This window comes from Marinifilum flexuosum (assembly GCF_003610555.1).
GTDB lineage: Bacteria > Bacteroidota > Bacteroidia > Bacteroidales > Marinifilaceae > Marinifilum > Marinifilum flexuosum.
In genome coordinates, this window is record NZ_RAPQ01000008.1 from 541,832 (window position 1) to 657,174 (window position 115,343).

General features: G+C 36.5%; 94 protein-coding genes and 1 tRNA gene (1 of these 95 cut by a window edge). 52 read left to right on the forward strand and 43 right to left on the reverse strand.

The genetic code is table 11. The features are described from left to right. The 5 genes in view from BXY64_RS02295 to BXY64_RS02320 are tightly spaced (at most 49 nt apart) and all read right to left on the reverse strand, a layout consistent with a single transcriptional unit that may run on beyond the window. Positions 1 to 686, reverse strand: the start of a protein-coding gene (locus BXY64_RS02295) for an ABC transporter permease (RefSeq protein ID WP_120238358.1). It extends 1,699 nt beyond the left edge of the window; 686 of the gene's 2,385 nt are visible here — the first part of the coding sequence; the start codon lies at positions 684 to 686; its stop codon lies beyond the left edge, outside the window. 17 nt (positions 687 to 703) lie between these two features. Continuing rightward, positions 704 to 3,070 (reverse strand): ABC transporter permease, encoded by a 2,367-nt coding sequence (locus BXY64_RS02300; protein ID WP_120238359.1) that lies wholly within the window; start codon positions 3,068 to 3,070, stop codon positions 704 to 706. 47 nt (positions 3,071 to 3,117) lie between these two features. Continuing rightward, the gene (locus tag BXY64_RS02310; protein WP_120238360.1) at positions 3,118 to 5,481 is read right to left on the reverse strand and encodes an ABC transporter permease; all 2,364 of its coding nucleotides are present in this window, start codon (positions 5,479 to 5,481) and stop codon (positions 3,118 to 3,120) included. 46 nt (positions 5,482 to 5,527) lie between these two features. Further along, positions 5,528 to 7,843 carry an ABC transporter permease gene (locus tag BXY64_RS02315; RefSeq protein WP_120238361.1) on the reverse strand — a complete coding sequence of 772 codons (2,316 nt, stop codon included), beginning with the start codon at positions 7,841 to 7,843 and terminating at the stop codon, positions 5,528 to 5,530. Between the two features lie 49 nt (positions 7,844 to 7,892). Further along, positions 7,893 to 8,585: an ABC transporter ATP-binding protein gene (locus tag BXY64_RS02320; RefSeq protein ID WP_120238362.1), complete on the reverse strand. Its 693-nt coding sequence runs from the start codon at positions 8,583 to 8,585 to the stop codon at positions 7,893 to 7,895. Positions 8,586 to 8,880: 295 nt separating this feature from the next. Here BXY64_RS02320 and BXY64_RS02325 point away from each other — a divergent pair, with 295 nt between their 5' ends. The 5 genes from BXY64_RS02325 to BXY64_RS02345 all read left to right on the forward strand — a co-directional run bounded on the left by BXY64_RS02325 (position 8,881) and on the right by BXY64_RS02345 (position 13,770). Beyond that, the gene (locus BXY64_RS02325) at positions 8,881 to 10,242 is read left to right on the forward strand and encodes a sigma-54-dependent transcriptional regulator (RefSeq protein ID WP_120238363.1); all 1,362 of its coding nucleotides are present in this window, start codon (positions 8,881 to 8,883) and stop codon (positions 10,240 to 10,242) included. Continuing rightward, positions 10,232 to 11,575, forward strand: a complete 1,344-nt coding sequence (locus tag BXY64_RS02330; RefSeq protein WP_170150557.1) for a sensor histidine kinase — start codon at positions 10,232 to 10,234, stop codon at positions 11,573 to 11,575. The genes BXY64_RS02325 and BXY64_RS02330 overlap by 11 nt, the downstream gene beginning before the upstream one ends. Positions 11,576 to 11,830: 255 nt before the next feature. Further along, on the forward strand, positions 11,831 to 12,103 hold the full coding sequence (locus BXY64_RS02335) for a hypothetical protein (RefSeq protein WP_120238365.1): 273 nt from the start codon (positions 11,831 to 11,833) through the stop codon (positions 12,101 to 12,103). 94 nt (positions 12,104 to 12,197) lie between these two features. After that, entirely contained in the window at positions 12,198 to 12,638 is a 441-nt protein-coding gene (gene tnpA / locus BXY64_RS02340; RefSeq protein WP_120238366.1) for an IS200/IS605 family transposase, read from the forward strand. Positions 12,639 to 12,855: 217 nt separating this feature from the next. After that, a complete protein-coding gene (locus BXY64_RS02345) occupies positions 12,856 to 13,770 on the forward strand; it encodes a DUF6263 family protein (RefSeq protein WP_120238367.1) in 915 nt (304 codons plus the stop codon). A 574-nt stretch (positions 13,771 to 14,344) separates the two neighbouring features. Here the strand turns inward: BXY64_RS02345 and BXY64_RS02350 are convergent. After that, positions 14,345 to 15,055: a hypothetical protein gene (locus tag BXY64_RS02350; protein WP_147375864.1), complete on the reverse strand. Its 711-nt coding sequence runs from the start codon at positions 15,053 to 15,055 to the stop codon at positions 14,345 to 14,347. Positions 15,056 to 15,918: 863 nt separating this feature from the next. Between BXY64_RS02350 and BXY64_RS02355 the strand changes: the two genes are divergently transcribed. From BXY64_RS02355 to BXY64_RS02365, 3 genes are all read left to right on the forward strand, one after another. After that, on the forward strand, positions 15,919 to 16,344 hold the full coding sequence (locus tag BXY64_RS02355) for a very short patch repair endonuclease (RefSeq protein ID WP_120238369.1): 426 nt from the start codon (positions 15,919 to 15,921) through the stop codon (positions 16,342 to 16,344). A 99-nt stretch (positions 16,345 to 16,443) separates the two neighbouring features. Beyond that, entirely contained in the window at positions 16,444 to 17,622 is a 1,179-nt protein-coding gene (locus BXY64_RS02360; RefSeq protein WP_211334390.1) for a DUF262 domain-containing protein, read from the forward strand. Beyond that, the gene (locus tag BXY64_RS02365) at positions 17,612 to 18,106 is read left to right on the forward strand and encodes a HEPN domain-containing protein (RefSeq protein WP_120238370.1); all 495 of its coding nucleotides are present in this window, start codon (positions 17,612 to 17,614) and stop codon (positions 18,104 to 18,106) included. Before BXY64_RS02360 ends, BXY64_RS02365 begins: the two co-directional genes overlap by 11 nt. Positions 18,107 to 18,160: 54 nt before the next feature. Here the strand turns inward: BXY64_RS02365 and BXY64_RS02370 are convergent, their stop codons facing one another. Continuing rightward, positions 18,161 to 18,886, reverse strand: coding sequence for a PmeII family type II restriction endonuclease (locus BXY64_RS02370; protein WP_120238371.1), 726 nt, complete (start codon positions 18,884 to 18,886; stop codon positions 18,161 to 18,163). Positions 18,887 to 18,978: 92 nt separating this feature from the next. Here BXY64_RS02370 and dcm point away from each other — a divergent pair, with 92 nt between their 5' ends. After that, positions 18,979 to 20,460 carry a DNA (cytosine-5-)-methyltransferase gene (dcm, locus tag BXY64_RS02375; RefSeq protein ID WP_120238372.1) on the forward strand — a complete coding sequence of 494 codons (1,482 nt, stop codon included), beginning with the start codon at positions 18,979 to 18,981 and terminating at the stop codon, positions 20,458 to 20,460. 77 nt (positions 20,461 to 20,537) lie between these two features. Here dcm and BXY64_RS02380 read toward each other — a convergent pair whose 3' ends face one another. Next, positions 20,538 to 22,553 (reverse strand): hypothetical protein, encoded by a 2,016-nt coding sequence (locus BXY64_RS02380; RefSeq protein WP_120238373.1) that lies wholly within the window; start codon positions 22,551 to 22,553, stop codon positions 20,538 to 20,540. 115 nt (positions 22,554 to 22,668) lie between these two features. Next, positions 22,669 to 24,060, reverse strand: a complete 1,392-nt coding sequence (locus BXY64_RS02385; RefSeq protein ID WP_120238374.1) for an OmpA family protein — start codon at positions 24,058 to 24,060, stop codon at positions 22,669 to 22,671. Between the two features lie 1,100 nt (positions 24,061 to 25,160). Between BXY64_RS02385 and BXY64_RS02395 the strand changes: the two genes are divergently transcribed. From BXY64_RS02395 to BXY64_RS02435, 9 genes are all read left to right on the forward strand, one after another. Continuing rightward, positions 25,161 to 26,060: a 4Fe-4S dicluster domain-containing protein gene (locus BXY64_RS02395; RefSeq protein ID WP_120238376.1), complete on the forward strand. Its 900-nt coding sequence runs from the start codon at positions 25,161 to 25,163 to the stop codon at positions 26,058 to 26,060. A 238-nt stretch (positions 26,061 to 26,298) separates the two neighbouring features. Next, positions 26,299 to 27,624 carry an NrfD/PsrC family molybdoenzyme membrane anchor subunit gene (gene nrfD, locus BXY64_RS02400; RefSeq protein ID WP_120238377.1) on the forward strand — a complete coding sequence of 442 codons (1,326 nt, stop codon included), beginning with the start codon at positions 26,299 to 26,301 and terminating at the stop codon, positions 27,622 to 27,624. Positions 27,625 to 27,628: 4 nt separating this feature from the next. Continuing rightward, complete coding sequence (locus BXY64_RS02405) at positions 27,629 to 28,516, forward strand: c-type cytochrome (RefSeq protein ID WP_120238378.1); 888 nt, start codon at positions 27,629 to 27,631, stop codon at positions 28,514 to 28,516. Positions 28,517 to 28,710: 194 nt separating this feature from the next. Beyond that, positions 28,711 to 31,500, forward strand: coding sequence for a nitrate reductase catalytic subunit NapA (gene napA, locus BXY64_RS02410; RefSeq protein WP_120238379.1), 2,790 nt, complete (start codon positions 28,711 to 28,713; stop codon positions 31,498 to 31,500). 99 nt (positions 31,501 to 31,599) lie between these two features. Then, positions 31,600 to 32,376, forward strand: coding sequence for a ferredoxin-type protein NapG (gene napG, locus BXY64_RS02415; protein WP_120238380.1), 777 nt, complete (start codon positions 31,600 to 31,602; stop codon positions 32,374 to 32,376). A 201-nt stretch (positions 32,377 to 32,577) separates the two neighbouring features. Further along, positions 32,578 to 33,375: a quinol dehydrogenase ferredoxin subunit NapH gene (gene napH, locus BXY64_RS02420; RefSeq protein WP_120238381.1), complete on the forward strand. Its 798-nt coding sequence runs from the start codon at positions 32,578 to 32,580 to the stop codon at positions 33,373 to 33,375. 27 nt (positions 33,376 to 33,402) lie between these two features. Then, a complete protein-coding gene (locus BXY64_RS02425; protein ID WP_120238382.1) occupies positions 33,403 to 33,975 on the forward strand; it encodes a nitrate reductase cytochrome c-type subunit in 573 nt (190 codons plus the stop codon). Between the two features lie 53 nt (positions 33,976 to 34,028). Then, a complete protein-coding gene (locus tag BXY64_RS02430; RefSeq protein ID WP_120238383.1) occupies positions 34,029 to 34,376 on the forward strand; it encodes a chaperone NapD in 348 nt (115 codons plus the stop codon). 104 nt (positions 34,377 to 34,480) lie between these two features. Further along, positions 34,481 to 35,386 carry an AraC family transcriptional regulator gene (locus BXY64_RS02435; protein WP_120238384.1) on the forward strand — a complete coding sequence of 302 codons (906 nt, stop codon included), beginning with the start codon at positions 34,481 to 34,483 and terminating at the stop codon, positions 35,384 to 35,386. A gap of 98 nt (positions 35,387 to 35,484) precedes the next feature. Here the strand turns inward: BXY64_RS02435 and BXY64_RS02440 are convergent, their stop codons facing one another. Next, complete coding sequence (locus BXY64_RS02440; protein WP_170150558.1) at positions 35,485 to 35,943, reverse strand: Lrp/AsnC family transcriptional regulator; 459 nt, start codon at positions 35,941 to 35,943, stop codon at positions 35,485 to 35,487. Positions 35,944 to 36,238: 295 nt separating this feature from the next. Here BXY64_RS02440 and BXY64_RS02445 point away from each other — a divergent pair, with 295 nt between their 5' ends. From BXY64_RS02445 to BXY64_RS02485, 9 genes are all read left to right on the forward strand, one after another. Beyond that, entirely contained in the window at positions 36,239 to 36,778 is a 540-nt protein-coding gene (locus BXY64_RS02445; protein WP_120238386.1) for a 2-oxoacid:acceptor oxidoreductase family protein, read from the forward strand. 84 nt (positions 36,779 to 36,862) lie between these two features. Continuing rightward, entirely contained in the window at positions 36,863 to 37,156 is a 294-nt protein-coding gene (locus tag BXY64_RS02450; protein ID WP_120238387.1) for a 4Fe-4S binding protein, read from the forward strand. A gap of 17 nt (positions 37,157 to 37,173) precedes the next feature. After that, positions 37,174 to 38,364, forward strand: a complete 1,191-nt coding sequence (locus BXY64_RS02455) for a transketolase C-terminal domain-containing protein (protein ID WP_120238388.1) — start codon at positions 37,174 to 37,176, stop codon at positions 38,362 to 38,364. Beyond that, the gene (locus BXY64_RS02460) at positions 38,357 to 39,265 is read left to right on the forward strand and encodes a thiamine pyrophosphate-dependent enzyme (RefSeq protein WP_120238389.1); all 909 of its coding nucleotides are present in this window, start codon (positions 38,357 to 38,359) and stop codon (positions 39,263 to 39,265) included. Before BXY64_RS02455 ends, BXY64_RS02460 begins: the two co-directional genes overlap by 8 nt. 224 nt (positions 39,266 to 39,489) lie before the next feature. Then, entirely contained in the window at positions 39,490 to 40,710 is a 1,221-nt protein-coding gene (locus BXY64_RS02465; protein ID WP_120238390.1) for an aminotransferase-like domain-containing protein, read from the forward strand. Between the two features lie 218 nt (positions 40,711 to 40,928). Continuing rightward, entirely contained in the window at positions 40,929 to 42,110 is a 1,182-nt protein-coding gene (locus BXY64_RS02470) for a porin family protein (protein WP_120238391.1), read from the forward strand. Positions 42,111 to 42,508: 398 nt separating this feature from the next. Further along, positions 42,509 to 44,542, forward strand: a complete 2,034-nt coding sequence (locus BXY64_RS02475) for a molybdopterin-containing oxidoreductase family protein (RefSeq protein ID WP_120238392.1) — start codon at positions 42,509 to 42,511, stop codon at positions 44,540 to 44,542. 113 nt (positions 44,543 to 44,655) lie between these two features. Continuing rightward, positions 44,656 to 45,978: a 4Fe-4S dicluster domain-containing protein gene (locus BXY64_RS02480; RefSeq protein ID WP_120238393.1), complete on the forward strand. Its 1,323-nt coding sequence runs from the start codon at positions 44,656 to 44,658 to the stop codon at positions 45,976 to 45,978. 60 nt (positions 45,979 to 46,038) lie between these two features. After that, on the forward strand, positions 46,039 to 47,208 hold the full coding sequence (locus BXY64_RS02485) for an aminotransferase class I/II-fold pyridoxal phosphate-dependent enzyme (protein ID WP_120238394.1): 1,170 nt from the start codon (positions 46,039 to 46,041) through the stop codon (positions 47,206 to 47,208). Between the two features lie 46 nt (positions 47,209 to 47,254). On the opposite strand, the gene BXY64_RS02490 is transcribed toward BXY64_RS02485, so the two are convergent. The 4 genes from BXY64_RS02490 to BXY64_RS02505 form a co-directional block, all read right to left on the reverse strand. Then, the gene (locus BXY64_RS02490) at positions 47,255 to 48,820 is read right to left on the reverse strand and encodes a GmrSD restriction endonuclease domain-containing protein (RefSeq protein WP_120238395.1); all 1,566 of its coding nucleotides are present in this window, start codon (positions 48,818 to 48,820) and stop codon (positions 47,255 to 47,257) included. Positions 48,821 to 49,946: 1,126 nt separating this feature from the next. After that, positions 49,947 to 51,320 carry a DNA recombination protein RmuC gene (gene rmuC, locus BXY64_RS02495; RefSeq protein WP_120238396.1) on the reverse strand — a complete coding sequence of 458 codons (1,374 nt, stop codon included), beginning with the start codon at positions 51,318 to 51,320 and terminating at the stop codon, positions 49,947 to 49,949. A gap of 277 nt (positions 51,321 to 51,597) precedes the next feature. Next, positions 51,598 to 52,368, reverse strand: coding sequence for a UDP-2,3-diacylglucosamine diphosphatase (locus BXY64_RS02500; protein WP_120238397.1), 771 nt, complete (start codon positions 52,366 to 52,368; stop codon positions 51,598 to 51,600). A 97-nt stretch (positions 52,369 to 52,465) separates the two neighbouring features. After that, positions 52,466 to 53,620, reverse strand: a complete 1,155-nt coding sequence (locus BXY64_RS02505) for a TlpA disulfide reductase family protein (protein ID WP_120238398.1) — start codon at positions 53,618 to 53,620, stop codon at positions 52,466 to 52,468. A 321-nt stretch (positions 53,621 to 53,941) separates the two neighbouring features. Here BXY64_RS02505 and BXY64_RS02510 point away from each other — a divergent pair, with 321 nt between their 5' ends. Then, positions 53,942 to 54,874: a bifunctional riboflavin kinase/FAD synthetase gene (locus BXY64_RS02510; protein WP_120238399.1), complete on the forward strand. Its 933-nt coding sequence runs from the start codon at positions 53,942 to 53,944 to the stop codon at positions 54,872 to 54,874. A gap of 108 nt (positions 54,875 to 54,982) precedes the next feature. Here the strand turns inward: BXY64_RS02510 and BXY64_RS02515 are convergent, their stop codons facing one another. Both BXY64_RS02515 and BXY64_RS02520 read right to left on the reverse strand, forming a co-directional pair. Next, the gene (locus BXY64_RS02515) at positions 54,983 to 57,502 is read right to left on the reverse strand and encodes a sodium-translocating pyrophosphatase (RefSeq protein WP_120238400.1); all 2,520 of its coding nucleotides are present in this window, start codon (positions 57,500 to 57,502) and stop codon (positions 54,983 to 54,985) included. Between the two features lie 202 nt (positions 57,503 to 57,704). Next, positions 57,705 to 58,184, reverse strand: a complete 480-nt coding sequence (locus BXY64_RS02520) for a Rieske (2Fe-2S) protein (RefSeq protein WP_147375866.1) — start codon at positions 58,182 to 58,184, stop codon at positions 57,705 to 57,707. Positions 58,185 to 58,271: 87 nt separating this feature from the next. On the opposite strand from BXY64_RS02520, the gene BXY64_RS02525 reads away from it, so the two are divergent. The 3 genes from BXY64_RS02525 (at position 58,272) to BXY64_RS02535 (ending at position 59,818) form a co-directional block, all read left to right on the forward strand. Continuing rightward, a complete protein-coding gene (locus BXY64_RS02525) occupies positions 58,272 to 58,736 on the forward strand; it encodes a hypothetical protein (protein ID WP_120238402.1) in 465 nt (154 codons plus the stop codon). A 177-nt stretch (positions 58,737 to 58,913) separates the two neighbouring features. Next, positions 58,914 to 59,387: a transcription elongation factor GreA gene (gene greA / locus BXY64_RS02530; protein WP_110361193.1), complete on the forward strand. Its 474-nt coding sequence runs from the start codon at positions 58,914 to 58,916 to the stop codon at positions 59,385 to 59,387. 35 nt (positions 59,388 to 59,422) lie between these two features. Next, the gene (locus BXY64_RS02535; protein ID WP_120238403.1) at positions 59,423 to 59,818 is read left to right on the forward strand and encodes an HIT family protein; all 396 of its coding nucleotides are present in this window, start codon (positions 59,423 to 59,425) and stop codon (positions 59,816 to 59,818) included. Between the two features lie 59 nt (positions 59,819 to 59,877). Here the strand turns inward: BXY64_RS02535 and ruvC are convergent, their stop codons facing one another. From ruvC to rplU, 7 genes are all read right to left on the reverse strand, one after another. Beyond that, positions 59,878 to 60,432 (reverse strand): crossover junction endodeoxyribonuclease RuvC, encoded by a 555-nt coding sequence (ruvC, locus tag BXY64_RS02540; protein WP_120239732.1) that lies wholly within the window; start codon positions 60,430 to 60,432, stop codon positions 59,878 to 59,880. Next, positions 60,425 to 61,318 carry a DMT family transporter gene (locus BXY64_RS02545; protein WP_120238404.1) on the reverse strand — a complete coding sequence of 298 codons (894 nt, stop codon included), beginning with the start codon at positions 61,316 to 61,318 and terminating at the stop codon, positions 60,425 to 60,427. Before BXY64_RS02545 ends, ruvC begins: the two co-directional genes overlap by 8 nt. 10 nt (positions 61,319 to 61,328) lie before the next feature. Beyond that, positions 61,329 to 61,631, reverse strand: coding sequence for a DUF4286 family protein (locus BXY64_RS02550; protein WP_120238405.1), 303 nt, complete (start codon positions 61,629 to 61,631; stop codon positions 61,329 to 61,331). 184 nt (positions 61,632 to 61,815) lie between these two features. Further along, a complete protein-coding gene (locus tag BXY64_RS02555; protein WP_147375868.1) occupies positions 61,816 to 63,633 on the reverse strand; it encodes a tetratricopeptide repeat protein in 1,818 nt (605 codons plus the stop codon). An 87-nt stretch (positions 63,634 to 63,720) separates the two neighbouring features. Further along, the gene (gene serS, locus BXY64_RS02560; protein ID WP_120238407.1) at positions 63,721 to 64,995 is read right to left on the reverse strand and encodes a serine--tRNA ligase; all 1,275 of its coding nucleotides are present in this window, start codon (positions 64,993 to 64,995) and stop codon (positions 63,721 to 63,723) included. Between the two features lie 116 nt (positions 64,996 to 65,111). Further along, positions 65,112 to 65,372, reverse strand: a complete 261-nt coding sequence (gene rpmA / locus BXY64_RS02565; protein ID WP_054716802.1) for a 50S ribosomal protein L27 — start codon at positions 65,370 to 65,372, stop codon at positions 65,112 to 65,114. Between the two features lie 19 nt (positions 65,373 to 65,391). Then, entirely contained in the window at positions 65,392 to 65,703 is a 312-nt protein-coding gene (gene rplU / locus BXY64_RS02570) for a 50S ribosomal protein L21 (RefSeq protein WP_120238408.1), read from the reverse strand. A 479-nt stretch (positions 65,704 to 66,182) separates the two neighbouring features. On the opposite strand from rplU, the gene BXY64_RS02575 reads away from it, so the two are divergent. After that, entirely contained in the window at positions 66,183 to 66,785 is a 603-nt protein-coding gene (locus BXY64_RS02575) for a bifunctional nuclease family protein (protein ID WP_120238409.1), read from the forward strand. Between the two features lie 53 nt (positions 66,786 to 66,838). Here BXY64_RS02575 and BXY64_RS02580 read toward each other — a convergent pair whose 3' ends face one another. Beyond that, entirely contained in the window at positions 66,839 to 67,174 is a 336-nt protein-coding gene (locus tag BXY64_RS02580; RefSeq protein ID WP_120238410.1) for a helix-turn-helix domain-containing protein, read from the reverse strand. 412 nt (positions 67,175 to 67,586) lie between these two features. After that, on the reverse strand, positions 67,587 to 68,843 hold the full coding sequence (locus tag BXY64_RS02585; protein WP_120238411.1) for a nucleoside permease: 1,257 nt from the start codon (positions 68,841 to 68,843) through the stop codon (positions 67,587 to 67,589). 252 nt (positions 68,844 to 69,095) lie between these two features. Between BXY64_RS02585 and BXY64_RS02590 the strand changes: the two genes are divergently transcribed. The 4 genes from BXY64_RS02590 to BXY64_RS02605 all read left to right on the forward strand — a co-directional run bounded on the left by BXY64_RS02590 (position 69,096) and on the right by BXY64_RS02605 (position 72,374). Continuing rightward, a complete protein-coding gene (locus tag BXY64_RS02590) occupies positions 69,096 to 70,061 on the forward strand; it encodes a nucleoside recognition domain-containing protein (RefSeq protein WP_120238412.1) in 966 nt (321 codons plus the stop codon). A 73-nt stretch (positions 70,062 to 70,134) separates the two neighbouring features. Then, positions 70,135 to 70,929, forward strand: a complete 795-nt coding sequence (locus BXY64_RS02595) for a thymidylate synthase (protein WP_120238413.1) — start codon at positions 70,135 to 70,137, stop codon at positions 70,927 to 70,929. Positions 70,930 to 71,035: 106 nt separating this feature from the next. After that, positions 71,036 to 71,521 (forward strand): dihydrofolate reductase, encoded by a 486-nt coding sequence (locus BXY64_RS02600; protein WP_120238414.1) that lies wholly within the window; start codon positions 71,036 to 71,038, stop codon positions 71,519 to 71,521. Position 71,522: 1 nt separating this feature from the next. Continuing rightward, on the forward strand, positions 71,523 to 72,374 hold the full coding sequence (locus BXY64_RS02605) for a hypothetical protein (RefSeq protein ID WP_147375870.1): 852 nt from the start codon (positions 71,523 to 71,525) through the stop codon (positions 72,372 to 72,374). Between the two features lie 103 nt (positions 72,375 to 72,477). Here the strand turns inward: BXY64_RS02605 and clpX are convergent, their stop codons facing one another. The 8 genes from clpX to BXY64_RS02645 all read right to left on the reverse strand — a co-directional run bounded on the left by clpX (position 72,478) and on the right by BXY64_RS02645 (position 81,500). Next, positions 72,478 to 73,692, reverse strand: coding sequence for an ATP-dependent Clp protease ATP-binding subunit ClpX (gene clpX, locus BXY64_RS02610; protein ID WP_120238416.1), 1,215 nt, complete (start codon positions 73,690 to 73,692; stop codon positions 72,478 to 72,480). Between the two features lie 87 nt (positions 73,693 to 73,779). Beyond that, positions 73,780 to 74,454, reverse strand: coding sequence for an ATP-dependent Clp endopeptidase proteolytic subunit ClpP (gene clpP / locus BXY64_RS02615; RefSeq protein ID WP_110361176.1), 675 nt, complete (start codon positions 74,452 to 74,454; stop codon positions 73,780 to 73,782). 147 nt (positions 74,455 to 74,601) lie between these two features. Further along, entirely contained in the window at positions 74,602 to 75,951 is a 1,350-nt protein-coding gene (gene tig / locus BXY64_RS02620; RefSeq protein WP_120238417.1) for a trigger factor, read from the reverse strand. 104 nt (positions 75,952 to 76,055) lie between these two features. Further along, a tRNA-Leu gene (locus BXY64_RS02625) sits at positions 76,056 to 76,137 on the reverse strand. Positions 76,138 to 76,277: 140 nt separating this feature from the next. Next, positions 76,278 to 77,012 carry an LPS export ABC transporter ATP-binding protein gene (lptB, locus tag BXY64_RS02630; RefSeq protein WP_054716838.1) on the reverse strand — a complete coding sequence of 245 codons (735 nt, stop codon included), beginning with the start codon at positions 77,010 to 77,012 and terminating at the stop codon, positions 76,278 to 76,280. A 54-nt stretch (positions 77,013 to 77,066) separates the two neighbouring features. Continuing rightward, positions 77,067 to 79,571 (reverse strand): DUF5686 and carboxypeptidase-like regulatory domain-containing protein, encoded by a 2,505-nt coding sequence (locus BXY64_RS02635; protein WP_120238418.1) that lies wholly within the window; start codon positions 79,569 to 79,571, stop codon positions 77,067 to 77,069. A 75-nt stretch (positions 79,572 to 79,646) separates the two neighbouring features. Next, entirely contained in the window at positions 79,647 to 80,477 is an 831-nt protein-coding gene (tatC, locus tag BXY64_RS02640) for a twin-arginine translocase subunit TatC (RefSeq protein ID WP_211334392.1), read from the reverse strand. A gap of 27 nt (positions 80,478 to 80,504) precedes the next feature. Continuing rightward, positions 80,505 to 81,500 carry a KpsF/GutQ family sugar-phosphate isomerase gene (locus tag BXY64_RS02645; RefSeq protein WP_211334393.1) on the reverse strand — a complete coding sequence of 332 codons (996 nt, stop codon included), beginning with the start codon at positions 81,498 to 81,500 and terminating at the stop codon, positions 80,505 to 80,507. A gap of 235 nt (positions 81,501 to 81,735) precedes the next feature. On the opposite strand from BXY64_RS02645, the gene recQ reads away from it, so the two are divergent. Further along, positions 81,736 to 83,913: a DNA helicase RecQ gene (recQ, locus tag BXY64_RS02650; protein WP_120238419.1), complete on the forward strand. Its 2,178-nt coding sequence runs from the start codon at positions 81,736 to 81,738 to the stop codon at positions 83,911 to 83,913. A 49-nt stretch (positions 83,914 to 83,962) separates the two neighbouring features. Here the strand turns inward: recQ and BXY64_RS02655 are convergent, their stop codons facing one another. Both BXY64_RS02655 and BXY64_RS02660 read right to left on the reverse strand, forming a co-directional pair. Continuing rightward, a complete protein-coding gene (locus BXY64_RS02655; protein ID WP_120238420.1) occupies positions 83,963 to 85,141 on the reverse strand; it encodes a hypothetical protein in 1,179 nt (392 codons plus the stop codon). A gap of 1 nt (position 85,142) precedes the next feature. Further along, positions 85,143 to 86,162, reverse strand: coding sequence for a lysylphosphatidylglycerol synthase transmembrane domain-containing protein (locus tag BXY64_RS02660; RefSeq protein WP_120239735.1), 1,020 nt, complete (start codon positions 86,160 to 86,162; stop codon positions 85,143 to 85,145). Positions 86,163 to 86,382: 220 nt separating this feature from the next. Here BXY64_RS02660 and rsmA point away from each other — a divergent pair, with 220 nt between their 5' ends. The 8 genes from rsmA (at position 86,383) to rodA (ending at position 96,146) form a co-directional block, all read left to right on the forward strand. After that, on the forward strand, positions 86,383 to 87,174 hold the full coding sequence (gene rsmA / locus BXY64_RS02665) for a 16S rRNA (adenine(1518)-N(6)/adenine(1519)-N(6))-dimethyltransferase RsmA (RefSeq protein WP_120238421.1): 792 nt from the start codon (positions 86,383 to 86,385) through the stop codon (positions 87,172 to 87,174). Positions 87,175 to 87,198: 24 nt separating this feature from the next. Then, a complete protein-coding gene (gene mgtE / locus BXY64_RS02670; protein ID WP_211334394.1) occupies positions 87,199 to 88,557 on the forward strand; it encodes a magnesium transporter in 1,359 nt (452 codons plus the stop codon). Between the two features lie 267 nt (positions 88,558 to 88,824). Continuing rightward, entirely contained in the window at positions 88,825 to 90,357 is a 1,533-nt protein-coding gene (gene purH, locus BXY64_RS02675; protein ID WP_120238422.1) for a bifunctional phosphoribosylaminoimidazolecarboxamide formyltransferase/IMP cyclohydrolase, read from the forward strand. An 80-nt stretch (positions 90,358 to 90,437) separates the two neighbouring features. Continuing rightward, positions 90,438 to 91,460 (forward strand): rod shape-determining protein, encoded by a 1,023-nt coding sequence (locus BXY64_RS02680; RefSeq protein ID WP_110361167.1) that lies wholly within the window; start codon positions 90,438 to 90,440, stop codon positions 91,458 to 91,460. 43 nt (positions 91,461 to 91,503) lie between these two features. After that, positions 91,504 to 92,331, forward strand: coding sequence for a rod shape-determining protein MreC (gene mreC / locus BXY64_RS02685; RefSeq protein ID WP_120238423.1), 828 nt, complete (start codon positions 91,504 to 91,506; stop codon positions 92,329 to 92,331). Next, a complete protein-coding gene (locus BXY64_RS02690) occupies positions 92,328 to 92,831 on the forward strand; it encodes a rod shape-determining protein MreD (RefSeq protein WP_120238424.1) in 504 nt (167 codons plus the stop codon). The genes mreC and BXY64_RS02690 overlap by 4 nt, the downstream gene beginning before the upstream one ends. Before the next feature lie 16 nt (positions 92,832 to 92,847). Next, positions 92,848 to 94,689 carry a penicillin-binding protein 2 gene (gene mrdA / locus BXY64_RS02695; RefSeq protein WP_120238425.1) on the forward strand — a complete coding sequence of 614 codons (1,842 nt, stop codon included), beginning with the start codon at positions 92,848 to 92,850 and terminating at the stop codon, positions 94,687 to 94,689. 32 nt (positions 94,690 to 94,721) lie between these two features. Further along, the gene (gene rodA, locus BXY64_RS02700) at positions 94,722 to 96,146 is read left to right on the forward strand and encodes a rod shape-determining protein RodA (RefSeq protein ID WP_120238426.1); all 1,425 of its coding nucleotides are present in this window, start codon (positions 94,722 to 94,724) and stop codon (positions 96,144 to 96,146) included. On the opposite strand, the gene BXY64_RS02705 is transcribed toward rodA, so the two are convergent. After that, entirely contained in the window at positions 96,100 to 96,723 is a 624-nt protein-coding gene (locus BXY64_RS02705; RefSeq protein WP_120238427.1) for an acyl carrier protein phosphodiesterase, read from the reverse strand. The two genes, rodA and BXY64_RS02705, sit on opposite strands and share 47 nt — an antisense overlap. Before the next feature lie 239 nt (positions 96,724 to 96,962). Between BXY64_RS02705 and BXY64_RS02710 the strand changes: the two genes are divergently transcribed. Together BXY64_RS02710 and BXY64_RS02715 are read left to right on the forward strand one after the other, a co-directional pair. Then, positions 96,963 to 98,318: a cyclic 2,3-diphosphoglycerate synthase gene (locus tag BXY64_RS02710; RefSeq protein ID WP_120238428.1), complete on the forward strand. Its 1,356-nt coding sequence runs from the start codon at positions 96,963 to 96,965 to the stop codon at positions 98,316 to 98,318. A gap of 215 nt (positions 98,319 to 98,533) precedes the next feature. Next, positions 98,534 to 101,035: a PAS domain S-box protein gene (locus BXY64_RS02715; protein ID WP_120238429.1), complete on the forward strand. Its 2,502-nt coding sequence runs from the start codon at positions 98,534 to 98,536 to the stop codon at positions 101,033 to 101,035. On the opposite strand, the gene BXY64_RS02720 is transcribed toward BXY64_RS02715, so the two are convergent. Beyond that, positions 101,036 to 101,938 carry a DMT family transporter gene (locus BXY64_RS02720; protein ID WP_120238430.1) on the reverse strand — a complete coding sequence of 301 codons (903 nt, stop codon included), beginning with the start codon at positions 101,936 to 101,938 and terminating at the stop codon, positions 101,036 to 101,038. Positions 101,939 to 102,032: 94 nt separating this feature from the next. On the opposite strand from BXY64_RS02720, the gene BXY64_RS02725 reads away from it, so the two are divergent. After that, the gene (locus BXY64_RS02725; RefSeq protein WP_211334395.1) at positions 102,033 to 102,335 is read left to right on the forward strand and encodes a hypothetical protein; all 303 of its coding nucleotides are present in this window, start codon (positions 102,033 to 102,035) and stop codon (positions 102,333 to 102,335) included. A 31-nt stretch (positions 102,336 to 102,366) separates the two neighbouring features. On the opposite strand, the gene BXY64_RS02730 is transcribed toward BXY64_RS02725, so the two are convergent. The 3 genes from BXY64_RS02730 to lysS all read right to left on the reverse strand — a co-directional run bounded on the left by BXY64_RS02730 (position 102,367) and on the right by lysS (position 106,696). After that, positions 102,367 to 103,707: a glucose-6-phosphate isomerase gene (locus BXY64_RS02730; protein WP_120238431.1), complete on the reverse strand. Its 1,341-nt coding sequence runs from the start codon at positions 103,705 to 103,707 to the stop codon at positions 102,367 to 102,369. A 143-nt stretch (positions 103,708 to 103,850) separates the two neighbouring features. Further along, positions 103,851 to 104,846 (reverse strand): NAD(P)H-dependent glycerol-3-phosphate dehydrogenase, encoded by a 996-nt coding sequence (locus tag BXY64_RS02735; RefSeq protein WP_120238432.1) that lies wholly within the window; start codon positions 104,844 to 104,846, stop codon positions 103,851 to 103,853. A gap of 128 nt (positions 104,847 to 104,974) precedes the next feature. Beyond that, entirely contained in the window at positions 104,975 to 106,696 is a 1,722-nt protein-coding gene (gene lysS / locus BXY64_RS02740; protein ID WP_120238433.1) for a lysine--tRNA ligase, read from the reverse strand. Positions 106,697 to 107,120: 424 nt separating this feature from the next. Here lysS and lipA point away from each other — a divergent pair, with 424 nt between their 5' ends. From lipA to BXY64_RS02760, 4 genes are all read left to right on the forward strand, one after another. Further along, on the forward strand, positions 107,121 to 107,999 hold the full coding sequence (gene lipA, locus BXY64_RS02745; RefSeq protein WP_120238434.1) for a lipoyl synthase: 879 nt from the start codon (positions 107,121 to 107,123) through the stop codon (positions 107,997 to 107,999). Then, positions 107,992 to 108,696 (forward strand): lipoyl(octanoyl) transferase LipB, encoded by a 705-nt coding sequence (gene lipB, locus BXY64_RS02750; RefSeq protein WP_120238435.1) that lies wholly within the window; start codon positions 107,992 to 107,994, stop codon positions 108,694 to 108,696. Before lipA ends, lipB begins: the two co-directional genes overlap by 8 nt. 23 nt (positions 108,697 to 108,719) lie before the next feature. Further along, positions 108,720 to 110,429, forward strand: coding sequence for a single-stranded-DNA-specific exonuclease RecJ (gene recJ / locus BXY64_RS02755; protein WP_120238436.1), 1,710 nt, complete (start codon positions 108,720 to 108,722; stop codon positions 110,427 to 110,429). A gap of 215 nt (positions 110,430 to 110,644) precedes the next feature. Then, complete coding sequence (locus BXY64_RS02760) at positions 110,645 to 111,883, forward strand: uracil-xanthine permease family protein (RefSeq protein ID WP_120238437.1); 1,239 nt, start codon at positions 110,645 to 110,647, stop codon at positions 111,881 to 111,883. 203 nt (positions 111,884 to 112,086) lie between these two features. Here the strand turns inward: BXY64_RS02760 and BXY64_RS02765 are convergent, their stop codons facing one another. The 3 genes from BXY64_RS02765 to BXY64_RS02775 form a co-directional block, all read right to left on the reverse strand. Next, entirely contained in the window at positions 112,087 to 112,857 is a 771-nt protein-coding gene (locus tag BXY64_RS02765; protein ID WP_120238438.1) for an energy transducer TonB, read from the reverse strand. A 265-nt stretch (positions 112,858 to 113,122) separates the two neighbouring features. Next, positions 113,123 to 113,860, reverse strand: coding sequence for a hypothetical protein (locus tag BXY64_RS02770; protein WP_147375872.1), 738 nt, complete (start codon positions 113,858 to 113,860; stop codon positions 113,123 to 113,125). A gap of 12 nt (positions 113,861 to 113,872) precedes the next feature. Further along, complete coding sequence (locus BXY64_RS02775; RefSeq protein ID WP_147375874.1) at positions 113,873 to 115,249, reverse strand: hypothetical protein; 1,377 nt, start codon at positions 115,247 to 115,249, stop codon at positions 113,873 to 113,875. Positions 115,250 to 115,343 lie beyond the last annotated feature (94 nt).

Consider the following 115,343-nt stretch of genomic DNA (forward strand, 5'->3'; position numbering starts at 1 on the left):
CCTTCTTTCAATTTTATATAGTTGTAGACCCATTGTATTTTTCTTGTTGCTAAGGAGGCATAACGTTGTTCAAGTACTCCTTTTTGCGAAAGAAGTATTTCACAGTTGAAATGAGTTTTTATAGGCGTATTTTTTATAATCCCAACGATTTCAAATTTTCCGGGTGCTTCTCTTGATCGTAATGTTTCAGTCTCTATGTATTGACCGATTGGATTTTCATTCTTAAAATATTTTTTTGCAAACCGCTCAGAGATAAAAGCTACATTAGGCTTCGAAATATCCTTTAAATTTCCAATCAGGCTTTCAATTCCAAACATGCTCATAAAGTTTGTGTCAACCGACAAAACATCTTTTTGAGCAACCGATTCCTCGTGTATTTTGATATTTTCCAGCTTCGCATGCGAAAACCGTGTTGCATTTTCAACTTCAGGGAATTGACTTGCAGCTTCTTGAATAAAACCTAAACTTCTGGCCCAGGAGCTGTTAATGTGTGATGGTGTAGAAATTACCCTGTAGATATTCTGATAATCTTTAATGTGTTTGTCGTAGCTTTTTTCATTTTGCACATGAATAAACAGTACAAAAAATGAGGCGATCCCAAAGCTGAGGCCAAATATATTGGTCAATGAAAAAGCTTTGTTTTTAAGCAAGCGTAAAACGGATAATTTCAAATGATACCAAAGCATAATTTTAGTTTTTAGGATTATTCATATCTTAAACTTTCCACAGGATTAATTTTAGCAGCCCTCCACGATTGCCACGAAACGGTTATTAAGGAGATACCTAAGGCTATGATTCCAGCTAATGCGAATATCCACCAACTGAGTTCAGTTTTATAGGCAAAACGACTAAGCCATGTGTGCAAAGCATACCAGGCAATAGGGCAGGCAATGATGCATGCAATAAACACCCACTTTACCAAATCAGTATTTAGCATTTTTACAATCTCGAAAGTTTTAGCCCCATTGGTTTTTCTTATTCCAATCTCTTTGGTGTGCGTTTCAACAATAAAATAGGTTAAGCTGATTAATCCCAGGCAGGATAGAAGTATAGAAATTATGGTGGCATAATTCAGAATGCGCTGAAATTGTTTTTCCTTCTTGTACAAGGCTTCCCAGCTTGCATCAAGGTATTTGATCTCCAAAGTGAAATTAGGAGATATATTTTCCCAAACCTTGTTGATGGAACGAATACACCTTTGAGTACTGGCAACACTGTTGGTGTTGATTTTAAAATAAATATACTCATCGGTTTCGCCACAACTTCTAAAGCCTATTGGTCTGATAGTTGAATGCATGGATTCATGGTTGAAGTCTTCTACTTCGGCAATTACTTTACCTACCTTTCCATTGCGCGGAATGCTTGCATCTTCCGGCTTTCCAATATTGAATTGTTTAAAAGCTGTGGCATTAAAGATCCAGTCTGAATTTTCCTCTGAATAAAGATTGAATTGTTTACCCTGCACCAATTTAATTCCAAAAAAATCGAAGAAATTTGGGCTAACGAAAAGATTGGCAAAGCCAATTTCTTGTTCTTCCCCCTTATTAATCATTGGTAGCCCCCAATTGGATTGATTATAACCTAATGGAGCAGATGTGTATGTATAATCGGAAATTTCAGGTATTCTTTTAATTTCAGAATTGAAAGCGCTACTGCTTTTCTCGATTTGCGGATTGGTGGCAGCATAAAGAATTTGCTCTCGATTAAAACCTGGATCTAATTCTGTTAGGAATTGATTTTGTTTGTTAATTAGTAAGATTCCACAAAGCAAAATGATTGTGATGGTAAATTGGAAAATCAATAAAGCATTTCTCATGTGGTTTTTAGAACGGGTATTTACCGTGTTTTTTAATAATGCTGTAGTTTTTGTTTTACTAAATCTTATTCCGGGAATAATTCCGGTTAGTACAAAAGTAAAGGCAAGCAGAGAAATAAAGATTATCAGGTTTGAACCTGAAAAAATCTCTATTAATGTGAATTCTGAATTGGTAATCTGATTTAATCCAATCAATAAGAAATTGCTTAACACAATTACCAATATGCTAGTAAGGAAAAGCACTAAAGCGGACTCAACGGCAATTAACTCAACTACTTTGGTCTTTTTACTTCCCATTACCTTAAGAATACCAATGTTTTTAAGGCGCTTAATTTTTTGTGCAGTTACTAGGTTTATGTAATTGATACATGCAAGCAATAGAATTAAAAAACCTATGATTTGTATAACGTTTAAGGTAAGTTGATTTCCATGTTTTAAAATTTCAATTCCTGGCAATTCATTGTAAGCTTCGGAAAATGGCTGGATTTCAAAATTTGTATGATCCTTATATCTTTCAGGAATGTGATCAACGGAAATTTTGGCGAGTTTCTGATTGATTACACTGGCATCAATATTAGATGGTATTTTTGCAAATGCACTGTAGTTTTGAGTGCCCCAATATTCTTGGTTGTTTTTAAACCAAGGAATTTTATAATTGGTTTCAAGCGATAGTACCGCATCAAATTCCCAAGAGCAATGATGAGAAAGATCTTGAATAACAGCTCCTACCTCAACAATTACATTTTGCAAGCTTGTGGCATTGTATACCAATTCTTTCCCGATAGGATTGTCATCACCAAATATCTTTCTAGCCACCGATTGAGTCAATACAATTTTATCAGCTGTATTTAATGCTTTTTTAGGATCACCACAAATCGTTTCAAACTGAAAAACCTTGAAAAAGCATGAATCAGCAAGTAATAGATTATTCAACTTGTAAGCAGTGTTCTCTTTTTTTAGAAAATCCTGTGGCGACCAAGTATATCTTACCAATGTGATTGCCTCTATTTCCGGAATTTCAGACCTAATATGTCTAACCATACAGTTAGAAATATCAGGATATTTGTTATTTAAAAGTGTATAGGTTTGTTCAATTTCAGGAATTTCCTGATCCATATTTTTCTCCTTATTTACATAGGCGAAAACAAGTAGACTAACTGTAATTCCTATAACTAAGCCACTAATATTTATTGATGATACCAACTTATTCTTCAATAAGTTTTTGAATGATATTTTAATGTTGTAGAAATTCATTATTTGTTTAAAAAATTAAATAATTAGAGATTAGTTGGTGATCAATACTACTCGTATCTTAAACTTTCCACAGGATTAATTTTAGCTGCCCTCCACGATTGCCACGAAACGGTTAGCAAGGCAATTCCCATAGCGATGATTCCAGCTAATGCAAATATCCACCAGCTGAGTTCAGTTTTGTAGGCAAAACTACTAAGCCATGTGTGCAAGGAATACCAAGCAATAGGGCAGGCAATGATACAGGCAATAAACACCCACTTTACCAAATCAGTATTTAGCATTTTAACAATCTCGAAAGTTTTAGCCCCATTGGTTTTTCGTATTCCAATCTCCTTGGTGTGCGTTTCAACAATAAAATAGGTTAAGCTGATTAAGCCCAGGCAGGATATGAGAATCGAGATTATGGTAGCGTAATTTAGAATTCGCTGAAATTGTTTTTCCTTCTTGTACAAGGCTTCCCAGCTTGCATCAAGGTATTTGATTTCCAGAGGGAAATTTGGTGAGATATTTTCCCAAATCTTGCTGATGGAATGAATACATCTTTGAGTACTGGCAACACTAGATTGATTAGTCTTAAAATAAATGAAGTTAGAAGTTTCACAACTTCTAAAGGCAATTGGTCTAATGGCCGAATGTAAGGACTCATGATTGAAATCCTCAACTTCAGCAATTATTTTGGTTGTTTTTCCATTTCGTCGAATTGTTGCATCTTCAAGTTTATCGATATTGAATTGTTTAAAAGCTGTCGAGTTAAAAATCCAGTCAGAATTTGCTTCAGAGAATTGATCAAACTGTTCTCCACGCACCATATCGATTCCAAAAAAATCGAAAAAATTAGGGCTTACATATAAATTGGCAAAACCAATTTCCTGTTCTTCTCCTTTGTTAATCATTGTCAATCCCCAATTAGATCCATTTTCTCCCAATTGTGATGAGGCATATACAATGTCGTTTATTTCTGGTATTCTTTTGATTTCTGCATTGAAAGCTTTGCAACTTTTTTGTATCTGAGGATTCGTTGTAGCATAAAGTATTTGTTCTTTTTCAAAACCGGGATCCAATTCACTCATATAATCAATTTGTTTGTTGATCAACAGGATTCCGCACAGCAAAACGATTGTAATACTAAACTGAAAAATGAGTAAAGCATTTCTCAAATGATTTTTCGAACGATTATTGGTTGTATTTTTTAGTAAAGAAGTGGTTTTCTTCCTTCCTAAAGTGAGCCCAGGAATAATACCTGTTAGTAAAAAAGTGAAAGCAATTAAGGAAGCAAATATGATTAAGTTTGAACCTGAAAAAATCTCAAGTAAGGTAAATTCAGAATTGGTAATTTGATTTAAGCCAACCAATAAAAAGTTACTTAATACGATTACCAATATGCTGGTAATAAAGAGAATTAAGGCTGATTCTGTCGCAAGTAATTCAATTACTTTTCCTTTCTTTCCACCCACAACTTTTAAAATGCCAATATTTTTAAGGCGTTTAATTTTTTGAGCAACTACCAGGTTAATGTAATTGATACATGCCAATAGCAATATGAATAAACCAATAATTTGGATGACTCTAAGAGTACGTGGATTACCATGCTTTAAGATTGAGATTCCTGTTAACTCATTATATGCTCTTGTGAACTTCTGAATTTCATAATGGGTTTCTTCTTTGTAATCTTCGGGAACATTTTGGGTAGATATGTTACTAAGTTTTTCGTTTAGCGCATCAACATTAACATTGGATGGAATTTTTACAAAAGCCCCATAATTTTGCGCTCCCCACAAGGATTCTAACTCTTCGAACCATGAAATTCTCTTGTTTGTTTCAAGTGATATAATGGCATCGAACTCCCATGAACAATAATGAGAAAGATCTTTAATTACTGCACCAACTTCTACAATGACATTTTGTAATTGTGTAGAATTATATAGTAATTCTTCCCCAATAGGATTTTTGTTTCCGAATATTTTCTTTGCAACGGAATGAGTTAGAACAATTTTATCTGCTGAATTTAATGCCGCCTCAGGATTACCGTAAACTGCTTCAAATTTAAATACCCTAAAAAAGCTGGAGTCAGAAATTAAAAGGTTGTCCAATGTAAAGTTGTCATTATTCCGCTTTAGCATATTTTGAGTTGACCAAACATGCCTTACATAGGTAATGGCTTCTATTTCGGGAATTTCTTTTATAACATGTCTAACCATCTCACTTGAGATATCTGGATCCTGATTGTTTATAAGAGTATATGTATTTTCAATTTCAGGAATTTCCTGATCCATATTTTTCTCTTTGTTCACATAGGCAAATACGAGCAAGCTGATGGTAATACCTATTACCAAACCACTAATATTAATCGATGATACCAACTTATTCTTCAATAAGTTTTTGTATGATATTTTGATGTTATAAAAGTTCATATTTTGTTGAATAAATTAATTATTAGAGATTAGTTGGTGATCAATACTACTCATATCTTAAGCTTTCCACCGGATTCCTTTTTGCTGCTCTCCATGATTGCCACGAAACAGTAAGAAAAGCAATTCCGAAGGCTAGTATTCCAGCCAAGGCAAAAACCCACCAGCTTAATTCAGTTTTGTAGGCAAAGTTTTCTAACCATTTGTGCATGCAGTAATATGAAATCGGACAGGCAATTGCAAAAGCAATCAAAACCCAAATCGAGAAATCATGGTTTAGCATTTGCATGATTTCATGTGTTTTGGCACCATTTACCTTTCTAACACCAATTTCTTTCTGCTTTTGCTGCACATAGTAAAGCGACATGGCAAACAATCCCATCACAGAAATGATTACAGTGAGAATGGCAAAGTACTTTACAATTTTTCCTGTTCTCTCTTCCTTTTCGTACCAGCTTTGCACAGCTTGATTAAAGAAGTTTATTTTAACAGGAGTACCATCGGTGAAATCATTATGAGCTTTATGGATTCTTTGTAGTGTTTCCTGATTATTTACACCATTCATTTTTACGACAAAGCTCCATGCATATTCATCCTTTGGTAAGATTTTAAAATAGGCCGGACCCAATCTGCTTTTTAAATTTCTAAAATGGAAGTTTTTCACAACACCATATATAGGCCAAACATCAAACAATTCGTATTCACCAGGATTCTCTTCAATGTTTAGAATTTTTGCAGCAGCTTCATTAATCAGAATGGCTTCTTTGTCATAAGCAGTTCCTGTTTTATTCACTGGAATATCAAGAATGTCGAAAAAGTTCGTATCTACCCTGAAAACCTGGAAGCTATATTGTTTCCCTTTTTCAGTAAAACAATTGTTATTTCCTCCATCCAATGGTGTTCCGCAGGTAAGGGATACATCTTCAACACCAGGAATATTCCTTAAAATCTCCTCAAAAGATCTTTGCTTTTCTTTGGGAAGTTCATTTTCAAAAGTGATTAAGTTTTCTTGTTCGAATCCCATTTTATAATTCTGCATGAAAGTGGTTTGCTTGTTGATAAAAAATGCAGAAATAATTAAGGTAATGATGATGAGGTATTGGAAGCAAATCATGATTTTGGAGTACACATTTTTCTCCTTCATCCTGAATTTGCCTTTAACCACATCAATGGGATTAAAATTGGAAATCTTAATGGCAGGAATAATCCCTGATAAAACACCAATTAGCACAATAAAACCAATGGCAATTAAAAGGTTCGATAGATTTAGCTCATTGATGATCTGAATATTTGTTTCCAGCAGATGATTAAAGATAGGTTCAACTTGAAAACTCAGTACAATGGCAATAATTGAAGAGATTAGGCTAAGCAAAATGGATTCCATTAAACTAGCCGCAAGCAATCCGGGTTTTTTACCACCTATCAATTTGCGAATTGCAACTTCTCTACTTCGAAAAGAAGATTGTGCAATGGTAAGATTTACGTAATTGATAACCGATAATGTTAGAATCAGAAAAATGATCCCAGTTAAAACCTGAACGAAGCGTTTGCTCTTGTTTTTAACTTCGTAGGCATGCGAAGTGCTAAAATAAGATTCAGTAATGGGTTCCAATTCTACTGATTTGGCATAACCACCTTTAAACATCCAATTTACCCCCTTATACAACTCAAATATTTCATTTGCTTTTGAAGGAAGATTGGTTTTAGGTTTGGTAAGTACATACAATCCATAGGAGTTGTGGCTGTACTTGTTCAGAAAAGTATCATCGTTAAATACTTTGGCCATGGTAGGAAAATTGATAATCATTCCGAACTTCTTAAAGTGCGTGTTGCTAGGAATATCTTCCATTACACCCGTTACTTCCAGACTTGTCTCGTCGTTCATCTTTATTTTGCTACCCAATTCAGGCAACTCTCCAAAAAGTTTTAATGCTAATGATTTGGAGAGAACAGTACTACCAATGGTTTTTAAAGCCGTTCTTGGATTTCCCTCTATCATTCCAAAAGAAAAGATGTTGAAAAAGGAAGAATCGGCAAAAAGTATGTTATCAGCAACTTTGGAAGAGCCATTCGCTTGCAGGTAAGCTTCGAAGTATTTGGTTCTGGTAAAATTTTCAACTTCAGGAAATGTTTCCATCAATAAAGCTCCCGAGGGAGGAGCAAATCCAGCTTCTTCACCATGAGTCAATCTGAAAATTCTATCTTTTTTCTCATGAAATTCATCTACTCCGTATTCATTTTTGATATAAACACTTAGCAGAAGTATAAACATTAATGAGATTGCAAATCCCAATATGGTAATTGCGCTATACAATTTGTTATTCCACAAATGAATAAGAAAAGATTTTAGATGTTTAGATATCATGGTTTAGTGGTTATGGATTGAAAAATAAAATCTTACACTGGTTTTTTGTTTAAAATACCTGCTCTGCTACCAAACTTTCTTCAGTTACGACTTTACCATCAAACAGGTTGATAATTCGGTGAGCATATCCTGCATCTTTCATAGAGTGAGTCACCATGATAATGGTAGTTCCTTCGCGGTTCAATTCGGTAAGCAGTTCCATAACTTCCTGACCATTTTTTGAATCCAGGTTACCAGTAGGCTCATCGGCAAGAATTAGTCCCGGGTTTGAAACTACCGCACGAGCAATGGCAACACGTTGTTGCTGACCACCCGATAATTGCTGAGGGTAATGTTTTGCACGATGACTCATATTCATTCTATCCAAAACCTGACTTACCATTTCCTTGCGTTTTTTAGAGCTGATGCGCTGATAAACCAAAGGCATTTCAACATTTTCGAATACATTTAATTCATCAATCAAGTTGAACGACTGAAATACGAAACCAATATTACCTTTTCTCAAATCGGTGCGTTGTCCTTCTTTCAAATTGGCAACTTCGGTCTTGTTAAAATTGTATTCACCTTCCGATGGATTATCCAATAAACCCAGGATGTTTAAGAGGGTAGATTTACCACAACCGGAAGGTCCCATAATGGCTACAAATTCACCTTCTCTAATGTTTAAGTTTACATCGTTCAAGGCTAAAGTTTCAATTTCATCTGTTCTGAAAACTTTCGATAAATTTTTAATAGAAATCATATTCTTTGTTTTTAAATAGTACACATGTAAAATTATTGCTTCCTGTTGCCAACTTTGTGCCGAAATTTGTAAGTATCAAAAGATCAATATGAAAAGAAGGGTGGGGCTTTGAGGTGTGTAAAATATTTGGACAGTGCATGTCTAATATTTTGAAAAGCTGATTAAATTAGTGGTGGATGTTTACATTTAACCACGAATTACACAGGTTTGCACGATTTGCCATCTTATTCATAATCGGTATAATTCGTGGTTTTATAATTAAATCTTAAGCATATACACACTCATTCGCCCAAACATGAAAAAATCAAACATTCTAATTGTCGACGACAACCGAAGCGTTTTAAGTGCATTGGATCTGTTGTTATCGCCATACTGTGCAAAACTGAAATGTTTATCCTCGCCCAAAACCTTATTTGCCGAGCTGCAAAGCGAGGACTACGATGTTGTTTTGCTGGATATGAACTTTACAGCAGGCATAAACAATGGCAATGAAGGGATTTATTGGTTAAACCAGATATTGGAACAATATCCTAGGGTGAGTGTTGTAATGATTACTGCCTATGGCGATGTTGAACTGGCTGTGAAAGCCGTTCGTTCCGGGGCTACCGATTTTGTTCTGAAGCCTTGGGACAATGAAAAAATGATTGCTACCGTTGATACAGCCTGCAAGCTAAGTCAGTCGAAGAGAGAACTGAAAAAGATGCAAATGAAAGAGAAGCAGTTTATCGAAGAGATCAACGGATCGAACAAAGATTTAATTGGTTCATCGGCTACCTGGGAACGTGCCATGAATATGGTTCGCAAAGTAGCCGATACCAATGCCAATGTGCTGATCACCGGTGAAAATGGAACAGGGAAGGAGTTGATTGCAAGGGAGATTCATCGACTTTCGAAACGATCGAACAAAGTAATGGTGAGTGTTGACATGGGAGCCATTGCTGAAAATCTGTTCGAAAGCGAATTGTTTGGACACAAGAAAGGTGCTTTTACTGATGCACATTCCGATAGAATGGGGAAGATAGAAGCGGCCAATAAAGGAACGCTCTTTCTCGACGAAATTGGAAACCTTACCATGCCCATGCAGGCCAAATTGTTGTCGGTGCTTCAGAATAGGGTGCTTACCAAGGTGGGAGACAACTCCGCAACAAAGGTTGATTTGCGCCTGATATGTGCTACCAATGGAAACCTGCAGCAAATGGTATCCGATGGCAATTTTAGAGAGGATCTTTTGTACCGAATCAATACCATACACATCGAAGTGCCGCCTTTGCGCGACCGTAAAGATGATATCCCCGAACTGGCAGAATTCTTTGTGAACAAGTATGCCGATAAGTATGGAAAGAATTTAAAAATAAGCAGTCAGGCCATTTCCAAGTTGAGCGATTACGCCTGGCCGGGAAATGTTAGAGAGTTGCAGCATTCGGTTGAGAAAGCGGTAATTCTTTCGGATTCCCAGCAGCTAACCGCAGTCGATTTTGTATTCAAGAACGATGATATGAACAATGTATCCAACTTTGGCGGAACCCTGGAAGATATGGAGGCGCAGTTGATTGCTTCGGCCATCGAAAAACATGCCGGAAACCTTTCAGCCGTATCAACACAGTTGGGCATTTCTCGTCAAACCCTCTACAATAAAATCAAGAAATATGGGCTATAAGAATTACAACCTGGCACTTTGGATTAGAATGCTAATCCTGTTGACTACCGCCATTTCGTGCGGTTATACCATTGCCACAGCATCCTATATGTCCCTTTCATTTTTGGGTTTGATGATGTTGCTGGAAGTTTGGGAGCTCATTCGATTTCTGAACAAAACCCACAAACAGATCGACTTTTTTATCAAAGCCATTAAGAACGAGGATACCACACTTCGCTTTCCCGAAAAATCAGGCAGTAGAATTATTAACGAATTGCACCATAGTTTAAACGAGCTGAATGGCATATTGCAGCAAGTGCAAACCAAATCCAGAATCAGGGAAAAGTACTTTGGCGAAATCTTACAGAACATATCCACCGGAGTGATTGTACTTTCGGAAAACACGCACATTACCGATGTAAATTCAGCCGCACTCGAGCTTTTGGGCTTGCCTGCACTTACACACATCAGTCAGCTTAATAGAATGGATACCCGATTTACCAATTCACTGCTCGAAATCTCGAACAAGAAAAAGCAGGTTTTGGAATTGTCAACACCTAAGGAGAGAGTTCAGATCAGTACGGCCTGTTCGGTGATCCGAATCGATCAGGAAGACATTAAACTCATCACCCTGCAGGACATTCGGGGAGAGTTGGAGCGAAAAGAGGTAGATGCCTGGATCAAACTGATACGAGTATTGAGTCATGAAATCATGAACTCCCTGGCTCCGGTTACTTCCATTGCACAATCGTTGAAGCGAATTTGGGAAGAGAAATCAGAAATGATTGTAGATGAAAATCTGGCAACAGAAGTGGGGAAAACCGTGAACGGATTGGGTGTGATTACCGAAATGAGCGAGGCATTGATCCATTTCGTGAAATCCTATCGCATGTTGTCCAAGCCACCAAAGCCAATCCTAGGCAGTGTAAACTCTATCGAGTTTTTCGACCGATTAAGCATTCTGCTTTCTCCTATTAAGGAGGAGTTTGCAGGTGAATTGCTGATTCAAACCCCAAAAAGGTCCTTCGATTTTGTGGCCGACGAACAGATGATTGTTCAGGTAATTATCAATTTGGTAAAGAATGCCAAGGAAGCATTTAACGGAGAGGCCGAGAGTGGAAAGATCAGTGTGAATTGTAATAAGAAAGGACCAATTTGCGAGATCAATGTAGTTGACAATGGCCCGGGAATTCCTGCCGAAATTGCCGACGAAATTTTTATCCCATTCTTCACCACCAAAACAAACGGCAGTGGCGTTGGCCTAAGCCATTCCCGACAAATTATTCGCGCCCATGGTGGTTCTTTGTATTGCAGCTCCAAACCAAATCAAACTGTGTTTAAATTGAGGTGGTGATATTTTTTTCTCCTCCAGATAAATCTGGAGGCTATTCAAAATCTGGAGGCAATTCAAACCTGCAAGATTTTATTCTTTTTGCTTTTGAATTACCTCTGCCTTTGAATTCCCTTGAACTTTATGAATTCCCTTGGGCTTTGTGAATTGCCTCGGGCTTCAGCCCGAGGAATATAAACACAATATTCTCCCAGAAATTATGTAGGATAGTTTGTAATTATTATGTATTTTTAAATGCAAACATAAAAAACTAATATCATGTCATCAGCCGGTCATGTATTCGATATGATTCGAAGATTGAGAGGCAATCGTGCCCAACTCACCTCTAACAAAGAAGGATTTCGCGACAATATCGAAATCAAAGAAAAGCGCAGAACCTTTGTACGCTTCAAAAAAATCTCCAAAGAAGAAATGAAGGAGGTAAAAGAAAACATTCGCTCCAAAGCCAGACGCGAAAAACGCAGGTACTACATTGTCTCTGTTGTAGTGAGTGTGATTTTGATTGGGACAATGATTTTTATTCTGAGATAGAATCTTTGTTTTCCTCCAGATAAATCTGAATTCCCTCGGGTTTTAACCCGAGGAATATAAAAGATCATTTCATCCAAAATTAAAATAAAGACATATGCCACATGTTAAAGTGTATATACATTTTGTATGGAGTACCAAATGCAGAGAACCATTTCTTGAAACTCTGGAGTTAAGGAAAAAGATGTGGAACCACATCAAAAAGAATGCAAAGGAAAAAGGAATTCATGTCGATTTTATCAATGGACATAAGGATCATTGTCATTGTTTAGTATCATTAGGAAATAATCAAACTTTGAGTAAAGTCATGAGTCTAATAAAAGGAGAATCATCACACTGGATCAATGAATGTGTTTTCCAGAAGCCATTGTTTCAATGGCAAGAAGAATATTATGCTGTCTCTGTAAGTCAATCTATGCTCAATAAGGTAAGGGAGTACATCAAGAATCAAGAAACACACCACAGCCATAAATCATTTGATGAGGAGGAGAATGAGATGATTGAGAAATTTGGTTTTATGAAATATTCTGGGGGATGATTTTTATTCCTCCAGATAAATCTGGAGGCAATTCAGAATCTGGAGGCAATTCAAAATCTGGAGGCAATTCAGAATTATTCGAACTTTGAATTCCCTCGGCCTGAATTCCCTCGGGCTTTAGCCCGAGGAATGAAAAATAAAACAAATAATCCACCCATATTTAGAGAATTGGATGTACTTTTAAACAATAATTAAATTATCTACCAATACTAATCAAATGAAAAAATTACTAACACTAGCCCTTATCCTAAGTGCTACTCTTTTTGTACAAGCCCAAAAGTATGAGTTGGCTTTAAATCTTGAAGTGGGGAAAGAATACACTCAGAAGTCGAATGCAAAAATGACCATTACCCAAAATTTTAATGGCATGCCAATCGAAATTGGTATGAATGTAAAAGGGGATTATACATTTAAGATAATGGGTGCTGAGAACAATCAGTACAATATGGAGGTGAAGTACACTGTTGTAGAAATGGAAATGGAAAGTGCACAGGGAAAAAGCTCATTTAGCTCTAAAACTCCTAGCGAACAAGATATCATGTCAACCATGCTATCGAGAATGATTGATAAGCCTTTCACAATGATCATGAGTCAAAGTGGAAAGGTAATTGAGATCAAAGGAATCGATAATCTTTTTGGGAGTTTGTTCGAGGGATACGATCTTACAGAGCAACAGAAAGAACAGATATTGGCACAGCTGAAACAATCTTACGGAGCAAAGGCCATTAAGGGAAGTTTTGAGCAGATCACCGCCATTTATCCAGAGCAAAAAGTAAAATTGGGCAAAACATGGTCAACCGAAACCAGTATCGAGGCAGGTATGTCGGTGAATTTAACCACCAATTTCGTGCTAAAGGCTGCCAATACCGATTACTTCCTGATTCACGGAGAAGGAAACCTGGCCAGCAATCCGAATGCCCCATATATAAAGCAAAATGGCATGGATATGAAGATTTTGGTAGACGGACAGTTGACCTCTGAGATTAAAATTGACAGAAAAACCGGTTGGATTATTGATGCAACCATTGTTCAGAACCTGAGTGGAAACACAGAGCTTAAGGCCAGCGAGCAAATGCCTGATGGCATGAGCATCCCAATGACCATTAAATCAAAATCGGTAATCACAAACTAAAAGGATTCGGCTTAATGCCGATTGCTATAAATCAAACACCCCAAATCATTGCGATTTGGGGTTTGTTTTTTTTGTCCTCCAGATGAATCTGGAGGCAATTCAGAATCTGAATGGCCTCGGGTTTTGAATTGTCTCGGACTTTGAATTGCCTCGGGTTTTAACCCGAGGAGGATGATAATAAAAATATCCTGCAAGGGTATAAGCAACAGCATAGGGCAACGCCCTATGAATATGCAATGCAATTAAAATCAAGCCCTGCAAGGGCGCCAGCCAAACAAGGATTCAAATGATATGGATGCTAAAAATATTCCTCCAGATAAATCTGGAGGCAACTCAAAATCTGGAGGCAACTCAAAATCTGGAGGTAATTTAGGATCTAGATGAATTTTATTGAATAGCCTTGGGTTGAATTGTCTCGGGCTTTGAATTCCCTCCAGATTTATCTGGAGGACTGAATTACCTCGAGTTTCAACCCGAGGAGAAAAAAAATCCCCAAAACCAAAGGTCTTGGGGACATGCCGGATGCCAAATAATTGCCATTAAATGCATCCTGATCATAGGGGATAAGTAGAAACTATTCTTCGGCTTCGTTTTCTTCAGGGCCTTCTGTTTCCTCTTTAGTAGCTTTTGGAGTGGCTGCCGGGAACTTAAACCACTTCAATAAATCCTCGTCATCTTCGTACATAATGCGTGCAGCCTTAAAATAGATGGCCAGTTTTTCGTACAAATTGTTCAAGGCTATGGTACGCTCTTCGGTAGCGCGATTACGTTTCAAAATACAATCCGATTGCTCATCCATAAAGCCTTTTAGCTTATCGCGATGTGCCAGAATCGCAGAAAAAGTTTCCTCGGTCCACCCTTCTGTGGTAAGAGCCTCTTTGTACTTGTTGGCAATCATGTCGAAATCGGTTAGGAAAAGATACATCAACTTGCCACTTTTGCGGGCATTGTCGTAATCATTAAAACCAAACTGATTCCATATCTTCTTATCGTTCGGAAATGCCATTTCGATATCGAACTTGCACCTTTGGAAAAACTTACCCGATGCTGCCAATTCCTTATTCACATTCTCGGTGGCCTTGGCCTGAATGTCGATATAGGTATTGTCCGAAGGAATGTTACTGGCTGTTTCGAACAAAGTTTTCAGTTCAGCCTGCGTTTCTGCGGTAAAATGAGGCGAGAAAGCCACAAACTCATCATGCTTGTCGTTGATGATGTTAATACTTTGACTCGAAAAAATAATAAAATTGGCATCTCCGCCATTATAAGATCTGGATTGTCCCATAATCATAAGTTTTATATTTTAGATTTACAATATGGAAATTAATGGGATCTTTTTGAATATGCAATAAAATGGGCGAAAAATAATATGTAAATAAATTCCGATCGCCCTGTAAGGCTTGTAAATGTTAGTTGTTTGGGAGTTATTGTTTTTATTTATAAAATATTGACACTTTATTAATAAAAACTATGAAAAGCAGAATAAAATAGCTGTATTGCCAATAAATACGGCTATCATAGGCCTTTTAGGCAAGAAAAACAGCTCGTGTGTGGGTAAGCCAAAGAAGAAATGAAGCTCCTTTGTGATAAAACTAAAATTCCTAAGGAAGTAAAGTACACATTTAAGGGGAGAGCAAGTTGTTTTAAGAAGGAAAGATACTATATTGTTAAGATGTGAAGGAGGTTTAAGAAAGGAAGCCCTTAGCCAAAGACAAAAGGACAAAAGCCAAAAGCTAGTTATGCTTAGCCAAACACCTTCCGCCCTTAGCCAAAAGCATTCCGAGCTTAGCCAGAGACATTCCGTCCTTAGCCAAACACTTTCCGAGCTAAGCCAAAGGCATTCCGCCATTAGCCAATGGCTTTCCGAGCTTAGCCAATGGCTTTCCGAGCTTAGCCAGAAGCATTCCGCCCTAAGCCAATGACATTCCGTCCTTAGCCAAAGACTTTCCGCCGCTCGGTTGAAGCTTTCCGTCGCCGACAAGAGTGTGGGAACCAGCGGAATAAGACAAAGGAGCAACAACAAGAGACAGACTGGCAATAACAGTGCTTAAAATGGAAGGGGAAGGGGGACAGCTGCAAAAGCAATGCTCAAAATGCATAAAGCAAAAGATAGAAATTCGTAAATTGCCAATATAGCAATGATGGAGTATGGCAGATGTTCACGAACCCAAAATAAGATCCTACAATATGTCCCAAGTGAAGGGGAAAAACACCAAACCTGAGTTGGTGGTGAGGAAGTTTTTGTTTGCCAATGGTTTTCGTTACCGCATAAACCAGAAAGACCTACCTGGAAAACCCGATATAGTTCTGAAAAAATACAAATGCGTAATATTTGTAAATGGCTGCTTTTGGCACGGACACAAAGGCTGCAAGTATTTTGTTTTGCCCAAAACAAGAACTGAATGGTGGCTGCAAAAAATTAAAGGAACACAAAAGCGCGACCGCAAAGCCGAAATAGAACTCAACATACTGGGCTGGCGTGTAATTACCATTTGGGAGTGTGAGTTGAAAGCCAAAGTTAGGGCAGAGAATTTAAAAAATATAATTACTTATTTATTGAAGAATATTGGATAAGTTTAAAGTAAATCCAAATTTGTTCAATGTTTTTATTATTTTCGACATAATTGTTTTAGGTTTTCTGAATAACAACACATGTTTTTGTGTTATAAAGCAATGATTAAGCCTAATTATAAAACTGAAAATAATATTAAAATGCTTGATGTAGATACCAAATTTGTAGAAGTTATATCAGATGAAATAGAAGACTCTTATTCAAATGATGATTTATATAATATAAATTCTTGGGGAGCGGATCTTTCTTTCAGAGAATTAATTTCCATGTATGAAGAAGATGAGCTATTGAAACCCGAACTTCAAAGAAAATATGTTTGGGAAAAAGCTGAAGCGAGTAGGTTTATTGAGTCTATTTTGTTAGGCTTACCGGTTCCCAGTATATTTCTAGCTAATACTAAAGATGAGAAAAAATTAATAATAGATGGTTACCAAAGGGTAATGACTGTATTTGATTTTGTAAAAGGAATTTGGTCAAAAGATGGTAAGGTATTTAAATTGTCAAATACTGAGAAAATAAATAGTAGATGGAGAGGGTTAGCCTTTAACGAATTGGATCGAGCTGATCAAAGGCGAATAAGAAGTTCCACAATTCATGCAATTATTTTTGAACAAAGAGCTCCTGAAGATAATGATACAAGTTTATATCAAGTATTTGAAAGAATTAATACCGGGGGAAGAGCTTTAATGCCACAAGAAATAAGAAATTGTGTAAATCAAGGTGAATTTAATAATGTATTGTTCGAATTAAATCAAGATAAAAATTGGCGTGTACTTTTTGGGAAAGAGTTGGAAGATACACGAATGAGGGATTTGGAATTTATTTTAAGGTTTTTAGCATTAGATACTGACACAATCAAAAATAGCACTGCTACGGTTATTTCTTTAAAAAAGTATTTGAATGAATTTATGGGTTCAAAAAATTCACAAAAGGATATAATACTTCAAGAAAGAAAAGAGAAGTTTAAAAAAGTAATGGAATTTATAATGCATAATATTGGGGAAAATGCTTTTTATAACATTGTTTCTGGAGAAGAAACCAAGGTGAGAAAAAGATTCTATCCAACTATTTTTGATGCAGTATGTTCTGCTGTTTCAATTGCTTTAAAACGATTAGGAGACGACATACCAATTAATGATCTAGAAGAGAAAAGAATTTCGATGTTAAAGGATGAGAGGTTCAGAAAATATTCAAGCGAAGGAACAATGCAAATTGCCCATATCCATGGGAGAATTGATCTAGCACTAACCTATTTATTTGGGATTGGTTATGAGGAATGATGATGCCCTTGGTGCTATTACTGCCTGTAGAGAAGAATTACAAAGAATTTATCATACCATAGAGGGGCTTGGACATTTAAGTCCTATAGTACCTTTTTTAACGAATTATTCCATCGTTAAAACTTGTGGTACTATAGAATTTTGCTTTAAAACTATTATTGCTGACATTCATTCGGGACAGAGTACTCAGGTAATTACATATGTTGATAATACTATTAGAAATAGTTCTATGAACCCTAGTAGAGATAATATTTGTAAAACATTAAAGAAGTTTGATGTAAATTGGAATAGGGAATTTAAGGAAAAGTTAAATGAACACGAGCATAGTCAAAGATTAAAATCGTCTATTGATTCATTAAATAGTGCAAGAAATGCATTTGCTCATGGCGAAAATCCTTCATCTTCATTTGAAAACATTCGGTCTTATTTTAATGATACCGTTATTATAATGGAGATGTTAGATGAAGTTGTATGTTCAAACTAAATAAGGAGAGTCCCCAGATATTGAGTATCTGGGGCATTCATTAATATTACTAATTTATTTTTTTGAATTAAGTTCTAGGATTTTACCCCAATTAATTGCGCCATCATCATCGCAGAATTCTATAATAAATTCTTTTGTGAATTTATTAATCATCTTAGAGTATGATTTTTTAAATTCGTCATTTCTCTCTTTTGCTTTATATCCAAGAGGTTCAATTATATCTTTGTATAAGTTTTCTTCTCCCGAAATAAATTCCCAAAATTGTTGTCCACAATATTTGTAATAGTCACCTTTATCTGGATTATTATCTTTTCCATAACAACATCCGTTAACTGAGATAACATTAATCCCAGAATTACCTGTTCTTAATGCTTTACCCGCGCTTTTATAATATTCCTTAAGCTTCTTTAATGAAGTGCTGTTAGCCCAATTAGGTCCAGACTTTATAGCCACTATATATCGAGCTCCATTTAAATCAAACTCTAAATCGATGCCTTCAATTCCAGATTTCCAACCACCATACACTTTGGAGTTAATGAAAATTGCTAAGCCTTCAAGCCAATCTCCAAAAATTGTTTCCTCATTTGAAGAAACATGGGCATTTACAATACCTTTAACTATATCATTTGCGGTTAACACATTCTTAGCTTTGAACAGGTATGGGTTTTTTCTTTTCAAAACCTTCTTAAGTTTAAGATTTGCAAGACTATCAATTCTTTTTTGGTGAAAATCACCGATGTGGTTTTCAACGTAATTTGTTACTTCAGTTAAATCTAACATGTTTTAGGATATTTAACATTAAAATTCAAATCTAAGTAAAAATTCTTATAGAATAGAATGATGTTGTATATTTGAGCAATAATTTTTTTTCTATGTCTAAGTTTACGTTTATTGATCTTTTTGCTGGTATTGGAGGCTTTAGGTTAGGCCTAGTATCCAATGGTGGTAAATGTGTAGGGTTTAGTGAGATTGATCGTGATGCAATTTCAACTTATTGTGAAAATTATGATGAGGAAGAAAGTGAGAATTTAGGAGATATTAGAAAATTAAAGGAGATACCTGATTGTGATATATTAACAGCGGGTGTACCTTGTCAAAGTTGGTCTATAGCAGGTAAAAATCTTGGTTTTGATGATGATAGAGGACAACTGTGGAATGATACAATCTATCTTCTGAATAAAAATAGACCAAAAGCATTCATTTTTGAAAATGTTAAAGGTTTAAGAGATCCAAGAAATAGAGAAGCATTTAAATACATATTAGATAGAATAAAAAAAGCAGGATATTTTGCTAATTATTATTTAATTAATTCTCATGATTATGGAGTGCCTCAAAATAGACAAAGAGTATATATAATTGGATTTAGGGAAGAATCATATTACGATAAATTTAATATCCCACCTAAAATTCAGGAAGGAAAAAAGCTATACCATTACCTGAGTGACTTGCCAAATGAAACTATTAAAAAGGAAAAAATAGATCCAGAAACTCTTTTTGGGGAATATAAACCAGTTGCCAGGACAAAGTTCCAAAAAATGGATGAGTTAAATGATTTCTTCTTATTTAATGATATAAGAAATGGCCATTCAACAATTCACTCATGGGATCTTCAAGAAACAACAGAAAGAGAAAAGCAAATTTGTCATTTGTTATTGACCAATAGGAGAAAGAAAATTTATGGGTCTTTTGATGGCAATGCTCTGTCTTTTGATCATTTTAAATCTTTGGATTCAGAAATAACTAATGATGAACTTAAGGAGTTAGTTAAAAAAGAAATATTAAAAGAAGTAGATTATACTTTTAGGGTAATTGATTTAAATGGCTATTTATTAAGTGCATCGGAAGAGTTGATTCTAGAGCATGCAGTTGACGATATACTGAATCTTGAAAAGTTAAAGAATAGTCATGAGTTGAAGAAGAAAAAGGTAAACTATAGAAGAGGACTTGATAGTTTATTAAAGAAGTCTATAATCTCATCAATTGAGAAAAGATATGATTTTAAAAACTCTAAGATTAGTTCTGGAATAAAAGGAATTAATAGAATCTATTTGCCTATATCTGATGTTTTTTCAACTTTAGTTGCGAGTGATACTAATGATTTTATTGCAACAAGGAATATTGTTTCAAATACCCCTGAAGATTTTAAAGATAAATTCTTAAAGGAAATTGTAGAAAAGAGTAATTATCGTAAAATATCTAAAGAAGAAGCATTGATGATACAAGGATTTCCAAAAGAGTTTAAATTACCAATTAAGAGAAATCGTTGGATGAAGTTAATTGGTAATAGTGTGTCAGTTCCTGTTATTGAGAAACTTTGTCAAGCTATTTTAGAGACAGGTTTATTTAATGAATAATTTTAAACCTAATCGGGACATTACAAAAAACAAAGGGCAAGCCAAAAGCTTGCCCTTCTCTATGCAATTTATATCTTTTAAAAACTCAATGTAAACACAATCAAATCCGCTTTATCCCCTAATCGGGTAACACTAATGGCTACAGAGGTGCCATCGGTAAGCGTGATGTCGTTTAGTTTTACGCCTTGAGGCAAGCTGAATTCTTTTTCGTTTTTTACAGAGCCCGAATCATCAATCTGAACCAGCTTTAAATTGTTATTGTAGGTACCAGCAATCACGAAAGTGTTATCGGCCAAAGCCACAATGTGCTCGGGCATGCCACTGCCCGTAAGGTTTAGGGGCGAGTCCCAAAGCTTTTTACCAGAGCTATCGTAAGCTGCGGCAAAGGCTGCATTTTCTGCTGATCCTGCAAAGAGAACTTGCTTCTTGGCATTCATGCTCACGGCAGTGGCCTGCTGATTCTCGGGCAATAGAATGTCCCATTGTAAATAACCCGCCTCGTTGATGGCAAAAATCCAGTTTCCGGCTGCAGAAAAAGCAGTGTTCGAAGCGGTATCGCTGGTCAAAGCATACACTTTGCCCTTGTTGGTATAATTGCGCGACCATAGTTTTTTACCATCGGCATTTAGCTTTACCAAGGCAGGGGTGAACAAGGAGTCTTGGGTGTTTTGGGTATATCCGGCAATTAAAATCTGATTATCGGGGTACACCACAAAATCGAGCGCTTCGGCCAAGCTCACCTTCTGGTTGAATAGGTTCTGCCCATTGGCGGATAGCTTGTAAATCCATGCCTGACCTGCCACACTATCCACAATGGCATTGGTAATGCCTGCCACATAAATTTCGTTCTGCGCACTTACGCTAATCTTGTTTACCATGTCGTCGAAAGGATTTCCCAGCATCTTGTTCCAAAGCATTTTTCCATTGGCATCTAGACCTAAAATCCAGGAATCGTACATTTCGCCTTCGGCTTTGGGTGTGGCCGATACTACCACCAATTCACCATTGGGGCGTGTGGCAATTCCACCTCCAAAATCGTTAAACTCCTGATTGTCGAATCCTTTTACAAAGAGGTAATTTTCCTCGGGAAAGTCTTTCAAAATCTCATCGCCCAATATGCTGGCCTTTAAATTAAAAATATCGACGAACTGTTTTCCTTCGGGGTATAAAGACACAAATTGGTTGTAAGCCTCGAGGCTGTTTACACTCTTGGCCCATTCGAAAAGCAATTGCTTCTTTAACAATTTGGCCGCAGCAATTTTCGATGAATTGGGAAAGTCGGCAATATACTTGTCGATGGCCTCCAGGGTTTTTGTAGCAGCTGCCTCTTTAAAGGCCATGTCTGCCATTTGTTTTCTCACCTTATTTACCTGCTGTGCCTCGGGATAATTGCTCACAAAATCGCGCAAGTCTTGCAAGGTTCCTTTACCCATTGCATTTTGGTAAGCCAAATCGTTTCGCAGTTTTGTGGTGATTCCAACCTGTGCCGATTCAGGATAATCGTTTAAGAATTGATTAAAGGCATCTACCGAGTTTTGCTTCTCGGCCTCGCGAAATTTAATGTAAGTTAAAATGTGGGCCACATTGGTTTTGTATTTCGAATCGGGAAATTCTTTCAAGAATCGCTTGGCATGCTCGGCATTGTTCTCCTCCCTCACGAATTTAATCAACTTGTCTTCCAGGTGCAGATATTCCCATTCCATGTTTTTATCAATGGGGCGATTCTTGCGCCTTTTGTCTTGTTTGGTGAACCATTCATTTAAAACCTCTTTTTCGTCATCGCTAAACTTAGGCTTTGCATGGTATGCTTTCTGAAAATAGGCAAAGGCTTTAAAGTAATCTTTGCCGGAATATTTATCGACCGCGTAAAGGGCCGCCAGTCCGATGTTTGCCATTCGCGAATCAGGCTCTTTTACCAGCACTTTCTCGAAATTTGCCTTGGCCTTGGCAAGCTCAGAATCGATATCGGCTGTGGCCCGGGCTTCCATGCCTTTGAATAATGAATTGTTGAATATCCTTTTCGGATTTTGCGCCATGCCAAGCATCGAGATCAGCATGAACAGGATGAGTATATTTATATATTTTGTTTTCATTTTATACCATTTATATATTTAAATGAGCCGGTATAATGCCGATACATATTCAAAGGGGCTTTAGAAGTGAAACGCACTAAAGGCGTATTCTGAATAGTAATCGGTAAGTTGGGGCTTATTTTTTTAAGACTAAAAATTCCACACGGCGATTCTTCGAGCGTCCTTCATCGCTTTGGTTGGTATCAATGGGTCTTGAAGCTCCGTATCCAGCCGCTTTCATTCTGTTGGGATCGATTCCTTTGCCAACAAGGTAGTTCACCACCGATTCGGCACGTCGCTGACTTAAGCCCTTATTCAACTCATCAGATCCCTTGCTATCGGTATGTCCGCTAATCTGAATCTGGCTCACCATTCCTTCGTTTAAGAAATTGGCCACCTTGTCGAGCTCTTCAAAGGAAGTGGGCAGAAGGGTACTTTTGTTGAATTCAAAGAAGATATTGTCGAGAATCAGGGCAGCTCCTTCTTCAATTTGTTTGAGCTCTTCGGTAAACAAATCTTTAGGCAACTCAGGCTCTACGAAAGTAATGCTGCCTTGCGAGTGGCAATTGTTTTGGTCACTTACGTGATAGGTATAGGTTCCCGCCTGCAGGTTGGTCAATTTTGTGATGTCTTTCGATCCATTGCTCCAATCGATGTTGTAAGGAGGCTGTCCGCCAGATATTCCCAAACTAATTACACCATCGTTTATAATTTTACTGATTTGGCCCGTTACCGGATTTTTACCTCCTGTGTAAGAGGAATCAATCACCACGGTCTCCAATCCTTTGGGAACACATGCACATGAGGTACAATCTACCAGGGGACGAATCTCAAAATCGTCGAAAAAGTAGTAAGCGTATTCTTTGCCTTTTTTGTTCTTGGTATCGCGACCCGTTACCACATAATTGGTGTTTTCATAGTTCTTAAAGTTTCCTACAATAAAGTACTCCTCGTAACCTTGGGCAGTATAAACCATACAGAACTGGGCCCACTCTTCGGTATTGTCTAAAAACAGGCCTGCCTTATTGCTCAAGTGAGCCTTAAAAGTCAAATGGCTTTTGTTGCCGTTGGCCACTTTTGTTTCAGAAAAATGAATGCCCAACTGGTCAACCGCAAACTTACTTCCCGATGCCAATTTGTACCAAAAAGAAACGCAATACTTCTGGCCTTCAACCATAGGACTGCTTAAAGTCCCTTGAAAATACTCCCTAAAATTGCGATTGCTTCCACTTAGAATGGCACCCATATAGCCTTTGCCAGTTTTGGCTTTGCTGTAGCCTGCAAAATTATCGGGCACGCCTACTTCTCCTTTGCTACAGGCATTAAAATAATCAGGTGTGGTAAAGGATGGATAGGTCCAATGTGGAATCAACTTGTGGGTCTTGTCCATAAAGGTGTAGCTCTCGGGGCATTTTTCATACTCTTCGAAACTAGGATTAAGCACCATATTCTCTTCCTGGGCATAGGATGCAAAGCAGGTAAAAACAGCACTCAATACCATGAGATACTTTCGGTAAATGTTCTTCATTACAAGTAAAGTTATAGTTAAGTCTTTCTCCTTCAATGTCAAATGTATTAACAAAACATATTCTATACAATATTATGGCAATTAAATATTAAAATAGCCTGAAAGGCTAATAGCAAAAGCATAGGGCGGAGCCCTATGAACACAATGTATTAGAAAAGAAGCCCTGCAAGGGCGGGAGCCCAACAGGACTCAAATGATGTAGATGGATTAAAAAATATTCCTCCAGATAAATCTGGAGGCAATTCAAAATCTGGAGGCAATTTAGGATCTAGATGAATTTTATTGAATTGCATCTGGGGTGAATTGCCTTGGGTTTGAATTGCCTCTGAATTGCCTTGGGCTTTAGCCCAAGGATCACAAATAGCCTGAAAGGCTAATAGCAATAACATAGAGCGGAGCCCTATGAATAGGATGTATTAGAAAAGAAGCCCTGCAGGGGCGGGAGCCCAACAAGATTCAAATGATAGGAATGCATTAAAAAATATTCCTCCAGATAAATCTGGAGGCAATTCAAAATCTGGAGGCAATTTAGAGGCTAGATGAAATTTTTATAGAAAGGGGCGCTAGCCCTGCCGTCTTCGTAGCAAAAAGAATCATCAGTAATAATTAGGGGCGCTAGCCCTGTAATCTAATCATAATCGATAATTCTAAATCAAAAGATATCAGGGCTAACGCCCCTATACATTATCATTGCTCAAAATGGCTACGAAGATCATAGGACTAACACCCCTGAATTGCCTCGGGTTTCAACCCAAGGGAACAAATCATGTTTTAAAACATCCTATCTGAATTTATTCTAAATACAAACTGCATAAAACGATGAGATTATCTTTTTATCCGAAAAGCGCTACGACGTTTGTGTAATGGGGTATTCAGAGTTTATTATCTTTTACTATGAATTAAAACACATCTAGATATCTAAACATAACGGGAGTCATAGAAGCCTATATTTCATATATTTATTAGATCTATTGAAATCTAACTCTTTAATAGATCTATGAAACGTCCATGATTACAGGGAATGATCGCGCTACTATTAGAATCAAAACCCGAATCATCGGAATGTTCCATCTGCAAAAAAGAAAACCAAAAAGTCACAGATGAACATGGCGAACAAAAACGACAAGTCAAGAAGAAGCTTTCTGCAAAAATTGGGCATTGCAGGAGCGAGTACCGTTGCCGGATCGGCCTTGCTACTGCAGGGATGCTCCGATTCGAACAAAGCCAGCGGTAACAAAGTAAAAGTACTTACTGCCGATAACAAATTGGTAGAAGTAGATGTAGCCCACCTAAAACCTGGAGATAAGATTCAGGATTTATCCTACCTACAAAAAAGAGGTCGCGAAGGAATTCCGGGAAAGAAGTTTGTAATGGTGGTTGATTTGGCCAAGTGTAAGAATGCACGCAAGTGTATGAAAGCTTGCCAGAGCGCACATCAGCTAAAACCCGAAATGCACCATTTGAATGTGTTGGAAATGGAAGATCCGGTGAAGAAAACCTCCTACTGGATGCCTAAAACCTGTCAGCATTGCGACAACCCACCTTGTGTATCGGTTTGCCCAGTTGATGCAACCTTTAAGCGTCAGGATGGAATTGTACTAATCGACAACGAACGTTGTATTGGTTGTAGATTTTGTGTGGCGGCATGTCCTTATTCGGCACGTACCTTTAACTGGACCGAGCCTAAGAATTCCGACAAGATGGCCGATGTTACCTACGATATGGAGCTGAATGTTCCTCAGAAGAAGGGTACGGTTACCAAGTGTGCGTTTTCTGCCGATCAGTTGCGTCATGGAAAGTTGCCTTACTGTGTATCGGCATGTCCGAATGGGGTGTACTATTTCGGCGATCAGAACGAAGATTTGGTGACCAATGGTACTACCAAGAAAACCGTTCGCTTGAGCCACTTGCTGGAAGAGAATGCAGCCTACACGCTAATGCCTGAACTGGGGACAAAACCTAGTGTTTACTATTTGCCTCCACGCGAAAGTGAGGGATAAATTAATTAGATTGGAAACACCCCTCTCCCTGTAGGGATCTCCCCTGAAGGGGAGAAATTAAAGATTGAAGTCGGTTTAAAACTTGTCAATCTGTTGAATAAGGAGGTTTCCCCTTTCAGGGGGTACCGAAGCGAAGCGGAGATTGTGAACACAAAATGAATATTAATCGTGAACCAATGCCGACAGGCAAAGGGGGTGTAGGTTAAAATGAATCTCAAAATCTAACTACGTTATAACTATGAACGAAACAATAACAAAAGGTCATTTCAGCGAGGAGCAAATTGATAAGGACCTTTTAAAAAATGTGAACTGGGGAGGCAAGTTCAAGCTTTGGATGGGCTTTCTTACAGTGTCACTTATAATCTGCTTGTATTACTATTATCAACAATTGCAAAACGGATTGGGCGTTACGGGTCTTCACGACTATGTATCCTGGGGAATCTATATCTCAAACTTCGTTTTCTTTGTTGCCACTTCCTTAATTGGGATGCTGGTGTCATCGGTACTCGGAATGATGAAGGTAAGCTGGGTTAGGCCCGTTGCCCGTATTGCCGAGTTGGTAGCTGTTGCCTTCGCCATGGTAGCAGGTTTAATTATCATTACCGATATGGGGCGCCCCGATCGTCTGTTGAATGTATTCATACATGGTAGGGTTCAATCACCAATTGTTTGGGATATCGCTGTTGTGGTAACCTACGTTGTGATAAGTGCTTTACTCCTTTATATTCCTATGTTGCCGGATATTGCATTGTGCCGCGATAAGCTGAACAATGTACCAAAATGGCAGCAGAAAATGTACAAAAGTTTGTCATTGGGATGGAACAGTACAGCAAAGCAATTTCGCTTGATGAATCGTTATACCCGCATTTTGTTGGTACTGATTATTCCTATAGCGCTTTCGATTCACACCGTTACTTCCTGGCTGTTTGCCATGACATTGCGTTCGGGATGGGATTCGCCAATCTTCGGACCATACTTTGTGTCGGGGGCATTTGTAGCGGGTTGTGCTGCGGTAATTATTGCCATGTTTTTCTTCCGCAACAACTATAAGCTGAAAGAATACATCACTGCCGATCATTTCGACAGAATGGGTAAACTATTGGTTCTGGTTGCTTTGGTGTATGTGTATTTTAATATCAACGAAATTATCGTTCCCGGATACAAGGCCAACACAGCCGATGCCAAGCATGTTCACGAAATGTTGTATGGTCACGATTCGGTAATGTTCTGGCTGGTACAATTGGGAGGTTTGGTAGTTCCATTCCTACTAATATTGTTCAAGCCAATGCGCAAGCCTTTGCCATTAACCATTATTTCACTGGTTATTTTGGCCGGAGCTTGGTTCAAGAGAGTATTAATTGTTGTTCCTACCCAGTTGGCTCCTTACTATCCAATTCAGAATGTACCTGAAGGCTGGACAGGCTATTCACCAACTACACCTGAAGTTGCAATTACCGTAGCATCCTTCATTTTGGTATTGATGATTATCACTGTATTGGCAAAATTATTTCCAGTAGTGCCAATTTGGGAAGTAAAAGAGGACATGAACCACAAAAACAATTAATGCGATGAAGAACAATAAAGGATATAATTTGATCATTCTGTTCTGCCTTTGCTTTTTGGCTGTGGCGAATGTGAATGCACAGAGCGATTGGCAAGCACCTGCCGAAGAAAACGAAAAACTAAGTCCTTTCCTTTTCGATGATGATATGGTTTTGGAAGGGCGAGTAGCATACGAGAACTCATGTACATCTTGTCATGGAACTCCAGGACAGGATGATTTTACACCAATGTCTCCACCTCCGGGAGATCCTGGAGCCGAAGCTTTTCAAGCACAGAGCGATGGATCGATCTTCTATAAAATTAAAATGGGGCGTGGAACCATGCCAAAATTCGAAGATGCTTTCGCAGATGATGAGTTATGGAACATTGTAGCATACATCCGTAGTTTCAATGAAGACTATAAGCAGGAATTGCCAAATATGGAAGGTGTTGTGATTCCGGAATATGCCATGAGATTAAGTTTCGATGAGAATGTAGACAAGTTGGTTGTAAAGATATTCGCCGAAGAAGTACCACAGCCAGAAGTAAGCGTAAGCGCCTATGTAATGGGGACTTTTGGGAAACACCTATTGGGCAAGGCTCAAACCAACGAATTGGGAATTGCCTATGTGGATGTTGATCCTACCTTGCCAGGTGATGAAGAAGGAAAGATTAATGTTATGGTGAAAGCTACCAAAGGATTTGCCAGAGCTAAGCTTCAGCAAGATTTGGCCATGGCTAAGCCAACCGAACGTCACTCAGCCATCGAAGGACGCCACATTTGGAGTACCGATAGAATGGCGCCAATCTGGTTGAAGATCACCTTCTTCGTTTCGGTATTCGGAGTTTGGTTTGCTCTACTTTTTATTGTGTTTGGTTTGAGGAATATCAAGAAGGCGAGAGAGGAAGCTTAAATAAGGTATGGTCTAATACACCCCTCTCCCTGTAGGGATCTCCCCTAGAAGGGGAGAAACCAATGATTAAAGATGGTTGAAATTAAAAAGAACTCTAATTAAAGAGTTTTCCCCTTGAAAGGGGAAATGCCGATAGGCAAAGGGGTGAAGAAGGCTTTAAGAATAACATTTAAAATCTAGAAAATTCAAAATATATGAAACTTGCAAGGCGTGATTTTTTAAAGAGTTCGGCAGCTATCGCCGCTGCAACCGCAGTTGGAGTTGCTGTTCCGGAAACTCTGAAAGCAGAAGCTCGTGAGGCCGAAAGTGGCTGGACATGGGATAAGGCTGTATGTCGATTCTGTGGAACTGGTTGTGGTATCATGATTGCCACAAAAGACGATAAAATACTTGCTGTAAAAGGTGATCCATTGGCTCCTGTAAACCGTGGATTGAACTGTATTAAAGGATATTTTAATGCTAAGATAATGTACGGTGCCGACCGTCTGAAAAAACCATTGCTTCGTGTCGATGAGAATGGCAATTTTAGTAAACAAGGAAAATTTAAAGCGGTTAGCTGGCAGCGTGCTTTCGACGAAATGGAAAAGCACATGAAGTCGGCTATGAAAGAACTGGGACCAACGGGAATTGGGATTTTCAGTTCGGGTCAGTATACCATTATGGAAGGTTATGCCGCATCGAAATTGATGAAGGCGGGTTTCCGTTCTCATAACATCGACCCGAATGCTCGTCACTGTATGGCATCGGCCGTAGTTGCCTTTATTCAGGCTTTCGGTATTGATGAGCCGGCAGGAAACTACGACGATATGGAAATTACCGATACGGTAGTAACCTGGGGAGCCAATATGGCCGAGATGCACCCAATTCTTTGGTCGAGAATTACCGAGAACAAACTGAGTCATCCCGACAGAACCAAGGTGGTAAACCTTTCTACTTATACCAACCGTACTTCCGATTTGGCTGATATCGAAATCATATTCAAACCAAATACCGATTTGGCAATCTGGAACTACATTGCACACGAAATTGTGTACAACAAGCCAGAGGCCATCGATTGGGATTTTGTGAAGAAATATACTGTATTCGCAACAGGTTTTGTTGATATTGGTTACGGAATGCGTACGCCTGATCATCCTAAGTTTACCGATAAGGAAAAAGAAACCGTGAAGCATGAGGTTGCCAAGAAACTGACTGCCGATGAGGGAAAAACTTTGGCTTACCTGGGCTATAAGGAAGGCGATGTAATGGAAATGAAGCATCGCAACAAGGCGGTGAATCACTGGATCATTCAGTATGAAGAATTCAAGAAAGCACTGAAGCCGTATGACTTGGATACTGTAGCCAATATTGCAAAAGGAGATCCTGAAGAGTCAATTGAAGACTTCAAGAAGAAGTTGAAGGCATTGGCCGACTTGTATATCGAGAAAGGACGTAAGGTTTGTTCTTACTGGACCATGGGATTCAATCAGCATACCAGAGGTTCTTGGGTAAACGAGCAGGCATATATGGTTCACCTCTTGTTAGGAAAGCAATCGAAGCCAGGTGATGGTGCCTTTAGTTTAACGGGTCAACCATCGGCATGTGGTACCGCTCGTGAGGTGGGAACATTTGCTCACCGCTTGCCAGCAGATATGGTGGTTGCCAATGCCAAGCATCGCGAGATATCAGAGAAATTGTGGAAAGTTCCTGCAGGAACCATTAATCCTAAGGTGGGAAGTCACCTGATGAAGATCCACAGAGATATTGAGGATGGAAAGATCAAATTTGCATGGATTAATGTTTGTAATCCATATCAAAATACTGCCAATGCCAATCATTGGATTAAGGCAGCTCGCCAGATGGATAACTTCATTGTTTGTTCCGATGGATATCCAGGGATTTCGGCTAAGGTTTCCGATTTAATATTGCCTTCGGCGATGATCTACGAAAAGTGGGGAGCTTATGGTAATGCAGAACGCAGAACCCAGCATTGGAAACAGCAGGTTACACCTGTAGGTGATGCCATGCCTGATGTGTGGCAGTTTGTTGAATTAGCCAAGCGTTTCAAGCTGAAAGAGGTTTGGGGAGCACAAAAGGTTCCGGGATTGAAGGATGGTTTGCCTGATGTTTTGGAAGGAGCAAAGGAAATGGGTTACTCTCCTGAGGATACTTTATACGATGTACTGTTTGCCAACGAGGATGCAAAGAAATATGCATGGCCTGACCCAATTGGAGAAGGTAAGATCAATACAGAATCTGGTGGCGACAAACGTAAAGTATTAGGATCTGATGGAAAACCTTTTGAAGGTTACGGATTCTTTATGCACAAATACATTTGGGAGGAGTATCGCAAGTTTGGTATTGGCAATGGTCATGATTTGGCTGATTTTGATACCTATCACAAATGTAGAGGTTTAAAGTGGCCTGTTGTTGACGGAAAAGAAACCTTATGGCGTTTCAATTCGGAATATGATGTATATGCCAAGAAAGCAGACGTTGGGCCTTTTGCATTCTACGGAAAAGCATTGAAGAAAATGCCTCAGGGATCCATCTCGAAGCCTGACATGTCGAAGCCTAAGGTTAATTTGGCTAACAAAGCGAAAATCTTCTTCCGTCCGTATATGGAAGCACCTGAGGTACCGGATAAGGAATATCCTTACTGGATGTGTACGGGTCGTGTATTGGAGCACTGGCATTCGGGAACCATGACCATGCGAGTACCTGAATTGTACAGAGCAGTTCCGGAAGCACTTTGTTACATCCACCCAAAAGATGCCGCTGATCAAGGCTTGACAGAAGGCGATTTGGTATGGGTAGAATCAAGACGTGGGCGCATTAAAGCACACATCGAAACTCGAGGAAGAAATCGCGTGCCTAGAGGCTTGATATACATTCCTTGGTTCGACGAGAAGGTGTTTGTCAACAAACTTTGTTTGGATGCCACTTGTCCGATGTCGAAAGAGACAGACTTTAAGAAGTGTGCTGTTAAAATAAGCAAAGCGTAAATTAATTATGAGTTATGAATTAGGAATTGGAGGAAGTTCAAAGAATTTAGTTTCATGTATCGGAATTCATAACTCATCATTTATCATTCTAAAAAAAATATGGTGTCAAGAAGAAAAGTAATTCAAAGAGTGCTGGAAGGAGCTGTATTTGTAGGCGGTGGTGGTTTAATTTGGGGGAAATCCATTAAAGCGAACACCAAGGCCGACTATGTACTTCGTCCTCCGGGTGCTTTGAAAGAAAAAGATTTTCTGAAAGCATGTATCAAGTGCGGACAATGTGTTGAAGTTTGTCCCTATGATACACTTAAGCTTGCAGAGCCAGGTGATGGCATTGCAAACGGAACACCCTTTTTCGAACCTAGAACAATTCCTTGCTATTTGTGTACCGATATGCCTTGTACGGATTCTTGTCCTTCGGGAGCTCTGGATTTAAAAAACCTGAGCAAAGAAGAAGAGAAGCCGGATATAATGAATTCTAAAATGGGCTTGGCTGTGATTCATAAAGAATCCTGTTTGGCGTATTGGGGAATTCGCTGTGAGGCGTGTTATCGCGCTTGTCCTTTGATTGATAAGGCCATTACACTGGATTATGAGGTGAATAAAAGAACTGGTATGCATGCCAAGTTACTTCCCGTAGTTCATTCTGATGTTTGTACAGGATGCGGCGTATGTGAACAGGCATGTGTTGCCGAGAAGGCTGCCATTTTTGTTCTGCCATTGGACAAAGCAACTGGTAAAGTGGGCGACCATTACATCAAAGGCTGGGAAAAAGAAGATGAGAAAAGAATCAATGAGGAAGTCGAAAAAGCAGATGATGACAAGGATGTTAAGTCGGCTATCGATTACTTGAATGATGATGATTTAATTGAAGATTAGTGTCAATAGTGTATTAGCACCCCTCTGTCCTATTGGACATCTCCCCTAAAAGGGGAGAACAAAAATTAGACTTAGCACATAAATAGAATTTAGTAGTTCTGTTTATTTTAAGAACCTTTCCCTTCTAGGGAAAGTGCCGACAGGCGAAAGGGTGAAAAGACAATTAAAATTTGATACTAATTCATTATAAAAAACAATTGAATGAAAAAATATAAGTTTTTAATATTACGACGAATCATTCAGCTGTCCTTTCTGCTTCTATTTGCTGGGGGAAACTATTTTGGATGGGAAATCCTTCGAGGCAATTACAGTTCTGCCATCATTGCTGATTCTTTGCATTTAAGTGATCCTTATGCTGTTTTGCAGATATTGGTATCCGGATTTATTGCGTCAAGTTCAGTATTGTTGGGAGCATTATTAATATTCCTAATCTATGCATTGATAGGAGGAAGAATGTTCTGTTCCTGGATTTGTCCTATGAACATCATCACCGATATTGCATTTCGCTTGCGCAGAATATTTAAGATAGAAACGGAAGCAAAAGTTTCAGTTTCACGAAATCTAAGGTATTACGTCCTGGCTTTAAGCCTAATTGTTTCTGCGGTATTTGGAATGGCTGCCTTCGAAATTATCAGTCCGATATCTATGCTTCACCGGGCCATTGTGTTTGGTTCAGGAGCTGGATGGGCAATTGTTGCAGTGGTTTTCTTTGTCGATCTGTTTGTTTTGAAAGCAGGTTGGTGTGGGCACATTTGTCCTTTGGGAGGATTTTATGCCTTGGTAGGAAAGCAGGCTGTAATTAAGGTGAAGCACGACAAAGAGAAATGTACCCATTGCATGGATTGTTTCGATGTTTGTGTGGAAGAGCCTGTTTTGGATATTGTAGGCAAGAAAAGCGACTTTATTCGCAGCGGAGCTTGCACCAATTGCGGCAGATGCATAGAGGTTTGCCATGACAATGCGATGAAATATTCGCTGAAATTCGATTTAAAAAAATAATGAAGAGATTAAATAAAATCTAAAAACATGAAATACCTAGCCCTAATTGCTTTGTTCTTTTTAGTAGCTTGTAATCAAGCTAAAGAGACAAAAATTGATGAAGATCAGTTGGGTTTTATTGATGCAGATTTGCATTCGGATGAAACCAATTTTAAAATGAAGGCCAATTTTAATGAGGATAAACCAGAGGTGGGAATTACCATAGAGCGTTCGTTCGAGAATGCACCTCCAATGATTCCGCACACTACTGCTGGATTCTTCCCAATTAAAATGGACAATAACATTTGTTTGAGCTGTCACATGCCTGACAAGGTTGAGGAATCGGGAGCTCGCGAAATCTCAAAAACACACTTTCAAACCTGGCGCCCGCAATTGGTGCTTAAGGATGGTGTTTACTCCAATCCGAAAGAGGATGATAAAGTGTATGTAAAGGATGTTAAAGATTTAAATATGGCATACTTTAATTGTTCACAATGTCATGCTCCTCAGGCCGATGTTACCATTGATATTGAGAATCTGTTTACGGTTGAGTTCCGAGAAAAATTTGGTATCAAGGAATCCAATTTACAGGATAATATTGGTGATGGCGTAAATAATTAATAATGGTAGAGACGCAAGGCTTTGCGTCTCTACATGATATAAAGATTAATAATATGAATATATCCAGTGTAGTAGTTCGTGTCCTTCCAGAGCATACCGAGCATTTGGTAGGTCAACTTAAGGATAGTGATTTGTGTGATTATCATTTGCATGATGAAGGAAAGATAATTGTCACAATCGAAGGAGAAGGAATTAGTGAGGAGATTGCCAAACTGAAAAAGATTCAGGCAATGAAAAACGTGCTTTCGGCTGATATGATGTATTCCTATTCCGAAGACGAGTTGGATCAGGAAAGAGATAAGATTGACAAATCTGATGGAATAAAACCCTGGTTGAATGATAACAGCAAAGATGCCGGATTGATTAATTATGCCGGAGATCTGAAAAAGAAGAAATTATAATGTAGGGACACGCAATGGCGTGTCTTTTTTTTGAACATGTAATTCCCGGTTTATCGAAATGATTCGATTGTTAAGAGACAATTCATTTTTATCTTTAGCGAATCATGAATAAGCATCAAAAGGAATACATACATCGAATAAATCGGGTACTAGATTATATAGAGTCTCATATTGATCAGGAATTATCTCTTGAGACATTGGCTGAGATTGCCAACTTTTCTCCCTTTCATTTTCATAGAATCTTTTCAGCATTTACCGGAGAAACAATCAATGGTTTTGTGAGAAGAATTAGACTTGAAAAAGCCGGCAGTATGTTGATAACATATAAGGAAAAAACGGTAAGTGAAATTGCCTATGCCTGTGGATTTCAAAGTGCTTCTGTTTTTTGTAGAAGCTTTAAATCTCGCTTTAAAATGAGTGCTCAGGAATTCCGGGAAAACTGGGAACCCATAAATAGCAAGAATTGTCAATCGGATCGCAAGAATGGTAAAATCCTTACAGAAAATCAAACCTATGTTTGTGATGTTGAATTATTAAAAATGTCACAAATGAAATCGAAAATTGAAATTAAGGAAATGCCTGCAATGGATTTGATTTATTGCCGACACGTTGGTGAATACCATTTGATTGTGAATGCTTATGAAAAATTGAGGAAGTGGGCTGAACCAAGAGGTTTGTTCAGACCAAATACTAAAGCGGTAACTGTGTATCATGATGATCCGAAGGTGACAGAGCAAGATAATATGAGGCAAAGTGCCAGTATCTTGTTGGATCATCCTGTGAAGGCAGAGGGTGAATTTGGCAACCTTTCAATTCCAGGGGGAAAATATGTTGTGGGAAGTTTTACCATATCAGCTACAGAATTTAAAGAAGCTTGGGATGCGGTTTGTATTTGGCTATCGGAAAGTGGATATGAACCTACAGATGCTTGTCCTTATGAGTTGTATCACGAGAGCGAACCTCCTGAAAAATTTGTAGTGGATATTTGTATTCCTGTAAAACCAATGTAATTGAATTGGGAAAACCAACAGATCTGAAAAAGATGAGATTATACTTCATTAATGAAATGATAATTTGCCCTGGGTTTCAACCCGGGGCTTTTTGTATTTTACAAATCAAACCCAATCTTCTCCGACGAAGCAATTACAAAAGTACTGTTGAAACGAGTAAGAAACTCAAACTTCGAAAGCTTCTCTTGGATAAAGTATTGAAACTCGTTCATGTCTTTCACCATAATTTTAAGCATGGCATCAAAATTACCTGAGGTATAATAGAATTCCATCACTTCAGGTAAGGCTAAAGCTTGTTCTCGAAAAGAGTCTACAACATCACGAGTGTGCTTAGTCAATAAAATAGAGATAAAAACAGTCATGCTTCTGTCAATTTTCTCAGGATCTAGCATGGCCACATAATTCTTAATAATTCCACTTCTTTCCAGCTTCTTTACACGTTCATAAACCGGAGTGTTACTTAGGTGCAGCTTTTCTGCTAACTCCTTAATTGTGATCCTACAATCTTGTTGAAGGAGTTCTAAAATCTTACGATCGGTTCTGTCCAGATTTTCCATAGGAGAAAAATTTTCTATTGATGTGCCTGATTTTGGCTTTTGTAAAGATATAAATTCTTCGGAATTGCACATTACATAGAGTAGTTTTCTGTATTTATTCCATATGCTAGTAAATCATTTGGTTGATGGGTATTTTTACAAGACAAAATTACGCTTGCACTTAATGGGCAATTAATAATTGAGAAAATTCCAATTAATCAGTAGGTGTTGATTTTGAGTTTCTCTCCATTTGGAAGTGATTGAGACAGGTAGAGAGGCAATAATTGAATTGAAAAAGACAAACACTAAATAGATAATGAAAGAAATCAGATGGCACGGACGAGGAGGTCAAGGAGGATTTACCGCTTCTCGCTTGTTAGGAATTGCTGCTAGTGTTCATGGTGGAAAGCATGCTTTGGCTTTCCCATCATTCGGACCTGAGCGTAGAGGAGCGCCTGTATTGGCATTCACTAAAATTGATGACACAAAAATTCATGATCGAAGCGAAGTTCAGGAGAGTGACTTCGTTGTAGTCATGGACGAAACACTAATTGTTCCTGGATTCGAAAAAGGAATCAAAGAAAATGCATGTGTATTGATCAACACCACAGATGTAGAGCAATATCGCGAGCAATTAAAAGGATTTGATTTACGAGGAATTGATGCTACCACTCTTGCTATGGAGGTATTGGGCAGACCAATAACCAACACTGCAATGTATGGTGCTTTGGCGGCTGCTTCAGGCTTGGTAAGCAAGGAAGCTGCAATTGCAAGTATTCATACCGAGATGAAGCCAAAGTTGGCTCAGCTGAATGAGAAGATTGTAGAGAGAGCATACGAACTAATTAACAATTAAGAATTAATAATTAACAATTGTTCAGAACTGATTTCTGGAGGTTGAAATTATTAATTGATAATTACTAATTGACAATTGATTAAAATGAGTCGTCCAAAACATACGGAATACAAAATTCCTCAACACATAAACGATTACCCAACCGGGCCACAATACGAAGCTGGATTTCTTCCAGAAAAGAATGCAGGTTGGAGAACCTTTAAGCCTGTAGTGAATCATGATGAATGTATTTACTGCTTGCGTTGCTACTTGCTTTGTCCTGATGGAACCATCATGAAAGACAATGGCAAAATCAAAATCGACATGGATTATTGCAAAGGCTGTGGGGTTTGTGCCCACGAATGTCCTAAGGATGCAATTGAAATGGTAAAAGAGTAATCGCAAAAGAAAGATCAATGAAAACAAATAAAATATTCATATCAGGTGATGAGGCAGTAGCACAAGGCGTGAAACTTTCACGTCCACATGTGGTGGCTGCATATCCAATCACTCCGCAGACCATTACGGTTGAGCGTTTGTCTGAAATGGTAGAGGCAGGCGAGATGGATGCGGAATACATGCACGTAGAGTCTGAACACTCTGCAATCTCAGCTACAATGGGTGCCAGTGCAGTTGGTGCCAGAACATTTACAGCATCTTCTTCTCAGGGCTTGTTGTATATGGCCGAAGGACTTCACTACTGTAGTGGTGGCCGCTGGCCAGTTGTAATGATGAATGCGAACCGTTCAGTTGCTTTACCATGGAGTATCTATGGTGATCAGCGCGATTCACTTTCTCTTTTGGATTCAGGTTGGATTCAAGTATATGTGGAAGATGCACAGGAAGCATTGGACATGATCATTCAGGCATACAAAATTGCTGAACACAAAGATGTATTGACACCAATGATGGTGAACTTGGATGGTTTCATCTTGACTCATACTTACGAGTTGGTTGAGATTCCTGATCAGGAAATGGTAGATCAGTTCTTGCCTCCATTCGAGACTCCAAACAAGATGTCTTTCGAGAATCCGAAGAACCTTGGATTTAGTTCTCGTCCTGATGACAATACCGAGTTCAAATATCAGCAGAACGAAGCCATGTTCAATGCCATTGATGTTATTCGTAAAACCGATGAGGATTTTACTGAAATGTTCGGCAGAAAATATCATGGAATGGTAGAGGAATATATGTGCGAAGATGCTGATGTGGTATTGGTAGCATTGGGAAGTGTTTGCGGAACTGTGAGAGTGGTTGTTGACAAGCTTCGCGCTGAAGGTAAAAAAGTTGGATTGTTGAAGATCCGTTACATGCGTCCTTTCCCGGTTGAGGAAGTGAAAGATTTGGCCAAGAGAGTAAAAGCAATGGGTGTTATCGATAAGGATATCTCATTCGGATACGAAGGAACAGTTTACACCAATGTGAACTCAGCCATTTCTCAGATCGACAAATATGTGTACAAAAGCAACTTTGTTGGCGGTTTAGGTGGTCGCGATATCACCAAAGCAGAAATTGAAGACATGTACAACAAGTTGTATGCAGGATTGGAGAACAAGAGTGAAGAGACAGTAGAATTTTTCAGCTTAAATGTAGAAGGCAATGACTAAAGTATTAGATATCCCAAAAGTGAATGCGAAAAACATGACCGAGAAGGAGTTTTTCTATGGTCATAAAGCTTGTGCCGGATGTGGCGGTAGTATTGCTGTACGTTTGGCCTTGAAAGTATTGGGCGAGCGTACCTATTCTGCTCTTCCAGCTGGTTGTATGTCGGCAGTAGGATTCATTTATCCACAGATGGCATTCAACTCCAATGCAATTATTACAACCTTTCCAGGTTCGGCAAGTATGGCTGCAGGGATTGCTGCAGGTGCCAAAGCTTTGGGACAAAAAGATTTTAAAACGGTAGTATTCGCTGGTGATGGTGGTACTGCTGATATCGGATTCCAGGCATTATCAGGAATGATCGATCGTAACGATGATGTATTGTACATCTGCTACGACAACGAAGCCTATATGAATACCGGAATTCAGAAGAGTGGTTTGACTCCTTACGGAACCAAAACTACGACTACTCCTGCTGGTAAGAATATCCCGGGAACGATAACTCACAAGAAGAACTTGTTTGAGATTATTGCTGCTCATGATATTGCTTACGCTGCTACTGCAAGTATTGGTTATCCTCAGGATTTTATCAACAAGGTAAACAAAGCGAAGCACGTTAAAGGTGCAACATTTATTCATGTATATGCATCGTGTCCAACAGGATGGGGAACGCCAACCGAAACATCGGTAGAAATTGCCAAAGATGCTGTAGATGCAGGATTAATTTTCCTTGCAGAATATGAGGATGGTGAATACAAATTGAACAGAAATCCAAAGGAATTCAAATCGGTTGAAGAGTACCTGAAAAAGCAGGGACGATTCAAGCACATGAGCGATGCCGATATTCAATGCGTAATTGAAAACCGCGACAAGAAGTGGGAACGCATGCGCAAAAATTGGCTGTAAATCAATTGATAATTATCAATGAATAATAGCACCCCTCTGGCTGTAGCCATCTCTCCTAGGAGGGGAGAAATCCTAGATTGAATGTAGAACTTCAGTTTTTAGTCTTCCCCTTTTTTGGGAAGTGCAGATAGGCGAAGGGGTGCAAGAATCCTAAATAAACAAAACAACAAACAGTACAGACGCAAGGAATTGCGCCTCAACAAACAAAACAAAAACCAAACACAATGATCAGCGATTTAAAAGGAACATTTTCCAACATAAGCAACAACATCAAAAGATCTGCTATTCGTGAGATCCTAAAATTGACCCAAAATCCTGAAGTAATTTCTTTTGCAGGAGGATTACCAGCACCGGAATCTTTCCCTGTTGACAATTTGGATGAGATCATTTCAACCATGTTGAAGGAGGAAGGAGCAGAGGTATTGCAGTACGATGCAACCGAAGGAGTTACAGAGTTAAGAGAACTTCTTTTGAAGAGATATCAGAATGAAGGTGTTCAGTGCGAATTGGACAACATGATTGTAACTACGGGATCGCAGCAAGGTCTGGATTTGGTTGGAAAAGTGTTTGTGAATCAAGGAGATGTTGTGATCTGTGGATTGCCATCTTACTTGGGTGGTATCAGTGCTTTTCAGGCTTATGGAGCTAAAATGGAAGGGGTACCAATGGATGAGAATGGAATGAGTGCTGAGCTTTTGGAAGCCAAGTTGATTGAATTGGCGGAGCAAGGTATCAAACCTAAATTCATCTATATCATTCCTGATTTCCAAAACCCAACAGGAATTACCATGCCTGAATCTCGTCGTTTGGAGATTATCGCATTGGCACACAAATACGATGTTTTGATTGTTGAGGATTGTCCTTACAGAGAGGTGAGATTCGAAGGAGAACCACAACGCATGATGTATGATTTGGACAATGATGATCATGTAATGACATTGGGAACTTTCTCTAAGACATTTGCACCAGGCTTGCGTATTGGTTGGATCTTAGGTCCGAAAGAAGTAAATGACAAGATTGTGATTGCCAAGCAATCGTCTGACTTGTGTACACCAACTTTCGTTCAGAAAATGGCGATTCGTTACATGAAATCAGAGCATTTTGAATCGAATCTTAAAAAGACCATCGATTTGTATCACCAGCGTAGAGATGTAATGTTGGCAGAGATGGAAAAATGCATGCCAGAAGGAGTAAAATGGACGCATCCGGAAGGTGGAATGTTCCTTTTTATTACACTTCCTGAGAATATGGATGCCTTGGAATTGTTCCACAAAGCAATTGAAAAGAAAGTGGCATTTGTTACTGGAAATGTATTCTATTGTGATGGAGGCGGAACCAATACCATGCGTTTGAACTTCTCATATGTGAACAACGAAAAAGCGATTGCAGGTATTCAGCGTTTGGCTCAAATTATCGAGGCTGAAATGGCTGTCGAGGCTTACTAGTTCAAAAAGAAAGGTATAATAAGACAATATGAAAGCCTGATAGAGCGTTGATTTTTCAGGCTTTTATATTAAGCATATAAAATAAAATGATGGTACTTTGTTTGTTATCGTGTCTATAAAACAAGTAATTTAGATGTGATTTAAATACATAATAATAGGATGTATAGTCTTAAATTTCTATTTTAAGTGGCTAATTCATTACTAACCCCTATTTAATTATGAAAAAACATTTAATAGTACTACTGTCATTAGTGAGTTTACTAACTTTCTCGGCATTTTCACAAAATGACTTCAGAAAAGGATATGTCATAACAACAAAAGGAGATACTTTACATGGACAGGTGGCATACACTCTAAAATCAAAAAATTATCGATACTGTATATTCAAGAAGGATGAGAGAAAACAGAAGTTCAGTTCTGATGAAATCATTCGATATGCCATTGATGGAAACAGAACTTTTGTTAATGGTGTTGTTGATGATTCTTTTGTAGAGTTGTTGATTGAAGGAGAAATCAATCTTTATAAAAAGGCATCAAACTTTTATGTGCAAAAAAATAATGGTGATATACATCTATTAGAGAAATATATAAAAAAGAAAGATGATTTTGGAGAGGTTAAAACAGAAAACAAAAGATGGAGAGGGATTCTGTTCTTTTTGGTTAAGGATAGGCTGGAAGGAAAAGTATCTCTTCAAAGATTTGAGTTTTCAGAAAAATACTTGACAGAATTAATTAGGGATTATAATATTTCCGGAGGGATGAATTATCACGAAAGTAAGGCTGATATTCAATGGGTGAAAACCCAGTTTGGTCCAATTGCGGGATTTAATTTTGAAAAATTATATATAGATAACAAATCATCTTATTACTATTATTATAATCAGGATATTAATCAGTTGAATCCTTTTATTGGAGTTGCATTTAATATTTATACGCCTAGATTGTCGGAAAAATTTAGCTTACAACTAGAACTTCAATTAAGCAAATTGGATGTGAAAAAAGAATTTCATGATGAAATTCCAGGCTATAAATTTGATAATACACATACAATAGAAGCAACTAAATTAAGTATTCCTTTTGCTGTGAAATATGATTTTTACAGCAAAAAACTAAAATGGCACATACTGGGTGGTATATTGGCAGAGAAGAATTTTAATGCCGACTATTATACTATAGTTAACCGATTTTATAATGACGAATCAGATTCTTTCGAGTTAAGAGACATGAAAATAAAGGATAATCAGACAGGTTATTGGATTGGTTTTGGAGTGGAAAAGAAGATAAAAAAAGTCCACGCCAGATTAGGAGTTAGATATTACAAAATTGGTAATTTGTTATATCACAAAAGTATTGATGTGAAACAAAATCGATTGTCTTTTAATCTATTTATATCCATGTAAAAAAATACATTTTAAATATCCTAAAGAGGATTAATTTGTAAATAAGAAGATTTATAAAGAGGGACCAATCACAAGACTTTCAAGTGCAATTGTTCCCTTTCTTTTTTTAAGTATTGATTATTGCCTGAAAGGCATAAAGATATTAGCCCAGGGCATCGCCCTGGGTTTATTGTATCATGTAAATTATTGTCGCAATAGAAATGATGATTGTTGTAGCTTGATTCTTGCGACGAAATAGGGGTATCTTTTATTTAATATAGCTTTTTCAATTGCCTCGGGTTTCAACCCGAGGATGATGTTAATATTATTGAAAGAGAGGAATACATGATTTTGATAGTGTATCTGCTCCCTTTTCTTTTTTTTATTAATTTTCCATGAATTTTTGAGATTATTAACCTATGAAAATCTACTCAACAGCTTGTCCCCGAAATTGCTACAGTACCTGTAGTGTTAAAGTTCGTGTAGAGAACGATAAAGTGATTGGAATTGACCCACACCCTGAAAATCGTGCTACACCAGAAGGACCATGTATTAAAGGTTTGGCTTATGTGGAACGTGCCAATTCGAAGGAGAGAATTTTGTATCCGCAAAAGCGAATAGCTGAAGGGAAGTATGAACGAATTTCTTGGGATGAGGCATTGAATACCATTGTTGAGCAGTTGAAGAATTGCAAACAGACTTTTGGTCCGCATTCAGTTCTTTATTTTGCAGCTAGTGGCATGTCTGGTTTGTTGAATGGAGTAGGAGCAAACTTCTGGAAACTGTTTGGAGGCGCAACAACAACCTATGGAAATCTTTGTTGGCCTGCAGGATTGGAGGCCACTCGACTGACCTTAGGTGCCAACAAACACAATGCTCCCTGGGATTTGGAGAATGCCAAGCTGATCTTATTGTGGGGAAAGAATCCTGCCGAAACCAATATTCAGGAGATGATTCCTGTTGAGAAGGCACAGGAAAAAGGTGGGAAATTGATTGTGATTGATCCTCGCAGAACTCCTTCCAGCGAGCGTGCGAATTCACTCTTCCAAATCAAATCGGGAACCGATGCAGCCTTGGCTTTAGGGATTGCTAGAGAATTGATTCAGAATGATTGGATCGATCATGAATTTATAGAGAAATACGTACTTGGCTTTGAGCAATTCAAAGAGCGAGTTGATCAATATACATTGGAGAAAGTATCAGAGATCTGTCGTATTCCTGTAGAAGCCATTCAGGAACTGGCAAAAGAAATTGGAACAACAGATGTCATGACATTGATTCCGGGTTACGGCATGCAGCGATATGAAAACGGTGGTCAAACCACTCGCTGTATATTAGCATTGTCGGTAATTACTGGAAATATTGGGAAGCCCGGTGCTTGTTTCCATTATGCAAATCTTCAGAGCTATGTGTTCGATGATTTGAAAGAGCCGGAATCATACTTTCCAGGATGCGAGCATCCAAGTTTCAGGAGGAAGATATCTGTAGCCAAATTGGGTGAGGATTTATTGAATATCAAAGATCCTGAAGTGAAGTTCATTTGGGTAGAAAGGGGAAATCCCTTATCTCAAAATCCGGATACCAATAAAATCCGTAAGGCATTCCGAAAGGCAGACTTTCGAGTGGTTGTAGATCAGTTTATAACCGACACGACATTGGAAGCGGATATCATTCTGCCAGCAAAAAACATGTTCGAGCAATCCGATATCATTGGCTCTTATTGGAACCCGTATGTGCAATTGCGACAGAAAGTAATGGAACCGGTGGGCGAGGTAAAACCTGAAACGGAAATCTATTATCTCTTGGCAAAACAATTGGGATTTGCCGATGAAGAGATCGAAGGAAATATTCCAGAACCTATTGATGAGGCAATTGAAGAATATTTGAACGGATTCCTGAAAGATTTTCCCGAATTAAGTTTGGAACAATTGAAGAAAGGGCCGCAATTGGCAAACTCTTTCGAGGAGATTCCTTTTGCAGATTATCAGTTCCCAACTACTTCTGGTAAAATTGAGCTGTATAGTGAGATGGCCAGGCAAATGTGGGGAGTGGATGAATTGCCCGATTACGTTCCTTTGCCTGAACAAGGTGAATTTCAGTTTCAGTTGATATCGCCAAACTCAAAGAATCGAATTCATTCACAGTTTGGCAATTTAAATGTGATCAAGCAATTTGAACCCGAAGCCTATCTTTTTGTTCATCCATTGGATGCTGAAGAGAAACAGATGAAGAATGGTGAAAAGGTTGAAATCTATAATCATCAGGGTAGAGCGGAAGTGAAACTGCAATATGATTTGGGTTTGCGCAGAGGAAATGTAGTACTAACCAATGGTCATCAATCTCATTTGGGAGCCGCTCCCAATTTATTCACCAAGGGATGCGAAACGGATATGGGACATGGTACCGCGTTCCATAACACTTGGATCAACTTGAGAACAATTAACAATGAGTAATTATCAATTAATAATAGAATTAAAGGAATAGTTAGTTCAAGCGGGAGTTGCTAATCCGGCTTGAGGATAATGATAAAAATAAGATTGACTTTAAATTATAATTTTAAAGGATCGTGAAAAAAAACTCATTCATATTCAACACCAACCGATGCGTAGGCTGTAATGCTTGCGTGGCGGGTTGCAGCATAGAAAATGGAACCGATTTTCGTGTGAACTGGCGAGAGGTAAACACTGGAAACAAAATCAAACACCCGGGATTGCCTGTTTTCCATTTTTCATTGGCCTGTAACCATTGCGAGGATGCTCCTTGTATGAAGAACTGTCCGGCACTGGCTTATACTCGAGATGAAAAAACGGGAGCCATCATTCATCATGCCGAGGCATGCATTGGTTGTACCTATTGCACCTGGGCTTGTCCGTACGATGCACCAAAGTTCAATCCGGCTACCAAGATCGTTGAGAAATGTAATTTCTGTGTGGATAGAATCTCAGATGGGAAACGTCCTGCTTGTGTGGAAGCTTGTCCGGTAGGAGCACTTGACTTTGGGTTGTTGGACTTGAAAGAAGAAGATCGTGTAACTCCTGGATTTGTGGATATGGGCATCAAACCATCCATTCAATTGATACCGTTAAGAGAAGAAAATAAGGCGCCAAAGGTGGAGAATACTGATCAGGTAGAAATCGATGAGAAAAAGATAGAGGAGTGGCTGCCAAAACCAAAAGATAAAGTGGCATTGGACAAGGAATGGACCTTGGTGCTATTTACTATTGCAGTAGCAGGACTGGTAGCTTGGCAGGCAGCTCATTTAATGGGCGCCATAGACATGCAGTTGATTCCATTTGGCATCGTTTCAGTTTTGGCCATTGCATTAACATCGCTTCATATTGGAAAGAAAATGCGCATGTGGCGATTCATTCTCAACCTGAAAGGCTCCTGGTTGAGTAGAGAAATCTTCTCCTTTTCAGGATTTTTAGGTTTAACAGGATTTCAACTAGTTACAGGAAATATATGGTTTGGAATTTTAGCTTTGATTTTTGGGATTTGTAGTTTGATATCTGTTGATATGGTTTACAAATTCTTGACGCGAAAAGATGGTCTTCCAGTGCATTCAGGCATGGTAAGTCTTACAGGAATTTTGTTTTTTGTTTGGCTGATTGAGGTGCCGATTGTTATAGAACTTATAATTCTAATCAAAGGAAGTTTATACATTGGGAGGAAAATATCTTTACGTCTAATAAGATTGAAACATTTTCCAGCTCTTTCATTGCTAAGAACGCTCTGTTTATTAATTCCATATTTTCTGTTGGGTACGCAATGGGAATTGAGCTTAGCAATATCTTTAGCCATTATACTCGCCGGAGAATTAATCGATAGGGCAGAATTTTATTACGAATCGGATGTGATTACACCGGAGAAAGAATTACGAAATATATAAATTTGATAGAATGGTAAAGACGTGGCATTGCTACGTCTCTACGAAAGCAATATATTAACCATGAAAAAAAACATCAACGCATCGCACACCCCTCTTTATCGTGAAGCGGGATTCAACCTAAAAGATTCAAAAACCACCCAGGAAGCATTCGCGGCAGAATTGGATCATCCGCATGAGCCGGAGAATTACATCTATTCGCGCTACCGAAACCCAACTACCGTTGCAGTTGAGCAGCAAATTATGGAGCTGGAAGGCTGTAAATGGGCTTTATTGGTAGAAACTGGAATGGCTGCCATCGATGTGGCAGTATCGGTTTTCCAAAAGGGAAAAGATACCCGACCATGGTTGTTCTTCCATGAAATTTATGGTGGCACCAATTCATTTATCGATACGGTTCTGATCAAGCGTCGTAACCTGGATGTACACCGTTTTTATGCCAATGATGGACTGTATGATTTCGAGGAATTGGAGCGCTTGTTAAAGGAGATTCAACCTGAATTCCTGTATTTCGAGGCGGTTTCGAACCCAATGTTGATTGTGGCTGATGTAAAGCGAATAATGGAACTGGCAAAGCAATACGATTGCAAAATTATTGTAGACAATACTTTCGGAACTCCATATTTGTGGAAGCCATTATTGGACGGTGCCGATTTGGTGATCCATTCTGCAACCAAATACATGAGTGGACATGGCAATATTACTGCCGGTGTCATCTGTGGTAACGATGAGGAATTGATGAAAGAGGCCATTGAGTACCGCAAATGGGCGGGACACTTTTTAAGTCCTGACGATGCCTACCGTTTGGGAACCCAACTGAAGAGTTTCGATCTGCGTTTCAAACAACATTGCGATAATGCTTTGGCTTTGGCAGAATACCTGCAAAACCATCCAAAGATTGAAGAGGTATTGTATCCTGGTTTGGAATCTCACCCAACCCGAAAAGAGGCCGTTGCCTTGTTTGGCGACAAAGGCTTTGGCGGCATGGTCACCTTCGATATTAAAGGAGATTCAGATGAAGACAAACGCGAAAAATGCAACCGTTTCATAGCCGCTTTGGAAGATCAGATTCCTTTGGTGCCAACCCTTGGTGAAGTAGATACCATTCTTCTGCCAGTTGAACCTGTTTGGGGAGCCAAATATCCTCTACCGGGAACCATTCGATTGTCGGTAGGAATTGAGAATATTGAGAAACTAAAAGAGTGGATTGATAAAGCTTTGAAGGAAATGTAAAAGGAAAAAAGCTCACCATTTGGTGAGCTTTTTGATAGAATTACTTTTAATTCTTAATGGATTGATTACAGTATGGATGAGTAAGCTGACAATTATCTTTAGATCCTAATCCATTATCTTGTTTTCTTATAATATGATCATATGAAATGGATTTCTCAGGATCTAAATATCCATTACAAATTGGACATTTAATAGCTGTCTTGAGCGCATTTTTAATAAAAGAGGAGCTTTTTACTTCCTCTGTAAAAGAAGAACCAGATATTGTTGAATCTCCTAGTACAATTTTACCTTCTAGTTTGGCGATTTTTACTATCTCGGAATCATTAACAACTTCTTCATTGTTTAAGCGTTTTACCATTTCATCTATTAGATTGCTAAATATTTCAATCCTATTTTTAGAGATATGCTTTTGTAAAATAGTTGCAATTAAATCTTTCTTCTCTACAAGTATTTCTTCAAGTTTTCCTCTACATTTTGTGAATTTGTTAAAAAATAATGAATCATTATTTCGAACTTTTTTAGATAATAAATCGACTATTCCCATAAACATTGCTCGAGAATGTCTTCCGCTTGGTCCGTAAAAATAAACAGCCGGATGAAGTCCAAGGCTTCCATTATCATTCCCTGAAATACGTTTTGCTAATCTAAGCGATTTATTAATAACACTTAAAGTAAGTTCACCGTTTATATCATCTTCGTGTGAACATACTTTTTCTGGAAAACCTTGCTGATTTCTATTGGTGATTAGTAGAAAATCAATTAATATTTGTAAGGCTGTTCTAACACTTTTAGATCCACCAAGTGGTAAATCTAGGGTTTTTATAGGCCTTTTTATTTCTGGATCAAAGAGAGTTTTGTGGAATTCTTTTGATATTGAACCTATTTTCTCATAAATTTCGGGTTCAAAGCTTGACCAATATTTATGACCAGTTCCAGCTCTGATAATTGCTCTAGCTGAAATTGGTATTGGTTTTTTTCTGTTGACTAATAATAGTTCTTCAATATCATCTAGTGGTGTTCCTTGTCTATTGATTTTAAAAAAAGATTGTTCCGCTTTATCCGCATCTCCTTTTACCCATTGTACTTGTAGACCTCTGGAAATAATACGACTTATACGTTTTCTTTCTGATGGATCTAGGTTATCCTTTTCATTCTGTAACTCTAATTGTTTGTAACTGCCAATTGAATTATTAATTAGTTTCCTAGTTTTTTCTGCTATTTTTTTCTGTTCAGGAGATATTTCTCTACCGAAATATTCATAAGAAATAGCACCATCCCCATAATCATCTTCAACCCATGCACGTATTGCACTTAGTCTATGTCCTCCATCAATAACAAATATGTAAGTTGGAGATTTCCATAGAATTACAGAAGGAACTAGATCTCCATTTATAAAGCTCTCTAATAATGACAATACTTGATTTGGGGTCCAGTGATTTGTTTCTCTTTGAAAATCTGGTTTCCTAAAATTTGGGACAACAAGAGCACCTCTTGTGAAGTCTCTTATCGAAATTGTGTTAAAGTTTTCATATGATTCTTCCTCTTCGGTATTACAACCAAAATCTTCTCTCTTTATTAAAGCATCTAAGTTAACCAGATTTGATTTTGCCATTACTTAAATAATTGTTTTATCTTATCTATTAATATATTTTAGGCTAATGAATTTTATAAAATTACATTCATACCAACGATTGTCTTGAATCCTAAAATTAACAATTCATAATGAACCGTAGCTAACTTTCCTATGAATTATTGTAAATAAACTAAAATCACTAAATCATCCCACAAAACAAAGCCCTATCGCCCCAATTTATATGCCTATCGCGAGTTTTGATATTCCTATCGCCAAAAAGTTCGCCTATCGCTAAAATGAGGGGCCTATCGAGTAAATGAGCTGTCCTATCTCCATTTTGGCATACCTATCGCTAAAATTCCCCACCTATCGTAGGGGTTTCAGAGGGTATGTAAGTGTTAGAGGTAGAGACAGCATTAATGCTATTTTTACAGATATAATAAATCAGTAACCAAACTTTATGCTCCAGGTTAAAACAAGCCAGCAAATATAGGCCTTCTAGAAGATTTTAATGCCAGTTGTCAGCCCCAAACTCCAGTTAGGCGAAAATAGCTTCAGTTGGATCTATCTATGCTCCAGTTGCACAAAGCACCCCTCCAGTTAGATATCTGATCCTCCAGTTATATAAATTTATGTTTCAGTTGGATAAAATACCCTCCAGTTGGCAATTTTGGTACTTCAGTTGGGTTAATAGGGGTTTCAGATTGCAAAATTATGCTCCAGTTATGAAATAGGTTAACATTTATAAGGTCTTCAGCAGTTTTAGCATACCTGTAGACATTTTCTATACCCCTGTAGCCATATTTACCCGTCTGTAGTGAAAATTACCCTCCTGTAGCAAAACGAATCTACAGGTATAGGGCTTCCAGAAGGTTTGATATCTACTATTGTGAGTTTGTCCATTCCTATTGGCAGTATAGGTATTTCTATTGCCACATACCAATGCCTACTACTAAAATAAGGTGCCTATTGTATATTTTAGAATCCCTATTGGAGAAATTACCCGCCTATTGGGAAAACAAGTTAACTATTGTAGGGCTATCAGAAAGATAATATAAAAATAAGAGCATCAAGAATCATAAAAATCTTAATAATCTGCGTCTAGATAAAAAAAAAGCCACGAAAAATCGTGGCTCTATATCATCATTGCGTCCTTCATGTGAAATTACTCTTTCAATGTTGGAGCATCATCCATTCTATCGATTAAGGCTTGTGGCAGTTTTTTCTTCACCTTAGCGCCAAGTTCTCTAATTTTTTCTGCACTTCGAATTAGGTTACCACGGCCTTCGGTTAGTTTGTTCATCGAGGTAGCATAGGTTTTCTTTGCAGTATCCATTTGTCTGCCCAGGCTGATCATATCATCAACAAAACCAACAAATTTATCGTACAATGCACCACCTTGGCGAGCAATTTCCAATACATTTCGGTTTTGGTGTTCCTGTTTCCAGATAGAGGCAATGGTACGCAAGGTAGCCAACAGGGTAGAAGGACTCACAATTACAATTTTGTTTTCCCAAGCATAATTAAACAATTCCTGATCGGCTTGTACGGCCATGGCAAAGGATGATTCGATTGGCACAAACATCAATACAAAATCAGGAGAGTTTAATGCTTCTGAACTTTGGTAATGTTTATCGGCCAATTCTTTCACATGCGCTTTCATGGAAATAATGTGATCTTTCAAGAACTTGTCCTTGTCTTCTTCGCCATTTGAATTTACAAATCGCTCGTAAGCCACCAGCGAAACCTTCGAATCAACAATTACATGTTTCTCTTCAGGCAAACGGATGATCACATCAGGGCGAATGGTCTGTCCTTCGCTATTCTGAGTTACTACTTCGCGTTCGTACTCTTCCCCTTTCGAAAGGCCCGAACGTTCTAATATTCTTTCCAATACAACTTCGCCCCAGTTTCCTTGTTTCTTTACATCACCTTTAAGTGCTTTGGTTAGGTTATTGGCTTCATCACTAATCTTTGCATTTAGGTCATAAAGCTTTTTCACCTCCTCTTTCAGGCTGATTTTATCGCGCAATTCCTTATCGTAAGTTTCCTCAACCTTCTTTTCGAATGATGTCAGCTTTTCCTTTATTGGCCCAAGAATATCGTCCATATTCTTCTGGTTGGATGTGGTAAACTCTTTCGTGTTTTCCTTCAGGATTTTAGAGGCAATGTTTTCGAATTCGGTAGTGAACTTCTTTTGTAATTCCTCCAGTTCCTGCTTTTGGTTTTCCAAACGCTCTTCCAAATTCTTTCTTTCGGTAGCCGAAATAGATACCGAACGGGTTAGCCTTTCGTTTTTCTCCCTTTCTTCGCCCAGTAAATTCGCTATTTCCTCTTTTTCGCGTTTTATGTTATTTGCACGCTCTTCCAATATCGATAATTGGTGCGATAATTCACTTTTTTCGGTGATAAAAGCATTTTCCTGCTTTAGCAATTCCTCACGATGAAGAGCTGCTTGTTGAGATGTTTTTTTTCTAAGAATCAGCCAAGCGATAATTACCCCTTTGGCAATTCCAATTGCGATGTATAAAAATTCCATGTGCTTTTTATTTAACCACAAAGTAAAACGAAGTAATTCACGAAGGAACACAAAGTATTGCATATCCTTTGTTTATTTACTGCACTTTATTCTTGTTTCATTTATTAGATCAAAAAAAAGATTTTACAACACTTATTTCTTTGCGATATTTTGCGTTGAATATTTAGGTTTATCGAAGATAAACAGATCTGTGTAATTTGTGTCATTCGTGGTTGAATAATTCTTGCGAAGCAAGCTATTAAATCTTTGTGATACTCTGTGAAAAACCTTTGTGACCTTAGTGGTTAATTGCTGGTTTTTCGAATTCTTTCAATTCCATTACACCATTATCCAACACGGCATAGGTAAAGTGTGTTACCCAATCGCCAGTATTAATGTATCTGCTTTCACCATTCAAATCGATATTGCAAGGCCAGTGGCGATGTCCGAAAATGAAATAGTCGAAATGTTCTTTTTTCAGTTCATCTTTGGCATATAGCACCAACCACTCTTTGTCTTCACCTCTAAATGTATCAGCTTCAATTTTGCCATTTTTAAGTCTGCTGTGTCCCGACCAATTGTGTGCCAGCCAAATCGCAAAATTTGGATGAATCCTGGCAAACGACCATTGCAGAAACTTATTGGTAAAGATCTTTTTCAGAATCTTATATCCCTTATCGTATGGCCCTAATCCATCGCCATGTCCCAAAAAGAATTTCTTGCCCTGAAGTTTGGTTTTTACAATATCACGATGAACGATTACGCCAGTTTCACTTGGCAAATAATCAAACACCCATATGTCGTGATTTCCGGTAAAGAAATGCACAGGAATACCCGAATCGGTAATTTCGGCCAGTTTTCCTAATACACGGGTAAATCCTCTAGGTACGGTACGTTTGTACTCGAACCAGAAATCGAAAATATCACCCATAAGGTAAATTGCTTCGGCATCTGCTTTAACAGTATCCAACCACTTTACAAACAACAATTCACGTTCGCGATTATTCTTTAAAGCGGGTGCTCCCAAATGCACATCCGATGCGAAATATATTTTTTTGTTTTTACTCATGAGAAAGTTTCATGTACTTAAAATGCCTAAAGTTTAAAAGTAATGAAAATTAGTTTTCACCTTTGTACTTTAGGCACTTAATAATATTTTAGTTGTATTACTTTACGTATTCAGCAACTTTTTCTTCCAATCTTCTTGCAAAAAGATCCTTACCAACAATTTCACCTCTTTGGTCGATTAGGTAGTTAGCAGGCACTCTTTGTACGTTTAACAAGCGAACCGCATAAGAACTTCCGTTTTCAGGATCACAAACATTTGTCCAGTTCATCTTGTCTTCTTTAATTGCTTTTTTCCAAAGCTCTTCGTCTTGATCAACAGAAATCTGGTAAATTCTTAAACCTTTGCTTTTATACTTGTCGTAGATTTTCTTAAGTGTTTTATTTTGCTTACGAGAGTTTGGGTCTTGAGATGCCCAGAAACTCAATACAATAAATTTCCCTTTTAAAGATGAAAGAGCTACGTCCTTACCATTGGTGTCAGGCAATTTGATTTCAGGAAAACTAGCACCTTTTTCTTTAATCATCTTAGCAATGTTTAGGTTGGACATTCTCTTTTCAAGAGTTTTGTAGTTGGCTAAAATTGCTTTGGTATATTCATGTTCAGGGTAAAGTGCTCTCATCGATGAAGCTACAATTTTCACAAACTGAATGTCCTTGTTCTCATTTAAAGTGAAAGTATCTTCATCAATTTTTTGATACAATGCCATATAGCTTGCCAACGAAGTAGCATTTTGCATGATAAAGTCGATAGAGAATTTTCTTTGTGCTTGAATAGCTTCAATATATTCAGCCACTAAATTTTGTGATACAGTCGAGAAATCAGCATCATTTTTCTTTTCTTCCAATTGCTTGCGGATTGCAGCAACTTTGGCTTTGGTAACATTTAAAGTATCGTTAATCTGTTTTACCAGTTTCGAACCTTTCGATCCTTCAACGATATACTTTTTATTCATGTTTTCGGCCTTGCTGTAAACTAACATTTTATCGTTTTCTTCAGCCAAAAGGGTAAGCAATTTACCGTTTGATAAGCGTAACAAATAAAATTCAGGTTGGGTAAGGTTCAAATCAAATTCAAATCGACCTTCTTTGTCAAGTTTTACCGAATCAACAGTGCTTGTACTGGCAACATGTAAATGATCCAAATACAAAGTTTTACCTTCTGCGTTATCGATTTTACCTTCGATGCTTACATTTCCTTTTTGGCCACAAGCCCAAAATAAAACTAGTGGAAGTACAAATAATAGTTTTCTCATACTATGGATTAGATTGTGTTATTTAAACTGCTAAAATTCTTGGTTTCACTATCAAATAATTTATAATCAAAAGCTTTGGCTGATTTGAACTTAAGTTATCAAATTCTCAAAGCAAATGCGCTGCGAAACTTCAGGCGGAAATTTACTAATAATTTCCTGTATAATCATTATCAAGCAATGTGAGATATTGAAGGAATCGATCAGGTTCGGGAATTTTTCATATTTTTGCTTTCAGATTAAAAAGGTGAAATTTTCTGGCTTGATATAAAGAAGGGATGGATGATTTAGATTAAATTTCACCACATACAACTGATATTACAGATGAAGATATATACGGATCTTAAAGATTTTTCTGCTCTAAACCCTGTGGTTACCATTGGAACTTTTGATGGTGTTCATTTGGGACACAGAAAGGTAATTCGTCGACTACAAGAATTGGCCCACAGAGTAAAGGGGGAAACCGTGATTTTTACATTTTACCCACATCCTCGATTGGTTCTCAACAAGGAGAACAATGGTCTTCGCCTGATTAATACTTTGGAAGAAAAGAAGGTTTTGCTTGAGGCGGCTGGTATCGATCATTTGGTAATTTATCCTTTTACCAAAGAGTTTTCGAAACTTTCGTATGTAGAATTTGTGGAGCAGATATTGGTAAAACAATTAGGCATGAAATACCTGGTGGTTGGTTACGATCACCGTTTTGGTCACAATCGAGAAGGGAAATATGAAGATTTAAAGGTTTTTGCCGATCAGTTGAACTTTAAAATCGAGCGCCAGGATGTTTTAAACATGGATGCCATAAACGTAAGCTCAACCAAAATCCGTAAAGCCATTGGCGAAGGGGATATTAAAACGGCAAATAAATATTTAGGCTACCGGTTCTTTATCAAGGGAGATGTGGTTGATGGAAAAAAATTAGGAAGTAAAATTGGCTTTCCTACTGCCAATATCGATCCGCAGGAAAGTTACAAACTGGTTCCAAAAGATGGAGTTTACGCCGTTAAAGTTGATGTTGATGACAAGCGCTATTTGGGCATGTTGAATATTGGTGTTCGACCAACAGTTAACAATCAATTAGACAACAGGTCAATCGAAGTTCATATTCTTGGTTTCGATCAGGACATTTACTACAAGAACATTACCATTCATTTCTACAAAAGAATTCGCAACGAGCAGTTTTTTGCATCAATTGATGACTTAAAGGCACAGCTGGTAAAAGATAAGGAAGCGGTTGTTGAATTGTTAACGAAATAAAATCTGTACTTGTAGAGACGCAAGGCCTTTCGTCTGTGTTCAAAATAAAAGATAAAAAACAACCCCGAAGAAATTCCTCGGGGTCATAAATGTTATATAATCAAACTGCTAGTTTTTACTAGCCTCAACTTTTACATTTTCCTGGTGATTTGTTCCAGGTTCTTTTGCTTTGGCTTCAGGATTGGGATTTCCTTCACCAATTGGTTTATCAGGAATTCTCATTCCGTAGAACGAACGATAAACGAAGAACAATCCGATCAATAAGAATACACCACCAATGTATGGCGCCATATTCGCTTCTCCGGTTTTGTCAGCATGAACAATCAGTTCGATTGCAATTTCAGCTGCCAATAAGCCAAACAGAGTAGAGAATTTAATAATTGGATTCAATGCTACCGATGAAGTATCCTTATATGGATCACCAACAGTATCACCTACGATGGTTGCATCGTGAAGAGCTGTGTTTTTCTCTTTCAAATCAACCTCAACCACTTTTTTGGCGTTATCCCATGCACCACCGGCATTTGCCATGTACATTGCCTGGAACAATCCGAAAATGGCAATGGAAATCAGGTAAGCCACAAAGAAGTTCGGGCTAAAGAATGCGAATGCCAAAGTTAAACTTAGGATTACAGCAAAGATATTCCACATTCCCGATTGAGCATACTGCGTACAAATCTTTACCACATTCTTAGAATCTTCAATATCAGCTTCAGCCTTATCCAGATTAATATTTTTCTTGATGTATTCAACAGCTCTGTATGCACCAGTTGTAACTGCCTGCATTGAGGCTCCCGAGAACCAGTAGATAACAGCACCACCTGTAATCAAACCTAGAATAACCGATGGATCGGTCAATTCAATCTGTAATAATGATTGCCCGTTGGAAAGAATGGTTCCTTTCAGTAAAAGAATGATTGCAAAAATCATGGTAGTTGCACCAATAACCGCAGTACCAATCAATACAGGCTTGGCAGTAGCCTTAAAAGTATTACCTGCCGAGTCATTATCTTCCAGATTGTGCTTTCCAGTTTCAAAGTTAGGAGCAAAGCCAAAGTCTTTTTCAATTTCTTCGCTAATGTTAGGAATACTTTCGATTTGAGACAATTCAAATACCGATTGAGCATTATCGGTTACTGGTCCGTAACTATCAACTGCAATGGTAACAGGTCCCATTCCCAAGAAACCAAACGCAACCAAGCCAAATGCAAAAATACCTGGATATTCACCAAAAGCATCAATATCCTGAACGGTGTAAAATGCAACCGCCATTAGCGCCATCATTACCATTCCTTTCCAGAATGCCGAGAAGTTACCTGCAACCATACCCGATAGAATGGTAAGAGAAGCTCCACCTTCACGAGAAGCGCTCACAACTTCTCTTACATGGCGAGAATTGGAACTGGTAAAGGCTTTGGTAAATTCAGGAATAATAGCCGCAGCTAGAGTACCACAAGAAATAATGGTTGATAGTTTCCACCATAATCCGTTAGGAAGATCGGAAATCAACACATAACTCAATGCATAAGTCACTACGATGGAAATAATGGAAGTAATCCATACCAATGCAGTTAATGGAGCTTCAAAATCGAAACTATCTTTTTTGCTATACTTTGCCTTGGCAATGGCTTGATTTACCAAATAAGCCAGAACAGAAGTGAAAATCATCAATACACGCATTGCAAAAATCCATACAATCAATGTAGATGCAAATCCCATATTTGGAATCAAACCAGTTTCACCAAACATTAAAATGATGAAGGTAATTAATGCCACACCAGTTACACCGTAAGTTTCAAAACCATCGGCAGTTGGTCCTACGCTATCACCAGCGTTGTCACCTGTACAGTCGGCAATTACACCAGGGTTTCTTGGATCATCTTCTCCAATTTTAAATACGATCTTCATCAAATCAGCCCCAATATCAGCAATTTTGGTAAAGATACCACCGGCAATTCTAAGGGCAGAAGCACCAAGCGATTCTCCAATTGCAAAACCAACGAAACATGCACCAGCACTTTCGCCAGGAATGAAAAGAAGGATGGCAATCATCATGATCAGCTCAACGCAAATCAATAGTAAACCAACACTCATACCAGCCTGAAGCGGAATAGACATTACGTCGAAAGGCTTTTTCTTTAATGCAGCGAAAGATGTTCTACTGTTTGCATAGGTGTTAATTCTGATTCCGAACCATGCAACACCATACGATCCAAGAATACCAAGAACGGTCCATAGAAGAATCAGTAAGGTTTTAGGAATGCTTAAATGAGCTAATGCCAGGAAGTAATAACCAATAGCAACACCAATAATCAAGAATAGAATAATCAGGAATTTACCTTGCTGCAACAAATAGGTTTTACAGGTTTCGTAAATTATATTTGAAACTTTTGCCATCGATTTGTGCGTAGGAAGTTTTTTGATGCGATTAAACTGCACCATCCCAAACAATAAACCCAGGGCAATGATGATAATTCCGTAGAGGAGCAAGTCCCAGCCATTCATGCCTCCAATTCCATCAAAGACACTTTGTCTTAAATCAGGAACTACCAAATCGGCTTCACTTGCAAAAGATGCGAACGGTGCACACAAAACCCCGAACACAAGTAGTAATAATGCTTTCTTCATAAGATTAAAAAATTAATTTGAATAGGTGAATTTCCTTTCAAATTATGCATTATTGTTTACCGAGTCAAGGCTTTTTTATAGAAATGTGCAATCAGAAAAACTTTCGTTGATTTGCTTTGTGTCCTGATTTTGTTATATTTATGATGTCAAAATTAGTTCTGTTGCAAATGGGACTAATTTTTTTGTGCCTTTTATATACTGATTAGTTGTAAACCCTAAGGATATTACCAGAAACACTGGTTCTGTATGATTTTAATGGATGGATGGCTACAGATTCGCTGGTTGGAGCAGCACCTGTTGATAGAATAAATTCGCTTCCGCAAACCGGACAAGTCGCACCATTATTCCATGCATCAGCATCATCAGGATCATTCAATTCAACATGTTTATCAGCTTCAACATCATGAGTGCAAGTAGCATCGTAGGCATAATACTGACCATTGGTTCTAAATACAAATATGCCATGCCCCTTGTATCCTAAAGAACGACCTTCGATGAAATCGAAATACATTGCAGAATTGTTGGTCAATTGATTGTAGTAGGTAAGATCGATATGAGCATTAATCTTTTGGTAGGGAACAATTTCGTTTACATCCACAGAATCGGAACTACAAGAACAAATACTGATGCACAATGAAAATAAAACGAAAAAATATAGTAAATTTGATTTGTTGACTGACATAATTTTATAGTTTGCATTAATAAACGCAGGTTGATCCTGATTATTATTGTGAAAGCGTAAAACTAACAATTAAATATCAGAACTCTCATGGATGAAGGATGGGGAAATATAATATATCTGATCATATTAGCGATTGTAGGAATTTTTAGTTCTATCAAGAAGAACAAAAAGAAGCCTGTTCCAATATCTCCGCCCGATGATGGAGAAATAGCGGAGCAATCTGCTCCTCAAACTACAAAGCCGCAAAACGATTTTGAATCGGTATTTGAAGCTTTGTTGGGGCAACAAAGGCCCGAACCATATCATGAGGAAGAAGAATGGGAAACAGAAGCTCCAATTGCCGAACAGGAGGTAGTTTTAGATTCAGTTCCTGAGCAAAAGGATCCTCGGGAAAGTAGTATAGAATATACTGAGAAGCGACAAATTTCTTCATTAGATGCTTTAAAAGATCTCTATCAGGAAGAAGCGGAAGAGGAGGAAGAAGATGGGGAAGAAATTGATTGGCGTCAGGCGATAATTTACAAGGAAATTTTAGAGAGAAAGTACAATTAGTATAATTTTTTAGTACTTTTATAAGTCCCAGTTTATACCGTATAAAAAGGAGCATAAATATTAAATTTGTATATTTGTATTCCTGAAGAGTTCCGAGAAGTCGGGATTCTTTTTGTTTTATAGGTCTTTGGTGATCTGGGAATTAAGAAATCAAGAAAAAATAAATAGGAGGATATTATGTCTGGTTATTCATATGTAACAGCAGATGGTTTAAAAAAACTAAGAGAAGAATTGGAACAGCTTGAGAATATTGAGCGTCCAAAAATTTCAAAGCAAATTGGTGAAGCGATTGACAAGGGGGACTTGTCGGAGAATGCTGAGTACGATGCAGCAAAAGAGGCTCAAGGTTTGTTGGAAGCAAAAATTGCCCAGTTGCGAGGAGTTATTGCCAACAGTAGAGTTATTGATGAAACTAAAATTGATACATCAAAGGTTCAGATGATGAACAAAGTTACCATTAAGAACCAGAAAAATGGTGCAGTAATGACTTACACTTTGGTGTCGGAAAGTGAAGCTGATTTTAAGAAAGGTAAACTTTCTATCAATACACCAATTGCCAAAGGTTTAATTGGAAAGAAAGTTGGCGATGTAGTGGATATTCAGGTTCCTAATGGAATTATTCCTTTCGAAATCATCGAAATTTCTATCTAATAGAAACAAATTGAAAACTTCTTAAAACAGATAAAATGGCTTCAATTTTCACAAAAATAGTTCAAGGCGAGATTCCTTGCCATAAAATTGCAGAAGACGACAAGTACTTTGCATTTTTAGATATTAGCCCTTTGGCTAAAGGTCATACATTGGTAATTCCAAAGCAAGAAGTTGATTACATTTTTGATTTGGAAGATGATGTGTTGGCAGGCTTAAATGTATTTGCAAAAAAGATTGCTAAGGCAATTGACAAAAGTGTAGAATGTAAACGTGTTGGAGTTGCCGTTATCGGTCTGGAAGTTCCACATACGCATATTCACTTGGTACCATTGAATAATATTGGAGATTTAAATTTTGAAAACCCTAAACTGTCTCCAAGCCAGGAAGAACTAGCCGAAGTTGCAGAGGCTATTCGCAAGAATTTAGAATAAGAGAATATCTTAATATATAGACAAGCCGCTTTTTGAGCGGCTTTTTTCGTTTTTGGTATTTATTTTTTTACCCGATTCGGATTGTTTTTTATAAAATCGGCCCATGAACTGGATTTTTTCGCAGTAACCAGTGCATTGTCCTGAAAAAAGTGACAAAGTGCAATTGCAATGGCATCTGATTCATCAGGATTTTGAGGAAAATCTTTCATTCTAAAATAACGTTGAAGAATTACCGCCAATTGTTCTTTCGAGGCAGTTCCCGTACCAGTAATTGCTAGCTTAATTTTACGTGGAGCATATTCAAAAATTGGAATATTGCGTTGCAAAGCGGCAGCAATGGCTACGCCTTGCGCACGACCCAATTTCAACATCGACTGAATATTTTTACCAAAAAACTGAGATTCAATTGCCAATTCATCGGGATGATATTCATCTATGACTTGCAGTGTTCTTTGAAAAATCTTTTGAAGCTTGATATAGGGATCGCTGATTTTTTTTAAATCGAGAACCCCCGAAACCATGATTTCAGGTTTTCTGTTTACCACTCTAATTAACCCGTATCCCATTAAATTGGTTCCCGGATCAATTCCCATAATTATTCTGTCGTTACTCAATTGAATTGGATTTTTGAACAAGTTTTTGCAGTACTATCCCAGCTATAATAAGAACCAAGCCTGCCAGTGTACTAAGATAGATAGATTCTCCGAGAATCAGATTAATAAATATTAATGAGGCAAAGGGGCTCAAGAAAACCAAGTGACCAATCTTATCGGTAGAACTGCTCAATTTCATGGCTTTTAACCAAAGTACATATGCAATTCCACACTCAACAATCCCAATGTAAATTCCAGCCAATAAAGGTTTGGTATCAGGAAGTGTGAAATTAGAAAAAAGAGCTATGCTTAGTACAATGTAAATGAATCCAAAAATAAAGTTCAAAAATAGCTTGGCAACTTCTTCTCTTATATCTCTTACATTATATATCCAATACAAAGCCCAGAAAATCGAACTTCCAACTGCCAGTAACACTCCGAACGGATTTGGTGTTTGCAATGAAGCAAATGAGCCTTTGTTGGCAATTACAACCACTCCAGCAAAACTGACCAGAATGCATAGAATACTTTTAATTCCTATTTTCTGTTTTAACAAAGGAATAGAAAGCAGTACCAAAGTTATTGGCCAGATGTAATTCAAGCTCATTGCAAATTGCGCAGGCAAAATGGCATAGGCCTTTAGTAAAACCAGGTAGTATAAAAATGGATTTAACAAGCCTAAAATGGCAGAGCTGAAATAATGCTTTTTACTTACTTTAAAACTGTTTAATAGTTGGTTTTTCAACACCAATAAAACGGAAAGAAAAATAAGGGCTGTACCTGATGAAATCAAAAGCAAGTGCATAAAATCCATACCAGCAAGAGCAATCTTAAATGCCGTTGCTACTGTAGACCAACATAAAATTGCCAGTAATGCGTATGTATATGCTCTTTTCTGCTGCTTCAAGTGGCTGGAATTAAACTTCTTGCAAAAGAGAAGAAAATGTGATTACCTGGTTTTGAAATCTGGCATTAAAAACCGCTTTGGTTCTTGGCTCAAAACTATTGATGTATTTTTCCAACTGTTCGCGAGTTTTGAATAAAAGCTGCAATGAATAAGTCATTCCGCCATCTTCTTGTGCAACCATTACTTTACAAAAATAGTTGTCCGAGAAAGTACTGGTTTCCTTTAAAAGAGGAATAAACTTCGTTTTCATCCACTCTACAAAAACAGCCTCTAGTTCCTGTTCAAGCAAATAGCTTGTATTGTATAATAACATATCGTATATCTTTAAAAGTCGCGCAAATTTATTAAAAACTTACTTCGTAAGTAATATATAAACAACTGAAGACACAAATTATCACGAATTATTTAATTGTGTAAATTGCCACGCAATTCAAAGTTTGAGAAATTGGTGCTTATTTCTAAAATCAACATTTGTTTTTACAGCAAGTAGAATTCCATTAATTTCTTAATGCATTAACTCTTTGTCTGGCTTCAACCGAAAAAATACTATCCGGATAATCTGTAATAATTGATTTGTAACAATCTAAAGCAGCAGGTGAGTTTTGCATTTTTTCAAGTAGTTTTCCTTTTCGGAATAATGCTTTATCTGCAATTGAATCCCATGGGTGATCTGTAATTATTTTTTCAAGATTCTTCAGAGCGTCATCCAGTTTATTCTGCTGCAAATAGATTTCATATTTTTTAAAATACACTTCGTCGATTAAGCTATGGGCAGGTTGGTTTCTTATCAATTCATCCAACTTGTTTAAGGCTTCATCTTCTTTTTTCTGTAGGATTAAAAACTCAGCTTCCGCATAAGTTTTCATTGCCGTATAACTGGTATCTAAGGTGGTGTTATCACTAATTAACTGCGATAAAGCAATTGCATCATTGGCAATTAATTTTGAGGTACTTCCTTTAAGAGCGTCTAACTGAGCTTTTGCCCATTTCAATTCTCCCATATAATAGGAAACCTTGGCTTTTTTGAATTTTGCCTCGTAGCCTATGGTGTTGTTTTTATTGGCTTTTTCAATCTGAGAATAGAGCAGGATGGCATCCCACTTTTCATCGGCAAACAATTTAATATCTGCCAATTCCATTTTAATTTCTGATTTAAATTGTGGGTGAATGTTGCGATTTTTTAGAATAGCTTCAAGTTTTTCAATTGCTTTATCATTTTGATTTAGGTAAGCCGATAATATGTGAGCATGTCTAACGATAGCCCTGCTTTTTTGGCCAATATTTTTTTCCTGGTTTAAGAATTTGTCGTAAGAAGAAGCCAGGTTTTCCCATTGTTCCTGTGAGCTGTTTTCGGTTTCTTTTAACTGCAAGAATCTGGTTTCTAGGTGCTCTGTATTGGCTTTAAAATAGTTTGAAGCTTCGGCACCTTTATCAATAACGATCTGAAAAGCTTCCAAGGCAGTTTCGAAATCTTTATTTGTTCTTGCCGTATAAGCCAAAGACATGATGCGAAATCCATCTTCTTTTTTGATTAAGTCGATAGATCTGGCTTGGGCCAAGGCAGGTTTAAACAGTTTTTTTTGCATAAAGTACCATTGTAATAATTCTTTCAAAGCCAAATTGTCTGGTTCTGTCTGCATTTTATTCAAAATCTGATTTCTGATAATTGGATCAAGACTTGAATCGATATCCTGAGCAAGTGCAGATTGAAGGCGATGTTGTACAGTATTAACTTTGCTTGGATCGATGGATACACCAATTAAAAATTCAGCAAGCATTTTTTCAAAATCTCTTTGATAGAGATAAATGTTTCCCAATTCGATATGATAAAGGTGAGGCTGCTTTAACAGTTCTCGTCCTTTTTGATAGACTTTGGCAGCAAATTCATATTCTCGTTTGGAAATAAAAGCATTGGCAATACCATTAATATCAACCTTAATGGGTTTTAGTTTTTGAAGAGCTTTATTGTATTGCTTGATGGCTTCTTCTTCCTGATTCCATTTCTTATAAACATAGCCCAAACTTATAATGAAACTGTTATCGTTTGGATTTTTTCGCACCTGTTTCTTTACAAAACTTTCTGCATCCTTAAATTCTTCCAATGCAATTAAACAATCTACATAGTAGTTGTAATAAGTTTTTGATTTTGTAAAATCATACAAGTCGTAGAATAGGGTAGAAGCAGGCTTGTATTCCTTGTCGCGAAAGTATTTAAATGCCAACTGGCTTCCGGATTGGATGTTTAATTGACCAAAAGTGGATATGCACGCTGATAGCAGTGAAATCAGTAATATGCTTGTTAGTATCTTTTTCAAAATGGAATTTTTATTGATTCAGCACCATAAAAATAAAAAAAAGCCCGACTTTTAGGTTCGGGCTTTAGCAAATATTTTGATAATCGATTAGTCGATCATGTCAAATCCTGTGTAAGGAACCAATGCTTTAGGAATTTTAATTCCTTCCGGCGTTTGGTGATTTTCCAACAATGCAGCTACAATTCTTGGCAAAGCCAATGCACTACCATTTAATGTGTGAGCCAATTGCGGTTTTTTCATGTCCTTATCCTTAAATCTTAATTTCAAGCGATTTGCCTGGTATGATTCAAAGTTAGAAACAGAGCTAACCTCTAGCCATTTATCCTGAGCTGCTGAGTACACTTCAAAATCAAAAGTTAAAGCAGCAGTAAAGCTGGTATCGCCACCACACAAACGCAACAAACGATAAGGTAACTCTAATTTTTGAATAATACTTTCAACATGATTTACCATGCCTTCTAATGCTTCGTATGATTTTTCAGGATGTTGCAATTGTACAATTTCAACTTTATCGAATTGGTGCAAGCGGTTCAAACCACGAACATCTTTTCCGTACGAACCAGCTTCTCTTCTAAAACAAGCCGAGTATGCGGTATTCTTAACCGGAAAATCTTCTCCTTTTAAAATTACATCGCGATAAATGTTTGTAACCGGAACCTCAGCAGTTGGAATCAAGTACAAATTATCTTCTGTAACATGGTACATTTGTCCTTCTTTATCAGGTAACTGACCTGTACCGTAACCAGAATCTTCGTTTACAACTAATGGAGGAATTACTTCTTCGTAACCTGCCTTGCGGTTTTCATCCAAGAAGAAATTGATTAAAGCTCTCTGAAGAATAGCACCTTTACCACGATAAAGTGGGAAACCTGCACCAGTAATCTTTACACCCAAATCGAAATCGATCAAGTTGTATTTTTTTGCCAATTCCCAGTGAGGAATTGCATCAGGAGCTAAACTTGGAGTTTTACCAATTGTCTTTTCGATTACATTATCTTCTTCACCTTTACCTGCAGGAACCGATGAATGAGGAATATTAGGAATTTGCAATAGCAAATTGTTTAATTCTTCAACAATGGAAGTTTGCTTCGAGTTTAATTCAGCAATGGAGTTTTTCAACTCACCGGTTTTAGCTTTTGCTGCATTAGCTTCTTCAGCCTTTCCACTTTTAAAAAGCATACCAATCTCTTTCGACAAGCTGTTCATTTCTGCCTGAGTTGCATCCTGTTCCGCTTGAGTAGCTTTTCTTTTTTCATCAAGATCAATAATTTTTCCGATAATTTCAGTAGCATCGAAATTTTTGATCTTTAAAGCCTTAATGGCTTCCTCTTGATTTTCCTGTAAATATTTTAGGCTTAGCATCTATTATCTTTTGTTGATGATTATTCCTGATTTTTATGAAAGTGTAAAAATAAAAAAATCTCCTGTCTTTATACTGTGATAAAGCAGGAGATTTAAATATTTTAATACTGAATTAACTATTCAGCAAGAGGTTCAATAGAAACGTAAGATTTGTTGTCTCTTTTCTTTCTGAAAACAACTGTTCCATCAACAAGTGCAAATAGAGTGTGATCTTTACCACAACCTACATTTTCACCTGCGTTATGCTTAGTTCCTCTCTGGCGTACAAGAATATTTCCAGCTTGTGCAAATTGTCCGCCGTAAATTTTAACTCCTAATCGTTTACTTTCCGATTCTCTACCATTCTTCGAGCTACCAACTCCTTTTTTATGTGCCATTTTGTAATATTTTTAAGGATTAAGCTACAATTTCTTCAATTTGAATTTGTGAAAGGTACTGACGGTGACCGTTCAGTTTTTTGTATCCTTTTCTTCTTTTCTTTTTGAATACTTTAACCTTATCACCTTTCATGTGTGATAAAACTTTTGCAGTTACTTTAGCACCTTCAATAGCAGGAGCACCAACTGCAACTTCACCTTCGTTATCAACTAAAAGAACTTTAGCGAACTCAACTTGTCCACCTTCTTCAGCTTCTAATCTGTGAACGAAAATCTTCTGGTCTTTCTCAACTTTAAATTGCTGACCCGCGATTTCTACAATTGCGTACATTTTAATACAATTTTACGGTTTGTTCCAGGGGGTGGGCTACCTGTTAATCAAGTTATTCCTCTTGGTGAACCCCCGAAGAAATTTATTTTTCGGATTGCAAAAATAGAAAAGAATAATTGATAAACAAAGTTTTAAGGCTGGAAAAGCAGTTTTTTATCAACTTTTTTCTTTGTTAATCACCTCATTTACAAAATAGGCTGTGAAATCCTTGTAAATGTACAAAGTTTCCCGTTTCATGTTTGGATTATGTAGGCTAATAATTGTATCTTCATGTAATACATTTAAGGAGACTTTTGAATAATTAGAATAAAGTATTCAAGTAGTTTTTTAGGAGGTAGTATAATCGGTGTTTGTATCGATTTTAATTTGAGGAATTGAGGAATGCAAATAAATAAGAAGTCTTGTTTTCAATTATTGTTAAGAAGCTTCGAAACAATTATTATATTTGCTTCAAGAAAGATGGAAATTTGTAAAAACCTATGGGTAAAATAAAACTAAACGTTCTTGGATTGTCATATAGTCAGACACAAACTGGAGCATATGCATTGGTCTTATCTGAAGAGGAAGGTGATCGACGTATTCCCATTATTATTGGTGGTGTTGAAGCGCAGTCGATAGCTATTCAACTTGAGGAATTAGATCCACCTAGGCCTTTGACTCATGACTTGTTTAAAAGTTTTGCAGAAGCATTTACTGTAAATGTTACCGAGGTCAATATATATCGATTAGAAGAAGGAATTTTCTATTCGGAATTAATTTGTGAAAAAGGAAGTAATCGCATTCGTATTGATTCAAGAACTTCGGATGCTGTAGCCATTGCCCTTCGATTTAAATGTCCGATTTATACAACAGATGAAATTATTGAGAAAGCAGGAATTGTTTTATCAATAGAAGGAGAACCTCAAGAGCCCACTATTACGGCACCAACTGCAGAATTTAGTTCTAGTGAAACGAGCTCAAGCAGCGAGTATAGTGATTACTCGATAGCACAATTGCAAGGAATGCTTGAAGATGCCATTCGGGATGAAGATTATGAAAAAGCATCTTTAATAAGAGATGAACTGGATAAAAGAGGAGAATAATTGAATACGTAAATAAATTACCAAGCTATCCTTATGGATAGCTTTTTTTGAATTTACTTTTTCATCAAAGAGATCACATCTCGTAATATCTCACGTTCTTTTTTTAGATCTTCGATTTCTTTTTTGAGCTGTTCTTTTTCTTTATCTACCGGATTATTGATATCAATTGCATTGGCCAATTGCCTGAAAATATTGACACCTGTAGCTTCGCAAATGGTCCAAAGTCGCCCAACCTGAAGGCCATGTCTTTTTAAAAGGTAATGAACCGAGGAGTTTCCTATGCCAAGTTCAGCAGCTAAATCTACCGTACTCATGCGTGTTTCTGCCATGGCATCGTGTATGAGTTTATGAAGATCTACAGGTAGTTTAATGGGTTTTGAAGGTTTCATGAGCTATGTGTTGTTCGTATAATAACTGTAATTTAGTGTATTTCAGTTATATTATCAATAAAATATATAAGTAATAATATCAGACTTATAGTAATATGAATAATTTGTCTATGAAATAGTCTCCTTCATAGATGAGTATGAAAATAACATCTATAAAATAGTTACCTTCATTTCGGAGTATGAAAATATTACTTATAATATAGTGTGCTCCATGTAGCAGTATGAAAATAATACCTATGATATAGTTTCCTCCATACAGGAGTGTGAAAATAACGACTATATTATACGATATTTCAATTTTTTTGAAATTTAGATGGTGTAAAACAGAAAGAGTAACAAAGTGAATAAATAAAACACCCTCTAATTTTTAACAAAAAATTAGAGGGTGATGCATGCCGTAAGCCTTTATTTTTTAGTGTGCTATATTTTCTACTTGCTTAGGATCGTGTTTGTGTTTGAATAAAATCCAGAAGAAGATTGCTATTACTAGTGAATAAATTGCAAATGTATTCCAGATATCCATCCAAATAAAGTTTCCATCATTACCAGTAAAGAATGTGCCGATAATAATTCCACTAATCCATGATCCCATGATTGCACCAAAACCGTTAGTCATCATCATGAACAATCCTTGAGCACTTGCGCGAATGCTTGAATCGCATTGTGTTTCAACGAAAAGTGAACCTGAAATATTGAAGAAATCGAAAGCCATACCATAAATGATGCATGATAGTATAATCATCCATAATCCACCAGCTGGATCGCCATAAGCGAATAATCCGAAACGAAGAACCCATGCAATCATACTGATTAGCATTACCTTCTTAATACCAAACTTCTTTAAGAAGAATGGGATTGCCAGAATGAATAAGGTCTCAGATATCTGAGAAATAGACATGATTATGGTAGAATATTTCACTACAAACGAATCGGCATATTTGTCAACGTGTTTAAAGCTATCTAAAAATACATCGCCATACATGTTGGTTAACTGTAAAGCAGCTCCTAAAAACATTGAGAAGATAAAGAACAATGCCATTTTGTAGTTCTTGAATAACTTAAAGGCATTTAAGCCTAAAGTTTCAACCAAAGGAGCTCCTTTTTGACCCTTGTTTTGAGGTTTACATTGAGGCATTGTAAATGAATAAGCCGCCAATAGGAATGATACAAATCCGGCAATGTAAAATTGGTTTGCCGAAGCTTTTGATCCCGTAAGGTTGGTTACCCACATGGCTACAATAAAACCAATGGTTCCCCACACACGAATTGGAGGAAATACCTTAATTACATCGTAGTTGTTATTTTTTAAAACGGTGTAAGAAATGGTATTCATCAGTGCAATGGTAGGCATGTAGCAAATCATGGCTACTAAAATTACGCTGATAAATGTAGTAGATGTTTCAATTTGAGGTAGGTAAAGCAATGCTGCACCTCCCAGCAGATGAAGAACTCCATATAATCTTTCGGCATTCATCCAACGGTCGGCTATTATACCGGTAAGTGTTGGCATAAATAAAGAGGCAATACCCATTGTTGAGAAAACGGCACCAAATTCGGTAGGCGACCATTGTTTTGTTCCAAACCAATAATTTGCAATGGTTATCAACCATGCTCCCCAGATAAAAAACTGTAGGAAGTTTAATAGCGTCAATCGACCTTTAATTCCCATAATTCGTTGTTTAAATAAATAAGATTAGTAAATGTTTTTCTAAATGGTTTGGTTGTTCTAGTAGTTCAAAATCAATAGATGTAATTGGCTATCAATTTTGAAAGATCCAAATCTAACAAAAAAAGAAGAAAGGTGAAAGCCTTGTTAAAAAGCAGTAAAACGAAAACTTCGTAAGTGGTGTAATAAATGACAAATACAGCCAATATTGCTTTGAAAAAAATGATACTTTTGCTTCCTAAACAACTATAGCTGATGCAGGTAAATAAAAGTTGTCAAACAAGGCAATCGGGAAAAGATAAAATAAAAGAAGCGGTAAGAATTGCTTTGCCAAAGGCTTACTCTACCACAAAATGGTTGCTAAGTATTATGATTCCGGTTTCTTTTGGTGTCATGATTCTAAACTACACGGGAGTTTTAGCTTTAATCTCTTTCTATTTGGCTCCGGCTTTCGAATTAATTGGCTTGCCAGGCGAATCGGCATTTGTTTTATTGACAAGCATTTTCACCAATATATATACTGCAATAGCAGTAATTACAAGTCTTGAGATGCAGGGTAGAGTAGTTACCATTTTGGCGGTAATGTGCTTGGTTGCTCATGGTTTTGTAATCGAAACTGCTGTTTTGAAAAAAACGGGATCATCGATGCTTAGGATGATATTGCTTCGGGTATTGGGAAGTTTTGCAATTGGAGCAGTTTTAAACTGGCTTTTGCCAAGTGAATCGGTGCAGCAAATTAGTTCCATTGCAACATCAAAGGAATCATTTTCTATCATGTTTCTGGATTGGGCTCAGTCATCCTTATTACTAAGCATTAAAGTAATTGTATTGATTACTTTATTAATGATTTTTCAAAAAATATTGGAACTGTTTGGCATCATCAAGTGGATTTCAAAATTCCTGAAACCCTTACAAGTTGTTATGGGATTGCCCGAGTCTACTTCCTTTTCATGGATAGTAGCAAATACATTAGGCTTGGCTTATGGAGCTGCCATTATTATGGAGCAGGTGGAGGAAGGAAAAATGAGTAAGGAGGATGCTGATTTGTTGAATCATCATATTGCAGTGTCGCACTCACAATTAGAAGATCCACTACTCTTTGCAGCTATTGGTGTTCCCTTGGGATGGATGATTATTCCAAGGTTAATTTTAGGAATTGTAGTGGTTTGGATTTGCCGACTAGAGCGTTATCTAAAATTAGTATTTGGTAAAAAATGTTAATCTATCGGATTGGTGTTAGATACTCTTTATGAATTAATGTATCTTTAAAAACTAAAATTTCGATTGATACATTATGCAACAATATCTTCAATTATTAGAAAGAGTTCTTGAAGAAGGGAACAAAAAAGAAGACAGAACAGGTACAGGAACGGTAAGTGTTTTTGGGCATCAAATGCGTTTTGATTTGTCTAAAGGATTTCCAGTTCTTACCACAAAAAAACTTCATTTAAAGTCTATTATTCATGAATTGCTATGGTTCTTGAATGGAGATACAAATGTGAAATATCTTCAGGATAATGGCGTGCGTATTTGGAACGAATGGGCCGATGAGAATGGAGATTTGGGACATGTATATGGTTACCAGTGGAGATCCTGGCCAAAGGAAAATGGTGAATCATTAGATCAGATCAAGCAAGTGGTTCACGATATTAAAAACAATCCCGATTCTCGCCGTTTAATTGTAAGTGCATGGAATGCCGGCGACATTGAGAATATGGCTTTACCACCATGTCATGCTTTGTTCCAGTTCTATGTTGCAAACGGTAAATTGTCTTGTCAACTGTACCAACGCAGTGCAGATATTTTTCTGGGTGTTCCTTTTAATATTGCATCCTATGCTTTACTTACCATGATGATGGCTCAGGTTTGTGATTTAGAGCTGGGTGAGTTTGTTCATACTTTGGGTGATGCTCATATTTACATGAATCATTTGGATCAGGTTAAACTGCAATTAAGCAGAGAACCGAAAAGTTTGCCTCAGATGAAAATTAATCCTGATGTGAAGAGTATTTTCGATTTTAAGTATGAAGATTTCTCATTGGAGAATTATGAAGCACATCCTCATATCAAAGGGGCAATCTCTGTTTAATAATTATGAATGATTAATTATGAGTTATGAATTAGAAGTTAAAACTGAATTTATAATTCATCATTTATAATTCATCATTTTTTAACTCATTTATAATTGTAGAATCATGAATTTAGCTATTATAGTTGCCGCTTCGCGGAATAATGTTATTGGAAAAGACAACCAATTAATTTGGCGCCTTTCGGCAGATTTGAAAAGATTTAAAGCTTTAACTACAGGGCATACCATTATAATGGGAAGAAAAACTTTCGACTCAATTGGTAAGCCACTTCCGAATAGAACTTCGGTAATCATTACTCGCCAGGAAAATTACAAGCAGGAGGGATGTATTGTAGTTCATTCTTTGGAAGAAGCTTTGGATGCAGTTAAGGATCAGGATAAAGTATTTATTATTGGTGGCGGAACAATTTATGAACAAGCAATGGAAAAAGCTGACGAATTGTACCTAACGCTGGTTCATAAAGAATTTGAAGGGGATACATTCTTTCCGGAAATTAAATCAGCACAATGGGAATCGATAACTCGAGAAGATTGTATGCCAGATGAAAAGAATGAATATCCTTATTCATTTATCGATTACAAAAGAAAATAGTATGAATTTTAGATATTTAAAATTAGGCCTTGTTACTTTTTTATTTGCAGGAACAATGAATTCTTGTTCTACAGGTTCTGATCCGGAAGATATTATTGATGATGTATTTACGGTTCCGGCGAAGTATTGCTTAACCATTAATAATGGAATTAACGACATTGTAATGAATGTAAATGCCATTGTAATGAATAATTTGGATACCAAGAAGGATGTAATAGATGATGAGGTGCCAACCGGAGTTACACCAACCATATACAGAACCGGTGAAGTAATTGATTCGGTAGTTATAGATTATGGTGCTGATAAAACCATTTCATCTATTGGTGGAAAATTTAAAGGCAAAGTAGTTGTTGATCCTGTTGATGAAAAATTGCAGAAATTTGAGATTAGATTACAAGATCTTGAGGTAAATAATTTTGATGTCACTGGAGCATTCAATTTTGATATTGTTGGAGATGTCGCAGGCAGAGATTTTTCAGTATCATCCAGTACCATAAAATTTTTAATTACTGATTCGGAAAGCAATGTAACTGAATTTCCGGTTACCTCTTTCGAGGCCGGTTACAAGTACGTAAGAAGTGAAAAAGATGATGTGGATTATGTAGATGATATTTATAATCTCACAAGCGATATTGATATTACATATCCTACTGGTGCTTTGATGTCATTGACCAATCAGTCTGATTTGTTGTATGCTTATGCATGTAAAAATGTTATTGGAGGTACTGCACTTTTTACACTGCAGGATATTGGAGAAGGAAGCGTGAATTACGGAGGAGGCGATACCGTTGATAATTGCGATGGGGATGTAAGTGTAACTTCCCAGGGGTCTACAATTACAATAAGTCTATAGAGAAATTATTATAGTGTAAAAAAAAACCGGAGATTAACTCCGGTATTTTTTTTATATGATTCCGATACTATTATATGATTTTAAATTTAAAACCTGGTATCGGTTATGCGACTTTTAAACGCTTTAGGTTTACTTTTTCAAGTTTCTCGCTAGCGTATTTGCTATCAATTGAAATTTTCTTGTCTTCTCCTGAAGGCAATTCAAACATTGCATCCATCATGATTGCTTCACAAATTGAGCGCAATCCACGAGCTCCCAGTTTGAATTCCACAGCTTTGTCTACAATGTATTCCAATGCACTTTCTTCGAAAGTCAATTCAATATCATCAATTTTAAACAGCTTCGTATACTGCTTTACGATCGAGTTTTTAGGCTCTGTTAAAATGTTACGAAGTGCCTCTCTGTTTAATGGCTCCAGGTAGGTTAAAACAGGCAAACGACCAATAATTTCAGGAATCAGTCCAAATGACTTCAAATCCTGAGGTGCAATGTACTGTAAGAAGTTTTCCTGATCAACTTGTTCTTTTTCCTTGCTTGCATTAAAACCAACAACCTGAGTGTTCATTCTTTGTGCAATTTTTCTTTGGATGCCATCAAAAGCTCCACCACAAACAAAAAGAATATTTTTCGTGTTCACAGGAATCATTTTCTGATCAGGATGTTTACGACCTCCTTGAGGTGGTACATTTACAACCGAACCTTCCAACAATTTTAATAATCCTTGCTGAACACCTTCTCCCGAAACATCACGAGTGATCGATGGGTTATCACTTTTACGTGCAATTTTATCGATCTCGTCAATGAATACAATTCCTTTTTCAGCAGCTTCAACATCGTAGTCAGATGCCTGAAGCAATCTTGTTAAAATTGATTCAATATCTTCACCAACATAACCAGCTTCTGTTAATACAGTTGCATCAACAATGGTAAAAGGAACATGCAACATTTTAGCAATGGTTCTTGCCAAAAGAGTTTTGCCTGTACCTGTTTCCCCTACAAGAATGATATTCGATTTTTCAATCTCTATATCTTCATCGTCTCTTTCCTGAAGTAATCTTTTGTAATGATTGTAAACCGCAACAGAAAGGTATTTTTTAGCTTCATCCTGACCAATTACATACTGGTCAAGGAAAGCCTTAATTTCCATTGGTTTCAATAATTTAATCTCTTTCAGGTTAAGATCCGATCGATTTTTTATTTCTTCTTGTACAATTGAATAGGCTTGGTCGATACAGCTATCGCAGATATGACCACTAATTCCTGCAATCAGAAGGTTAGTATCTTTCTTCTCTCTCCCGCAAAACGAGCATTTATCCATGATATTGATTTATAGTACTAAAAATGCAAAGTTAATGATTTTACGATTAACTCTGCATTAGGTTTGTTTTGATTTTGAGATGATTGATTATTTCTCGCGCGTTAGCACTTCATCAATCATACCATATTCTTTAGCTTCCATGGCTGTCATCCAGTAATCACGGTCAGAATCTTTTTCTACTTTTTCGTAAGTATTTCCTGAATGATCAGCAATAATGGTATACAATTCTTTCTTTAACTTCAAAATTTCACGAGCGGTAATCTCGATATCCGAAGCTTGCCCTTGCGCTCCACCCATTGGTTGGTGAATCATGATTCGTGAGTGCTTTAATGCGGAACGCTTTCCTTTTGTACCTGCAGTTAGCAATACAGCTCCCATTGATGCAGCCATACCTGTACAAATTGTTGCAACATCACATTTGATGTATTGCATGGTATCGTAAATACCTAAACCTGCATGAACCGAACCTCCTGGTGAGTTAAAATAAATCTGAATATCCTTAGAAGGATCAGTAGATTCCAGGAACAATAGCTGAGCCATGATAATGTTAGCAACATAGTCATCAATTGGCACACCAAGGAAGATGATTCTATCCATCATCAGACGAGAGAAAACATCCATTGATGCAACATTAAGCTGACGTTCCTCGATAATTGTTGGAGAAATGTAGCTGTTGCTAATTGAAGTGTATTTATCTAATGTTAGGCTATTAATGCCCATGTGCTGCGTGGCAAATTTTCTAAATTCGTCTTTTGGTACCATATAGATATGATTTTAAATTTCGTAGACCTAAATTAGTCAAATTTTCTCCATTTGAAAAGAATAGTTTAACAAAAACTAATTCAAGGATCAAAAAGAAAACCACGCCTCAAAAGAAGCGTGGTTTTTTTTGTATTGTAAAAGTTCTTCTTATTCAAACATTTTGTTGAATTCTTCAGTAGAAACTTCTTTTTCTTCAATTTTGATAGCACCTTTAAGGAACTCAACAATTTTGTTGTCGATCATACGTTCGTAGATCTTTCTTTGCTCTTCTTGATTTTGCATCATTTGCTGAGCGTAGTTTGTTAAGTATTCTTCAGGTACTTCCATCATTCCGTACTGCTGGAATTGCATTAAAGCTTGTTGTTTAGCAAACTCCATAACTTCTTCCTGCTCTACTTTAAGTTCGTTTTCTTCAGTCAATCTGTTTTTAATCAACTGCCATTTGAACTCGTCAACGTAGTTTGCAAAATCTTTTTCAACCTGCTCTTCATTCATTTCTTTGTTGGTAGCAATAATCCAACGCTTCAAGAATGCTTCAGGAAGATCCATTTTCGATTTCTTAACCAATTTCTCTTTTGCGTCGATCAAGAATTTGTAATCGCTATCGTTAACCAATTGTTTTTCGATATCTTCTTTGATTCTGTTCTTGAATTCTTCTTCTGAAGAAACAGTTCCTTCACCAAATACTTTATCGAATAATTCTTGGTTCAATTCAGCGTTAACAAATTTGTTGATTTCTGTAATTGTAAATTGGAAATCAGCATCTAAAGTTTCAGCTTCTTCTTTAGAGATGTTAAGCATGGAAGCTAAATCAGTTTTGTTAGCGAAAGCTTTAGCTGGGTTAAATACCACAACGTCACCTTTTTTAGCACCAACAAATTTCTTTTTAGCATCTTCATCAGCCATGTATTCTAATGAGATTGCTACATCTTCGCTAGTAATTCCTTCTTCAACAAGTTTACCTTCTGCGTCAACTTGTGCGTAGTTACCTTTCAAAAGTTCTTTTTCTTCAACAGCTTCAGCTGGCTCATTTGATCCGAAACGACGAGCGTGCATTTCAACACCGTTCTCAATCATTTTCTCATCAACAGCAATTTTGAAGAAAGTCATCTTATCTCTTTTGCTAAGGTTAAGAGTGTATTCTGGAGTTAAAGCAATATCGAAAGCGAATTCGAAATCAGTATCTTTTTCCCAGTTGATTTCTTTTTGCTCAGTTTCGTTAGGAAGTGGTTCGCCTAAAATTTTCAAATCATTTTCGCGAATGTACTTCATAAGCTCATCGCTAAGAAGTTTGTTCACTTCGTCAGCTAAAACAGGAGTACCATACATTTTCTTGATCACACCCATAGGTACTTTACCTTGGCGGAATCCATTGATATTTGCTTTTTTACGATAGTCTTTCAAAACATCGTTTACACGACTTTCATAGTCTTCTTTAACAATCTGTAATTTGATTACAGCGTTTAAATCATCAATGTTGGTTTTTGTGATGTTCATTTTTTAGCTATTAAAAGATAAAACCTTATTAATTGAAAAAAAACCGCTCAACCATTGATACATTGTATCGTAGTATGGGCGGTTTAAGGTTATTTTTTCTGTAGTGCGGATGAAGGGACTCGAACCCCCACGCCTTACGGCACTAGATCCTAAGTCTAGCGCGGCTACCAATTACGCCACATCCGCGGGTTAATTGCGGTGCAAATATAGAGTTGTTTTTTATTATTTGCAACAGCAATTAGAAAAAAAATGAAGATTTTTTTGAGAAAAAAAATGCAATGAAAATCTATAAGTAAAATACAAAGCTGTAAACCTATTGGAAGCCTTTATTTTACTGGTTTTCTAAGCTCAAAATTCTTTCCTAGGTATACTCTTCTTACATCTTCATCGGCTGCTAATTCTTCAGCAGTTCCAGATTTTAAGATGTTTCCTTCGAACAATAAATATGCTCTTTCGGTAATTGAAAGAGTTTCCTGTACATTGTGGTCCGTAATTAATATGCCAATGTTCTTATCCTTTAAATGGCGAACGATATCTTGAATATCTTCTACTGCGATAGGATCAACTCCTGCAAAAGGTTCATCTAAAAGAATAAATTTTGGTTTGATCGAAAGTGCCCTGGCAATTTCTGTTCTTCTTCTTTCTCCACCTGACAACTGAATACCCAGACTTTTTCTGATTTTCTGAAGACTGAATTCATTCAGCATTTCTTCTAATCGATGAGCTTGATATTCTTTTGAGAAATCGGACATTTCCAAAACCGATTTAATGTTGTCTTCGACACTTAGCTTCCTGAAAACAGAAGCTTCCTGCGCCAAATACCCCACACCAAGCTGAGCTCTTTTGTAAACAGGCTCATTGGTAATTTCCCGATCATCAAGAAAGATTCTTCCTCCGTTTGGTTGAATCAATCCTACTATCATATAAAAAGATGTAGTTTTACCGGCTCCATTTGGTCCTAGTAGTCCAACAATTTCACCTTGTTTTACATCAACCGAAACACCTTTTACAACAGTACGGCTCTTGTATCGTTTAATTAAATTTTCAGCTCTTAATATCATCCTTTTCCAATTGTTTTAATGGTTTGGAGTTGTGCAAATATAAAAAAGATATCCTTAGAAAGTGATTTGTAGCATGGCTCTAATCCCAAAATCTTCAAAATCTTGGTAAGGGTTATCATCCAAGTGAGTTAATCGCCACATGGCATCAATTCTGATAAATTTGAAAATGTTCTCGATTCCTACACTTGCCTCGAAATATGGTTTGCTAACATCTGACAATCCTTGAGGAAATTGCATGTATGCTTCAGTGTTAGTCAAAGATCCATTGTTTTTATCGCTTAATTTACCAATTAAGCCTTTCCCTGAAACTACAGTTCTCCATTTTAGCTTTCTAAATAAGGGAATTCGATTTAATATCAATCCATTAAAATGATGCTCTACAAATAAGCTTGCATATTGGTCACTTGCAAATTCATAGTAGTTCATCATATTAAATGCATAGGGATCGAAAGCATAAGTTTCGTTTCCTTCGTGTAGGTGCAATAAAGGGTAAGGAACTTTACCAAAAAGTTTACCCCCTGAGGCCAAGAAGTACAAGTTTCCAAGAGGCGGAAGTTCAAATGTGTGTTCAACACTTAGGTCAATTTTCTGATAATCGTAATTTGAACCAAGTACATTTTTCATTCCCATGGTTAGATATAAATTCACAATAGGAACAGGTCCGCCTAAATGAACGCGTTCAAATTCTCCCATGACAACTTTTTCGTTTTTTGTCCAGCGTGTTCTCAATTCCAATTCAGAAGCGGTGATTCTTGATATTGGATTTCCGAAGCGATCCTCAAAAGGAACGAATTCGGTAGGCTTAATATCGCGATATCTAAACTTCAACGTATTTGAAAACCCTTGAAACCACTCTTTTTCGTAATGGGTTTCAAACTGGTTCAGCATGGTAAGTTTATTGTTCGGGTTTCGCTTTAACAGCGAAGCCAAAATATTTCCTTCGGTAAAAGCGTTTGGACTTTTACCCAATTGATGGATATCGTGTTTGTACTGCATCCCAAATGTTTCTCGGGGCAGTTTGTTAATCATGTACAGAAATCCAAGTCCATATTTAAAATTTTCATCTTTTGTACCGTAAGCCACATGTCCATTTAGCATGATTTTAGTACTGAAATCATTTGAGGTTCTTCCTCCAAACATGAATCGGTTACCTTCAATTTCGTTGAAACTATATAGTTTATAATATGGACCATATTCGAATTTCCCATGAATGTAATACCCCGTTATGAATGTCGTAACAACATCAACAATGTTTTTATATAGAGGCACATTTTGTATGGAATCTACCATTGCATAAATACCAGATTCTCTCTCTGATAACTTATATGGACGAGCATCGTTCCAATATTCCCGGGGTTGTGATAATGCATCTTCGTTTACGATAACATTATTGTCTAGTTTTATAATCTCTTCTCTTAAGGGAACATTAACTTCTACATTTTTATACGATACGGTTTTTCTACCAAAGAAACCCATTTGTTTGGTTGAATCTCTTTCGGTAAGCATGAAATCCACAAATAGGTTTTGCTTTTTAAGAAACCAGGTTGAATCATTTAATTTTTGAAATTCGTTATTGCTTACCAAATCTTTAACCCAATTTAGGTTTACATCTTTTGCAATACGCATTTGCATATTTTGAATGGCAAAAGTCGTATCGGCAACCCAAAAATCACCCACAAAAGTTGGTTCTTGTTTTCTTTTAGGTTTAAAAGACATGTGATAGCACCAATTGCCATCGCGGTATGCACTATCTGTAAGGTAATACTTGTAGTATCTTAATCCTCCATCAGCAATTGGACTTACGAATCCCATATCGAATAGGTCGATGAAGTTTTCGTAAACATTTACGTTTTGATGAAGTTGCCCGGTGAATTGAGCCAAACTGGCATTGTCTTGAATTCCCGACATTTGAGATGCCTTTATTATTTCTCGTTCAACTCTTGGTTTATCTTGGTAATAATAATCAGACAAAGATTCTGTAATAAAGATTGGTAAATAAGGTTTACCGGTAATCACGGAGGTGTCCATGTAATCGAAAACAAACTGGAACTGACGCATGATTTTTTTATCCTTAAAATCATCTTTAATATTATTCAGATCCATTTCCATCTTTGTATAAGTTTCTGCCTGAAAAGACTTGAAACGAGATGGATTGTTTTTCTTTTTGTTTTTTATGATTTTGCGTAAAAGTACATGAGCGGGATTCTCACCAGGAACAACTACAACTTCCTGAAGATCGAATGTTTCTGGTTCTAATTCAACATTCAAAGTTTGAAATTTGCCTTTTTGTACTATAAATGTTCTTTCTTTATAACCAACAAATGATATGTAAATAGAATCTCCCGGAGTTCTGGTTTCCAGAAAATAATTTCCATCAAAATCAGTAGTTGTGCCAATTGTTGTTCCTTTATACGCAATGTTTACAAAAGGTAATGCTTGCTTTGTCTTAGAGTCAACAACTTTTCCTCTTACTTTAGTAGATTGTCCTAAGGTGTTTAAACTTAGCAAGGTAAATGTAAGAACGCTTAAAAAGAAAAATCCTTTTTTTAGTATCTGCATCTTAATAAATAAATAATGCCTGAGATATTAGCTTCAGGCTTTAATAATGTTTATTACAATTAGCTGGCAATAACTTTACTCTAAATCGAATTCGGCTTGTTGTTTTTTCTGAATTCGTTTTGAGATTTTAATGCCAATTTCATAAAGTAACATTAGCGGCAAACAAACCAATACCTGGCTAAAGATATCGGGAGGAGTGATAATGGCTGATAAAATCAGAATTAACACCACAGAATGCTTTCTGTACTTTTTTAGAAAATCAGGAGTTACCAAACCAATTTTGCTTAAAAAGAAAATAAGAACTGGTAGCTCGAAAATAACTCCACTTGCCAAAACAATTGAAGTTATTGATGAGATGTAGGATTTTAAGTTTATTTGGTTCATTACTTGGTCACTAACGCTGTAAGATCCCAAGAAGTGAACAGATAGTGGGGTAATTAGGTAATAGCCGAAAAGCACACCTAGAGCAAACAAAAAACTGGTGTAAAAAATTGATCCTCTTGCATGTTTCTTTTCGTTAGAATAAAGAGCTGGTTTTATAAAGCACCAAAACTCGTAAAATATATATGGAAAGCTTGCAATGATACCAGCCACCAATGAAACACTGATGTGGGTAGCAAATTGACCTGCCATATTAATATTAATTACCTGAAATGGTGCTGTGTTTATTTTTAAAGCTTCAACTCCCGTAAATTCTGCTACTCTGGCAAACATTCTGTTTGTAAAGAAATCAGGATTTTTAGGAGCCAAAATCAAATAATCAAAAATGAAATCGTAAAATATAAAAGCAGCAACGGCAAAAACAAGTACCGCTATTACAGAACGCATTAGGTGCCATCTTAAAACTTCAAGGTGTTCTAGAAAGCTCATTTGATTCTCTTCTTGCTGTTGTTCTTTTTCTGACATAGTTAATTATTTTGCAAAGCTAAGATATTAAACAATTCCTTCTTTTAAAATATCGTGCAGGTGAACCATGCCAATATATTTTCCTTCATCAACAACAGCAAGACCTGTAATGTTATTTTTTTCCATGATTTGGAATGCATTAATGGCTAAGACATCAGAGCTGGTAATTTTTGGAGTTGGTGTCATAATATCTTTTGCTGTAAGTTGACTCACATCCTCATTTCTTTCCAACATTCTACGAAGGTCACCATCAGTAATAATTCCCAATAATTCATCTTGTTTGTTTACAACAGCTGTTGATCCCATTCGTTTTGAAGAAATTTCAAGAATAATTGGTCTAATTTTTTCATCGATGACAACTTTGGGTGGATTTTCTTTAGAAACTAAATCACTTACACGTAAATACAATTTTTTACCTAAAGCACCACCTGGATGATATTTAGCAAAATCACGATCGGTAAACTGACGACATTCAAGTAGAGCAACAGCTAATGCATCACCCATAACCAGTTGAGCTGTTGTTGAATTGGTAGGGGCTAGGTTGTTTGGGCATGCTTCTTTTTCAACTTTAGCTTTAAGTACATAATCAGAGTTTAATGCAAGAAAAGAATCAAGACCAGATACCATCGCAACTAAAGTATTTCCCATGTTTTTGATAAGTGGCACCAAAACTTTGATTTCTGGAGTATTTCCGCTTTTTGAAATACAGATGACGGTGTCACTTGGACGAATCATTCCTAAATCTCCATGAATTGCATCTGCAGCATGCATAAAAAGGGCAGGAGTTCCAGTGGAATTAAGGGTTGCGACAATTTTGTTTGCAATATTTGCACTTTTGCCAATACCCGTGATTACTACTCTTCCGTTGCTTTCTAGAATTAACTCTACGGTTTTAACAAAATCTCCATCAATGTAATTTTTTAATTGATAAATGGAATTTGCTTCCTCTTCGATTGTTTGGATTGCAATATTTTTAATATCCTCTGATGACTTCACAGTTTCTTGATTTTTTTGTTTGTACAAAGCTAAATAAACTCATTTGTTTTGATTTATCTTATACAGTTAAAATCTGTTAAAAGCTAAAATCGTTTTGAATTGTACAAGTGTTTATCTAAATTTAAAATACAAAAGTATCTAATTTTTGTAATTCGGGGATTGAAGATGGAGTAAAATTCATCTCATAAAAAATTTTTGGTCACTAATAAAATATTAATTTAGCGGGCCGCATAGCAAAATAGTAAGCATATCTAATTAAAGCATGGGAAAAAACTTTGAATTATCATCTAATTTAAAGAAGTATTTTGGATTTGAGCACTTCAAGGGGAATCAAGAGCCAGTTATTCAAAATATATTAGACGGTAAAGATACCTTCGTGTTGATGCCAACAGGAGGAGGAAAATCACTTTGTTATCAATTACCTTCATTAATGTTAGGAGGTACTGCAATCGTTATATCCCCACTTATTGCACTGATGAAAAATCAGGTGGATGCAATGAGGAATTTTGGTGAAGATGATGGAATTGCACATTTTTTGAACTCATCATTATCAAAATCAGCAACTTTAAAAGTTAAAGAGGATGTAATAGAAGGACGTACTAAATTGTTGTATGTCGCACCGGAATCGTTAACAAAGGAAAGCAATATTGAGTTTTTAAAACAGGTTAAGATTTCCTTTTACGCAGTGGATGAGGCTCATTGTATTTCAGAATGGGGGCATGATTTCCGGCCGGAATACAGAAAAATCAGACCGATAGTTCAGGAAATTGGGAATGCACCAATTATTGCACTAACTGCAACTGCTACACCTAAAGTTCAGCATGATATTCAAAAAAATCTTGGGATGTTGGATGCAACGGTCTTTAAATCTTCATTTAATAGACCAAATCTTTACTACGAGGTGTTACCTAAGGTAAATGCAACTAAGGAGATTATAAAGTTTATTAAAGGTAATACTGGTAAATCCGGAATTATATACTGCTTAAGTAGAAAGAAAGTTGAAGAGTTGGCAGAAACGCTGCAAGTAAATGGAATTAAAGCTGTGCCTTACCATGCAGGTATGGATTCTTCGACCAGATCAGGAAATCAGGATAAATTCTTGATGGAAGATGTAGATGTTGTAGTTGCTACTATTGCGTTTGGAATGGGTATTGATAAGCCTGATGTGCGTTTTGTAATTCACTACGATATTCCAAAAAGTTTGGAAGGTTATTATCAGGAAACTGGTAGGGCTGGTCGAGATGGTGGCGAGGGGCGTTGTTTGACTTTCTATAGCTACAAGGATATACAAAAACTTGAAAAGTTTATGCAGGGTAAGCCTGTTGCTGAGCAAGAAATTGGTAAGCAACTTTTAATGGAAACAGTTTCTTATGCAGAATCTGCTGTTTGTAGAAGAACAGTTCTGTTGCATTACTTTGGAGAAAAGCATACGGACGAAAGCTGTGGTAATTGTGACAATTGCTTACATCCGAAAAAGGAATTTCAAGGAGAAGAATATGTGGTTAAGGCTTTAAATCTTGTTAAAGATGTAAAGGAAAGATTTAAAGTGGATCATCTAGTAAATATTTTAATTGGGTCTCAAAATTCTGCAATAAAATCATATAAGCATGATCAACTTGCCTTGTATGGCGATGGTGATGATAAAGATCAGCATTTTTGGAATATGGTGTATCGCCGTGCATTAATCAATTCATTTATTGAAAAAGACATCGAGCAATATGGTGTAATTAAAATTCGCCCTGAAGGACATGCCTTTTTGGAGAAGCCATATCCGTTCATGTTAACTGATGATCATGATTTTGAGGGTGTAGATGCTGAAGCTCCAAAAAGTGGAGGAACGGCAGCAGTGGATGATGCTTTGTTGTCGATGTTAAAAGATCTTCGTAAAAAAGTCGCCAAGCAAAAAGATGTGCCTCCTTATGTGGTTTTTCAAGATCCTTCATTGGAAGAAATGGCAATTCATTATCCTACGGACATTGAAGAGTTATCCCATATTCAAGGTGTTGGAGCGGGTAAAGCCAAGAGATTTGGTAAAGAATTTGTTGCGCTGATTTCGAAGCATGTAGAGGAAAATGATATTGAAAGACCTCAAGATATGGTTGTTCGTTCGGTAGCTGATAAATCAAAATTTAAGGTTTATGTTATCCAGAGTATTGATAGAAAATTAGATTTAGAGGATATTGCCGAAGCAAAAGGAATGGAATATGAAGATTTGCTGAAAGAGATGGAGGCAATAGTATATTCTGGAACCAAACTAAATTTGGATTATTACGTTGACGAAGTTATTGATGAAGATAAGCAAGAAGAAATTTTGGATTATTTTTATGAAGCTGAAACAGATAATATAGAGGATGATCTTGATGAATTGGGTGAAGAAGATTATTCAGAGGAGGATATTCGTTTGATGCGAATTCTGTTTCATTCAGAAAATGGATTATAGAGATTTATATTTATATAAAAGAAAAGGCTGCAATTTGCAGCCTTTTCTTTTATTTTATAATTTCTGATCGTTTAAATTCTTTCTTCTCATCGAATAATTTACGATAAGTGTGATGAGTTTTGTATACTTCAGCGCCAATGTGTTTCATTAAATGGCTCATTCTAGGATTAAAATCACCAATCCAATTCATTTCTAAAGTTCGAAATGGGAATTTTTTATCCAAGCCCGATTTTGAGAATTCATAAATCATAGCTGCTTCGATACCTCTTTTTTGAAACTCGGGTATGACGCCGAAAATTAAGCCTATTGCATTTTTGTTTCTTTGGAAGTATTTATAGTAAAGAAATCTCAATTTTCCATAAAATGTAATTTTACCATTAATGTGTTGCAGGTATTCATTCAAATCCTGAATCATGATAAAAAATCCAATTGGCTGATCTTTGTAATAGGCAAACCACATGAGTTTTTCATGAATGATTGGCTTAAGATCATTAAAAAGTGTTTGGGTTTGATGTTCTGTAATGCCTTCGATTCCAGGAATTTCTTTTACCCAGGCTTCGTTATAAATATGCACAAAATCCTTAATAAAACGTTGAGTTTTTGATTTAGAAAAATGCTCAACTCTGTAATCAGGATTTTTACTGAGTCTATCAGCTTTCCATTTAATGATATCGCTTAAGCTATCAGGCGAGAAAATAGTTTTGTAGGTAAATTGTTTAAAGTAAACCTGAAATCCATACTCTTCAAAAAACTCTTTATAGTAGGATTTATGATATGGCATATTGTAAACAGGTCTGTGTTCTCCTTCAACCTGCAAGCCCCACCATTGATGTCTTTCTCCAAAATTTATTGGGCCATCCATGGCTTCGATATTTCTCTCTTGTAGCCAATTTTTACAATGATCGAAAAGAGCAAAAGCAGTTTTTTTATTTTCTATGCATTCGAAAAAGCCCATTCCACCAGTTGGCTGATTATTTAAATCTTTTGATTTGTGATCAATGAATGCAGCAACTCGTCCAATGGTTTCATTAGAGTCATTTGTCATGATCCAACGACAACATTCTCCATGTTGAAACATTTTATTTTCCTTGGGATCGAATGTGTTGTTGATTTCAAAATCGAGTGGTCTAACCCAATTCTTTTCGTTTCGATACAATCGAACAGGTAATTCTAGAAATTCTTTTTTTGTAATGTCATCATTTACCTCTATGATCGTATATGTTCCCATATTAGGCTTTTGCTTTGTTGTTGATTAATTCTTTACGGTTGGCAAAAGGTAGAGCTATTACTGATAATGCTCCTACTATAATTATCATGGCAGTTTGTGCTCCGTGAACCACCAAAGCAAAACTTCTCGACATGCTTTCAATGTTGTTAACACCCGGAAGATATACCAATAATGTACCAATTACCATGAAATGCCATGCTCCAATTCCACCTTGTACAGGTGCTACCATTCCAAAAGCACTCATCACGAAAACAGTTAGTCCTGCAAGTGCAGGTAGGTTGGAGGTGAAACCAAAACTAAAGAAACAAATGTAGGTCATTAGGTAATACATTACCCAAATGAATACAGTGTGTAGAATAAATGGCCATTTGTTTTCTATTTTTTTTATGGTTCTAAAACCATCCATAAAGTTTTGAAGTGTTTGGTCAATTTTTTTGAAAAACCCAGTATGTCTAAATTTCTTTCTTAGTAACCAAATTGCTAGGGTAATTGCAATTAATGTGTACAAGGTATAAGCAGAGGTAAATACATTCGACAGTTTTTCACTTACTTCAGGGTTATTAGCGAAAAAGTTGGCAATTACAGAAAATTGGGTAGATAAGGCAATTAATAAGAATACGATAAGCATGATGATATCAAGAACTCTTTCTAGTACAACAGTTCCTACCAATTGAGAAAATGAAATTTTCTCATACTTGCTAATGATTCCACATCTGGAAATTTCTCCCATTCTAGGTAAAGCTAGGTTGGCAAAATAGCCGACCATTACTGCCAGGAATGTATTTACAGTTCTAGGTTTTTTACCTAATGACTCAATTAATAGATTCCATCTTATGGTTCTGCTTATATGACTTAGTAAGCCAAAAAACAGAGAAAGAAGAATCCAGTAGTAATTTACATCGTTCTTTATGGTATGTATTAATTCTGATGCATTTTGATCTCTGTAAGTGATCCAAAATAGAGATGCACCTATTGAAAAGAAGATTAAAAATTTAAGAGTATTTGCGAGCTTTTTCTTCAATTTTGATATTTTTAATGTTAGAATTTTTACAGAAAAAACTAACAATGATTAATTTTTCGGCACGAATACCAACTTATTCGGTATTAAGTCCTAATTTTGCCGAGCATTAAATGTAAGCTACAAAAATAAGTAAATGTTTGAAATCTCCTTTGAAAAGCTGCCGTTTTTAACTTTAGTTAATTTAGAGGTGCATATTTAAAAGAGAATAAAAAGGATAGGTATGGGATACGTTAGGGCGAAGAAAAATCTAGGACAACACTTTTTAAAAGACCTCAATATTGCAAAAAAAATTGTGGCAGGTTTAAAGGCTGATAATGTTTCTAAGGTTTTGGAGATTGGCCCCGGAATGGGTGTTTTGACACAATACTTACTGCAAAACGAAGCATTTGAAACGCACGTAGTTGAGATTGATACCGAATCAGTAGCTTATTTAAAAGAGAATTATCCAAATCTATCTGATCGTATTATTGGAGAGGATTTTTTAAAGTATGATTTGTCAAAGATTTTTAATGAATCATTTGCTATAATTGGAAACTTCCCATACAATATATCATCGCAAATATTTTTTAAAATTCTTGAGCATCGTGATCAAATTCCGGAAGTTGTTGGAATGATTCAAAAAGAAGTTGCTGAACGTATGAGTGCTGTGCCAGGAAATAAAACTTACGGGATATTGAGTGTTTTAATGCAAGCGTTCTATGATATTGAGTACTTATTTACTGTAAGCGAAAAGGTATTTGATCCACCTCCAAAGGTAAAATCCGCTGTTATCAGAATGGCAAGAAATACAACGTCTAACTTGGAGTGCGATGAAAAATTATTCTTCCGAGTCGTGAAGACGGGGTTCAATCAACGCCGTAAAACTTTACGAAACTCCTTAAAATCGATATTGGGAGAATATAAACTTGAAGATGACTTGATGGCAAAAAGACCGGAACAGTTGAGCATTGAGCAGTTTGTGTACTTGACCAATAAAATTCAGGAGTTGCTAAATATGCAGTTAAGAGAATAAAAATTACAACTAAAATTTATTGTTATGCAATTTGAATTGACTCGCGAATATATCGATGAAATTAAAAGAGTAATCGAAGAAAAGAATGAAGCTGAGGCAATTGGTTTAATGGAAGAATTGCATCCAGCAGATATTGCCGAAATCTACGATGAATTAAGTATTGATGAGGCAACATTCCTATACCTATTACTTGACGGAGATACTGCCGCAGATGTATTGGCAGAATTAGAAGAGGACGATAGAGATCGTTTTGTGAAGACACTACCTGCAGAAGTAGTTGCTAAAAAGTTTATAGACAAGATGGACTCTGATGATGCTGCCGATGTTATTGGTGGTTTGTCTGATGAAAAACAAGAGGAGATTCTCTCCCATATTGAGGATATTGAGCAGGCAGGTGATATTGTTGACCTTCTGCATTACGATGAAGATACTGCCGGTGGTTTGATGGCAAAAGAGCTGGTCATTGTAAATGAAAACTGGACAGTTCTTACATGTTTAAGAGAATTAAGTCGTCAAGCCGAAGATATTGATGAAATATACTACGTATATGTTGTTGATGATGATGGAATTTTAAAGGGAACATTGTCCTTAAAAAAGATGATTCTGAGTCCAACTTCGGCCAAAATTATCAATATATACCAACCTGATGCCATGTCAGTTCACACTGATGAGGAAGATGAAGAGGTTGCACATATAATGGAAAAATACGATTTGGTTGCCATTCCTGTAGTTGATAGCATTGGACGATTGATGGGACGTATTACCATTGATGATGTTGTGGATGTAATTCGTGATGAAGCTGAGAAAGATTACCAAATGGCATCTGGTTTGGCTGAAGATGTTGAAGCTAGTGACTCGATTTGGCTACAGACAAGAGCACGTCTTCCTTGGCTAATTATTGGTTTGGTTGGTGGAATTTTTGCAGCCATGGTTATCCATAAGTACGAGGATGCTATTGGTCAGATTCCAGCTATGGCTATATTTATTCCTTTAATTACTGCAATGGCAGGTAATGTTGGGGTTCAGTCGTCAGCAATAATTGTGCAAGGTATTGCCAATAATTCACTTGGTTTCGAAAGTGTTTTTAGCCGAATTATGAGAGAATTGGGAGGGGCTGTTATTAATGGTTTAACCTGTTCTGCATTGTTGTTTATTTGTAATTATTTTTATTCTGGTGAGTTTACTCTGACAATTGCAGTTTCTGTTGCTTTGTTTTCCGTAATAATATTCGCTGCTATAGCAGGTACTTTAATTCCTTTAATGTTGAATAAAGCTAAAATTGACCCTGCACTGGCAACAGGTCCGTTTATTACTACCCTAAATGATATTGTAGGTATTTTCATTTATTTTGGGATTAGTGTTTATTTCTTTAATTTATTGTGATTTTTTGAGGCGAGACTTATTTTCACTAATACGTTCATTTGTTTTATTATAACCTGTCTTAATTTATTATGATGGAATAAAAAAGGCAAATAAAAACTCTTTTCTTAAAGTGGATTTTTTTAGGTTTTTCTTAACTTTGCATGAGGTTTTAGAGGGTCTTGTAAAATATTGTATATGAATGATTTGCAAAACTGCTCGGCCGAAATAGTTTTTCGCAAGGAAAATTAATTTATACCATTTTATAAAATACCTCCAAAAAAAAGAATTATGAAGAGAGCTCTTATCAGTGTTTTTGATAAAACAAATGTTGTTGAGTTTGCCAAGGAACTAACCGAAATGGGTTGGGAAATTATTTCAACAGGTGGCACATCTGCAAAGTTTAAAGCAGAGGGAATTCCTGTAATGGATGTGTCTGATTTGACTAAGTTTCCTGAGTGTTTTGATGGTCGTTTAAAAACCATTCATCCACATGTAGAGGGTGGTATTTTGGCAATTCGCGACAATGAAATTCACCAAAAACAAATGGTTGAGTTGGGGATTGATCCAATTGATATTGTAGTTTGTAACCTTTATCCGTTCAAGCAAACGGTTTTAAACCCTGATTCAAGTCATGAAGATATTGTTGAAAATATCGATATAGGTGGACCAACCATGTTAAGAGCTGCAGCTAAAAATTACAATTTTGTTTCAGTGATTACCGATCCGGAAGATTATTCAAAAGTAATTGAAGAATTAAAGGAGTCAGGAGAAACTAGCAAGGAGACAAAAGAATATTTAGCAGCTAAGGTTTTTGAACACACAGCACATTACGATGCTTTGATTTCTGGTTATTTCAATAAAAAATTGAATGTGAAATCACCAAAAATTTTAACCTTAACATACGAAAAGAAACAAGATCTTCGTTACGGAGAAAACCCGCATCAAAATGCAGCCTTCTATACTCAGATTCAGGAAACAGAAGGAACATTAACTGCGGCAAATAAAATTCACGGTAAGGAATTATCGTATAATAATATTGGAGACACCGATGGCGCTTTGGAAACATTAAAAGAGTTCGAAGAGCCAACCATTGTTGCTGCCAAGCATGCTAATCCATGTGGAATTGGTAGTGCTGAGACCCTTGCTGAAGCGTTCCAGAAAGCTTACGATGCCGATCCGGTTTCTATTTTTGGTGGAATTGTTGCAGCAAACCGCGAAATTGACAAGGCTACAGCTGAAATCATGAGTGGAATTTTCTTGGAAGTAATTGTTGCTCCTTCGTTTAGTGATGAGGCTCTTGAAGTGCTAACCAAGAAGAAAAATTTGAGACTTTTGGAATTGCCAGAAATCCTTAAATCGGATTATACTGCTATGAAAGGCAGAACCGTATTGGGTGGGCTGTTAATTCAGGATCAGGATCAGAAATTGATTGGAGAAGAATTAAAAGTAGTTACCAAAAGACAGCCATCTGAAAAAGAGATGGAAGACTTGATGTTTGCATGGAAAACAGTTAAACATGCAAAATCGAATGGTATCGCCTTAGCAAAAGACAAAACCACTACTGGTGTTGGACCAGGACAGGTTAGTCGCATTTGGGCATTGGAAAATGCAATTCGTCAAGGAGCAGAAAGAATTCAGGGAAGCGTAATGGCTTCTGATGCCTTTTTTCCATTTTCGGATTGTGTTGAAGCAGCTCATAAAGCAGGAGTTACTGCAATTATTCAGCCAGGTGGATCGATAAGGGATGAAGATTCAATTAAAGCAGCTGACGAATTCGGTATTGCTATGGTGTTTACTGGAATGAGACATTTTAAACACTAAGATAATTGCGATTTTGGATGCAGAAATAATTTTTGCATCCAAATGCAACTAAAATAAGATAACAGAGATATAGCTACCATATGGGATTATTTTCATTTTTAACTCAGGAGATTGCTATTGATTTGGGGACCGCTAACACGATCATTATCTGCAATGATAAAATTGTTGTTGACGAACCTTCGATTGTAGCTCTCGATCGCCGCACCGAAAAAATGGTTGCGATTGGTGAGAAAGCTCGCCAGATGCAAGGAAAAACACACGAAGATCTGAAAACCATTCGTCCATTAAGGGATGGTGTTATTGCTGACTTTAATGCGGCAGAGCAGATGATTCGAGGGATGATCAAAATGATAAACAAAAAACCTCGATTGTTTCCTCCTTCGTTAAGAATTGTAGTTTGTATTCCATCTGGTAGTACTGAGGTGGAGATGCGTGCGGTACGTGATTCATCGGAACATGCCGGAGGTAGGGATGTTTATATGATTTATGAGCCAATGGCGGCAGCTATAGGTATTGGAATTGATGTTGAAGCTCCAGAAGGAAACATGGTCGTGGATATAGGTGGTGGTACAACAGAAATTGCGGTTATTTCTCTGGGAGGTATCGTTACCAACAAATCAATTCGTATTGCAGGTGATGATTTGACTGTAGATATTCAAGAATACATGCGTCATCAACACAATATTAAAATTGGAGAAAGAACTGCTGAAGAAATTAAGATTCATGTAGGTTCTGCTTTGTCAGAGCTCGAAGATCCACCAGCGGATTTCCGTGTTCAAGGTCCAAACCAGATGACAGCATTGCCAATTGAAGTGCCAGTTTCATATCAAGAGATTGCTCACTGCTTAGAGAAATCAATCTCAAAAATTGAAATTGCAATTTTAAGTGCTTTGGAGCAAACACCACCAGAATTATATGCTGATATTGTAAATAGAGGTATCTATTTAGCAGGAGGTGGAGCTTTGTTGCGTGGTTTAGATAAGAGATTAACCGATAAGATTAATATTCCATTTCACATAGCAGAAGATCCATTGAGAGCTGTTGCGCGTGGAACTGGAATTGCCCTTAAAAATGTTGATAAATTTTCGTTCCTGAGAAGATAATCAGGAGCGAAATCATATTTTATACTCAGGAATTGATTTTCGAATGAAGAATCTGTTGCACTTTATCGTACGATTTCATTTTACGATTTTATTTATTGTATTCGAAATATTTTGCTTGCTGTTGTTAGTCAATTATAACAACTATCAAAAATCAGAATTCCTGAATTCAAGTAATGCCATTAGCGGAGGAATCTATCAAAAAGTATCCTCCGTTACTGACTACGTTTCTTTAGCCAAAACCAATGAGGAGTTGAATCGTGAAAATGTCAGGTTAAGAAATCTTTTACATTCATCTTATAAATTAACGACCGATTCTTCTTTCGTTTTTTTAGATACAATTTACAAGCAGCAGTACATTTATCGCACGGCAAAAATTATTAACAACTCTGTTAATAAACAATTGAATTACATTACCCTTAATAAAGGGAGAATTCACGGAATTGAGCGTGAAATGGCGGTTGTAACCGATAATGGTGTAGTTGGTGTTGTAAAAAGTGTTTCTGATAACTTTGCTTCGGTTATTTCTGTATTGAATGATCGATTGAGGATTTCGGCAAAGTTGAAAGGGAATAATTATCATGGATCATTAATTTGGGATGGTGTTGATTATCGAAAGGCCATGCTTAAGGATATTCCATTTCATGTAAAAATTGCCAAAGGTGATACCATTGTAACAAGTGGCTATTCAGCTATTTTTCCTGAAGGACTTCAGTTAGGAGTGGTTGATGAAGTTATGACCTCTTCAGGTAGTAATTTTCAGAATATCAAAATTTTACTTTCGAATGATTTTAAAAGTTTGTCATACGTGAAAGTGGTGGGTGATTTAATGAAAGAGGAGCGATTAAAATTAGAGGAGGAAGCAACGGAATGAACATCATCTTAAAAAATACCATCCGATTTGTTGTTCTTGTATTAATTCAAGTTGCAATTTTAAACAACATACAGGTAAGTGGATTTGTGAATCCTTACATGTATATTCTATTTATCTTGTTGTTGCCATTCGAAATACCCAATTGGTTGCTGTTGTTACTTTCTTTTATTCTGGGGCTAAGCATTGATGTTTTCAGTGGTACAGTAGGGATGCATGCTTCAGCCTGTGTTTTTATGGCTTATGTTCGACCTTATGTATTGAATTATTTATCGCTTCGTGATGGTTATGAAGTAGGGACTTATCCGGGAATAGCGCATTTTGGTTTTGTATGGTTCTTTAAATATGCATTAACCTTAATTGTGGCTCATCATAGTTTCTTGTTTGTTGTTGAGGCATTTTCATTCGCCAATTTTAGTGAAACCATTATGCGTATAATTTTTAGTACATTTTTCACGTTAACCTTAATAATTACCTCGCAATTTTTGATGTTTAAAAAATAGATCAATCTTATAGCAAATGAATAATTTCTCGAATAGAATATATGTAATAGGAGGAATCTTTGTTTTGGTTGTTCTGATTTTTATGATCAAACTTTTTAATCTGCAAATTGTAGATGATTCCTATAAGTTATCAGCAGAAAATAATTCTCAACGTCAGGTAACCCAATATCCTGCTCGAGGATTAATTTATGATAGAAAAGGGGAGCTTCTTGTTTATAATCAGGCGGTTTATGATGTGATGATTATTCCTAGACAAGTGAAACGTTTCGATACACTTGATTTTTGTAAGCTTCTTGGGATAGAAAAATTAGATGCTATTAAAAAGCTTGAAAAGGCTAAGAATTACTCCTACAGAAGAGCATCTGTTTTTTTAAAGCAACTTTCCTCAGAGCAGTATGCTGTATTGCAGGAGAAGCTTTATAAATTTCCAGGGTTCTTTGTTCAGCCACGTACATTGCGTAAGTATCCTCGACAAAGTGCGGCACATGCACTGGGATATCTTAATGAAGTAAATAATAAGGAAATAAAAGCAGATTCTTACTACAGTCAAGGAGACTATATAGGTAAAAGTGGAATAGAATTGACCTACGAGAAGGACTTGCGTGGAGAGAAAGGTAAAAAGATCTATTGGGTTGATGTTTACAATAGAATAAAAGGCTCATATCGAGATGGGAAATTTGATAAGCAACCTATCTCAGGTAATGATTTGATATCTACTTTGGATATTGATTTGCAGGAGTATGGTGAACTTCTAATGCAGAACAAAAAAGGTGGCATAGTTGCACTGGAGCCATCAACAGGAGAAATCTTGGCTAAAATATCTAGTCCAGGTTATGATCCTGAGATGTTGGTTGGTAGAGTTATGAGTAAAAATTACAGAGCATTGGTGCAAAATGATAGTTTAAAACCTTTGTTTGATAGAACATTGATGGCTCAATATCCACCAGGATCAATTTTTAAAATGGTGAATGCTTTAATTGGGTTACAAGAAAAGGTAATAAATCCATTTACCCGATTTGAATGTCATAGTGGTTATCATGTTGGATCATTTACAATGGGATGTCATGCTCATGTTTCTCCTTTGGATTTACGAAGTTCAATAATGCATTCATGCAATGCTTATTATGCAAATACTTTCCGTTATATTGTAGAATCTCCAAAGTTTGGTTCAGTAAATAATGGTTACGATGTTTGGAGAAATCATGTAATGTCTTTTGGATTAGGAGAGCGTTTGGGAACAGATTTACCCAATGAATTGAGAGGTGGAATACCAACTTTAAAATATTATCTAAAGAAGTATAGGAGAAAAAATTTACGTGCACTTAATATGATTTCCATTTCAATTGGGCAAGGAGAGTTGTTGATTACTCCTTTACAGATGGCAAATATGTGCGCTGCAATTGCCAATCGAGGCCATTATTATACTCCTCATATTATAAAATCAATCGGAAAAGAGAAGGGTGTTGATGAAAAATTTACTGTCAAACATGAAACAAGTATTGATTCTTCTTATTTCTCTTCTGTAATTGACGGCATGGAGATGGTTGTGACGGGAGGAGCTGGTAGTACAGGAGGTTTAGCTGCAGTACCCGGTATTCGTGTATGTGGTAAAACAGGAACTGTTCAAAATGCTCATGTTAAAGATCATTCAGTATTTGTAGCTTTTGCACCACGTGAAAATCCAAAAATTGCGATTTTGGTTTATGTTGAAAATGGGGTGTGGGGTTCACGATATGGAGCTCCAATTGCAGGTTTAATGATTGAAAAATACATACGAGGTGAGATTTCTGATAGTAAAAGGTGGATAGAAAAAAGAATGATTGAAGCTGATTTAATTAACCAGTCAGAAGAAAAGTAGAAATTAATAATAGAAAAATCACAAAAACAGATATGACCAGAAGAGTAAGCTTGATTAAGAATTTAGATTGGTGGACAATTTTATTGTATGCTTTGCTTGTTTTTTTGGGATGGATTAATATTTACGCAGCTGTATTTAACGAGGAACATCAAAGTATTTTTGATATAAGTCAAAGGTATGGGAAGCAATTGATGTGGATTGGTGCCGCTGCTGTATTGGCAATTGTGATTCTTATTGTGGAGAGTAAATTTTATTCTGCTTTTGCTTACCCCACCTATATTTTTATGCTGATACTTCTCGTTGCTGTTTTGGTGCTCGGACGAGATATTAAGGGAGCAAAATCATGGTTCGAATTGGGCCCAATTCGTTTTCAACCAGCCGAGTTTGCAAAGTTTGCCACTTGTTTGGCTATCTCCAGATACGTCACGCAGTATAATTTTAAAATTCACAAGATAAAATCGCTCTTTATTTCCGGATTGATTTTGTTTACACCAATGGCATTAATTGTACTGCAAGGTGATGCTGGATCTGCATTGGTTTATTCCGTTTTCTTGCTGGTTTTGTATAGAGAGGGATTATCAGGGATTGTATTGTTTTTAGCATTTATAGCAGCCTTATTATTTGTATTTACCTTGTTATGGCCCAAATTCACGGTACTTTTAATATTAGTTTGCACGAGCCTTATAGTTTCAAAAGCTTATGGTTTAAAATGGTCAGCTTTTGTAAAGGCAATAATGATGTTAGCATCTGGTTTTGCTTTGGTGTGGTTAGTTGCAAAAGGATTGAAGATAGATGTTTCCAATTATCTTATTTTAATAATTTCTTTAGGATTAAGTGCTGTCCCTTTTTTGGTACATACCTATAAAAACAAGCTGAAAAATGTTGCATGGGCTATATTCATTGTTTTTGGAAGCATCTTCTATACTTTTTCGGTGGGATATATCTTTGAAAATATCTTAGAGGTACACCAGCGTACCAGGATTAATGAACTTTTAGGTATTGAATCAGATCCTTATGGAGCAGGTTACAATGTAGCACAATCCAAGATTGCAATTGGTTCTGGAGGTTTTGCTGGTAAAGGGTTTTTAAATGGAACGCAAACTAAATTCAAGTTCGTTCCTGAACAAAGTACCGATTTTATATTTTGTACCGTTGGCGAAGAATGGGGGTTTTTAGGTTCAAGCTTTGTTTTGATTTTATTGCTTACGCTTATTTTACGCCTATTATTTTTAGCTGAACGTCAGCGATCGGCATTTAGTCGTGTTTACGGATATGGTGTAGCCTGTATTTTATTTTTTCACTTGGCCATTAACGTAGGAATGACCATTGGTTTAGCGCCAGTAATTGGTATTCCTTTGCCATTTTTTAGCTATGGAGGTTCATCTCTATGGTCTTTTACCATTCTGCTGTTTATTTTCCTTCGTTTGGATGCCAACCGTTTGGAGTTACTACGTTAATATTGTGTTCGTATCGTACATATTTCAATATGTCTTCCATAAATAGTTTGAATTTATTTTCAAAATCTGCATAGTTTTCTTCCAATGACTTAATCGCATAAGTTGAATTATCAGGTAAACTGGTTCTTTTGGCCATGATATCAAGAGCTGTTTGCAAGCCATCCATATATGCATAGCTTTCTAATCTTCTACTCTGAATTAAGAAAGGCAGAAACATTTTTACTTTTTTAGGTAGCAAAAGGTAGTTTTTTACCAATGTTTCGTGGGAGCTTGTCACAAAATCTTTAATGGGTAATAAGTGATAATTTTGCCAGTGCTTGGCTAGAAAATGATCAAAAATTAAATCAACAACAACGCCAGAATATCTGCCATAACCGTCCTTTAACTTTTTCGAGCTATTAAGTACCAAGGGATGTTTGTCTGTGAAATGATCAATATTTCGGTGTAAAATGATTCCCCTTTGGATATCGGGATGATACTTTTCGTACTTTTTTCCCTTGACATAGTCCCCAATAAAGTTACCAACTCTCACCTTCTCCGAATCACCAGATAAATACAAATGCGCTAAAAAATTCATGAAACAAAAATACAAAAAGCAATTTAGATGAATAAATAGCTCGTGTTATGATTATTTAAGTAAATGGTTAACCATAGAAGTTACGTTTAATTTGCGCCAATGTCAAGTTTTTATGCCGTGTTAAGCAACACGCAGTAAATTAGCGATTAAAATTCGATAAAATTAGCATAATTCCTTTAAAGTGATAATTTTATAAACTCATAAACTAAATGTGAAATTTAAATAAAGAAGGAGAGATTATGGCTAAAAAAAATGTCATTATTGTTGGTGCTGCGGGTCGTGATTTTCACAACTTCAACACCTATTTCAGAGACAATTCAGAGTGCAATGTTGTTGCTTTTACAGCAGCTCAAATTCCAGACATTGATGGTAGAAAATACCCTGCGGAGTTGGCGGGTTCTTTGTATCCAGATGGAATTCCTATTTATGCAGAAGAAGATCTGCCTAAATTAATTAAGGAACATTGTATTGATGACTGCGTTTTCTCTTATTCGGATGTATCGTATAAGACTGTGATGAACGTAAGTGCAATTGTTAATGCAGCAGGATCGAACTTTAAATTATTAGGTCCTGGAGATACAATGATTAAAAGTCATAAGCCGGTTATTGCGGTTGTTGCAACTCGTACAGGTTGCGGTAAATCTCAAACATCACGTAAAGTTATTGAAGAGTTAATGGCAAAAGGATTAAAAGTAATTGCCATTCGTCACCCAATGCCTTATGGCGATTTAGTAGCTCAAAAGGTACAACGTTTTGCAACAGTAGAAGACTTGAAAAAACACAAGTGTACTGTTGAGGAAATGGAAGAATATGAGCCACATGTTACAAGAGGGAATGTAATTTATGCAGGTGTAGATTATGAAGCAATTGTACGCGCTGCCGAAGAAGATCCTGATGGATGTGATGTAATTCTTTGGGATGGTGGAAACAATGATTTCGCATTCTACAAGCCAGATATGACAATTACAGTTGCCGACCCTCATCGTCCAGGAGCTGAATTAAGTTATTACCCTGGTGAGGTGAACTTAAGAATGGCTGATGTTGTTGTTATTAATAAAATGGATTCTGCTGCACCTGAAGGAATTCAGAAAGTTCGAGAAAGTATTGCTTATGCAAATCCTAAAGCGCAGGTTGTTGATGGAGCATCTCCTATAAGTGTTGATGATCCTGAAATGATACGTGGAAAACGTGTCTTAATTGTAGAAGATGGACCAACTTTAACTCATGGAGAAATGAAGATTGGAGCAGGTACAATTGCGGCACGTAAGTTTGGTGCAGCTGAGGAAATTGATGCTCGCCCATATCTTGTAGGTAAACTAAAAGAGACTTACGAAATCTATCCTGAAATTGGCAATATTTTACCAGCAATGGGATATTCTGATCAGCAGTTAAAGGACCTTGAAGCTACGATTAATGCCAGTGATTGTGATACTGTTATTATTGGTACTCCAATAGATTTGAATAGAATTATTAATATCAAGAAACCAAACACCCGTGTTTACTATGATTTAGAAGAAATTGGTTATCCAAAAATGTCACATATTATTAACCAGTTTGTAAAAGATCATAATTTGATTGAAGAAACTGTTGAGTGATTATATAATTGATTAAAGGTGATGATGGAGGAGCAGATTGTATCTGTTCCTCTTGTTATATATTAGAGGTTGACTTATATCATTAATACAATATGTTATAAAATAGTTTTGTTAATGATAACCTTTTTAAAGGAATAGTAGTATAAAAGCTATTGCTGCCCTAAAGTAAAAGCAATAAAAACTATTACTAAAAACTACTATTTGAAATCTTACGTATGAACGACTCTATTCTTCTTGGACTCGTACAAAATGCAGCTATATTATTAAGCTTTAGTATTTTTTGCGAGTATGTATGGGTGAATGAAACTAAATTTAAGCCCCTATATCGTCAACTGATTTTTGGTGGTTTTATTGGGGTAATCGGTATCATTCTAATGATGACATCATGGAAGGGATCTTCAGGAATTGTATTTGATACAAGATCCATTATTCTTTCAATATCTGGATTATTTTTTGGTGTGATACCAACAGCTATAGCAGTGCTTATTACTGGCATGTATAGGTTCTTTATGGGAGGAGATGGTATAACAATGGGGATAGCTGTAATAATTAGTTCGGGAACGATAGGGGTTATATGGAGAGAACTATTGACACGAGTAGGTAATCAACTAAAATGGGTAGAACTATTGCTAATGGGCTTGGTTGTGCATATTGCAATGTTGTTTTGTACTTTGCTTCTTCCTTCCGAAAAAATTTATTCAACGCTTTCATATCTTATTCTGCCTCTTTTAACAATTTATCCAGTTGTAAATATGTTATTGGGCTTATTTATTCAGCGTCAAATGCAAAATGTGAAGAATAGAACTATCTTATCTTCAACCGAAGAAAAATATTCAAGACTATATGGGAGTATGTCTGATGCTTATCTTGTAATGGATATAGAATATAATATACTTGAATGTAACAAAGCTTTACAAGATGTATTGGGGTATTCGGAAAAAGATTTATTGGCGACAAATTTTAAAAATATTACTCCTAAAAAGTGGATTCAAATCGATGAAATAATAATCAAGAACGAAGTTTTAATAAACGGGAGTTCTCAAGTGTATGAGAAGGAGTGTATAAAGAAAGATGGATCCGTAGTGTCTGTTGAATTAAGAGTTCATCTAATGAAAGACGAACAGGAGGAGGCTGTTGGTTATTGGGCAATTTTAAGGGATATTAGTTCAAGAAAGAATGTTTTACAACAAATAGATAATGAAAGGGCCAGGTTGGAAACAATTTTGGAAACGGTTCCAGAAATGATTTGGTTGAAGAGTACAAAAGGAAATTATCTGGCTTGTAATAATAATTTTGCCGAATTTCTTGGAGTCAAGAAAGATGAATTAATCGGTAAATCTGATTTTATAATTTATAATAACAATGAGTTAGCAGATTTTTATTCTAAGAAAGATTTGGAAGTAATTCAATCTGCGAATACTATTCGATTTGTAAATTGGGCCAAATCGGTTAATGCAGATAATGAAATCCTTACTGAGACAATAAAGACTCCGATGTACGATTCTAATGGAAATATCACGGGAGTTTTGGGTGTTTCAAGAGATATATCTGAAATTAAAAAGACCGAAGAAGAACTTAGAAAAGCCAAAGAGCAAGCGGAGGAATCTGATAAGTTGAAATCGATATTCTTAGCCAATATGAGTCATGAAATTCGTACTCCTATGAATGCTATTATGGGGTTTTCGGAACTTTTGATTGATTCGGAAATTGAAGAAGTAGAGCGCATGCAATATGTTAATATCATTCAACAGTCAGGTAATCGATTGGTGCAGATTATTGATGATATTGTTGATCTTTCCAAATTAGAAATGAGTCAAATTACGCTCAAAAATTCTGATTTTTATTTATTCTCATTGATGAAGGAAAGTATAGAGATTCATAAGAATCGTGGCCTTATTAAAAGTAAGCCCAATTTGGAATTGGCAATCAAATCAAGCCTTGAGCTCGAAGGTCTGGAATTGCATTCTGATAGCACAAGGATTCAGCAGGTTTTGGACAATTTGATTGAAAATTCAATTAAGTTTTCTGATTCTGGAAGAGTCGAACTAGGTTGTAATGTAATAGAATCAAATAATCAAGTATTTGTTGAGATATATGTAAAGGATGATGGTATTGGTATTCCAGAGGATAGACATGAAGTAATATTTGAAAGATTTAGACAAGGGGATGAGGAGCACTTTATTGATGGGACAGGTTTAGGCCTTAGTATCTGTAAAGGCTTGGTAGAACTACTTGGAGGAACAATCCGATTTGAATCAGAGGTAGGAGTAGGAAGTACTTTTTATTTTACTATTCCGGTTGATAAATCGAAACTTCCAAATAGAAATGATGATTTGAATAATGCTAAAGAGAGGATGGAATCCAAAAAAGTACTGGTTGCTGAGAATGACTACAATTCGTTTTTGTATGTAAAGAAATTGTTTGATGATCAGGATGTAGAGGTTATATTTGCTGAAAATAGTACTGAAATGCTTGATAAACTGAGACAATTATCTCCCGATTTATTAATTATGGATTTAGATATTCCAGGCAGAGATAGTTTAATATGTTTGGATGAAATTAAAAAATCAGAAATAGAAACAAAGATTATTGCCCAGAGTACGTATGTTTTTAAAGAGCAAGAGGAAAAATGTATGAGCGCAGGTTGTGATGGATATCTTACAAAACCTTTTACTAAGGAAGAGCTGTTTGCGCAAGTAAGAAAGGTGTTGGTATAATTATTTCTTTTTAGAAATGATATCGGCCATGGTAATGGTTAAAATTCCCAGGATGGTTAAGCAACCACCTATCAGCTGATTCAAATTGGGAAGTATTCCCATTAAAAGAAAGGCACCGGCAACAATAAAAATACTTCTCGATGTGCCAATTAAAGTTGTTATGGATGCATCTACATATTTTAGAGAAGCAAATGTTAGAAGTATTCCTAAGAAAGGACCAAAAAATGAGCCTGTTGTGATGTAGAAAACAGACTGAAGACTGTACGTTGGTAATTCTTGTTTTGCAATTAGGTAGCTTGCGAATCCAACAAACAGAAATAAGTTTCGGCAAACAGTTATGATTGTAGTTGGAATATTTTTGATTTCTGATCTGGCAAGCACAAGACTTACGCCATAGAATAGGGCAAATACCAAGGCACTAATACTAGCAGGAGTTAGTAAAGTTTGCCATTCGAAATCTAACTTATTGGTGTTCATTAAAAAAACACCGGATAATGTAATAATTACACCAAGAATAGAAGTAAATCCATATCTGATTTGATAGAATAAAAAACCAATAAGAATTACAAATATTGGACTGGTGTTGGCAAGAAAAGATACAATAGCAGGATTTTCGGTAAGATTTATCGATAGAAAAAATGCTGTTATTGAGATGAACTCTGATAGGCCAATTAGGAGAAGAATTCTTTTTGATTTTTTCGTTAAACTACTTAGGCTTTGTCCTTGCGTGAAAAATCGGTTGTAAAGCAGATTGTAAATCAAAGCTAAACCAAACCAAAGTATTCCAAAAGAAGTCAAATCAACATCTTTCATGGCCATTTTACTAAACAAATAAACATTTGAAAAGCTAATGGTTGCAACTAGTGCAAGAGCGATACCTTTGATTTTTGATTTGTAATTCATTGTGTGTTGAATAAGGGCAACAAATGTATCTAAAATTTGATGATTTATTTAACTAGCTTGCACTTTGCCAATAATTATTGATATATTCGTTTGTATGGAACTAAATTTGATATTGGCAGCAATGGCAACTTATGTACTGAATTTGCCATTTGGCTATGTTCGCCAGGGATTTAAAAAGTTTTCGGTGATGTGGTTTATTGCCATTCATGCTCCAATTCCCTTTGTTGTTTTGTTTCGTCATTTGTTTGGATTAGGGTTTGAGTTGTATACCTATCCAATAATGGTGAGTGCATTTTTTCTGGGACAGTTTACTGGTAAAAAGGCCAGAATTTATTTAGACAATAGGAGGGTAATAGAAGATGTGGAAATTTACGATACAAAAAAAGACCGGAACTAATCCGGTCTTTTTAATATCATCAAGTTAGATTTTATAATCTTTCTTTGATTTTTGCAGATTCTTCTTCGAAACCTGGTTTCTCAAGCAATGCAAACATATTGCTCTTGTATGCTTCCACACCTGGTTGATCGAACGGATTTACATCCAAGATGTATCCACTAACACCACAAGCAATTTCGAAAAAGTAAAGCAACTCACCCAAATAGAATTCATTTAGTTGAGGCATTTCAATTTTAAGGTTAGGAACACCACCATCAACATGTGCCAATTGAGTTCCCAACTCAGCCATTTTATTTACTTCATCAACACGTTTTCCGGCAAGATAATTTAACTTGTCCAAGTTGTCTTTATCTTCAGGAATATATACAGTGTGATTAGGCTTGGCAACAGAAATAACAGTTTCGAAAATATTTCTCTGTCCTTCCTGAATATACTGTCCCATTGAGTGAAGATCACTTGTAAAATCAACACTTGCAGGGAAAATACCTTTGTTTTCTTTTCCTTCACTTTCACCGTAAAGTTGTTTCCACCATTCTGCCACATTGTGAAGTTTAGGATTGTAATTGGCAAGAATTTCTATGCCTTTTCCTTTTTGGTATAAAGCATTTCTTGTAGCAGCATAAAGCAATGCCGGGTTTTCTTCGAATGCTGCTGCAACCGAATAATCTTGCATTGATTTTGCTCCGTTTACCAAGGCTTTAATATCGTGACCAGCAACTGCAATTGGCAACAATCCAACAGGAGTTAACACAGAGTAACGCCCACCTACATTGTCAGGAATTACAAAAGTTTTATAACCTTCCTGATCGGCAAGAGTTCTTAAAGCACCTTTAGATTCATCGGTAATGGCAACAATTCTTTCACGAGCTTCTTCTTTACCAACTTGCTCTTCCAACATTTCTTTCAACAAACGGAAAGCGATAGCAGGTTCAGTTGTAGTTCCTGATTTTGAAATTACACAAATACCAAATTCGATGCTTTTCAAAATATCAGTTAATTCGTATAAGTAATCTTCACTAATGTTCTGACCAGCGTATAGTACCAAAGGATTTTCGTCGCCAGAATTAAGATGATCAAAACTGTGAGCAAGTGCATCATTAACAGCTTTTGCACCAAGATATGAACCACCAATGCCCACAACTACCAATACTTCAACTTTATCTTTCAATGATTTTGCAGTAGCTTCAATGTCATTTAATTCTGCTTCAGTAATTCTTGAAGGCAAATCAACCCAGCCAACAAAATCATTTCCTTTTCCGGTTCCTTCGTGAAGGGAAATAAGGTGTTTCTTACTGCTTTCTTCAAACTTAAAAATCTCTTCCTTACTAACAAAGTTAAGAGATTTGTCAATACTCAATTTAATGTGTTCCATTGTGTAGAAATTAAGCCTTACATTTTACCTCTATCTGAACCGATACCCCTCCAAATAGTTTGATAGATGTAGAATGTAAAAGTTGTATTTAAAAAGTTAATTCTTACGTATATCTGCTGCAAAAATACAGCTAAAATTCAAGTCTAACGTAAATCCTCTGTTAATAATTTTACTTCTATAGTAGGAGAAATACGTTCATATAAAATATTGTAAACAGCCATGGTAATTGGCATATTTACATTGTAGTGATCATTGATTTCTTTGATACATTTTACTGCATAATAGCCTTCTGCAATCATGTGCATTTCAAGTTGTGCCGATTTTACTGTATATCCTTTGCCGATCATGGTACCAAAGGTACGGTTACGACTAAACTGTGAATAACATGTTACCAATAAATCGCCTAGATATGCAGAACTCTTGATGTCGCGAGAAATTGGGTGCACTGTATCAACAAAACGTTTAATTTCTTGAATTGCATTCGAAATAAGAACTGCCTGAAAGTTATCGCCGTAACGAAGACCATGACAGATTCCTGCTGCAATTGCAAATACATTTTTTAGTACAGCCGCATACTCAGTACCATAAATATCATCCGAAATGGTAGTTTTGATATAAGGACATTCCAAGTTAAGCGCTAAAGATCTGGCTTTTCTAGTATCCTGGCAAGCGATGGTTAGATACGAAAGGCGTTCCATAGCTACCTCTTCGGCGTGACAAGGCCCTGAGATAACACCAATGCTATCTAATGGTACGTTGTAATGTTCATTAAAGAATGTACCAATAATCATATTTTCATCAGGAACAATACCTTTAATCGCCGAAACAATAATCTTATCTTCTAAACTAACCGTTAATCTTTTTAAAGCATCTTTTAAGAATGCCGACGGAACTGCAAATATGATCACATCCGAATTTAGAACTGTTTCATCCAGATTGTTGTAGAACTCAATGTGATTGAGGTCGAATTCAACTCCGGTAAGATATCTTGGGTTGTGACTAAGTTGTTTAAATTGATTGATGGTATCAAGGTTTCGCATGTACCAGTTAAGCTTCAGGTCGTTTTCGCGAAGTATTTTTGCGATTGCTGTAGCCCAACTACCACCTCCAATAATGGCAATTCTCGACGATTCGTTCATATATTATTGCTAAGTCTTTTTAAAATAGAGAGTTGTTTTTGTAAGTAACAGATCTCTAATTTAATAAATATCGGAGGAAGGGAAAAATTCCCAACCTCCGATCATGTTATATTCTTAATAAAAAAAGTTTAAGCTAACCACTCTTTTACTTCATCCTGACTAGGGTTTTTTAAACCCATTTTTAGTTTCTTGTTCAAGCCACAAATGTCTTGGTGTAGTTTGGTAGCCTTTTCTTCTTTAAGAGCTTCTACAGTTTGGAATCCAGCTTTACGAATAACAGGCATCCACTCTGGAGCAATACCTAATTCAATAAATTTTTCATCACTATCAACTGCAGCTTTTTTCTCTGGTCTCATTTGAGGGAAGAATAGTACATCCTGAATTGAATGAGAGTTGGTCATCAACATGGTTAAACGGTCGATACCAATACCCATACCTGATGTAGGAGGCATACCATATTCAAGAGAACGAACAAAGTCCATATCAATAAACATAGCTTCGTCATCTCCTTTTTCGCTCAATTTCATTTGTTCCTGGAATCTTTCCAACTGATCAATAGGATCATTCAACTCAGAGTAAGCATTACAAACTTCCTTACCGTTCACCATAAGCTCAAAACGCTCAGTTAACTCAGGATTGTCTCTGTGCTTTTTACAAAGAGGAGACATTTCGATAGGATAATCAGTAATGAAAGTTGGTTGAATGTAATTTCCTTCACACTTCTCACCAAAGATCTCATCAATTAACTTTCCTTTACCAAAAGTTTCGTCAACCTCAATGTTTAATTGCTTACAAACATCGCGAAGTTGATTTTCATCCATTCCGTTGATGTCAATTCCAGTGTGCTCTTTAATAGAGTCAATCATAGAAATGCGCTTGAATGGACGCTTGAAATCAATCTCTTTGTCTCCAACTTGTACTTTAGTTGTACCGTGAAGATCCAAAGCAACTTTTTCAATCATCTCTTCGGTAAAATCCATCATCCAGTTGTAGTCTTTATAAGCTACATAGATTTCCATTACCGTAAACTCAGGATTGTGAGTTCTGTCCATACCTTCGTTACGGAAATCTTTGGCAAACTCATAAACACCATCAAATCCACCAACAATAAGTCTCTTTAGATACAATTCGTTTGCAATACGCATATACAAAGGAATATCTAAAGCATTGTGATGAGTGATAAACGGACGAGCCGAAGCACCACCTGGAATTGCTTGCAATATTGGAGTTTCAACCTCAAGATATCCCTTGCTGTTGAACAACTCGCGCATTGAGTTGATGATTTTAGTTCTTTTCAAGAATACTTCCTTCACATCTGGATTTACAACCAAATCAACGTAACGCTGACGGTAACGCAATTCAGGATCGCTAAAAGAATCATATACTTTTCCATCTTTCTCCTTCACAATTGGAAGTGGACGAACAGATTTTGAAAGAACAGTCATTTCAGTTGTGTGAACAGAAGTTTCACCAACCTTGGTTTTAAATACGTATCCCTTAATTCCAATAAAATCGCCAATATCCAAAAGTTTTTTGAATACTGTGTTGTAAAGAGTTTTATCCTCTTCAGGGCAAATTGAATCGCGGGCAATGTATACCTGAATTCTTCCTTTTGAATCCTGAAGTTCAATAAAAGAAGCTTTACCCATAATTCTTCTGCTCATAATTCGACCTGCAATACAAACCTCTTGTAGGTTGTTTTTTTCAGGATCGAAATCTTTCAGAATATCTGTAGAATAATTATTTACATGATATTGTGCTGCAGGAAATGGGTTGATACCCAAATTCTGCATTTCCTTTAGGGAATTTCTTCTAATGATCTCTTGTTCACTAAGTTCTAACGCATTCATCTTAATCTCAATAAAGTTTATTCGGGTGCAAAGATATAATAATCCGTGCAATATGTGAATGCATAAAAATAAATGCTTGTAAAAAAATAAACGAAATGTGATATTTCAAGCTAATCTTGTGGTGAAATGTCTGAATTTGAGTGTGTAGACTAAAAATATCCCAATTGCATCAGAATATTCATTGTAGTGAGATTATTATTTTTTAATATTGCATCACAATTGACGGTATTTAGATTGAGTTTAAATAATTCGACTACTTGTAATTCGGTTAAAAACATACTGAATGGGTATAATAATTCAATCCTTTCGAATACCTTTGCATGAATTGAAATTTTATTACAAGAATTATTAATTGTTGTAAGGTTTTAATGTTGATAATCAGTTGTGAAAAATAGATTGTTGACAGAAATAGGGAGAAGTAGAAATGAAAATAAAAAGAAAGCCTGAATGGCTAAAAATACAACTGCCAAAAGGTGATGATTATGCCTATGTAAATGGCATTGTTCAAGAACACGGATTGCATACTATTTGTTCGAGTGGAAAATGTCCGAATGTTGGAGAATGTTGGGGAAATGGAACTGCGACATTCATGATTTTGGGCAATATTTGTACAAGAGCTTGTAAATTCTGTAATGTTCCTACCGGTAAACCACTTCCTGTTGATACTAAAGAACCAAAGCGATTGGCACGATCAATAAAGCTAATGAAGCTAAAGCATGCGGTAATTACTTCCGTGGATCGTGATGATTTGGAAGATGGTGGATCAGGCATTTGGGCGGAGTGTATTAAGGAAATAAAAGAAATTTGTCCAGGAACTACTTTGGAAGTTTTAATTCCAGATTTTAATGGGAAAGAAGAGGATGTGCAGAGAGTTATCAATGAAAATCCAGAAGTAATTTCTCACAATCTTGAAACGGTTCGCCGTTTAACACCAGAAGTTAGGAGCCGTGCGAAATACGATCTTAGTTTAAAAGTGTTGAAACAGATTGCAGATTCAGGTATCGTAGCAAAATCAGGAATAATGCTTGGTTTAGGTGAAACCGAAGAGGAAATTTACCAAACAATGGATGATTTGTTGGCTGTTGGAGTTAAAGTAATGACCATAGGTCAATATTTACAGCCAACTCGCAAGCACTTGGAGCTTCAAGAGTATGTAAATCCCGAACAATTTAAAAAATATGAGCAGGTTGGATTAGAGAAAGGTTTTTCATTTGTTGAAAGTACTCCACTAGTTCGTTCATCATATCACGCAGAACAACACGTTAACGCACTTAAATTAAAGCAGGTTTTAAAAAATGACTAATACAATTTTTAGAGATTTGGGCTCCATTGACTATCAAGAAGCCTGGGATTATCAGGAAAACTTGTTCCAGGAAGTATTGCAATCGCGTCAGGCAAATGCAGAGCTTCCTGAAGAAGAAAAAAACTTAAGCAATAATTACTTGCTGTTTTGTGAGCATCCACATGTTTATACATTGGGGAAAAGCGGTAAAGAGCAGAATATGCTGCTTAATATGCTGCAACTACAAGCAAAAGAAGCAAGTTTCTACAAAATAAACCGAGGTGGAGATATCACTTATCATGGACCGGGACAAATTGTAGGTTATCCAATTCTAAACCTGGAAACCTATGATATGGGTATCAAAAAATACATTGAAACCCTTGAACAGGCTGTGATTAATTGTATTGCTGATTATGGTTTGACAGGAACTCGATTGGATGGAGCTACAGGGGTTTGGTTAGATGTTGGAACACCAAAAGTTCGTAAAATTTGCGCCATTGGCGTTCGAGTAAGTCGATGGGTTAGCATGCATGGTTTTGCCTTTAATGTGAATACCGATTTGAAATATTTCGATTACATAAATCCATGTGGATTTGTTGATAAAGGAGTGACTTCATTAAAAAAAGAGCTAGGCAAAGAGCTTGATATTGAAGAGGTAAAACATAATTTAAAAAATCATATTGCAAATCTGTTTGATATGAAGCTGGAAATTGACTAATTTGGCTAGCTAAAATCTTGCATATGGAAAAGAGATGGGTAATAAATGAGCCGGGCGATGAAGAAACGGTTGGCGCACTAATGGAATCATTGGGTGTTGACCGGGTGATTGCCAATCTGTTAGTTCAGAGAGGAATCACAAACTTCGATATGGCCAAAGCTTTTTTTCGTCCCAGTCTCGACGACTTGCATGATCCTTTTTTAATGAAAGATATGACCAAGGCGGTTGACCGATTGGTTATCGCAATGGAGAAACAAGAGCGTGTAATGGTGTATGGCGACTATGATGTTGATGGCACCACATCTGTAGCTCTTGTTTACACCTATCTAAAATCTCATTTCGATTTTATTGACTATTATATTCCTGATCGCTATTCGGAAGGTTATGGTATTTCCAAAACCGGTATCGATTATGCGGCAGAGAATAATATCAGTTTGGTTATCGCATTGGATTGTGGAATTAAAGCCATTGAAAAAATTGCTTACGCAAGCGAAAAAGGAGTTGATTTTATCATTTGTGATCACCATACGCCAGATGAAAATTTGCCCAATGCTGTTGCAGTGTTAGATCCGAAAAGAAGCGATTGTGAATATCCTTGTGATGTTCTGTCAGGTTGTGGTGTTGGATTTAAGTTGATGCAAGGATTGGCAAACAGGAAAAAATGGCAGTTCGACACGTTAATTCCTCTTTTGGATTTGTTGGCAGTAAGTATTGCATCTGATATTGTTCCCATTACCGGAGAAAACCGGGTTTTAACCTACTTTGGGTTAAAGCAGCTGAATGAAAATCCTCGATTGGGATTAAAAACAATACTGAATCTGGCTGGTGTTACAAAAGATTTGAGCGTTAATGATATTGTTTTTAAAATTGGTCCAAGAATTAATGCTGCGGGTAGAATTCAATCGGGAAATCATGCGGTACAATTGCTGATTGCTGAGAGGGAAGAGGCGGCTACCCTAATTGGAGATACCATTAATGGATTGAACGAAGACCGAAAAGAGCTGGATCATAGCATTACCGATGATGCCCTGGAACGTGTAGCGAAAAGTAAAACTCTGCTAGAAAAGAAGAGTACAGTTTTGTTTGATCGCAATTGGCACAAAGGGGTGATCGGAATTGTGGCTTCTCGTATGATTGAAACCTATTACAAGCCAACAGTAATTCTTACCGAGTCGAACGGATTTGCAACCGGTAGTGCTCGTTCGGTAGATGGTTTTGATTTGTATAATGCTATTTCGGCTTGTAGCGATTTGTTGGAAAACTTTGGAGGACATAAATATGCTGCTGGCCTTACCATGAAAATTGAAAATGTTAGTGTTTTTCAGCAGCGTTTCGAAGAGTATGTTTGTGAAAATATTACCGACGATATGCTGGTTCCTCAGATAAAGGTGGATGCCAGCATTAAACTTTCTGATATTACACCTAAGTTCTTCCGTGTTCTTAAGCAATTTGAACCTTTCGGACCCAAAAATATGACACCTGTTTTCATTAGTGAAAAAGTGGTTGATTATGGATATAGTCGTCCGGTTGGTAGAAATAAGGAACACCTTAAGCTTTCGGTTGTTGATGATATCCGCGAAGGGGATGTAAAAGGTGGAATTGCCTTTTCAATGGGGAAGCTTTATTCTAAGATTTCCAGTGGTTCACCATTTGATGTATGTTACTCATTACAAGAGAATGAGTATATGGGTAAGGTGGAAACACAACTGATGGTTCGTGATATCAAATTCTAATCTTCATTTCCGATATTTTATTGTTTAAATCTTACTTAGATTGTGTCTGTTTAAGAAAAAAGTGATTTCTAGGCTGACGATTTCTAATCAAGGATCTAATTGATTTTTTTCGCATTCATGCACTCCTTTGCATTGATTTATTGAGTTTTTCGAATTTGTCAGTTTCGGGAAGCTTATTATCTTTGCGCCAATTTGTGAATTTTTAAATCCATTTTATGATCCTTACTCAAGAAGCTACGGCTCCGGGATTCCAAAGTCCCACGAAAAGAATTATTTTGGGAGTACAATTTCTCTTTGTTGCCTTTGGTGCAACGGTACTAGTCCCATTGTTAGTTGGTATTGACCCAGCAGTCGCATTGTTTACAGCAGGAATCGGAACCTTGATTTTTCATTTAATCACAAAAGGTATGGTTCCTGTTTTTTTAGGCAGTAGTTTTGCCTTTATTGCTCCAATTGTTGCAGCAACAAAACTATATGGTTTGCCTGGAACTTTATCCGGCTTAATTGCGGTAGGTGTGGTTTACGGTTTGGTTTCCGGAATCATCAAAGTTTGGGGATTGCGAGTGATCGAGAAAATTTTCCCTTCCATTGTAGTTGGACCAGTTATCATGATTATTGGTTTGTCATTGGCTCCTGTAGCTGTTAATATGGCCAAAACCAATTGGATCATTTCTTCTATTGCTTTGTTAACTGCTATACTAATTGTGGTTTATACAAAAGGAATGCTAAAACTGATTCCTATTTTCTCAGCTATTGTTGTAGGATATGTTGTATCAGTGGTTTTAGGGCAAGTAGATTTTACGCCAATTAAAGAAGCTGCATGGTTTGCTTTACCAGAATTTGTTCGTCCTGAATTAAATTGGAGTGCAGTATTGTATATGATTCCTGTGGCATTTGCCCCGATTATTGAACATGTTGGCGATATGTATGCCATTGGTGGTGTAGCAAACAAAGAGTTTGTTAAAAAGCCAGGTTTAAACCGTACTTTATTAGGTGATGGTGTTGCTACTGCTTTCGCAGGATTTTTTGGTGGACCACCAAATACAACTTATTCAGAGGTTACAGGTGCAATTGCATTGACTAAGGTAGTTGATCCTAGAGTATTGAGAATTGCCGCAGTTACTGCCTTGGTATTCTCATTAATTGGAAAGGTAAGTGCATTCCTTAAAACCATTCCTCAAGCTGTTTTGGGAGGTATCATGCTATTGCTTTTCGGTATGATTGCAGGTATTGGTATTAAAACCCTTATCGATGCAAAAACAGATTTTACAAAAACCAGAAACCAGGTAATTGTGTCGGTTGTACTTACTGTTGGTATTGGTGGAGCACAGATTTCTTACGGTAATTTTTCGTTGGCAGGAATTGGTTTGGCATCGGTTGTAGGTGTGGTTTTAAACCTGATTTTACCTGATAAATCGAAACCAATTAAGGGAAGTGAAGTTGTAGAAGAATAATTGATAATTAGATTATTATTTAAATTTTAATCTAGTTAATAAGTATTCTGTTAAAAAATGATTAAATTTGATTCTGTTAACCTGAATCTTGATTTAGGTTTTAACATCCCTTTTATATATAAAGCCCCTGCGAAGGGGCTTTTTTAGAATATTAGCACACTTAATTTAAGTGTTTTTTTCACTCTCGTATATGTCGAATAAGATTAATTGGTTCTTGTAATTGTTGTTACACTTCTATAAAACAACATATGATGCCAAAAATATACTTTCCCTAAGTCTCTTTTTGAAAAGTTCTCATGGTTAAATACTTCAATTAGCAAAAAGGATTTGGAATCAATTGGTTTGCCATTTTGTTTTGCTGGTTCCCATTTGTAATTTAATTCTTTTATAGTCTTAATCGCATTTTTATCTAAATTCTTGTTAATTGATTGTTCAATAGTTATATCCTTTAAGATACCTTTCTTACTAATAATAAAAGAATACAAACAGGATCCGGATTTGTGTTTTTCCATTAGTTCTGTCGGCAATTTAATTTTTTTTATCATATCAAATTCAGCCTGATTTTCGAATCCAATATATATTTGTGGGTTGTCAACTTTATCCAATACATATTTATCACCTTTTTTAATAAATGTAGAGTCAATTCTATTGCCACTGTTGTAACTTACCAGTTGGTTACGATCGTAATCATACTCTAAATGAGGGGTAGAATCCTTCTTGTAAAATTTCCATATACCTATTCGTTTATTGTTTAAATACTCACCGGTAACCAATGTATCTTTCGTCCTTGTATTAATGACATAGTAAAACCCTTCTTTTATTTTGCTTTTTTTATCTACTTGGTAAATTTCTTTGTGTAAGTGTGTGATTTGATGCTTAACCCTTTTATATTTTTTCTGTCCAAAGCATTGAGTTGAAATCAATAGTAAAGTAAAGGAAAAGAAAGTTGTGAAAGATGTTTTTGTTATTTTCATGAAATTAAATTTAGTTGTGATTTTTGATTAGTATGATTAAAGGAATATTATATAATCTCTTTATTGAGATTGTTGTTTAATCAATGAATTTAATAAGGAAACTTATTGATATTCATGTAGTATTTGTATTGATTAGGAATTAACTCAGGTTTATTTCATTCTATTTTTGATTTCGGTTTTAACATCCCTTTTATATATAAAGCCCCTTTCAGGGGCTTTTTTAGTTTGAAGAGATGCTTATATGATAGTTGGTCTTATGGTTTTGTTATTCTATCCAAGTTGTAAAACTCTTAATAACTTTCCAACCCCCTTTATCCTTTTCTAAATAAAACCTCTCACCACTTGTGGTATAATCAACATCAACCAAAGCTTTGTTCTTTCTTTTATTGAAAGACACTTGTTTAATCACCCAATAATTCAAAATAGCAGCTTCACCTTCTGCAATATAAATTGGAATATAATTGGAAAGTTTCTTCAGTAGCGGATCAAACAACACAGGAGATTCCCATTTGCTTATTCTTCCATTTCTCCATATGGGTTTATATTCTATTGATGAATTGATAAACTCGATGAAATTATTCAAAACCTGTTGGTTTCGTTTTGTTAAGAACAAGTGGTTTCTATCAATCTCTGGCCTAAATACAAATCTCTTATTTGAAGATTGCATTTCAATCTTATTAAATACATCAGGTGCCGAAAAAGATTTGTTAGTAATTTGAATCATTATTGAATCTTGAACCAATAAATAGCGATCATTTATACTATTGTTTTCACTATTAATTAGATTAAAAATCTCATGCGTATCTTTTATCAGATTAGATGGTTCATCGCTCACTTCTTCAATTTGCATTTTCTTAAAAATGACTTTTGTAATAGAATCCTCAGTGTTATTAATCCTATCAAATAATTCTAGTGTGATCTGTGAACTATTTTGATTGACTTGGGAGAAAGCCGAATAGACACAAAGATGTGATACAAGTAAAAAAATAAATATTCTTTTCATATTATATCGATTTTAAAGAGGACAAGGAGTAGGTAGGCAATCATCCAAGTAGCTTGTAACCATGTCGTAATCCGCTTTGTTTTCGGAATAAAATTTACTTCCATCAGAGGTGCGTTTTAAACCACCTCTTGCCATTACTTCAAATACAAAATCTAAATTTCTATTAGGTAGTACTTCATTCATTTGTTTGATGAATTTACTTTTTTCTTCTTTATCATCCCAAGCCTTATATAATTCATGCAAATTCTTTTTCATTACGGATATATAATTAAGCATTATTTCATGCTGAGTTTCTCTTCCATATTTAACTTTTAAAGCATCATAAGTATTTTTGAAATCAATTTCATTACCAATTCTATGTGTATTTGCATCGTAAACTAAACAAAACAAATGGGCATGGATAGTCTCATGCATAATTGTATTTGCAGTCCAAAGAAAGGATGTTGATTTCATATTATCAATAGAAATTGTGATATTGAATTGTCCAGAAGTTAAATTCTTATTTTTATCAACCGTAAGATTCACAGGGGTACATATTCCGTATTTTGTAGCGCCTAAAGATTCAGTTAAGTCATATTTGATCATTGCTTTAGAGTCATTAAATTCAAATCCTCTTAGTAGTTCATTAAGCAAAGTTTCTGGAAGTAATCTATCTTGCACTCGCATGGCCTTATATAAACACCCGGCAATAGATTTGTCAAACTTTTGCGTTGTTTTCACAGGCGGAGCAGGAGATGGGCTAGGGCTACCACCACCAGGGTTTGAAAAGCTTCCACCATATTCACCATCTCCTCCATCTCTATCGGTTAACGCAAATGGTACGTTTGGAATAATTGTATAAAAACAATCTCGGCCTATGTAATGTCTATATCCTCCAGCGTATGAATATACATCATTGCATGTGAGTTTTGCAGCTTTTGTGTTAGTATCTTCAATGTTATTCACAGGTATAAACTCATATTTGTCGCTTTTTTCAAAAATCTCCTGCATAAAATATTCAAAAACCCAATCAAAGTCGGGAGTTGGATAATAATCTTGATCGTTAATATACATTCCGTATTGTAGTTCTAAGGGATCAACACCCAATACTAAAATGGAATTTATTTCCATTTTATCTGGTTCGACGTAAGGGATCAGATACATTGTTTTGTTATTTGAAATGTATTTTACCTCTTTATCCCATATCGGAATTCCCCAAATGTCTACATCAGTTTTTGATTTAATTTCCTCAGTGTTTCCATTTTTTAGATAATCATAGAATATTTTCACATCTAGATTATCAGGTTGTACTTTAAAGAATTCATTCTCAGGAATTAATTCGCTTGTTTCATCTTTACCACACGACCATACCAACAGCAAAGTTGCTACGAATAATAATACTTTTCTCATTACAATTTGTGATTTAATTAATATTAACAACATCTAATTCCGATTATGCTTAAAAGGTAACCCAGCAAAATATATGTTATAGAACATTATTTAT

What these genes read in the sequence shown, in the direction of transcription:
- BXY64_RS02300 (WP_120238359.1), bottom strand. Translation starts at nt 3,070, where the DNA reads ATGAATTTCTACAACATTAAAATATCATTCAAAAACTTATTGAAGAAT.
- BXY64_RS02310 (WP_120238360.1), bottom strand. Translation starts at nt 5,481, where the DNA reads ATGAACTTTTATAACATCAAAATATCATACAAAAACTTATTGAAGAAT.
- BXY64_RS02315 (WP_120238361.1), bottom strand. Translation starts at nt 7,843, where the DNA reads ATGATATCTAAACATCTAAAATCTTTTCTTATTCATTTGTGGAATAAC.
- BXY64_RS02320 (WP_120238362.1), bottom strand. Translation starts at nt 8,585, where the DNA reads ATGATTTCTATTAAAAATTTATCGAAAGTTTTCAGAACAGATGAAATT.
- BXY64_RS02325 (WP_120238363.1), top strand. Translation starts at nt 8,881, where the DNA reads ATGAAAAAATCAAACATTCTAATTGTCGACGACAACCGAAGCGTTTTA.
- BXY64_RS02330 (WP_170150557.1), top strand. Translation starts at nt 10,232, where the DNA reads ATGGGCTATAAGAATTACAACCTGGCACTTTGGATTAGAATGCTAATC.
- BXY64_RS02335 (WP_120238365.1), top strand. Translation starts at nt 11,831, where the DNA reads ATGTCATCAGCCGGTCATGTATTCGATATGATTCGAAGATTGAGAGGC.
- tnpA (WP_120238366.1), top strand. Translation starts at nt 12,198, where the DNA reads ATGCCACATGTTAAAGTGTATATACATTTTGTATGGAGTACCAAATGC.
- BXY64_RS02345 (WP_120238367.1), top strand. Translation starts at nt 12,856, where the DNA reads ATGAAAAAATTACTAACACTAGCCCTTATCCTAAGTGCTACTCTTTTT.
- BXY64_RS02350 (WP_147375864.1), bottom strand. Translation starts at nt 15,055, where the DNA reads ATGGGACAATCCAGATCTTATAATGGCGGAGATGCCAATTTTATTATT.
- BXY64_RS02355 (WP_120238369.1), top strand. Translation starts at nt 15,919, where the DNA reads ATGGCAGATGTTCACGAACCCAAAATAAGATCCTACAATATGTCCCAA.
- BXY64_RS02360 (WP_211334390.1), top strand. Translation starts at nt 16,444, where the DNA reads ATGATTAAGCCTAATTATAAAACTGAAAATAATATTAAAATGCTTGAT.
- BXY64_RS02365 (WP_120238370.1), top strand. Translation starts at nt 17,612, where the DNA reads ATGAGGAATGATGATGCCCTTGGTGCTATTACTGCCTGTAGAGAAGAA.
- BXY64_RS02370 (WP_120238371.1), bottom strand. Translation starts at nt 18,886, where the DNA reads ATGTTAGATTTAACTGAAGTAACAAATTACGTTGAAAACCACATCGGT.
- dcm (WP_120238372.1), top strand. Translation starts at nt 18,979, where the DNA reads ATGTCTAAGTTTACGTTTATTGATCTTTTTGCTGGTATTGGAGGCTTT.
- BXY64_RS02380 (WP_120238373.1), bottom strand. Translation starts at nt 22,553, where the DNA reads ATGAAAACAAAATATATAAATATACTCATCCTGTTCATGCTGATCTCG.
- BXY64_RS02385 (WP_120238374.1), bottom strand. Translation starts at nt 24,060, where the DNA reads ATGAAGAACATTTACCGAAAGTATCTCATGGTATTGAGTGCTGTTTTT.
- BXY64_RS02395 (WP_120238376.1), top strand. Translation starts at nt 25,161, where the DNA reads ATGAACATGGCGAACAAAAACGACAAGTCAAGAAGAAGCTTTCTGCAA.
- nrfD (WP_120238377.1), top strand. Translation starts at nt 26,299, where the DNA reads ATGAACGAAACAATAACAAAAGGTCATTTCAGCGAGGAGCAAATTGAT.
- BXY64_RS02405 (WP_120238378.1), top strand. Translation starts at nt 27,629, where the DNA reads ATGAAGAACAATAAAGGATATAATTTGATCATTCTGTTCTGCCTTTGC.
- napA (WP_120238379.1), top strand. Translation starts at nt 28,711, where the DNA reads ATGAAACTTGCAAGGCGTGATTTTTTAAAGAGTTCGGCAGCTATCGCC.
- napG (WP_120238380.1), top strand. Translation starts at nt 31,600, where the DNA reads ATGGTGTCAAGAAGAAAAGTAATTCAAAGAGTGCTGGAAGGAGCTGTA.
- napH (WP_120238381.1), top strand. Translation starts at nt 32,578, where the DNA reads ATGAAAAAATATAAGTTTTTAATATTACGACGAATCATTCAGCTGTCC.
- BXY64_RS02425 (WP_120238382.1), top strand. Translation starts at nt 33,403, where the DNA reads ATGAAATACCTAGCCCTAATTGCTTTGTTCTTTTTAGTAGCTTGTAAT.
- BXY64_RS02430 (WP_120238383.1), top strand. Translation starts at nt 34,029, where the DNA reads ATGAATATATCCAGTGTAGTAGTTCGTGTCCTTCCAGAGCATACCGAG.
- BXY64_RS02435 (WP_120238384.1), top strand. Translation starts at nt 34,481, where the DNA reads ATGAATAAGCATCAAAAGGAATACATACATCGAATAAATCGGGTACTA.
- BXY64_RS02440 (WP_170150558.1), bottom strand. Translation starts at nt 35,943, where the DNA reads ATGGAAAATCTGGACAGAACCGATCGTAAGATTTTAGAACTCCTTCAA.
- BXY64_RS02445 (WP_120238386.1), top strand. Translation starts at nt 36,239, where the DNA reads ATGAAAGAAATCAGATGGCACGGACGAGGAGGTCAAGGAGGATTTACC.
- BXY64_RS02450 (WP_120238387.1), top strand. Translation starts at nt 36,863, where the DNA reads ATGAGTCGTCCAAAACATACGGAATACAAAATTCCTCAACACATAAAC.
- BXY64_RS02455 (WP_120238388.1), top strand. Translation starts at nt 37,174, where the DNA reads ATGAAAACAAATAAAATATTCATATCAGGTGATGAGGCAGTAGCACAA.
- BXY64_RS02460 (WP_120238389.1), top strand. Translation starts at nt 38,357, where the DNA reads ATGACTAAAGTATTAGATATCCCAAAAGTGAATGCGAAAAACATGACC.
- BXY64_RS02465 (WP_120238390.1), top strand. Translation starts at nt 39,490, where the DNA reads ATGATCAGCGATTTAAAAGGAACATTTTCCAACATAAGCAACAACATC.
- BXY64_RS02470 (WP_120238391.1), top strand. Translation starts at nt 40,929, where the DNA reads ATGAAAAAACATTTAATAGTACTACTGTCATTAGTGAGTTTACTAACT.
- BXY64_RS02475 (WP_120238392.1), top strand. Translation starts at nt 42,509, where the DNA reads ATGAAAATCTACTCAACAGCTTGTCCCCGAAATTGCTACAGTACCTGT.
- BXY64_RS02485 (WP_120238394.1), top strand. Translation starts at nt 46,039, where the DNA reads ATGAAAAAAAACATCAACGCATCGCACACCCCTCTTTATCGTGAAGCG.
- BXY64_RS02490 (WP_120238395.1), bottom strand. Translation starts at nt 48,820, where the DNA reads ATGGCAAAATCAAATCTGGTTAACTTAGATGCTTTAATAAAGAGAGAA.
- rmuC (WP_120238396.1), bottom strand. Translation starts at nt 51,320, where the DNA reads ATGGAATTTTTATACATCGCAATTGGAATTGCCAAAGGGGTAATTATC.
- BXY64_RS02500 (WP_120238397.1), bottom strand. Translation starts at nt 52,368, where the DNA reads ATGAGTAAAAACAAAAAAATATATTTCGCATCGGATGTGCATTTGGGA.
- BXY64_RS02505 (WP_120238398.1), bottom strand. Translation starts at nt 53,620, where the DNA reads ATGAGAAAACTATTATTTGTACTTCCACTAGTTTTATTTTGGGCTTGT.
- BXY64_RS02510 (WP_120238399.1), top strand. Translation starts at nt 53,942, where the DNA reads ATGAAGATATATACGGATCTTAAAGATTTTTCTGCTCTAAACCCTGTG.
- BXY64_RS02515 (WP_120238400.1), bottom strand. Translation starts at nt 57,502, where the DNA reads ATGAAGAAAGCATTATTACTACTTGTGTTCGGGGTTTTGTGTGCACCG.
- BXY64_RS02520 (WP_147375866.1), bottom strand. Translation starts at nt 58,184, where the DNA reads ATGTCAGTCAACAAATCAAATTTACTATATTTTTTCGTTTTATTTTCA.
- BXY64_RS02525 (WP_120238402.1), top strand. Translation starts at nt 58,272, where the DNA reads ATGGATGAAGGATGGGGAAATATAATATATCTGATCATATTAGCGATT.
- greA (WP_110361193.1), top strand. Translation starts at nt 58,914, where the DNA reads ATGTCTGGTTATTCATATGTAACAGCAGATGGTTTAAAAAAACTAAGA.
- BXY64_RS02535 (WP_120238403.1), top strand. Translation starts at nt 59,423, where the DNA reads ATGGCTTCAATTTTCACAAAAATAGTTCAAGGCGAGATTCCTTGCCAT.
- BXY64_RS02550 (WP_120238405.1), bottom strand. Translation starts at nt 61,631, where the DNA reads ATGTTATTATACAATACAAGCTATTTGCTTGAACAGGAACTAGAGGCT.
- serS (WP_120238407.1), bottom strand. Translation starts at nt 64,995, where the DNA reads ATGCTAAGCCTAAAATATTTACAGGAAAATCAAGAGGAAGCCATTAAG.
- rpmA (WP_054716802.1), bottom strand. Translation starts at nt 65,372, where the DNA reads ATGGCACATAAAAAAGGAGTTGGTAGCTCGAAGAATGGTAGAGAATCG.
- rplU (WP_120238408.1), bottom strand. Translation starts at nt 65,703, where the DNA reads ATGTACGCAATTGTAGAAATCGCGGGTCAGCAATTTAAAGTTGAGAAA.
- BXY64_RS02575 (WP_120238409.1), top strand. Translation starts at nt 66,183, where the DNA reads ATGGGTAAAATAAAACTAAACGTTCTTGGATTGTCATATAGTCAGACA.
- BXY64_RS02580 (WP_120238410.1), bottom strand. Translation starts at nt 67,174, where the DNA reads ATGAAACCTTCAAAACCCATTAAACTACCTGTAGATCTTCATAAACTC.
- BXY64_RS02585 (WP_120238411.1), bottom strand. Translation starts at nt 68,843, where the DNA reads ATGGGAATTAAAGGTCGATTGACGCTATTAAACTTCCTACAGTTTTTT.
- BXY64_RS02590 (WP_120238412.1), top strand. Translation starts at nt 69,096, where the DNA reads ATGCAGGTAAATAAAAGTTGTCAAACAAGGCAATCGGGAAAAGATAAA.
- BXY64_RS02595 (WP_120238413.1), top strand. Translation starts at nt 70,135, where the DNA reads ATGCAACAATATCTTCAATTATTAGAAAGAGTTCTTGAAGAAGGGAAC.
- BXY64_RS02600 (WP_120238414.1), top strand. Translation starts at nt 71,036, where the DNA reads ATGAATTTAGCTATTATAGTTGCCGCTTCGCGGAATAATGTTATTGGA.
- BXY64_RS02605 (WP_147375870.1), top strand. Translation starts at nt 71,523, where the DNA reads ATGAATTTTAGATATTTAAAATTAGGCCTTGTTACTTTTTTATTTGCA.
- clpX (WP_120238416.1), bottom strand. Translation starts at nt 73,692, where the DNA reads ATGGATAAATGCTCGTTTTGCGGGAGAGAGAAGAAAGATACTAACCTT.
- clpP (WP_110361176.1), bottom strand. Translation starts at nt 74,454, where the DNA reads ATGGTACCAAAAGACGAATTTAGAAAATTTGCCACGCAGCACATGGGC.
- tig (WP_120238417.1), bottom strand. Translation starts at nt 75,951, where the DNA reads ATGAACATCACAAAAACCAACATTGATGATTTAAACGCTGTAATCAAA.
- lptB (WP_054716838.1), bottom strand. Translation starts at nt 77,012, where the DNA reads ATGATATTAAGAGCTGAAAATTTAATTAAACGATACAAGAGCCGTACT.
- BXY64_RS02635 (WP_120238418.1), bottom strand. Translation starts at nt 79,571, where the DNA reads ATGCAGATACTAAAAAAAGGATTTTTCTTTTTAAGCGTTCTTACATTT.
- tatC (WP_211334392.1), bottom strand. Translation starts at nt 80,477, where the DNA reads ATGTCAGAAAAAGAACAACAGCAAGAAGAGAATCAAATGAGCTTTCTA.
- recQ (WP_120238419.1), top strand. Translation starts at nt 81,736, where the DNA reads ATGGGAAAAAACTTTGAATTATCATCTAATTTAAAGAAGTATTTTGGA.
- BXY64_RS02655 (WP_120238420.1), bottom strand. Translation starts at nt 85,141, where the DNA reads ATGGGAACATATACGATCATAGAGGTAAATGATGACATTACAAAAAAA.
- rsmA (WP_120238421.1), top strand. Translation starts at nt 86,383, where the DNA reads ATGGGATACGTTAGGGCGAAGAAAAATCTAGGACAACACTTTTTAAAA.
- mgtE (WP_211334394.1), top strand. Translation starts at nt 87,199, where the DNA reads ATGCAATTTGAATTGACTCGCGAATATATCGATGAAATTAAAAGAGTA.
- purH (WP_120238422.1), top strand. Translation starts at nt 88,825, where the DNA reads ATGAAGAGAGCTCTTATCAGTGTTTTTGATAAAACAAATGTTGTTGAG.
- BXY64_RS02680 (WP_110361167.1), top strand. Translation starts at nt 90,438, where the DNA reads ATGGGATTATTTTCATTTTTAACTCAGGAGATTGCTATTGATTTGGGG.
- mreC (WP_120238423.1), top strand. Translation starts at nt 91,504, where the DNA reads ATGAAGAATCTGTTGCACTTTATCGTACGATTTCATTTTACGATTTTA.
- BXY64_RS02690 (WP_120238424.1), top strand. Translation starts at nt 92,328, where the DNA reads ATGAACATCATCTTAAAAAATACCATCCGATTTGTTGTTCTTGTATTA.
- mrdA (WP_120238425.1), top strand. Translation starts at nt 92,848, where the DNA reads ATGAATAATTTCTCGAATAGAATATATGTAATAGGAGGAATCTTTGTT.
- rodA (WP_120238426.1), top strand. Translation starts at nt 94,722, where the DNA reads ATGACCAGAAGAGTAAGCTTGATTAAGAATTTAGATTGGTGGACAATT.
- BXY64_RS02705 (WP_120238427.1), bottom strand. Translation starts at nt 96,723, where the DNA reads ATGAATTTTTTAGCGCATTTGTATTTATCTGGTGATTCGGAGAAGGTG.
- BXY64_RS02710 (WP_120238428.1), top strand. Translation starts at nt 96,963, where the DNA reads ATGGCTAAAAAAAATGTCATTATTGTTGGTGCTGCGGGTCGTGATTTT.
- BXY64_RS02715 (WP_120238429.1), top strand. Translation starts at nt 98,534, where the DNA reads ATGAACGACTCTATTCTTCTTGGACTCGTACAAAATGCAGCTATATTA.
- BXY64_RS02720 (WP_120238430.1), bottom strand. Translation starts at nt 101,938, where the DNA reads ATGAATTACAAATCAAAAATCAAAGGTATCGCTCTTGCACTAGTTGCA.
- BXY64_RS02725 (WP_211334395.1), top strand. Translation starts at nt 102,033, where the DNA reads ATGGAACTAAATTTGATATTGGCAGCAATGGCAACTTATGTACTGAAT.
- BXY64_RS02730 (WP_120238431.1), bottom strand. Translation starts at nt 103,707, where the DNA reads ATGGAACACATTAAATTGAGTATTGACAAATCTCTTAACTTTGTTAGT.
- BXY64_RS02735 (WP_120238432.1), bottom strand. Translation starts at nt 104,846, where the DNA reads ATGAACGAATCGTCGAGAATTGCCATTATTGGAGGTGGTAGTTGGGCT.
- lysS (WP_120238433.1), bottom strand. Translation starts at nt 106,696, where the DNA reads ATGAATGCGTTAGAACTTAGTGAACAAGAGATCATTAGAAGAAATTCC.
- lipA (WP_120238434.1), top strand. Translation starts at nt 107,121, where the DNA reads ATGAAAATAAAAAGAAAGCCTGAATGGCTAAAAATACAACTGCCAAAA.
- lipB (WP_120238435.1), top strand. Translation starts at nt 107,992, where the DNA reads ATGACTAATACAATTTTTAGAGATTTGGGCTCCATTGACTATCAAGAA.
- recJ (WP_120238436.1), top strand. Translation starts at nt 108,720, where the DNA reads ATGGAAAAGAGATGGGTAATAAATGAGCCGGGCGATGAAGAAACGGTT.
- BXY64_RS02760 (WP_120238437.1), top strand. Translation starts at nt 110,645, where the DNA reads ATGATCCTTACTCAAGAAGCTACGGCTCCGGGATTCCAAAGTCCCACG.
- BXY64_RS02765 (WP_120238438.1), bottom strand. Translation starts at nt 112,857, where the DNA reads ATGAAAATAACAAAAACATCTTTCACAACTTTCTTTTCCTTTACTTTA.
- BXY64_RS02770 (WP_147375872.1), bottom strand. Translation starts at nt 113,860, where the DNA reads ATGAAAAGAATATTTATTTTTTTACTTGTATCACATCTTTGTGTCTAT.
- BXY64_RS02775 (WP_147375874.1), bottom strand. Translation starts at nt 115,249, where the DNA reads ATGAGAAAAGTATTATTATTCGTAGCAACTTTGCTGTTGGTATGGTCG.